General features: G+C 72.3%; 92 protein-coding genes and 1 pseudogene (2 of these 93 running past the window's edge). 35 read left to right on the forward strand and 58 right to left on the reverse strand.

Annotated features, from left to right (window positions below):
- From QCD66_RS30010 to QCD66_RS30045, 8 genes and pseudogenes are all read right to left on the reverse strand, one after another.
- Positions 1-82: pseudogene (locus QCD66_RS30010) on the reverse strand (arginase family protein); its annotated part reaches 1,037 nt to the left of the window's first position; the annotation flags it as partial.
- 97 nt (positions 83-179) lie between these two features.
- Positions 180-1,097 (reverse strand): tetratricopeptide repeat protein, encoded by a 918-nt coding sequence (locus tag QCD66_RS30015; protein WP_364208441.1) that lies wholly within the window; start codon positions 1,095-1,097, stop codon positions 180-182.
- Positions 1,098-1,179: 82 nt separating this feature from the next.
- Positions 1,180-2,868: a methylmalonyl-CoA mutase family protein gene (locus QCD66_RS30020; RefSeq protein WP_364208444.1), complete on the reverse strand. Its 1,689-nt coding sequence runs from the start codon at positions 2,866-2,868 to the stop codon at positions 1,180-1,182.
- Between the two features lie 84 nt (positions 2,869-2,952).
- Complete coding sequence (locus QCD66_RS30025) at positions 2,953-3,606, reverse strand: ABC transporter ATP-binding protein (protein WP_375734638.1); 654 nt, start codon at positions 3,604-3,606, stop codon at positions 2,953-2,955.
- A complete protein-coding gene (locus QCD66_RS30030) occupies positions 3,603-4,586 on the reverse strand; it encodes an ABC transporter ATP-binding protein (protein WP_407566877.1) in 984 nt (327 codons plus the stop codon). Before QCD66_RS30030 ends, QCD66_RS30025 begins: the two co-directional genes overlap by 4 nt.
- On the reverse strand, positions 4,472-7,567 hold the full coding sequence (locus QCD66_RS30035; RefSeq protein ID WP_375734640.1) for an FtsX-like permease family protein: 3,096 nt from the start codon (positions 7,565-7,567) through the stop codon (positions 4,472-4,474). Before QCD66_RS30035 ends, QCD66_RS30030 begins: the two co-directional genes overlap by 115 nt.
- A gap of 69 nt (positions 7,568-7,636) precedes the next feature.
- Positions 7,637-8,632, reverse strand: a complete 996-nt coding sequence (gene meaB / locus QCD66_RS30040; protein WP_375734641.1) for a methylmalonyl Co-A mutase-associated GTPase MeaB — start codon at positions 8,630-8,632, stop codon at positions 7,637-7,639.
- A 70-nt stretch (positions 8,633-8,702) separates the two neighbouring features.
- Complete coding sequence (locus QCD66_RS30045) at positions 8,703-9,887, reverse strand: acetyl-CoA C-acetyltransferase (RefSeq protein WP_375734642.1); 1,185 nt, start codon at positions 9,885-9,887, stop codon at positions 8,703-8,705.
- A gap of 64 nt (positions 9,888-9,951) precedes the next feature.
- Between QCD66_RS30045 and mce the strand changes: the two genes are divergently transcribed.
- Complete coding sequence (mce, locus tag QCD66_RS30050) at positions 9,952-10,425, forward strand: methylmalonyl-CoA epimerase (protein ID WP_364208462.1); 474 nt, start codon at positions 9,952-9,954, stop codon at positions 10,423-10,425.
- A 94-nt stretch (positions 10,426-10,519) separates the two neighbouring features.
- Here mce and QCD66_RS30055 read toward each other — a convergent pair whose 3' ends face one another.
- Positions 10,520-11,401, reverse strand: coding sequence for a hypothetical protein (locus QCD66_RS30055; RefSeq protein ID WP_375734643.1), 882 nt, complete (start codon positions 11,399-11,401; stop codon positions 10,520-10,522).
- 179 nt (positions 11,402-11,580) lie between these two features.
- Here QCD66_RS30055 and QCD66_RS30060 point away from each other — a divergent pair, with 179 nt between their 5' ends.
- From QCD66_RS30060 to QCD66_RS30080, 5 genes are all read left to right on the forward strand, one after another.
- Complete coding sequence (locus QCD66_RS30060; RefSeq protein WP_357533424.1) at positions 11,581-12,534, forward strand: TIGR03621 family F420-dependent LLM class oxidoreductase; 954 nt, start codon at positions 11,581-11,583, stop codon at positions 12,532-12,534.
- 660 nt (positions 12,535-13,194) lie between these two features.
- Entirely contained in the window at positions 13,195-14,457 is a 1,263-nt protein-coding gene (locus QCD66_RS30065) for a DivIVA domain-containing protein (protein WP_364208471.1), read from the forward strand.
- A gap of 227 nt (positions 14,458-14,684) precedes the next feature.
- Complete coding sequence (locus QCD66_RS30070) at positions 14,685-16,610, forward strand: hypothetical protein (protein WP_375734645.1); 1,926 nt, start codon at positions 14,685-14,687, stop codon at positions 16,608-16,610.
- A 325-nt stretch (positions 16,611-16,935) separates the two neighbouring features.
- The gene (locus QCD66_RS30075; protein WP_375734654.1) at positions 16,936-18,012 is read left to right on the forward strand and encodes an AI-2E family transporter; all 1,077 of its coding nucleotides are present in this window, start codon (positions 16,936-16,938) and stop codon (positions 18,010-18,012) included.
- Between the two features lie 228 nt (positions 18,013-18,240).
- Complete coding sequence (locus QCD66_RS30080; RefSeq protein WP_375734646.1) at positions 18,241-19,617, forward strand: right-handed parallel beta-helix repeat-containing protein; 1,377 nt, start codon at positions 18,241-18,243, stop codon at positions 19,615-19,617.
- A gap of 668 nt (positions 19,618-20,285) precedes the next feature.
- On the opposite strand, the gene QCD66_RS30085 is transcribed toward QCD66_RS30080, so the two are convergent.
- The 5 genes from QCD66_RS30085 to QCD66_RS30105 are packed head-to-tail and all read right to left on the reverse strand — an operon-like array spanning position 20,286 to position 25,599.
- Positions 20,286-21,551: a Coenzyme F420 hydrogenase/dehydrogenase, beta subunit C-terminal domain gene (locus QCD66_RS30085; RefSeq protein WP_375734647.1), complete on the reverse strand. Its 1,266-nt coding sequence runs from the start codon at positions 21,549-21,551 to the stop codon at positions 20,286-20,288.
- Positions 21,551-22,867, reverse strand: coding sequence for a polysaccharide pyruvyl transferase family protein (locus QCD66_RS30090; RefSeq protein ID WP_364208483.1), 1,317 nt, complete (start codon positions 22,865-22,867; stop codon positions 21,551-21,553). Before QCD66_RS30090 ends, QCD66_RS30085 begins: the two co-directional genes overlap by 1 nt.
- A gap of 22 nt (positions 22,868-22,889) precedes the next feature.
- Positions 22,890-23,528: a PIG-L family deacetylase gene (locus tag QCD66_RS30095; RefSeq protein ID WP_364208486.1), complete on the reverse strand. Its 639-nt coding sequence runs from the start codon at positions 23,526-23,528 to the stop codon at positions 22,890-22,892.
- Positions 23,528-24,370, reverse strand: a complete 843-nt coding sequence (locus QCD66_RS30100) for a glucose-1-phosphate cytidylyltransferase (RefSeq protein ID WP_357532841.1) — start codon at positions 24,368-24,370, stop codon at positions 23,528-23,530. Before QCD66_RS30100 ends, QCD66_RS30095 begins: the two co-directional genes overlap by 1 nt.
- On the reverse strand, positions 24,370-25,599 hold the full coding sequence (locus QCD66_RS30105; protein WP_375734648.1) for a methyltransferase domain-containing protein: 1,230 nt from the start codon (positions 25,597-25,599) through the stop codon (positions 24,370-24,372). Before QCD66_RS30105 ends, QCD66_RS30100 begins: the two co-directional genes overlap by 1 nt.
- Positions 25,600-25,868: 269 nt before the next feature.
- Between QCD66_RS30105 and QCD66_RS30110 the strand changes: the two genes are divergently transcribed.
- From QCD66_RS30110 to QCD66_RS30125, 4 genes are read left to right on the forward strand one after another with little or no spacing between them, the layout of a single operon-like run.
- The gene (locus tag QCD66_RS30110; RefSeq protein ID WP_407566878.1) at positions 25,869-26,909 is read left to right on the forward strand and encodes an NAD-dependent epimerase/dehydratase family protein; all 1,041 of its coding nucleotides are present in this window, start codon (positions 25,869-25,871) and stop codon (positions 26,907-26,909) included.
- Complete coding sequence (locus QCD66_RS30115) at positions 26,906-28,081, forward strand: methyltransferase domain-containing protein (protein WP_375734650.1); 1,176 nt, start codon at positions 26,906-26,908, stop codon at positions 28,079-28,081. The genes QCD66_RS30110 and QCD66_RS30115 overlap by 4 nt, the downstream gene beginning before the upstream one ends.
- Positions 28,082-28,096: 15 nt before the next feature.
- The gene (locus tag QCD66_RS30120; protein ID WP_364208501.1) at positions 28,097-29,017 is read left to right on the forward strand and encodes a glycosyltransferase family 2 protein; all 921 of its coding nucleotides are present in this window, start codon (positions 28,097-28,099) and stop codon (positions 29,015-29,017) included.
- The gene (locus QCD66_RS30125; RefSeq protein ID WP_364208504.1) at positions 29,014-30,549 is read left to right on the forward strand and encodes a lipopolysaccharide biosynthesis protein; all 1,536 of its coding nucleotides are present in this window, start codon (positions 29,014-29,016) and stop codon (positions 30,547-30,549) included. The genes QCD66_RS30120 and QCD66_RS30125 overlap by 4 nt, the downstream gene beginning before the upstream one ends.
- A 334-nt stretch (positions 30,550-30,883) precedes the next feature.
- Here QCD66_RS30125 and QCD66_RS30130 read toward each other — a convergent pair whose 3' ends face one another.
- Positions 30,884-35,590: a PQQ-dependent sugar dehydrogenase gene (locus QCD66_RS30130; protein ID WP_407566879.1), complete on the reverse strand. Its 4,707-nt coding sequence runs from the start codon at positions 35,588-35,590 to the stop codon at positions 30,884-30,886.
- Between the two features lie 240 nt (positions 35,591-35,830).
- Positions 35,831-39,505, reverse strand: a complete 3,675-nt coding sequence (locus tag QCD66_RS30135) for a PQQ-dependent sugar dehydrogenase (protein ID WP_375735640.1) — start codon at positions 39,503-39,505, stop codon at positions 35,831-35,833.
- Between the two features lie 432 nt (positions 39,506-39,937).
- On the opposite strand from QCD66_RS30135, the gene QCD66_RS30140 reads away from it, so the two are divergent.
- From QCD66_RS30140 to QCD66_RS30165, 6 genes are all read left to right on the forward strand, one after another.
- The gene (locus QCD66_RS30140; protein ID WP_407566880.1) at positions 39,938-41,287 is read left to right on the forward strand and encodes a glycosyltransferase family 4 protein; all 1,350 of its coding nucleotides are present in this window, start codon (positions 39,938-39,940) and stop codon (positions 41,285-41,287) included.
- Between the two features lie 30 nt (positions 41,288-41,317).
- Entirely contained in the window at positions 41,318-42,178 is an 861-nt protein-coding gene (locus QCD66_RS30145) for a hypothetical protein (RefSeq protein WP_364208516.1), read from the forward strand.
- 33 nt (positions 42,179-42,211) lie between these two features.
- Positions 42,212-43,564 (forward strand): O-antigen ligase family protein, encoded by a 1,353-nt coding sequence (locus QCD66_RS30150; RefSeq protein ID WP_357532857.1) that lies wholly within the window; start codon positions 42,212-42,214, stop codon positions 43,562-43,564.
- Positions 43,565-43,782: 218 nt separating this feature from the next.
- Positions 43,783-44,634, forward strand: a complete 852-nt coding sequence (locus QCD66_RS30155) for a glycosyltransferase family 2 protein (protein WP_375735642.1) — start codon at positions 43,783-43,785, stop codon at positions 44,632-44,634.
- Positions 44,631-45,467, forward strand: a complete 837-nt coding sequence (locus QCD66_RS30160) for a glycosyltransferase family 2 protein (RefSeq protein ID WP_375735643.1) — start codon at positions 44,631-44,633, stop codon at positions 45,465-45,467. The genes QCD66_RS30155 and QCD66_RS30160 overlap by 4 nt, the downstream gene beginning before the upstream one ends.
- The gene (locus QCD66_RS30165) at positions 45,464-46,465 is read left to right on the forward strand and encodes a glycosyltransferase family 2 protein (protein ID WP_375735644.1); all 1,002 of its coding nucleotides are present in this window, start codon (positions 45,464-45,466) and stop codon (positions 46,463-46,465) included. The genes QCD66_RS30160 and QCD66_RS30165 overlap by 4 nt, the downstream gene beginning before the upstream one ends.
- Positions 46,466-46,535: 70 nt before the next feature.
- On the opposite strand, the gene QCD66_RS30170 is transcribed toward QCD66_RS30165, so the two are convergent.
- Together QCD66_RS30170 and QCD66_RS30175 are read right to left on the reverse strand one after the other, a co-directional pair.
- A complete protein-coding gene (locus tag QCD66_RS30170) occupies positions 46,536-47,351 on the reverse strand; it encodes an alpha/beta hydrolase (RefSeq protein ID WP_375735645.1) in 816 nt (271 codons plus the stop codon).
- Between the two features lie 199 nt (positions 47,352-47,550).
- Positions 47,551-47,877, reverse strand: coding sequence for a hypothetical protein (locus QCD66_RS30175; protein ID WP_357532864.1), 327 nt, complete (start codon positions 47,875-47,877; stop codon positions 47,551-47,553).
- Positions 47,878-47,916: 39 nt separating this feature from the next.
- Here QCD66_RS30175 and QCD66_RS30180 point away from each other — a divergent pair, with 39 nt between their 5' ends.
- The 4 genes from QCD66_RS30180 to QCD66_RS30195 all read left to right on the forward strand — a co-directional run bounded on the left by QCD66_RS30180 (position 47,917) and on the right by QCD66_RS30195 (position 53,822).
- Entirely contained in the window at positions 47,917-49,266 is a 1,350-nt protein-coding gene (locus QCD66_RS30180) for a sensor histidine kinase (protein ID WP_375735646.1), read from the forward strand.
- 45 nt (positions 49,267-49,311) lie between these two features.
- Positions 49,312-49,974 carry a response regulator transcription factor gene (locus QCD66_RS30185; RefSeq protein WP_357532868.1) on the forward strand — a complete coding sequence of 221 codons (663 nt, stop codon included), beginning with the start codon at positions 49,312-49,314 and terminating at the stop codon, positions 49,972-49,974.
- 118 nt (positions 49,975-50,092) lie between these two features.
- A complete protein-coding gene (locus tag QCD66_RS30190; protein WP_375735647.1) occupies positions 50,093-51,193 on the forward strand; it encodes an FG-GAP-like repeat-containing protein in 1,101 nt (366 codons plus the stop codon).
- A 127-nt stretch (positions 51,194-51,320) separates the two neighbouring features.
- A complete protein-coding gene (locus QCD66_RS30195) occupies positions 51,321-53,822 on the forward strand; it encodes an FtsX-like permease family protein (protein ID WP_375735648.1) in 2,502 nt (833 codons plus the stop codon).
- A 29-nt stretch (positions 53,823-53,851) separates the two neighbouring features.
- Here the strand turns inward: QCD66_RS30195 and QCD66_RS30200 are convergent, their stop codons facing one another.
- The 4 genes from QCD66_RS30200 to QCD66_RS30215 form a co-directional block, all read right to left on the reverse strand.
- On the reverse strand, positions 53,852-55,489 hold the full coding sequence (locus QCD66_RS30200) for a 3-hydroxyacyl-CoA dehydrogenase family protein (RefSeq protein WP_375735649.1): 1,638 nt from the start codon (positions 55,487-55,489) through the stop codon (positions 53,852-53,854).
- Positions 55,490-55,640: 151 nt separating this feature from the next.
- Positions 55,641-56,528 carry an alpha/beta hydrolase gene (locus QCD66_RS30205; protein ID WP_375735650.1) on the reverse strand — a complete coding sequence of 296 codons (888 nt, stop codon included), beginning with the start codon at positions 56,526-56,528 and terminating at the stop codon, positions 55,641-55,643.
- A complete protein-coding gene (locus tag QCD66_RS30210; RefSeq protein ID WP_375735651.1) occupies positions 56,525-57,577 on the reverse strand; it encodes an alpha/beta fold hydrolase in 1,053 nt (350 codons plus the stop codon). Before QCD66_RS30210 ends, QCD66_RS30205 begins: the two co-directional genes overlap by 4 nt.
- A gap of 103 nt (positions 57,578-57,680) precedes the next feature.
- Positions 57,681-58,181, reverse strand: coding sequence for an FHA domain-containing protein (locus QCD66_RS30215; protein ID WP_357532877.1), 501 nt, complete (start codon positions 58,179-58,181; stop codon positions 57,681-57,683).
- A 348-nt stretch (positions 58,182-58,529) separates the two neighbouring features.
- Between QCD66_RS30215 and QCD66_RS30220 the strand changes: the two genes are divergently transcribed.
- Positions 58,530-60,032, forward strand: a complete 1,503-nt coding sequence (locus QCD66_RS30220; RefSeq protein WP_364208549.1) for an aldehyde dehydrogenase family protein — start codon at positions 58,530-58,532, stop codon at positions 60,030-60,032.
- Positions 60,033-60,456: 424 nt separating this feature from the next.
- On the opposite strand, the gene nucS is transcribed toward QCD66_RS30220, so the two are convergent.
- Entirely contained in the window at positions 60,457-61,116 is a 660-nt protein-coding gene (nucS, locus tag QCD66_RS30225) for an endonuclease NucS (RefSeq protein ID WP_212827084.1), read from the reverse strand.
- 70 nt (positions 61,117-61,186) lie between these two features.
- Here nucS and QCD66_RS30230 point away from each other — a divergent pair, with 70 nt between their 5' ends.
- The 6 genes from QCD66_RS30230 to QCD66_RS30255 all read left to right on the forward strand — a co-directional run bounded on the left by QCD66_RS30230 (position 61,187) and on the right by QCD66_RS30255 (position 68,855).
- Complete coding sequence (locus tag QCD66_RS30230) at positions 61,187-61,804, forward strand: DUF4126 domain-containing protein (protein WP_357533428.1); 618 nt, start codon at positions 61,187-61,189, stop codon at positions 61,802-61,804.
- Positions 61,805-61,904: 100 nt separating this feature from the next.
- On the forward strand, positions 61,905-62,807 hold the full coding sequence (locus QCD66_RS30235) for a polysaccharide deacetylase family protein (protein WP_375735653.1): 903 nt from the start codon (positions 61,905-61,907) through the stop codon (positions 62,805-62,807).
- Positions 62,808-62,954: 147 nt separating this feature from the next.
- Complete coding sequence (locus tag QCD66_RS30240; RefSeq protein WP_407566881.1) at positions 62,955-65,753, forward strand: FtsK/SpoIIIE domain-containing protein; 2,799 nt, start codon at positions 62,955-62,957, stop codon at positions 65,751-65,753.
- Complete coding sequence (locus tag QCD66_RS30245) at positions 65,750-66,529, forward strand: hypothetical protein (RefSeq protein ID WP_375737323.1); 780 nt, start codon at positions 65,750-65,752, stop codon at positions 66,527-66,529. Before QCD66_RS30240 ends, QCD66_RS30245 begins: the two co-directional genes overlap by 4 nt.
- 662 nt (positions 66,530-67,191) lie before the next feature.
- On the forward strand, positions 67,192-68,040 hold the full coding sequence (locus QCD66_RS30250) for an ABC transporter ATP-binding protein (RefSeq protein WP_364208560.1): 849 nt from the start codon (positions 67,192-67,194) through the stop codon (positions 68,038-68,040).
- Positions 68,037-68,855: an ABC transporter permease gene (locus QCD66_RS30255; RefSeq protein ID WP_375735485.1), complete on the forward strand. Its 819-nt coding sequence runs from the start codon at positions 68,037-68,039 to the stop codon at positions 68,853-68,855. Before QCD66_RS30250 ends, QCD66_RS30255 begins: the two co-directional genes overlap by 4 nt.
- Before the next feature lie 143 nt (positions 68,856-68,998).
- Here QCD66_RS30255 and QCD66_RS30260 read toward each other — a convergent pair whose 3' ends face one another.
- Complete coding sequence (locus tag QCD66_RS30260; protein ID WP_364208566.1) at positions 68,999-69,847, reverse strand: 3-hydroxyacyl-CoA dehydrogenase family protein; 849 nt, start codon at positions 69,845-69,847, stop codon at positions 68,999-69,001.
- A gap of 114 nt (positions 69,848-69,961) precedes the next feature.
- On the reverse strand, positions 69,962-71,392 hold the full coding sequence (gene murA, locus QCD66_RS30265; protein ID WP_407566882.1) for a UDP-N-acetylglucosamine 1-carboxyvinyltransferase: 1,431 nt from the start codon (positions 71,390-71,392) through the stop codon (positions 69,962-69,964).
- Between murA and QCD66_RS30270 the strand changes: the two genes are divergently transcribed.
- Positions 71,391-71,963 (forward strand): cob(I)yrinic acid a,c-diamide adenosyltransferase, encoded by a 573-nt coding sequence (locus QCD66_RS30270; RefSeq protein ID WP_375735484.1) that lies wholly within the window; start codon positions 71,391-71,393, stop codon positions 71,961-71,963. The two genes, murA and QCD66_RS30270, sit on opposite strands and share 2 nt — an antisense overlap.
- The gene (locus QCD66_RS30275) at positions 71,960-72,355 is read left to right on the forward strand and encodes a VOC family protein (RefSeq protein WP_375735488.1); all 396 of its coding nucleotides are present in this window, start codon (positions 71,960-71,962) and stop codon (positions 72,353-72,355) included. Before QCD66_RS30270 ends, QCD66_RS30275 begins: the two co-directional genes overlap by 4 nt.
- Before the next feature lie 33 nt (positions 72,356-72,388).
- Here the strand turns inward: QCD66_RS30275 and QCD66_RS30280 are convergent, their stop codons facing one another.
- The 13 genes from QCD66_RS30280 to glyA all read right to left on the reverse strand — a co-directional run bounded on the left by QCD66_RS30280 (position 72,389) and on the right by glyA (position 83,328).
- Complete coding sequence (locus tag QCD66_RS30280) at positions 72,389-72,844, reverse strand: DUF2550 domain-containing protein (protein ID WP_357532892.1); 456 nt, start codon at positions 72,842-72,844, stop codon at positions 72,389-72,391.
- A 12-nt stretch (positions 72,845-72,856) separates the two neighbouring features.
- Positions 72,857-73,141: a F0F1 ATP synthase subunit epsilon gene (locus QCD66_RS30285; protein WP_357532894.1), complete on the reverse strand. Its 285-nt coding sequence runs from the start codon at positions 73,139-73,141 to the stop codon at positions 72,857-72,859.
- Positions 73,142-73,242: 101 nt separating this feature from the next.
- A complete protein-coding gene (locus tag QCD66_RS30290; RefSeq protein WP_357533430.1) occupies positions 73,243-74,376 on the reverse strand; it encodes an LCP family protein in 1,134 nt (377 codons plus the stop codon).
- Positions 74,377-74,580: 204 nt separating this feature from the next.
- Positions 74,581-76,017, reverse strand: a complete 1,437-nt coding sequence (gene atpD, locus QCD66_RS30295; RefSeq protein WP_364208576.1) for a F0F1 ATP synthase subunit beta — start codon at positions 76,015-76,017, stop codon at positions 74,581-74,583.
- The gene (locus tag QCD66_RS30300) at positions 76,017-76,946 is read right to left on the reverse strand and encodes a F0F1 ATP synthase subunit gamma (protein ID WP_364208579.1); all 930 of its coding nucleotides are present in this window, start codon (positions 76,944-76,946) and stop codon (positions 76,017-76,019) included. The genes atpD and QCD66_RS30300 overlap by 1 nt, the downstream gene beginning before the upstream one ends.
- A gap of 10 nt (positions 76,947-76,956) precedes the next feature.
- Positions 76,957-78,597: a F0F1 ATP synthase subunit alpha gene (gene atpA / locus QCD66_RS30305; RefSeq protein WP_364208582.1), complete on the reverse strand. Its 1,641-nt coding sequence runs from the start codon at positions 78,595-78,597 to the stop codon at positions 76,957-76,959.
- 55 nt (positions 78,598-78,652) lie between these two features.
- The gene (locus QCD66_RS30310) at positions 78,653-79,474 is read right to left on the reverse strand and encodes a F0F1 ATP synthase subunit delta (RefSeq protein WP_375735483.1); all 822 of its coding nucleotides are present in this window, start codon (positions 79,472-79,474) and stop codon (positions 78,653-78,655) included.
- Positions 79,474-80,001: a F0F1 ATP synthase subunit B gene (locus QCD66_RS30315; protein ID WP_357532903.1), complete on the reverse strand. Its 528-nt coding sequence runs from the start codon at positions 79,999-80,001 to the stop codon at positions 79,474-79,476. The genes QCD66_RS30310 and QCD66_RS30315 overlap by 1 nt, the downstream gene beginning before the upstream one ends.
- 73 nt (positions 80,002-80,074) lie before the next feature.
- Positions 80,075-80,305 carry an ATP synthase F0 subunit C gene (gene atpE, locus QCD66_RS30320; protein WP_212827056.1) on the reverse strand — a complete coding sequence of 77 codons (231 nt, stop codon included), beginning with the start codon at positions 80,303-80,305 and terminating at the stop codon, positions 80,075-80,077.
- A gap of 124 nt (positions 80,306-80,429) precedes the next feature.
- Positions 80,430-81,230, reverse strand: coding sequence for a F0F1 ATP synthase subunit A (gene atpB, locus QCD66_RS30325; protein ID WP_364208589.1), 801 nt, complete (start codon positions 81,228-81,230; stop codon positions 80,430-80,432).
- 27 nt (positions 81,231-81,257) lie between these two features.
- Entirely contained in the window at positions 81,258-81,473 is a 216-nt protein-coding gene (locus tag QCD66_RS30330) for a hypothetical protein (RefSeq protein WP_212827054.1), read from the reverse strand.
- Positions 81,474-81,655: 182 nt separating this feature from the next.
- On the reverse strand, positions 81,656-82,054 hold the full coding sequence (locus QCD66_RS30335; RefSeq protein WP_364208592.1) for a hypothetical protein: 399 nt from the start codon (positions 82,052-82,054) through the stop codon (positions 81,656-81,658).
- Entirely contained in the window at positions 82,054-83,328 is a 1,275-nt protein-coding gene (glyA, locus tag QCD66_RS30340) for a serine hydroxymethyltransferase (RefSeq protein WP_357532910.1), read from the reverse strand. The genes QCD66_RS30335 and glyA overlap by 1 nt, the downstream gene beginning before the upstream one ends.
- A gap of 73 nt (positions 83,329-83,401) precedes the next feature.
- On the opposite strand from glyA, the gene QCD66_RS30345 reads away from it, so the two are divergent.
- Positions 83,402-84,868, forward strand: a complete 1,467-nt coding sequence (locus tag QCD66_RS30345) for an SDR family oxidoreductase (protein WP_375735487.1) — start codon at positions 83,402-83,404, stop codon at positions 84,866-84,868.
- A gap of 22 nt (positions 84,869-84,890) precedes the next feature.
- Here the strand turns inward: QCD66_RS30345 and QCD66_RS30350 are convergent, their stop codons facing one another.
- The 3 genes from QCD66_RS30350 to prmC form a co-directional block, all read right to left on the reverse strand.
- On the reverse strand, positions 84,891-85,514 hold the full coding sequence (locus tag QCD66_RS30350; RefSeq protein WP_364208598.1) for a phosphotyrosine protein phosphatase: 624 nt from the start codon (positions 85,512-85,514) through the stop codon (positions 84,891-84,893).
- A 1-nt stretch (position 85,515) separates the two neighbouring features.
- Positions 85,516-86,160 (reverse strand): L-threonylcarbamoyladenylate synthase, encoded by a 645-nt coding sequence (locus QCD66_RS30355; protein WP_357533431.1) that lies wholly within the window; start codon positions 86,158-86,160, stop codon positions 85,516-85,518.
- 72 nt (positions 86,161-86,232) lie between these two features.
- Positions 86,233-87,132 (reverse strand): peptide chain release factor N(5)-glutamine methyltransferase, encoded by a 900-nt coding sequence (gene prmC, locus QCD66_RS30360; RefSeq protein ID WP_375735482.1) that lies wholly within the window; start codon positions 87,130-87,132, stop codon positions 86,233-86,235.
- Between the two features lie 126 nt (positions 87,133-87,258).
- Between prmC and QCD66_RS30365 the strand changes: the two genes are divergently transcribed.
- A complete protein-coding gene (locus QCD66_RS30365; protein WP_375735481.1) occupies positions 87,259-88,815 on the forward strand; it encodes a diguanylate cyclase domain-containing protein in 1,557 nt (518 codons plus the stop codon).
- Between the two features lie 42 nt (positions 88,816-88,857).
- Here the strand turns inward: QCD66_RS30365 and QCD66_RS30370 are convergent, their stop codons facing one another.
- The 3 genes from QCD66_RS30370 to rpmE all read right to left on the reverse strand — a co-directional run bounded on the left by QCD66_RS30370 (position 88,858) and on the right by rpmE (position 90,672).
- Positions 88,858-89,121, reverse strand: a complete 264-nt coding sequence (locus tag QCD66_RS30370; RefSeq protein WP_357532918.1) for a hypothetical protein — start codon at positions 89,119-89,121, stop codon at positions 88,858-88,860.
- A gap of 134 nt (positions 89,122-89,255) precedes the next feature.
- Positions 89,256-90,344, reverse strand: coding sequence for a peptide chain release factor 1 (gene prfA / locus QCD66_RS30375; RefSeq protein WP_357532920.1), 1,089 nt, complete (start codon positions 90,342-90,344; stop codon positions 89,256-89,258).
- 103 nt (positions 90,345-90,447) lie between these two features.
- The gene (gene rpmE, locus QCD66_RS30380; RefSeq protein WP_364208611.1) at positions 90,448-90,672 is read right to left on the reverse strand and encodes a 50S ribosomal protein L31; all 225 of its coding nucleotides are present in this window, start codon (positions 90,670-90,672) and stop codon (positions 90,448-90,450) included.
- Between the two features lie 271 nt (positions 90,673-90,943).
- On the opposite strand from rpmE, the gene QCD66_RS30385 reads away from it, so the two are divergent.
- The 3 genes from QCD66_RS30385 to QCD66_RS30395 all read left to right on the forward strand — a co-directional run bounded on the left by QCD66_RS30385 (position 90,944) and on the right by QCD66_RS30395 (position 94,100).
- Positions 90,944-92,041, forward strand: a complete 1,098-nt coding sequence (locus tag QCD66_RS30385; RefSeq protein ID WP_375735480.1) for an RNA ligase — start codon at positions 90,944-90,946, stop codon at positions 92,039-92,041.
- On the forward strand, positions 92,038-92,934 hold the full coding sequence (locus QCD66_RS30390; RefSeq protein WP_357532925.1) for an AAA family ATPase: 897 nt from the start codon (positions 92,038-92,040) through the stop codon (positions 92,932-92,934). Before QCD66_RS30385 ends, QCD66_RS30390 begins: the two co-directional genes overlap by 4 nt.
- A gap of 389 nt (positions 92,935-93,323) precedes the next feature.
- Complete coding sequence (locus tag QCD66_RS30395; RefSeq protein WP_407566883.1) at positions 93,324-94,100, forward strand: endonuclease domain-containing protein; 777 nt, start codon at positions 93,324-93,326, stop codon at positions 94,098-94,100.
- 82 nt (positions 94,101-94,182) lie between these two features.
- Here the strand turns inward: QCD66_RS30395 and QCD66_RS30400 are convergent, their stop codons facing one another.
- The 11 genes from QCD66_RS30400 to QCD66_RS30450 all read right to left on the reverse strand — a co-directional run bounded on the left by QCD66_RS30400 (position 94,183) and on the right by QCD66_RS30450 (position 112,134).
- Complete coding sequence (locus QCD66_RS30400) at positions 94,183-94,818, reverse strand: response regulator transcription factor (RefSeq protein ID WP_357532928.1); 636 nt, start codon at positions 94,816-94,818, stop codon at positions 94,183-94,185.
- Positions 94,790-96,871, reverse strand: a complete 2,082-nt coding sequence (locus tag QCD66_RS30405) for a histidine kinase (RefSeq protein WP_375735478.1) — start codon at positions 96,869-96,871, stop codon at positions 94,790-94,792. Before QCD66_RS30405 ends, QCD66_RS30400 begins: the two co-directional genes overlap by 29 nt.
- A 143-nt stretch (positions 96,872-97,014) precedes the next feature.
- Entirely contained in the window at positions 97,015-97,713 is a 699-nt protein-coding gene (locus QCD66_RS30410) for a hypothetical protein (RefSeq protein ID WP_364208625.1), read from the reverse strand.
- 198 nt (positions 97,714-97,911) lie between these two features.
- The gene (locus QCD66_RS30415; RefSeq protein WP_375735477.1) at positions 97,912-101,364 is read right to left on the reverse strand and encodes a phosphodiester glycosidase family protein; all 3,453 of its coding nucleotides are present in this window, start codon (positions 101,362-101,364) and stop codon (positions 97,912-97,914) included.
- Between the two features lie 83 nt (positions 101,365-101,447).
- Positions 101,448-102,830 (reverse strand): nitric oxide synthase oxygenase, encoded by a 1,383-nt coding sequence (locus QCD66_RS30420; protein WP_375735476.1) that lies wholly within the window; start codon positions 102,828-102,830, stop codon positions 101,448-101,450.
- 196 nt (positions 102,831-103,026) lie between these two features.
- On the reverse strand, positions 103,027-104,988 hold the full coding sequence (rho, locus tag QCD66_RS30425; RefSeq protein WP_407566884.1) for a transcription termination factor Rho: 1,962 nt from the start codon (positions 104,986-104,988) through the stop codon (positions 103,027-103,029).
- 295 nt (positions 104,989-105,283) lie between these two features.
- Positions 105,284-106,231, reverse strand: a complete 948-nt coding sequence (gene thrB, locus QCD66_RS30430) for a homoserine kinase (protein WP_375736075.1) — start codon at positions 106,229-106,231, stop codon at positions 105,284-105,286.
- An 81-nt stretch (positions 106,232-106,312) separates the two neighbouring features.
- On the reverse strand, positions 106,313-106,531 hold the full coding sequence (locus QCD66_RS30435; RefSeq protein ID WP_364208638.1) for a hypothetical protein: 219 nt from the start codon (positions 106,529-106,531) through the stop codon (positions 106,313-106,315).
- A 15-nt stretch (positions 106,532-106,546) separates the two neighbouring features.
- Positions 106,547-107,413: an SPFH domain-containing protein gene (locus tag QCD66_RS30440; protein ID WP_375736074.1), complete on the reverse strand. Its 867-nt coding sequence runs from the start codon at positions 107,411-107,413 to the stop codon at positions 106,547-106,549.
- Positions 107,414-107,500: 87 nt separating this feature from the next.
- Positions 107,501-108,742 carry an MFS transporter gene (locus QCD66_RS30445; RefSeq protein ID WP_364208641.1) on the reverse strand — a complete coding sequence of 414 codons (1,242 nt, stop codon included), beginning with the start codon at positions 108,740-108,742 and terminating at the stop codon, positions 107,501-107,503.
- Positions 108,743-108,873: 131 nt separating this feature from the next.
- Positions 108,874-112,134, reverse strand: a complete 3,261-nt coding sequence (locus QCD66_RS30450; protein ID WP_375736073.1) for an efflux RND transporter permease subunit — start codon at positions 112,132-112,134, stop codon at positions 108,874-108,876.
- Positions 112,135-112,256: 122 nt separating this feature from the next.
- Here QCD66_RS30450 and QCD66_RS30455 point away from each other — a divergent pair, with 122 nt between their 5' ends.
- The gene (locus QCD66_RS30455) at positions 112,257-112,721 is read left to right on the forward strand and encodes a MarR family transcriptional regulator (RefSeq protein WP_364208647.1); all 465 of its coding nucleotides are present in this window, start codon (positions 112,257-112,259) and stop codon (positions 112,719-112,721) included.
- Positions 112,722-112,735: 14 nt separating this feature from the next.
- On the opposite strand, the gene thrC is transcribed toward QCD66_RS30455, so the two are convergent.
- The 3 genes from thrC to lysA form a co-directional block, all read right to left on the reverse strand.
- Positions 112,736-113,785, reverse strand: coding sequence for a threonine synthase (thrC, locus tag QCD66_RS30460; RefSeq protein ID WP_357532947.1), 1,050 nt, complete (start codon positions 113,783-113,785; stop codon positions 112,736-112,738).
- Between the two features lie 155 nt (positions 113,786-113,940).
- A complete protein-coding gene (locus QCD66_RS30465; RefSeq protein WP_364208651.1) occupies positions 113,941-115,233 on the reverse strand; it encodes a homoserine dehydrogenase in 1,293 nt (430 codons plus the stop codon).
- A 14-nt stretch (positions 115,234-115,247) separates the two neighbouring features.
- Positions 115,248-115,343: the final stretch of a diaminopimelate decarboxylase gene (lysA, locus tag QCD66_RS30470; RefSeq protein ID WP_375736072.1), read on the reverse strand. The gene runs 1,290 nt beyond the window's last position; the window shows 96 of its 1,386 coding nt (coding positions 1,291-1,386); its start codon lies off the right edge, out of view — the gene reads right to left on this strand; the stop codon is at positions 115,248-115,250.

The following is a 115,343-nucleotide window of genomic DNA, read 5'->3' on the forward strand; positions in this document are numbered from 1 at the left end:
CGCAGCCGGGCACCGAGGTGGTGGTCGGCGGGCGCAGGCCGAGGTTGGACGGGGCGTCGAGGATCGCGATCCGGCGATTCATGGGCTCCCCGTCCTGGTCGGCGGCTCCGCGGGGGTGCGGAGACCGGTTGGCCGCCGGGTGGGTGCGGGGAGCGTGTGCTCCCCGCTCCCGCGACGGATCAGAACAACGCGTTGGCGAGCGCCCGGCGGGCGCTGCCCACGGCCGGGTCGTCGGGCCCGGCGACGGTGAACAACGACAGCAGGTGCTTGCGGATCGTCTCCCGGTCGTCGCCGGCGGTGCGCCGGACGAGGTCGACCAGCCGCTGGTAGGCCAGTTCGGCCTGGCCGCTGAGCACCTCGACGTCGGCCGCGAGCAACTGGGCGGCGACGTCGTCGGGGCCGGCCTGCGCGGCGGCGAGGGCCTGGGCCGGGTTGACGCCGGCGACCCGGCGGGCGAGCGAGACGTGGGCGAGCCCGGCCTCGGCCGAGGCGTCGGCCGGCGACTCGGCGAGGATCTTGCGGTATGCCTGCTCGGCGGCGTCGAGGTCGCCGGTGATCAGTGCCTCGTCGGCCTCGGTGAGGCGCGGGTCCTCGGGCGTCTCCACGGTGACCCCGCCGGCCTGGAGGACGGCGCCGATCCACTGGCGGATCTGCGATTCCGGCTGGAGCCCGGCGAATCCGGGTGCCATCTGGCCGCCGATGACGGCGTAGACGGTCGGGATGCTCTGGACCCGGAACATCTGGGCGAGGCGCTGGTTGGCGTCGACATCGATCTTGGCGAGGACCCAGCTTCCGCCGCCCTCGGCGGCCAGCCGTTCGAGCAGCGGGGAGAGCTGCTTGCAGGGCTGGCACCACTCGGCCCAGAAGTCGAGCACCACCGGGGTGGTCATCGAGCGTTCGAGCACCTCGGTCTGGAACGTGGCTTCGGTGACATCGATCACGGTGACCGCGCCGGGCGCGACGCCACCGGGGACGGGGTGGCCCCCGGCGGGTGTGGTGGTCGCGGGCCGGGCGGGGGTGGGTGCGGCGCTGCGCAGCGCGCCGAGGTCTACCGCGCCGCGGGTGAAGATCGACGGGGTGGTCCGTGGGTCGCTCATGGTTGTCTAGTCTCGCACGTGGTCAGCCCTCCGCGGCCGGACCACCACGCCCCGCGCACCACCGCCGTCCGTCGCCGTGACTTCAGAACCGGGCCGGTTCGCGGTAGACGCCCCACTCGTCGCGCAGGGCATCGCAGATCTCGCCGAGGGTGGCCTCGGCGCGTACCGCGTCGAGCATCGCCGGGATCATGTTCTCGCCGCCGCGGGCCGCGGTGAGCATCCGGTGCAGGGCGGCCTTGACGGCCGCGTCGTCCCGGCCGGTCTTGCGGTCGGCGAGCAGCCGCTTCTGCTCGACCTCGACCTCGTGCGAGATGCGCAGGATCTCGAGATCCTTGGCGATCGTGGCGGTGTGGCAGTTGACCCCGACGATCTTCTTGTCGCCCTTCTCGAGCGCCTGCTGGTAGGTGAAGGCGGAGTCGGCGATGTGGCTGGTGAACCAGCCGTCCTCGATGCCGCGCAGGATGCCGGCGGTCATCGGGCCGATCGGGTGCTCCCCCTTGCCGCCGAGTTCCCTGATCCGCGCGAAGATCGCCTCGGCCTCCGCCTCGATCGAGTCGGTCAGCGCCTCGACGTACCAGGAGCCGCCGAGCGGGTCGGCGACGTTGGTCACGCCGATCTCCTCCATCAGCACCTGCTGGGTACGCAGCGCGATCTCGGCGGACTCGTCGGTCGGCAGCGCGAGGGTCTCGTCGAGCGCGTTGGTGTGCAGCGAGTTGGTGCCGCCCAGGATGGCCGCGAGCGCCTCCACCGCGGTGCGTACGACGTTGTTGACCGGCTGCTGCGCGGTCAGCGACACCCCCGCGGTCTGGGTGTGGAACCGCAGCCAGAGCGCCTTCTCGCTGGTGGCGCCGTACTCGTCGCGCAGCCAGCGGGCCCAGATCCGGCGGGCGGCCCGGAACTTGGCGATCTCCTCGAAGAAGTCGACGTGGGAGTCGAAGAAGAAGCTCAGCCCGGGCGCGAAGGTGTTGACGTCGAGGCCCCGGGAAAGCCCGAGTTCGACGTACCCGAAGCCGTCGGCCAGGGTGTACGCCAGCTCCTGCGCGGCGGTCGCGCCGGCCTCGCGAATGTGGTAGCCGGAGACCGACAGCGGCTTGTAGCGCGGGATCTCGGCCGCGCAGTACTCCATCAGGTCGCCGATCAGCCGCAGGTGCGGTTCCGGGGCGAAGAGCCACTCCTTCTGGGCGATGTACTCCTTGAAGATGTCGGTCTGGAGCGTGCCGTCCAACTTGGACAGGTCGGCGCCCTGCCGCTCGGCGGCGACCAGGTACATGCAGAAGACCGGGACGGCCGGTCCGGAGATGGTCATCGAGGTGGTGACGGCGGCCAGGTCGATGCCGTCGAACAGCACCTCCATGTCGGCGGCCGAGTCGACCGCGACCCCGCAGTGGCCGACCTCGCCGAGCGACTGCGGGTCGTCGGAGTCGCGCCCCATCAGGGTCGGCATGTCGAAGGCCACCGACAGTCCGCCGCCGCCGGCGCCGAGGATCATCTTGTAGCGCTCGTTGGTCTGGCGGGCGTTGCCGAAGCCGGCGAACTGCCGGATGGTCCAGGTCCGCCCGCGGTAGCCGGTCGGGTGCAGGCCCCGGGTGTACGGGTACTCGCCCGGCCAGCCGATGCGTTCGAAGCCGGGCACGTCGGTGCCGGGCGGCGGGCCGTACACCGGTTCGACGGGCGTGCCGGACAGCGTGGTGAAGTCGGCGTCCCGCTTGCGGGCGGCGTCGTAACGGGCCTGCCAGCGGGCGCGTCCGGCGGCGATCTCGTGGGCGTCCATCCGGGGGGCTCCTCCTTGAGTCCTCGACCTGCGACCGAGTGTAGGCGCTACCCCTGAACGATCGCTAAGCCTCCTGGAATCGGGTCAACGCCGGACCGTTTCCGCCCGACCGTCGACCAGGTGGAGTTCCGCGTCGCAGCTCGCCGCCGCCTCCGGGTCGTGGGTCGCGAAGACCACGGCCGCGCCCCGCCGGGCCTCCTCCCGCAGCAGGTCGAGGACCCGCCCCCGGTTCGCCGCGTCGAGTTCGCTGGTCACCTCGTCGGCCAGCAGCACGTCGCCGTGCATCGCCAGCCCCCGGGCGATCGCGGTCCGCTGCTGCTGCCCGCCCGACAGTTCCTCCACGAGCTGACTCGCCTGCCCGGCGAGCCCGAGCCGGTCGAGCGCCGTCGTGGTCCGCCGGCCGGCCTCGTCGGCCGCCACACCACCGGCGAGCAGCGCCACCCGCACGTTCTCGGCGGCGGTGAGGATCGCGGCCAGGCCGTTGTCCTGCGGCACCAGCACGATCCGCTCGGCCACGGCGTGGTCCAGGTCGCGCAGCGGCTGCCCCGCGACGGTCACCTCACCGGCGACCGGCCGCAGCAGGCCGGCCAGCGTCCACAGCAGGGTCGTCTTGCCCGCCCCGGACGGACCCGTCACCGCCAGCACCCGCCCCGGTACGGCCATCGCCGACACCTCCCGCAGCACCGGCTCGCCGCCGTATCCCACCGTGACCCGGCTGGCCACCACCGTCCTGCTCACCGCTGCCCCTCCCGGCCCAGCCCAGCCCCGGCGTGCGGTACCGCCTCGCTCGGGGTCAGCAACACGGTCCCGTCCGGTTGGACGGAGACCCGCAGCAGGGTGCCCGGCGCCATCACGTCGAGCACCTCGGTCGGCAGGTGCACCGACCCGTCCCGGCCGACCACCGAATAGTCCACGCCGCTGCGTCCCTCGGCGCCGACCCGACCGTCCCGGATCGTCACCGTACGGTTCATCCGGGCGCCGATCTCCGGGTCGTGGGTCACCACCACGACCGTCGTACCGGCCGCCCGGACCGCCTCGACCGCGGCCAGCACCTCGTCGCGCGCATCGGTGTCGAGCTGGCTGGTCGGCTCGTCGGCGAGCAGCAGCCCCGGCCGGTTGGCCAGTGCGACCGCGAGTGCCGCCCGCTGCCGCTCTCCCGGGCTGAGAACCGCCGGGGTCAGCCGCAGTCGGGCCGGATCCGCCAGGCCGACCAGTTCCAGGATCTCGCGCGGCGCGGGCAAGGCGTCACGGGACTGTCCGCCACGCTGGACGAACCGCACGTTCTGCTCGACCGACAGGTACGGCAACAGGTTACGACCGGCCCCCTGCAGCATCACCCCGACGTCGGTCGACCGCATCGCCTGCAGCTCCGCGGCGGTGGCCCTGGCCAGGTCGTGCTCGCCGACGAAGAGCCGTCCCGCCGACGGGCTGAGCAGCCCGGCCATCAGCGACAGCAGCGTCGACTTGCCGGCCCCGGACGGCCCGACCAGCGCCACCGACTGGCCGGCCTCGATGTCCAGGTCGACGCCGGCCAGCGCGACGACGTCGTAGCCCTCCAGCCGGTAGATGAAGACCAGCCCTCGGCAGGTCACGCCAATCGCTTTCACCGAGCCTCCTCCCGCAGCAGCCGGGGTTCGGCCCGGCCGACCGTACGCAGCACGCTCGCGGCGGCCAGCAGCAGCGCGGCGAGCAGTGCCGCGACCGCCGTCGGTATCCACACCGCCCCGACGCGGTAGACCGGGTCGAGCGCGTCGGGGCCGACCTCGGCCAGCGGGATCGCCGGCAGCAGCAGCGCGGCGCCGCCCAGGCCGGCGACCAGCCCGATCACCAGCGGTACGGCGACGACCACGCCGTACTCGCGGCGCAGTGCCCTACGCAGTGCCGGCCGGGACACCCCGACGAGCCGCAGCGCGGCCATGTCCCGCAGCCGGGCGCGGGCACCAACCCGGATGTTCAGCAGCAGTACGCCGATCCCGAGCAGCGCGGCGACGACCCCGGCCAGCAGGTAGAGCCGCAGGGCGAGGGCGGGGGCCAGCCGGCCGAGTTCCTCGTGCCGCTGCTCGACGAAGCGCGTACCGGTCACCTCGACACCGGCGTCGGCGAGCGCGGCGACCAGGTCCGGGCCGGCGTCAGCGGTGGTCCACACCTGGTATTCCCAGCCTCTGGTGTCGCCCAGGCCGTCCCGTTCGGCCTGACGCAGCACGGTCGAAAGGTCGAGCATCAGCGCCGGCCGCCCGAAGTCCGGCAGTGCCAGCGACCGGTCGACGACCCGCATCCGGGTGATCTCGTCGCCGAAGGTCTGGAAGCCGAACTCCTGCGGCGCCCCGTCCGCCGACAGCGGCGAACCGGCGACGACCACCGGGGCGGCCGGCGGACCGTCGGCGTACTCGGCGACCAGGTCGGCCGACGAACTGGTGCCGGTGAGTCGCAGCCCGCCCGCCTCCGGCCGGACGGTCAGCCGCAGCCCGGTGGGCAGTTCGGCCGGGGCGCGCCAGGCCCGGTCGTCGGTCAGGCCGGCGTCGAGCGGCCGGCCACCTTCGCGCAGCGCGGCCACCGTCAGGTCCACCGTGGACTCGGTGGAGTCGGTGGGGAAGCGCCGCACCGACAACCCGAGCAGCCGGCAGCCGTCGGCACAGCCGTCGAGCTGCCCCTGATAGGTGTGCCGGCCGGGGCGCAGCGGGCCGAGGTTGACCACCTGCGGCTCGGTGCCGCGGGCGACCAGCAGGACGAGCCTCATCGGCTCGGTCTGGACGAGCTGGCCGACGTCGACGTCGGCCTCGATCGCCGGGCCACGCACCGGGATCGGGGCGGGGCCGTCCGTCCAGGGCGGGGCCAACAGTTCGCCGAGCGCGGCCGTCTGGGCGGCGTCGCGGCCCGGCCAGCCCGCGACCGCGCCGAGCCGCGGCGCGTCGACGGTCGCGATCCGCAGATTCTCGTCGGCGTACCGCTGGCTGCTCCACGCCACCGCCATCGCCCGCCGACCGTCGGGGTCGGCGGCGCGTACGGCGGCCAGCAGGGCGGCCGGATCGGTGGCGGTGACGGTGTGCACGGCCGGCGCACCGACCTCGGCGCGGGCGGCGATCATCCGGTTGATCGATGCGACGTCCCAGATGGTGACCGCGAAGGTGAGCAGGGCGACGGCGACGGTCATCAGGACCACGACCCGCGCTGTCGCGGGCCGGCGGGCGAGCTGGGCGGTGGCCAGCAGCAGTGACACGTCGCCGCGCTGGGCCGCCGTACGCCCGCGCAGCCGGGCCCAGGCGGTGAGCAGCCGGGCGGCGACCAGCCCGGCGACCACCGCCAGCAGCGGCGGCGCGAGATAGGCCAGCGGCGAGGTGCGGTCACCGGCGGCGAGGACCTGGAAGAGCCCGACGAGCGCCAGGGCGCCGACCGCGCTCTCCACCACCACCGCCCGCCACGGCGCCCGCGACGGGATCCGGCGCAGCAGCGACAGCACGCTGGCCCGCACCGTACGACGGGTGGCGAGCGCGGCGGCGACACCGGCCCCGGCGAACGCGGCCACCGCGGCCAGCAGCACCGGTGCCCGGAGTTCGACATGTCCGCCGTCGGCGAGGAAGGCCCGCGCACCGGCCTCGGTCAGGCCGAGGCCCAGGGCGACACCGAGCGGCGTCGCCAACGCGATGAGCAGCATCGGTTCGGCGACGGCGAAGAACCCGACCTGGCTCAGCCGCAGTCCACGCAGCTTGCCCAGCGCGATCTCCGGTCCGCGTTCCTCGGTCAGCGCGGCGACCACCAGGAAGAGCACGAACCAGCAGAGCAGCACCAGCGGTACGGCGATCAGCGGCACGCTTCGGGCGAGCACGGCCTGGTGTTCGGCGGCCACGTCGAGCGAGGCCGGCAGTCCCGACAGGGCGGCGCCGGCGGTGACCTCGCGGTTCAGTTTGTCGAGGTCGGCCCGGATCACCGGCACCTGGTCCAGCCGCAGCCCGGCGATACCACGCAGGTGGTATTCGACCGAGAACCGCGGTTCCGGGAAGGTGTCGGCACCGAGCAGGTCGGACTCCGCACCGACGAAGATCGTGTCGGCGATGTAGGCGTCGTCGTCGGTGTACCTGTTGCCGTTGAGGTACGTCGTGTTGCCCCAGTACGACGCCTGCTCGTCGGCGGGCACGTAGAGGCCGGTGACGGTGAACGGGATCGCCGGCAGTCCGGTGGCCAACCCGGGCGGCATGATCTCGATCCGCTGGCCGACCTGCCAGCCGGTCTCGGCCGCCGACCGGGCGCTCACGACCGCCTCGCCCCGCTGCCGCGGGCAGCCGCCGACGGTCAGCACCAGATGGTCGCAGACGCCGGTGCGGTAGATGACGTCCGCGGCCGTCGGGGAGTGGGACGGGGTGACGGAAGACTTCGCGGCGCCGTCCCGCGTCTGCCACCACAGCGTCCCGATCGGCGGGTCGAGAAACCCGGCGACGGTGGTGCCGGGCAGCGCCGCGTCCGTCGACGCCTGGACGGCCGCGAGGTCGGGGGCGGCAGCCCCCGTCCGGCCGCTGACGGTGACGCCGACGGTGGCCGGCCGGGTGGCGGTGACGGTGTCGGTGAGCACCGACTGCTGGGCCGCCCGGGTGTAGGCGGGGATGACGACGGCGGCCGCGGTGGCGATCGCGGCAAGCAGTACGACGATCAGCGACCGGCCCCGGCGGTGCCGGATTCCTCGTAACGTGACGGACAGGTTGTGCACGCCGCGGGCTCCATAGGTGAAGAAACTTCGGATCTTGCGGCGCACCCTAACCCGGCGACACAAGCGCCGTCAGCCCCGTCCGAGTCCAATCAGGAGTTCGTCGGCGGCCGCGTACGGATCGACGGCGCCGTCGGCCACCCGGGCCGCGAGCGCACCGAGGGTCGTACCCGAACGAAGTGACCCGATCCGGGCACGCAGCGTGCCGAGCGCGATCGCCTCGACCTCGGCGGCGGCCCGGGCCTCCCGGCGGCGGCGCAGTTCGCCGTGCTCGACCAGCCAGTTCCGGTGCTTCTCCAGGGCGGCGACGATGTCGTCGATCCCCTCGGCCCGCGAAGCCACTGCGCGGACCACCTGTGGCCGCCACTCGCCGGGCCCGCGCTCGCCGAGCGCGATCATGCCCTGGATGTCGCGGTGGGTGGCGTCGGCGCCGTCCCGGTCGGCCTTGTTGACCACGAAGACGTCGGCGATCTCCAGGATGCCGGCCTTGACCGCCTGGATCGCGTCGCCCATGCCCGGGGCGAGCAGCACCAGGGTCGTGTCGGCCAGCGAGGCCACCTCGACCTCGGCCTGCCCGACACCGACCGTCTCGACCAGGACCACGTCGCAGCCGGCCCCCTCGAGCACCCGGACCGCCTGCGGGGTGGTCGCCGCGAGCCCGCCGAGATGACCCCGGCTGGACATCGACCGGATGTAGACACCGGGATCGGTGGCGTGGTCCTGCATGCGTACCCGGTCACCGAGGATCGCGCCGCCGGTGAACGGGCTGGACGGATCGACGGCGAGCACACCGACCCGGTGCCCCTGGGAGCGCAGCGCCCGGACCAGCTCGTTGGTGGTGGTCGACTTGCCCACGCCGGGCGAGCCGGTGAGGCCGATGACCTGGGCCTGCCCGGTGTGCGGGGCGAGCGCCGCCGCGATCTCGGGCAGCAGCGGGTCGCCCGACTCGACCAGGGTGATCAGCCGGGCCACCGCCCGCGCGTCACCGTCCCGGGCCCGGTCGACCAGCAGCGGTACGTCCCGGCTACGCCGTACGGTGGGTCGGCTTCCCTCGCTCCGCTCGGTCATGCGGCACCTCGCTGCGCTCGGCGACCGCACGACTTCCGACTGAGCCGACCGATTCCCTCGCTCCGCTCGGTCATGCCTTCGGGACGCGGATGATCAGGGCGTCGCCCTGACCGCCGCCGCCGCACAGGGCCGCCGCGCCGGTGCCGCCGCCGCGCCGCCGGAGTTCCATGGCGAGGGTCAGCACCAGCCGCGCCCCGGACATGCCGATGGGGTGGCCGAGCGCGATCGCGCCGCCGTTCACGTTGACGATGTCGGGGCTGACCCCGAGGTCGCGCGTCGACTGGATGCCGACCTGCGCGAACGCCTCGTTGATCTCGATCAGGTCGAGGTCCTCGACGCCGAGGCCGGCCTTGCTGAGCGCCTGCTTGATGGCGTTCGACGGCTGGGAGTGCAGCGAGTTGTCCGGGCCGGCGACGTTACCGTGCGCGCCGATCTCGGCCAGCCAGGGCAGGCCGAGCTGCTGGGCCCGGGTCCGGCTCATCACGACCACGGCGGCGGCGCCGTCGGAGATCGGCGAGGAGCTGCCGGCGGTGATGGTGCCGTCCTTGGTGAACGCGGGACGCAGCCGGGCCAGCGACTCGACCGTGGTGTCGGGGCGGATGCCCTCGTCCTCGGTGACCAGCACCGGGTCGCCCTTGCGCTGCGGAACCTCGACCGGCGTGATCTCCTCGGCGAAGTGGCCGTTCTTCTGCGCGGCGGCCGCCCGCTGGTGGCTGGTGGCGGCGAAGGCGTCCTGCTCGGCGCGGCTGATGCCGTGGCGGTCGCCGTGCCGTTCGGTGGACTCACCCATCGCGCAGCAGTCCCACGCGTCGGTCAGCCCGTCGAGCGCCATGTGGTCCTTGATCACCACGTCGCCGTACTTGTAGCCCTGCCGCTGCCCCATGAGCAGGTGCGGGGCGTTGGTCATCGACTCCATGCCGCCGGCGACCACGATGTCGAACTCGCCGGCCCGGACCAGTTGGTCGGCCAGGGCGATCGCGTCGAGCCCGGACAGACAGACCTTGTTGATACTCAGGGCCGGCACGGACAGCGGGATGCCCGCCTCGACGGCCGCCTGGCGGGCCGGGATCTGGCCGGCACCGGCCTGGAGGACCTGTCCCATGATGACGTATTCGACCTGGTCAGGGGCGACGCCGGAGCGTTCCAGCGCGGCCTTGATGGCGACCCCGCCGAGCTTGGTGGCCGGGAAGTCCCGAAGGTTGCCGAGCAGCCGCCCCATCGGGGTACGTGCACCACTCACGATCACCGAAGCCATGCCCATCGCCTCCAGAGGGGAACCCGCGCGCGAACCTTAACGATAGTTCGGCCAGACTAGCGCCATGGCTGACCACTCCCCCGCCGAGCCCGCTGCGGACTTTGTCACAGGCATCGGACTGCTACGTATCGATCATGTCGGGGTCGCCGTCGCCGATCTCGACGCGGCCATCGAGTTCTACGAGCGTGTCTTCGGGATGCGCTGCGCGCACCGCGAGGTCAACGAGGAACAGGGGGTGAGCGAGGCGATGATGGCCGTCGGCCCGTCGCCCGAGGGCGGCTTCGTGCAACTCCTCGCCCCCCTGTCGGAGTCGTCGACGATCGCGAAGTTCCTCGACCGCAACGGGCCGGGCGTGCAGCAGGTGGCCTACACGGTCAGCGACGTGGAGGCCGCCGGCGCGGCCCTGCGCGAGCGCGGCGTACGCCTGCTCTACGACGCCCCACGCCGCGGTACGGCGGGATCGCGGATCAACTTCGTGCACCCGAAGGACGCCGGCGGCGTGCTGATCGAACTCGTCGAGCCGCCGACCACCCCCTGACTCCCGCGATCTTGCAGTTATCTCCCCCTTTTGTCGCGTTTGTCGGGAGACAACTGCAAGATCGCAGGGAGGTGGGGCGGAAGCGTGACGGATGTCAGGCGGGGACGGTGTCGTAGGAACTGATCAGCTCCGGTGGGAGCGGGGTCAGGTCGGTCGCCCGCAGGAAGTCGCCGAGGGTCGTACCGGTGCACCCGGAGTCGACGTTGGCCGCACCCGCCCGTTCCTCGACGTCACGCCGGTTGACGGCCCGGAAGTCGATCGAGAACCGGGTCTTGCCCGACGTGTTGGGCACCGTGGTGTGCAACTGGGCGCCGGAGAAGATCAGGATACCGCCGGGCGGGGTGATGACCCGGATGTCCGGCTCGCGCTGGATCTCCTCCTCGGCCTCCGGCTGCTTGCGGGTCTCCGTGTCGATCTGCTGCGCCGCCGCGGTGCGCCCGTGGGCCACCCACTCGCCGTAGTTGTAGTCCCGCGAGGAGTTGCGCACCCCGTTGGCGAAGTACGGCGGGTGGAAGGCCATCACGTTGGCCTCCTCGACGTTGTACACCGGCATCCAGAAGTTGATCTGCGACATCGGGGCGGAGAACCAGGTGTCACGGTGCGACTCGAACTGCAGCGTCAGCCCGGCGTTGAGGTATTCGCTGGTCATCGAGCGCAGGCGGGGCACGTCGAAGTAGGTCTGGGCCAGGTCGGCGCCGAGGTCGGCGAGCATCCCGGCCACCAGTTCCTTGCTGCGCGGGTGGTTGATGAAGGCCGGCTTGAGGCCGGCGAGCACGTCGACGTACTCGCGGCCGGCCAGGTGGTGCTGGGCGTCCGGCGGGAAGTGCGGGGCGAACGCCTTTTCGGCCATCTCCCGGGCGAACGCGACGAGTTCCAGCGAGTGCCGCGTCGGCGAGTAGACGAACAGGTCACCGCCGAACAGCTTCCGGCGGCGGTCGTCGTCGGACATCGGGGAGTCGAAGTACACCACCGTCATCGGGGCCTCCTGCGTTCAGGTGTAAACGGTGGCCACGGTATGCCGCCGGCCGGCCTCCCGGAAGGGCACTTCGGCCCCTGACCACGGAGCCTGTCGCCAATCCGACTGGGCGCGACTCGGCGGGCACCGCACCGCTGGCCTAGAGTCGGCCTCTACCGCCGGCACCAGGGAGGATCGCGATCGCCGCCCCGCTTCCGTTCCGCTTCACCGCTTCGATGCCCGGCCTGAACCGGCCGGTGTCCCGGTGGCGTGACGAGATCCGCCGGATCGAGGACCTGGGTTTCAGCTCGGTGTCCGTCTCCGACCACTTCACCGGCGGCTGGGCGATGGATCCGCTGGTCGCGATGACCGTCGCCGCCGAGGCCACCACCCACCTGCGGGTGCTCGGCATGGTCTTCTGCAACGACTTCCGGCACCCGGTGCTGCTGCACAAGTCGATGGCCAACCTCGACGTCTTCTCCGGCGGCCGGGTCGAGATCGGGCTCGGCGCCGGCTGGATGCGCGCCGACCACGACGCCGCCGGCCTGCCGTTCGACCCGCCCGGCGTACGCGTCGACCGGCTCACCGAGGCGATCGAGGTGATCACCGGCCTGTTCGGCGCGGACCCGGTCGACTTCGCCGGCAAGCACTACCGGATCACCGGCCTCGACGGGCTGCCGAAGCCGGTCCAGCGGCCCCGTCCCCCGCTGCTGGTCGGCGGCGGCAGCCGGCGGGTACTCGAACTCGCCGGGCGCACCGCCGACATCATCGGGATCAACCCCCGGCTGGCCCCCGATGTCGACCCGCTGTCGGCGGTCGCCGAGATGAGCCCGGAGCGGATGGACCGCAAGGTGGACTGGGCCCGGGCGGCGGCCGTCGCGGCCGGCCGCGACCCGGCCGGCCTGGAGTTCCAGTTGCGGATGTTCGACGTACGGGTCACCCACCGCGGGCAGGAGCACCGTTCCACGTCCAGCCATGCCGCCCTGGCCCCGCCGGAGGCGCTGGCCGCGTCGCCCTCGGTGCTGCACGGCAGTGTCGACGAGTGCGTCGACCGGCTGCTGGCGATCCGGGAGCGGTACGGCATCAACTATCTGCACCTGGGCGGCAATCTCGACGCGGCGGCGCCGATCGTCGCGCGGCTGGCCGGGCGCTGACCGGCGCCGTCCGGCCGGGCCGCGCATTGTCGGCGACCACTGGCGCCGGCCGGTGCCGGGCCGGGCGCCGCCGTACGACGGCGGCCTCGATCGATCACCCGATCGGGTAGCCGTGCGGCCGGTTCACGGGCGATTGCCCACGGCGCGCGCCACCACCACCATGGCGACCGCCGACCGGCGACCGGCGGGCAGGCCGGTGACCTCACACAGTAACCGATAGTAACGATCTCGGCACGAGCCGACGGGGCCGGCGCGCCGTCTTCCGCCCCCCCGCCACCGGTCCCCCCGAAGTCCTTTCCGGACAGACCGGAAGACCGTCCACACCGTCCAACCGGCGGATCCGGCGAGCCGAACAACGGCGCGCCGGAACATTCAGGCAATGACGTTCCCCACTCCGTTGAGATCAACACGCATGGTCACTGTACGTTGTCGACGTTCGTACGATTATCAATCGAGCCCGGGATTTTCCGATTCACTTCCGGCGGGTCGACAACATGATGGGGAAGGCGCTGGCCAACGCACTGATCAGGGCGAAAGCGCGACACGCCGGGCCTACCTCGGCATTGGCGCCTTTGGCATAAGTTGACCAAGCGATGGTCGCGGCGACATGGCCGGGTCCGCTCTTGCGAAGCCCCCCGGGGCGTCTGCCAGTATGTCCCAATGCCCCAGCAGCAGCCATCCTCCCTTGCGTTCTTCGAGAACGCGACCTCGCAGCACGACTTCACCGTCGTCCTGCGTGGATACGACCGTGGGCAGGTCGACGACTTCGTCGGCCGCCTAAGCGCCGCGCTCACCCAGGCTCAGCAGGCTCAGGGCGAGGCCGAGCAGCGGATGAACGACGCCCAGCGCCGGCTCCGCCAGGCCGAGCAACGGCTCAACTCGGTCGAGCAGAAGCTCACCGACACCAACAAGCAACTCGAAGAGAACAACCGTCCGACCCTGTCCGGTCTCGGCACCCGGGTCGAGCAGATCCTGCGGTTGGCCGAAGAACAGGCCAACGACCACCGCGGCGAGGCCAAGCGCGAGTCGGAGGGCATCCTCTCGGCCGCCCGCCTCGAGGCCCGCGAGATCACCGACAAGGCCCGCGCCGAGGCCGCCGCGATGAAGGCCACCGCCGAACGCGAGGCGGGCAGCGTGCGCACGGCCGCCGAGCGGGAAGCCGCCGAGGTGCGGGTGCAGGCCCGCCGGGAAGCCGACACCCTGCGCGCCGACGCCGACCGGGAGACCAAGCAGCTCCGTACGGTGACCGCCCACGAGGTCGCCGAACTGAAGTCGACGGTCGAGCGCGAGGTCGCCACCCTGCGGGCCACCGCGGAGCGGGAGATCACCCAGCAACGCGCCAAGGCGGCCCGCGAGGCCGAGGAGAAGCGCGCCGAGGCGACCAAGCTGCTCACCGACGCCCGCGACAAGCGGGACAAGGACCTGCAGGCCCTGGAGCTGCAACTCGCCGAGCGGCGGGAGAAGGCCGAGCGCGAGGAGTCGGAGCGGCACGCCGCCCAGGTCGCGCAGACCCAGAAGATGGTGGCCGAGGCCGAGGAGCGGGCCCGCGCGGCCCAGGACCGGGCCAAGGAGATCGAGCAGCGGGCGGAGGCCCGCCGGATCGAGTCCGAGCGCAGCGCCGCCGAAACCGTCGAGAAGGCGAAGGCCCTGGCCGACAAGACCCTCAGCGAGGCGCGGGCGGAGTCGACCCGCCTGCTCAACGAGGCGCGCACCGAGGCCGAGCTGACCACCCAGGCGGCCCGCCGCGAGGTCGAGGACCTCACCCGGCAGAAGGACGCGGTGACCGCGCAGCTCGGCCAGATGCTCTCCGGCCTGGCCGGCATCGTGCCGACCGTGCAGCCGCCGGGCGACGCCAAGGCGGCCGACGCCAAAGCGGACAAGGAAGACGCGACCGACCGCGTGGCGGCCAAAACGGCCGGCTGATCACCGTATGGCACCCCTCCGAGCAGGCCAACCGCCCGGGCGGGCGCCAGGCGCCAAGGGGCATGGCTGAGCGTTGACGGGCCGCGCCGGGATTCTCCGGCGCGGCCCGTCATTGCGCAAGCCGTTGGAAATACATCACATTCGGCCATTTCAGAAGGAGTTACCTGTGCCACCTCGGGACGGTGTGTATCGCCGCACGGCTGAAGCTCGCGTGTGAGGATGGGTGCATGGCGCACGGCGGAGAACTGTTCAACCTTGGCGGAGATGTGACTACGGAGCCGAGCTTCGAATCGGCCCTGCGGGGCTACGACAAACGGCAGGTCGATCGATACGTAGTCCGCGCGGAGAACGAGATCACCACCCTCGCCGCCGAACGTGAACAGGCGTATACCCAGATCCACACCCTGGCCGGGCAGGTCGAACAGCTACAGCGTGACCTGGCCACGGTCCGTAATCAGGTCGGTGTGGTCGACAAGGTGTCGTTCCGGCACCTCGGCCCGCTCGTCGAGCAGATCATGACCCTCGCCGAGCAGCAGGCCGAGCAGATCCAGGTCGACGCCGCCCAGGAGATCGAGGGGCGTCGGGCCGAGGCCGAACAGGTGCTCAACGACGCCCGTACCCAGGCGGCCGACGCGATCCGCGACTTCGAGCTCGCCCTCGCCGCCCGGCGGGAGGAGGAAGAGCGGACCGACGAGGCCCGCCGCCTGGAGATCGAGGCGTCGATCGCGGCCGCCCGCGAGGAGGCGGTCCGGCTCACCACCGCCAACGAGGAGGCCCGCGCCAAGACCGAGCGCGAGGCCCGCGAGGCGGCCGAGGAGACCGCGCGCTACGTCGCGCAGCAGCGCGGTGAGATCGACACGTACGTGGCGCAGCAGCGGGCCGAACTCGAGGCGCACGTCGAGCGCACCCGGGCGGAGACCCACCAGTACGTCGAGCGCACCCGCGCCGAGACCGACGCGTACGTCCAGCAGGTCCGCACCCAGACCCAGCAGGAGCTGGGCATCTGGCGGGCCAGCGTGGAGCAGGAGATCGCCCAGCGGCAGGCCGTCGGCGACCAGGAGCTGGCTGCCCGGCGGGCCACCGCCGAGCAGGAACTCACGCAGTGGCGGACGGCCACCGAGCAGGAGATCGCGGCGATGCGGGCCGACGCCGAACGGCACGTCGCGCAGCTGCACCGGCAGGCCGACGAGCACGTGGCCAACGCGCGGCGACAGGCGGAGGAATACGCCACCGCCGTCCGCCGGGAGGCCGACGAGCAGGCCACCCTCGTCCGTCGCCAGTCCGAGGAGCACGCCGCGACCGCGCAGCAGCACCTGGCCACGACGCAGCAACTGCTCGCCACGACCCAGCACGAGGCGGCCGTCGCCCGACAGCACCTCGCCGACGTGTCGATGGAGGTGGCGCAGGCCCAGCAGGCGCTCGCCGACATGCGCTCCGCGACGGTGAAGACCCGCCAGGAGTCCGACCAGATGCAGCGCCGGCTGGCCGAGGTGCAGCAGCAGTTGACGGTCGAGCAGGAGCGCCTGCTCGACGCGCAGCGCTCGGCGGGCAAGGCCGAACGCGGCACCGTCGAGGCACAGGCCGAACTCGACCTGGCCCAGGCCCCGAGCGACGGTTCCGCCATCTCGGACCAGACCGTCCTGCTCAAGACGCTGGCGGCCGCCGACGGCACCGAGGCGAACGCCAACGGTGCCCGGCCCGACGGGGCGACGAGCGACGCCGGGGGCCGGGCCGACACCGCTCCGGCCGACGAGGTGACCGACGCCGAGGCGACCCAGGTCATCACGACCGCGAAGAGCCGGGCCAAGACCGACGACACGGCCACCGACCGGGCGATCGCGCAGACCGCGGCCGAGGACAACGCGGCGGCGGACCGCGCCGAGGCCGAGAAGGCGACGGGCGACCGGGCGAAGAGCAACGGGACGCCCAACGGCAGCCGGCCCACGGCCGAACCGACCGCCAACGGCGCGGGGACGCCGGCCGGCGAGGTCGAGGGGGCGGACGACACCGCCCCGCCGGCCACGGAGTCCGACGCCGAGGACACCCAGGTCATCACGGCCACCGTCGCGAGCGGCGGCGACCAGGCCAAGCCGGCGACGAAGGCGGCGGGGAGCACCGACGGCAGGTCGCGGAAGGTGGCGGCCGACAAGTAGCGCCTTGCTGGCCCAGGCCGGCCCGGCCGGTTAGTCTGCGGACCGGGGTGCCCGAAGTGTCCGACCAGCCGGTCGGCCGGGGCGCCCCGGTTCGGGCTTTCGGCATCCTGCCGGGGCGAGACGTCGGGAGGTCCCGGTGCCGGACGACAACCCGGGGCAGACGCCGCCGTCCACACCCGGCGAACCCGCCGGTCCGGCCGACGCCGGTGCCCGCGGGCCGGCCGCCGACAGCGGCCGGCCCGGCGACGCCGCCCGGTCCGCCGACGCCGGCCGCTCCGCCGAGACCGGCCAGTCGGCCGACGCCGCCCGGTCCGCCGAGGCCCGGGTGGCGGATGCCCTGGCGAGCGGGATCGAGAGCCGGTTCGGCAAGCCCGGCCCGCCGCTGCGCCGCAACGCGTTCCTCATCGGGTTCACCGGTGGCCTCGGCCTCATGCTGGCGTACGCGGCGTTCCTCGCCCTGCGCAACGCGGCATCCATGCTGGTCCTGGTCTTCATCGCGCTGTTCCTGGCCATCGGCCTCAACCCCGCGGTCGTACGGCTGCGCAGGTGGGGACTGCCGCACGGGCTCGCGGTGACCGTGGTCGGACTGACCGTCGTACTGCTGCTCTGCGGCGGGGTCTTCGCCCTCGTGCCACCGGTCGTCACCCAGTCCAGCCAGTTCATCGAGCAGCTGCCGTCCTATGTGGAGCAGTTGCGGCGCAACGACACCGTCAACGAACTCGTCGAGCGCTACGACGTGATCGAGAAGGTCCAGGCCGCCGCGAACGCCGACACCATCGGCCGGGCCCTCGGCGGCGTCTTCGGCGGCGCCCGGTTCATCTTCGGCACCGCGTTCAACGTGCTGACCGTGCTGGTGCTGACCATCTACTTCATGGCCACCTTCGAGCGGCTGAAGCGGTTGGCGTACGCGCTGGTGCCGGCCTCCCGGCGGGAGCGGGTGCAACTCATCGGCGACGAGATCCTGACCAAGGTCGGGGCCTACCTGGTGGGTGCCCTGTCGATCGCGGTTCTCGCCGGCGTCAGCGCGTACGTCTTCGCCACCATCGTCGGTCTGGCGTACCCGTTCGCGCTGGCCGTCGTGGTCGCGGTCTGCGACCTGATCCCGCAGATCGGCGCCACCCTCGGCGCGGTCATCGTCAGCCTGGTCGGCTTCGCCATGTCGCTGCCGGTCGGCATCACCTGCGTCGTCTTCTTCGTCGTCTACCAGCAGATCGAGAACTACCTCATCTATCCGAAGGTGATGCGCCGGTCGGTGAAGGTCAGCGACGTGGCCGCCATCGTCGCCGCCCTGCTCGGTGTCGCCCTCGTCGGCGTCATCGGTGCGCTGATCGCGATTCCGGCGGTCGCCGCGGTGCAACTCGTCCTGCGTGAAGTCGTCCTGCCCCGGCAGGAGTCCCGCTGATTTTGGCCCATAGTTCAACCGCCGCGGGGTTGTGAGCCGTCGTCGCGGACTTGTATGGTTCAGCGGGTTTGGGCAGCACAGCGTCCGTCGGGAGGCCCGGCGGCAGACCCGCCCGACCGCTCGACTGGTCGGCGCCGGGCGACCCGGTGCCACGGCAGCCCGGCGGAGCCCCGGCCCGCCCACCGAGCCACACGTCGAGCGGCGCCGATCGCGACCTCAGGGAGAATCGTGACCCACACCGCCGCGATGCCCGTCGAGGTCAGGCAGCCGCCCCCGGGCCGACGGCCACGCCGGCACCGCGCCAAACGGCCGCCGTTGCTCGTCGTCATCGGACTGTGCGTGGCCGTCGTGGCCGCGGCCGGCTACACGGCCTGGACCTTCCTCGCTCCCGAAGACCGCGGCGCACCGCTCGTCATCACCGAGCCGGGCAAGCTGGTCGCCGACCAGACCATCGAACGGCCGATCGAGGTCGCCGCCGACAACGTCACCATCCGCGCCGTCGTGCTGAACGCGGGTGGTTCGGCCGCCCTGCGGATCCGCGACGGCGTGCGGGGCACCGTGATCGAGGACACCGAGATCCGGTGCACCACCCGGGACACCGACGGCATCGTCCCCGGTGGCTACACGGCGCTGCGGGTCAGCACCTACGGCTGCCGGGAGCCGTACGCCCAGACGCCGGAGGCACCCGCGGTCATCGCCGACTCCCGGCACGACGGCCAGCCGTACGGGGCCGAGGCCGCACCGCCCACCGCCGGCCCGACCCCGAGTGGCCCCGGCGGCGCGGGATTCCTCGGCGCCGCCCCGAGCGCCTCCCCTTCCCCGTCGGCCAGCCGGTCCGCCGGCTCCGGCGCGGTCACGCTGCCGTCGTCGTGGCCGAACGAGCGCAACACCGGCGTGCCCGCCGGCACCCGGCTCACCAACTCCGGCTCGCTGGAACTGAAGAAGGACGGGCAGGTCGTCTCCGGCCTGAACATCAACGGCTGCGTCGACGTACGCGCCAAGAACGTCACCATCCGCAAGTCCAAAATCAACTGCGACCGCAGCACGTACTCGATCCGCACCTACGACACGACCGTCAACCTCGTCGTCGAGGACGTCGAGATCAACGGCGGCGGCCAGAACTCGGCCGCGGTCTGCTGCGGCAACTACACCCTGCGCCGGGTCAACATCCACAACGTGATCGACGGCCCCCGGCTCGGCTCCCGGGTGACCATCGTCGACTCCTGGATCCACGACCTGGCCCGGGCCAGCGGCTCGCACAACGATGCGTTGCAGACCACCGGCGCCAGCAACATCGTCGTCCGGCACAACCGCCTGGACACCTACCGGGCGAGCACCGGCGACCCGTTCAACGCCTGCCTTATGGTCGGCTCTACGACGGGGCCGCAGGTCAGCAACCTGACCTTCGAGGACAACTACTGCAACGGCGGCAACTACTCGATCAACATCCGCGACGACACGAACGCGTCCAACGTGGTGTTCCGCCGCAACGTCTTCGGCCGCGACTTCCGCTACGGCGTGGTCGCCCGGCACAACCATCCGGGCGTCACCTGGGAGTCCAGCAACGTCTACCTGGACAACAAGCAGCCGGTCGTCACCGACTGACCACGCCCGCGCCCGGTGACCGGCGCCCGGGCCAACGGTGGGGGGCCGCCGGCCCAGGCCGCGGTTCGAACCGACGCCCGGGCCGGCGGTTCGGGCCGGCGGTTCGGGCCGGCGGTTCGGGCCGGCGGTTCGGCGACGGTGCGGCCACGGTCGGCGGCCGGCTCGTACTCAGGGGCCGGCCGTGGTCGGGACGTGACGTGACGTGACGGTCAAGGTCGCGCTTCCCGCCGCCTGCACGGGGCGCAGCATTCCGGCCCGGCGGGACGGCCGGTGATACCCGGCGCGCTCGGTCCCTCGTTCGCGCCGCCACCCGTCGGGACCCGGCGGGCACATCACTGTTCGGCTCCACAGCGAATTCGGCGTATCCACAGCGAATTCGCTGTGGCCAGTGAAAGCAGTACCCGACACCGCCGAGCCCGGTGGTCAGCCGCGCCCCGGTCAGGTCCGAGCCGTCGTTCTCCGCAGGCCGACCCCGTCGACCTTGGACAAATCACGCGACAATCCAGACAGAAGACCCACGACGAGCCCTTGATCGGCCCAGTGGGGGAACCCCGCGCCCCACGGCCCGCGCCCCACGGCCACGGCCCGCGACCCACTGCCCGCAGCCCGCGACCCGCCGGCCACGGGCGGGCGGGGCGGACGGGGCTGTGGGTGCGGGTACGGGGCGGTCAGTCCATGGGGGTGAGGGTGGCGCGGGTGCGCAACTGCTTGCGGCGGACGCGGCGCAGCGTGCCGACCGTCGACTGCAACTTTTCCTTCGTCGACAGGTTGTGCCGCCACATGGTCGCCATCGGCAGGTGCTTCAGGCGTGGGGTCATCAGACCCGCCGCCCGCAACGTCACCAGGCGGCCCCAGACGGCTCCCCGGGCCCGCAGCAGGTTCGGCTGCGAGGCGGGCAGGATGCGCGGCTCGACCGGCTCCAGGACGAGGGCACCGGCGGCGATGGCGGCCTCGACGAGACGTACGCCCCGCTCGGTGCGGGCCAGGACCAGTGAGCGACCCGGGTCTCCGTCGGTCGGGCGGTACCAGGGGTCACCGACGGCGACGTCGGCGAACTCGCCGGTGTGGTCGGCACACAGGTAGCAGCGCCACTGCCGGTGCTTCTGCAGGATGTCGCCCCACGACTGCTCGTAGGTGAGCTTGCGCTCCTGCCCCGGCGGGTCGTCGACCAGGCGGGTCCGGGCGTGCCCGGGCCAACCGTTGCCCCGGTAGTGCACCGACTCGATCTGCCCGGGGTCGTCCACGCCGAGCGCCTTGAGCATCTCCAGGGTGCCCTGCGTCGTCGGGGTGCCCGCGCAGAAGACCGCGATGGTCAGCCCGACCTTGGCGTCCAGGGCCGGCCGGACCTGCCGGGCCATCCGTACGGCGGCGACGTCGCAGGGCTTGCCGATGAAGACGCTCGGCGCGGGGGCCGACTCGATCAGGTCGAGCCGGTCGCAGGGGCTGGCCGGGGCGTACCGGGAGCCGGCGTTGGCGAGCAGGTCGTCGCGGCCCAGGGAGTATTTGGTCTCGTTGAGGTAGGGCACGTCCTTGCGGGCGCCGATGTGCAGCGCGCCGGCCATGCCCTGCCGCTCGATGCAGAAGGCGGCCAGCGCGGTCGCCACTCCCCCGCTGGAGCCGGCGAACCTGATCTGCGGGTCGGCGGCGTACCCCTCCCAGATGGCCCGGACCGGCCCCCATGCCGCGCGCAGTTCGGCGATCTCGCCGGGCGCGGCCCGCTCGGTGTCGTGCTCCAGCCGTACGCCGGGGCAGCAGGCGACCGCGGCGGCGGCACCGGCGCCGTCGCGGGCGACCGGGGTGATCGGCAGCGGGCGGCGGCCGTACTCGAGCACGTCGACCATGCGTACCTCGTCGGGCGCGAGGTAGGCGCAGACACCGCAGCCGGTGCAGAGCTTGTGGTCGGCGACGTCGTGGACGGTCTGCGGCTGGGGCATCAACGGGCTCCGGCGGTGCTGCGGTTGGCGTGTTCGGTGCGGGCCAGGGCGACGATCTCGTCCATCTGCTCACCGGCGCGGCGGATCGCGACCGGGGTGCGTTCGGCGAGTTCGGCGGCTGTCTCGGCCCGGCTCGTCCAGGATCGCCACAGGGCGTCGAGCAGGTCGTCGTCGCCGAGTTCGCGGGCGTCGGCGACGTGGCGCTGCTGACCGACGCTGGCGAAGACGCCGCGGGCCTTGAGGCTGTAGGCGAGGATCGCCGCTGGTACGGCCGACGACAGCGCGGCGATGGTCGCGTGCATCCGCATGCCGCAGAACCAGGTGGTCTGCCGGATGACCCACTTCGCCTGGTGCGGGTCGAGGCCGGGCGGCGTGATCATCACCCGGTCGCCGTGCCGGGCGCTGAGGGCGGCGTGCAGGCGCTCGCTGGCGGCGGTGTCGTCGTCGGTGCCGCCGGGGGTCCGCACGTGCGGCACGATGACGATCCGGGCGTCCGACTCGTCGAGGAGGCGTTCGCAGAGGCGCTGGGCGACCAGTCCGCTGTCGGCGGCGAGCCCGAACTGGGCGGCGCCCTCGGCGCGCACCATCAGCCCGCTGACGTTGATGCCGACGACCGGCCCGGGTACGGCCGCGAACCAGGTCGCCAACTGCTCGTGGGCCGGCTCGTCGGGTTCGCGGGGTTCGAGGCCGAACGCCACGTCGACGCCCTCGCGGTGGCGGGCCGGGTCGAGGTCGGCGCCGAGCAGCTCGCCGAGCGCGGCGTAGCTCTCCGGGTCGCGGGCCCAGGCCATCGCCGCCCCGCGGACGAGGCTGACCGCCTCGGCGCGGACCCGGGTCGACTTGAACGGCCCGTACGTCTGCGGCAGGAAGACCAGCGGGCGCCGGCGCAGCAGGGTGAGCCGCTTGGGCCAGGCGACGGTCCGGAAGCGGTGCTCGCCGTAGATGTCGCTGAAGCTGTCGCCGCCGCTGACGTCGAGCACCACGTCCGCGGCGTCGATCTTGGCGATGCCGCTGTTGCCGAGCCCGCCGAGGGCGGCACTGACCCGCATGTTGAGGTAGGACTCGGGCCGGTGGTAGCGGCGCGAGTGCCGGGCGCCGGCCAGGCCGATCGGCACCGGCCGCCCTCCGACGTACGCCCGCCCGGTCCGCTGCCCCCAGCCGTCGTCGAAGACGGTGACCTCCGCGGCCGGTTCCCGGGTCAGCAGCCCGCCCAGGGTGGCGGCGCGCAGCGCGCCGACGCCGAGGTTGAGATGTGATCCGGGTACACCGAACAGGCAGGCCGACAGCGGGCTCCCACCGTCGATTCGCTCGCTCATCCCGCCGCCACGCTCCGCTCGCTCACAGCTCGATCACCGCTTTCTCGCACCGGAACGCCTCGGCGTACCGGGATCTGCATTCGATGCCGCGCAGTCGGGCCAGTCCGAGGAAGACCTCGTCGTCCCACCAGTCCCGGTCCTTCTGCGACGGGAAACTGGAGTGCAGCAGTTCAACCTTGCGGCGGGCCCGCTCTTCGCTGAGCGGCAGGTAAAAGTTACGCCGTCCGAGGTCGCCGTCCCACTTCGGGATCTCGTAGTGCAGCACCGGCGCGGCCCGGAACGACGTCGTCACGAGTTCGGCCAGCGTGCGGTGGTCCTGGTGGGCGTCGTCGGTGCCGGGGGCGACGACGAGGTCGGCGCCGAACGTCCGCGCGGTCTCGTCGACGATCCGTTTCGCGTCGCCCCACCGGGCGGGTACCCGGCCGTCCGGCAGGTCGTGCAGCGCGAAGCTCAGCTCGGCACCGGCCAGGAAGGCGGTGGCCGCCGCCCGCGCCTCGGCCTGGCGGTCGGGGCTGCCGGTGAGCAGTACGTAGTGCACCCGCAACCGCGGATTGGCGGCGGCGAGGCCGAGCAGCAGCCCGCCGGCGCCGATCTCGATGTCGTCGGGGTGTGCGCCCAGCAGCACCACCCGGCGTATCCCGGTCAGGCGCAGGCCCGGCATCAACGGCTCAACGCGGGGGCGCCGGGCGACGAGAGCAGGGCGCTGGCGGCACCGCCGCCGTTGCGGTTGCCGTCCCAGAGCATCCAAGGGCAGCGGCCGGCGTGGTAGAGCTCCTCGAGTTCGGCCCGGTCCTTGAACGTGTCGGCGGCCCGCCAGAACCCGGTGAACCGCTGGGCGAGCAGCCGGCGCTCGGGCAGCAGCCGCTCGAACGCGTGCGGCACCATGTCCTCGCCCTCGCGCAGCGCGGAGAAGATCTCCGGGCGCAGGACGAAGTAGCCGCCGTTCTCCCACTGCATCAGCTCGCGGATCGGCCGTACCCGGGTGACCTGGTCGTCGTCGGTGATGTCGATGACGTGGTGGGTCGACTGCACCGGTACGGCGAGCAGGCTGGCGGTGGCCGTCGAGGCCCGGAACCGCTCGATCATCTCCGGTAGCGGCGCGTCGGTGAGGGTGTCGGCGTAGTTGGCGAGGAACATCGGCTCGTTCTCGACGTGCTTGCGGACCCGCATCAGCCGCTCGCCGATGGTGGAGTTGAGCCCGGTGTCGATGAACGTGATGTTCCAGTCGGTGATGTCGGAGGAGAAGAGCCGTACGTCGCGACCGCCGCGGGCCAGCGTGAAGTCGTTGGAGAGGGTCTCGTCGTAGTGCAGGAAGTAGTCCTTGACGGCGGCGGCGCCGTAGCCGAGGCAGAGCACGAAGTCGGTGTGGCCGAAGTGCGCGTAGTAGCGCATGACGTGCCAGAGCAGCGGCCGGTCGCCGATCATCGCCATCGGCTTGGGCGCCGACGCGGCACCCTCCCGCATCCGCATGCCGAGGCCACCACAGAACAGGACGACCTTCATCACACCACCTCGAGGGCCGGGATCGGGAAGACCAGCCGGCCGCCCCATTCCCGTACGTACGAGAGTTGCTGGGAGATCTCGGTGCGCAGGTTCCAGGGCAGCACGAGCACGTAGTCGGGCCGGTCCTGTGCGATGCGCTCCGGCGCGTTGATCGGGATGTGTGTGCCCGGCAGGAACAGGCCCTGCTTGTAGGTGCTCCGGTCGACGGTGTATTCGAGCAGGTCGGACCGGATGCCGCAGTGGTTGAGCAGGGTGTTGCCCTTGCCCGGGGCCCCGTAGCCGACCACCCGCTTGCCCTCGGCACGGGCGTTGAGCAGGAACTCGACGAGATCGCGCTTGATGTCGAAGACCGCCTCGGCGAAACCGCGGTGCCCGTCGACGGTGTGCAGCCCCGCCTCGGCCTCGGCCTCCAGCACCGACTTGACGTTGCTGGACGGTTCACCGGCCGCCGCCGCGTGCCGGGCGTGCACCCGCAGCGACCCGCCGTGTGTCGACAGTTCCTCGACGTCGACGGCGACCAGGTCGGCGGTGGCCAGCGCCCGCTGCGCGGTGAGCAGCGAGAGGTACTGGTAGTGCTCGTGGTAGATGGTGTCGTACTGGCGGCGCTCGATGAGCCGCAGCAGGTGCGGGAACTCCAGGGTGATCAGCCCGTCCGGCTTGACCAGGGCGGCCAGCCCGGCGGTGAAGCCGACCAGGTCGGGCACGTGGGCGTAGACGTTGTTGCCGGCCACCAGGTCGGCGCGGCCGTACTCGGCGGCGAGCGCGGCGCCGGTCTCCGCCCCCAGGAAGTGCACCCGGGTCCGTACGCCCTTGGCGTTGGCGACCTCGGCGATGTTGGCGGCCGGCTCGACGCCGAGCACCGGTACGCCCCGGGCGACGAAGTGCTGGAGGAGGTAGCCGTCGTTGCTGGCGACCTCGGTCACCAGGCTGTCCGGGCCGAGGCCGAGCGTGTCGGCCATCGTGTCGGCGTAGCGCTTGGCGTGTGCCACCCACGAGTCGGAGAAGGACGAGAAGTAGGCGTAGTCGGAGAAGATGTCCTCCCCGGGCACGTATGCCGGGAGCTGGACGAGCAGGCAGCTCGGGCAGATCCGGACGTGCAGCGGGTAGAAGGTCTCCGCGGAGTCGAGCCGTTCGGCCGGCAGGTAGCTCTCGCAGAGGGGCGACATGCCCAGGTCGACGAAGGTCTCGGTCAGCGCCGTGGCGCACAGCCGACATTCGGCAACGGTCATTGAGCTTCCCCCACGCGTATGCGGATGTCGGTCGAGGCGTTCCGTGGTGTGGGCGCACCCGACGCTGCCGTCGGGTCCGGGCCCAGGGGCACCGCCGGCTCCCGGGCGCGGGACGCCGGCGCGCCGTCCCCGACGCGCGTCTGGCAAACGCTAGCCAGAGCGCCTCCCACCAGGGCACTTGAGTAAGAAGTCTGACACTCTTCGGCCCGGTCACCGCACCCCTCATAGACTCGGCCTCCCACACCCGAAGACACTGCGGGGGCTTTGCCATGCGCGTTCTCGTGACCGGTCACCACGGCTACATCGGCAGTGTGCTGACGCCGATGCTCACCGCCGCCGGCCACGAGGTCGCCGGGCTCGACATCGACCTGTTCGCCGACTGCCTGATCGGTCCCGCCCCGGCGGAGGTGCCGGCCGTACGGGTGGATCTGCGCGACGTCACGGCGGAACACCTGGCCGGTTTCGACGCGGTGCTGCACCTGGCGGCGCTGTGCAACGACCCGATCGGCAACCTCAACCCCGAGTTGACGTACGACATCAACCACCGGGCCACGGTGCGGCTGGCCGAAGCGGCGAAGGCCGCGGGGGTGACGCGCTTCCTGTTCTCCTCGTCGTGCAGCCTCTACGGCGCCGGCCTGGACGACCGGCCGCTGGACGAGAACGCCGGCTTCGCCCCGGTGACGCCGTACGGCGAGTCGAAGATCCTGTCCGAGCAGGGGCTGGCCGGCCTCGCCGACGACGACTTCTCCCCGGTGTCGCTGCGCAACGCGACCGCGTACGGCTTCTCGCCCCGGCTGCGCGGCGACCTGGTCGTCAACGACCTGGCCGCGCACGCGCTGCTGACCGGCGAGGTACGCCTGCTCTCCGACGGGTCGGCGTGGCGGCCGCTGGTGCACATCGAGGACATCTCGGCGGCGTTCCTGGCGCTGCTGGAGGCGCCCCGCGAGGTGGTGCACGGCAAGGCGTACAACATCGGGCAGACCAGTGAGAACTACCTGATCCGGGACGTCGCCGAGGTGGTGGCCGAGGTGGTCCCGGGCTCGACCGTGACGTTCGCCGGCGGGGCGTCGGCCGACGCCCGCAACTACCGGGTGAGCTGCGACCTGGTCGCCGCCGAGGTGCCCGGTTTCCAGCCGGGCTGGACGGTCCGCAAGGGCGTCGAGGAACTGGTCGAGGCCTACCGGCGGCACGGGCTGACGATCGAGGACTTCCGCGGCGAGCGGCACCAGCGGCTGCGCCGGATCCAGTCGCTGCAGGGTGCCGGTCGGCTCGACGGCGAACTGCGCTGGACCGCCGGCGGCACGGCATGACCGGGACGGCCTGTCACGCCTGCGGGGCCGCCGAACTGGTCCCGTTCGCCGACCTGGGGACAATCCCGGTCTTCTGCGGGGTGCACTGGGCCAGCCGCGACGAGGCGCTGGCGTCGCCGCTCGGCGAGATGCGGCTGGCCTACTGCCCGTCCTGCGCGTACGTGCGCAACGTGGCGTTCGACCCGGCCGCACTGGTCTACGACACCACGATGGACACCAACCTGCACCACTCACCGGCGTTCCAGACGTTCTCCGCCGAACTGGTCCGGCATCTCGCCGACCGCTACCCGCTCAAGGGCGCGACCGTGCTCGACGTCGGCTGCGGGCAGGGCGAGTTCCTGCGTGAGCTGTGCCACGTCTCCGGCGCCCGCGGGCACGGCTACGACGCGATGTACGCCGGCCCGGTCGGCGAGGACCCGTCGGGCGCGGTGTTCCACTCGACCCACGCCCCGCTCGACGACTCGACTCCGGCGTTCGACTTCGTCACCTCGCGGCACTGGTTCGAGCACCTCGACGACCCGTACGGCTTCCTGGTCCGGCTCCGCGAACTCGCCGGCGACCGCACCGTCCACGGCTACATCGAGGTTCCCGACGCCTGCTACGACCTGGCCACCGCCGGCTGGGAGGTGATCTACCCGCACGTGTCGTACTTCGACGCGTACGCGCTGCGGTCGATCGTCGAGCGGGCCGGCTGGCGGGTCGAGGCGACCGGGCCGCTGTTCTCCGGGATGTTCCGGTTCGTGGAGTTCTCCGTGAACGCCGACGGGCCGCCCCGGTCCGACGCGCCGCTGCCCGACACCGCCGACCGGGACCGGCAACTCACGTCCATCGCCGGCTTCGCCGACCGCCACCACGCCGAGCGCGACCACTGGCGCACCACCATCGACCGACTGATCGCCGAGGGTGACCGGCCGGTGCTGTGGGGTGCCGGCTCCCGCGGCGTACAGTTCCTGCACCTCGCCGACCCCGACCACCGGCTCGCCGCCGTCGTCGACGTCAACCCGCGCAAGTGGGGGCGCTACCTGCCGGTCACCGGGCACGAGGTCACCGATCCGGCGACGCTCGCGGAACTGGGCACCGGGTCAGTGATCATTACGAATCCGGCATACCGTAAGGAGATCACCGCCACCTTGCGCCAGCTCGGCGTGACCGCCCAACTGCTGGTCGCCTGAGACCGGAGGAAGACGATGCCCGGCACCCCTCGCGTCACCATCGGTGTCCCCGTCTACAACGCCGAGCGTTACCTCATCGGCTGCCTCGACGCGCTGCTCGCCCAGGACTACCACGACTTCGAGGTCGTGATCAGTGACAACGCCTCGACCGACCGCACCTGGGAGATCTGCCAGCGCTACGCCGCGATCGATCCGCGCATCCGGGTCTACCGCAACCCGCAGAACCTCGGCGGTCACGCCAACTTCGCCCGGGTCGCCGAACTGGCCCGTGGCGAACTGTTCAAGTGGGCGGCGTACGACGACGTGTGCCTGCCGGGACACCTCGGCGCCTGCGTCGCCGCCCTCGACGCGGCCGGGCCGGAGACGGTGCTCGCCTATCCCCGGACGCTTCTCATCGACGAAGAAGGCGAAACAATCGGCCCGTACGCTGACCTCATGGACCTGCGCCACCACCGCCCCTGGCGGCGGGTCGCCGCGGTGGCGTCGCACATCAGCCTCTGCCACGCCCACTTCGGCGTCTTCCGGCTCGAAGCGTTGCGCCGCACCGGCATGATCCGCCCCTACCTGTCGTCGGACTACACGCTGATGGCCGAGGTGGCCGCCCTGGGTGAGATCCACGAGGTCGACCAGCCGCTGTTCATGCGCCGGGTGCACGGCGCCTCGACGCGGCAGGCCAAGGACAGCAACGCGACGGACGCCAGCGCCTGGTTCGCCCCCCAGGGTGGGCGCACCTCCGGCGCGCCCCGGATGCGGATGCTGGGCGAGACCCTGCGCGTGCTCGCCACCGCCGACGCGCCGCGTTCGACCCGGCTGGCCAACGCCAGCGCGTTCCTCACCGCCTGGTCGGTGCGCCGGGTCCGGGTACGGTTCGGACGGTGGCGCCGCCAGCTGGTCCGGCACCCCGCTCCCGCGACAGCACGCGGCAGCGTCTGGTGACCAACGCGAGTCCGTCCGGCACCGTCGAGGCGGCGCCGGTCCAGTCCGGTCCACCGCCGAAGTCCAAGGTAGGGTCCGCGATCGGCTGGTCGTACGTCCTGACCGCCGGTCGGGTCGGCTCCTCGGTGGTCGTCACGTTCCTGCTGGCGATGCTGCTCGGCCCCGACGAGTTCGGCATCCTGGCGATGGCACTGGTCTTCGTGACCATCGCCCAGACGATCCTCCAGCAGGGGCTGGTGTCGGCGATCGTCCAGCGCGACAAGCTGACCGGCGCCCACCTCGACGCCGCGTTCGGGGTGCTGGCCATCGCCGGCTTCGGCGTCGCCGCCCTCGCCGCCGCCCTGAGTCCGGTCTGGTCCCTGATCAACCGGGAGCCTCGGCTCACCGTGGTCTGCGTCGCGCTCGCCCCGCTCGTCGTCATACAGGGGCTGGCCATCGTGCCGGAGGCGGTGCTCCGCCGCGAGCTGCAGTTCCGGGCCGTCGCGATCCGTACCCTGGTCGCCGCGCTCGTCAGCGGCGTGGTCGGGATCGCGCTCGCCCTCGCCGGTGCCGGCATCTGGGCGCTGGTCGCCCAGCAGTTGGTCAACGCCCTCATCGGTCTGGTCGTGCTCTGGGTCGTCTGCCCCTGGCGACCGAGCCGGCGCATCCGGTTCGGTGCCATCCGCGAGTTGTGGACGTTCTCGCTGCACTCCGCCAACGCCGGGCTGGGCGTCATGCTCAGCAACCGTGCCGACCTCATCTTTACCGGGATCTTCTTCGGCCCGATCGCCACCGGCATCTACCGGCTGGCCGCCCGGCTGCCCGACATGCTGGTCGACGTGACGGTCCGATCGCTTCAGCAGGTGGCGTTGCCGTCGCTGTCCCGGCTGCAGAACGACCGGGCCGCCTTCGCCGCCCACCTCACCCAGCTCCAGCATCTCGGCGCCATCGTCGGGCTGCCCGTACTCGGGGTCCTGGCCGCCACCGCCGGGCCGCTGGTCGGCTTCCTCGGCCCGCAGTGGGCCGGCACCGAGGTCCCGTTGCAGGTGCTCTGCCTGTTCGGCGCGGTCAACGTCTACGGGGTGCTGCTCGGTCCCGCGTTGCAGGCGATCGGCCAGCCGGGCAAGCTCGCCGCGATCTCGTGGACCCGGGGCCTGCTCGGGGTGGCCACCTTCGCCGTGCTGGGCACCCTGTTCACCAGCGGCAACCCGGCGGCGCAGGCCACCGCGATCGGCATTGCCGGGGTGGGCCTCCAGGTCGTGGTCAACGCGGTGTCGATCTGGGTCACCGTACGTCGGGCAGCCGGTGCCTCGGTGCTGCGGTTCCTGCTGCCGACGCTGCCGGCGGTGGTCGCCGCGACGGCTGCCGCGCTGGTTCCGTACGCCGTCAACCGGCTCGGTGTCGACGAGCTGCCCCCGCTGGCGGGTGTGGTGGTGATGGGCGCGGTCGGCGGCCTGACCGCCGCGGCGATCCTGTGGACCACCGACCGGCGCGTACGCGCCCTGGTCCGCAAACGCCTCCCCCGCCGCCGCCCCCTGGCCCCCGCCCAGTAGCCCTTCTTCCCTCTCCCCTTCTCCCGCCCGCCCCACCCCACCCCCCAAGATCCGCGTGATCAGGGAGTAAGCCGGGCGTGTTGTCGGCGTGGCGGACGAAATACTCCCTGATCACGCGGATCTTGCGCGGGCGGGGTGGGTGAGGCCTGGGCGACGCCGGTCCTTGATCCCGGTGATCAGGGACTCTGTCGCACGGCACGCCGACGCCACGCCGGACTTGGTCCCTGATCACGCGGATCTTGGGGCGGGGCGGGTGGGCGGGGGACGGGGAGAGCAAGGAAGACGGTGGCCCCCAGCCCGGAGGGCTGGGGGCCACCGTCTGGGGTGGTGCGGGTCAGGACTGGGGGCGGAAGATGATCGCGGTGTTGTCGGCGAGGGCCGGCTCGTTGAACGAGTGCTGCACCGCCTGCGTACCCGCGTGGTTCTCGATCCCGACCGTGGCACTGTCACCACGCTCACGCGTCTTGCTCGGCGCCAGACTCTCGTAGTTGAACACGATCTCACCAGACACCGACAACGACACCTGAATCGTCACCCGAGCCGACGACGAACCGTACTGACCATGGTTGAACCACTCCAACACGAACCTACGGTCCGCGCCGCTACCGACCACCGCACTACGCACCACCGTGTCCGCCCGCACCACGAGGTCGTCCCAGAACGGATAGACCCCGGTGTTCGGCGCGGTGGTGTCCGGAATCGGGCCGTTGATCGGCTGCGCCCCGCCCGGGTCCTCGAAGCTGAGGAACCCGTTGCTGGACACCCACGCCGACGTGTACGTCTGCCCGTAGAACGGGAACGCGAACGGCAGGTCGATCCGCTCCACCGAGTCGTCACCGGTCAACGGAATCGGCGTACCACCCGACACCGGCGTGTACGGCCGGGACTCCGTCGACCTGGTGTACGAACCACCGCCGCTGGCCGGCGGCGGGGTGGTGGCCGGCGGTGGCTCGCTGGTGGGTGGTGCCGTCGTCGGTGCGGTCAGCGCCAGGTTGGTGGTGTGGGCACCGGCGGCGGCAACCGTCACCGTGGCCGAGGCGGTGCGCCCGCCGTCCGCCGCGGCGGCGACGGTGTACGTCCCGGGCGGCACCGAACCGATCGTGTAGCTGCCGGTGGCCGTGGTCGTCGCGGCCCGCCCGCCGGGGTTCAGCGTCACCGCGGCCCCCGCGACCGGCGTACCGCCGCTGGTGACCACGCCGGAAACCGTGCCGGTGGTGGCCGGCGTCGGGTCGACCGGCGGCTGGTTCGTCGGCCCCTGGCCGCCGCTGGACGGGGTGAAGATGATCGCGGTGTTGTCGGCGAGGGCCGGCTCGTTGAACGAGTGCTGCACCGCCTGCGTACCCGCGTGGTTCTCGATCCCGACCGTGGCACTGTCACCACGCTCACGCGTCTTGCTCGGCGCCAGACTCTCGTAGTTGAACACGATCTCACCAGACACCGACAACGACACCTGAATCGTCACCCGAGCCGACGACGAACCGTACTGACCATGGTTGAACCACTCCAACACGAACCTACGGTCCGCGCCGCTGCCGGCGACCGCACTACGCACCACCGTGTCCGCCCGGACGACCAGGTCGTCCCAGAACGGGTAGACGGCGGCGTTGGGTGCCGACGCGTCGGGGATCGGCCCGTTGATCGGCTGGCCGTTGCCCGGGTCCTCGAAGCTGAGGAACCCGTTGGCGGAGATCCACGCCGAGTTGTAGCTGTGCCCGTAGAACGGGAACGCGAACGGCAGGTCGATCCGCTCCACCGAGTCGTCACCGGTCAACGGAATCGGCGTACCACCCGACACCGGCGTGTACGGCCGGGACTCCGTCGACCTGGTGTACGAACCACCACCGCTGCCCGGCGGCGGCGTGGTGGGCGGCGGCGTGGTCGCCGGCGGGGTGGTGGGCGGCGGGGTCGGCGTCGGGGTCGGGTTGGTCGGCCCGGTCAACGTGAGGTTGGCCGTGTGCGTGCCGCCGGCGGTGACCGTGACCGAGCCCGAGCCGGTCAGTCCGCCCGGCCCGGTGCCGGTGACGGTGTACGACCCGGCCGGGACCGAGCCCAGGGTGTAGCTGCCACCCGCGGCCGTGCTCGCGGTGAGGTTGCCGGGGTTCAGTGTCACGGTCGCGCCGACCACCGGTGCGCCGTTGCTGGTGACCACGCCGTTGACGGTGCCGGTGACCGGCGGCGGGTCGGTCGGGCCGCCACCACCGGGCGGGGTGATGACGATCGCGGTGTTGTTGGCGAGGACCGCCTCGTTGATCGAGTACTGCAAGGCGATCGTGCCGGTGCCGTTCTCGATCCCGACGGTGGCGGAGTTGCCCAGTTCACGGGCGCCGCCGAGGTCGGCGTAGTTGAAGGTGATCCGGCCGGACTCCTCCATCAGCACCTGGAACGTCAACCGGGCCGACGAGGAGCCGTAGAGGCCGATGTTGCGCCACTCGACGTTGAAGCGGCGGTTGGGGGCGGTGCCGGTCACCGCCGTACGGACGGTCGAGTTGTCCCGGGCCCACAGGTCGTCCCAGAACGGGTAGATGGCGGCGTTGGGCGCTGACACGTCCGGGATCGGGGTGTTGACGCCCCACGAGCCGTTCGGGTCGAGGAACGACAGCTTGCCGTTGACGTCGATCCAGGCGGCGTCGTACGTCTCGCCGTAGAACGGGAAGGCGAACGGCAGGTCGACCCGGGTGATGGCGTCGTCGCCGGCCAGCGGCAGCACGGTGTCGTCGGCGGGCACGATCGCCCGCCCGGTCACCGTGTCGCAGGTGTAGCCGAAGGTGTCCGCGCACGAGCCGGAGCCGCTGTAGGTGGCCGTGTAGGTGGTGGGGACGGCCGGCGCGGTGATGACGTGGGTCTGTGCCCCGCCGTCCGACCACTCCTCGAAGGTGAACGTCGAACTGCCGGCGGTCTGCGGCGTGGGCGCGCTGATCGTGTTGGTCGAGCCGACGATGACCTCACGGACCACCGGCGTGCTGAACGGTGCGCCGTTGTGGTTCAACTCCAGCCCGCCGGGGGTGGTGGCCAGGGTCAGGTTGACCGTCTTCGGGTCGATCCGGGTGGTGGTGCTGGAGGTCAGGCCGCTGCTGTCGGTCGCGGTCAGCGTCAGTTCGAGGTGCGACGGGTATTCGTGGTCCGGCGCGACGAACGTGCCGGAGTCGACGCCCTCCGCGCTCTGCACGTGGTGGGTGTGGCAGTCGTCGGCGGAGTAGCAGTGCCGGTTGATCAGCTGCCAGGACAGCGACGACGCGGGCAGCGTGCCGTCCTGCGGGTCGGTCGCGTGGCCGGAGAAGGAGACCGTCTCGCCGACCTCCCAGCGCAGCGCGGTGGTCGGCGAGTCGATGACCGGTACCGGCGCGTCGGTGCCGACGAAGATCTGCAGGGTCTCGGTGTCGACCGCCCCGGCCATGTCGGACACCCGCAGCCGGGCGGTGTGGGTGCCGGTCGTGGTGTAGGTGTGGGTCGCGGTCGGACCGCTGGCGTCGAACGTGCCGTCGTCGGTGAAGTCCCACTGGTAGGTGAGGATGTCGCCGGCGTCGGGGTCGGTGGTGTTGCTGGCGTCGAACGAGACCGTGAGCGGCGCGTTGCCCGAGGTCGGGTTCGCGGTGAACGCGGCCTGCGGGGGCAGGTTGCCGGAGCTGTAGTGGAACCGGCGCACCGTGCCGCCGGTCAGGTCGGCGTAGTACAGGTTGTTGTCCGGGCCGATGACCAGGTCGACCGGCGCGGAGGCGGTCGAGGTGAACGGCATGATGTCGGACGGGTCCGGTACGCCGTCCGGTCCGGCCCGCATGGCCCAGATGCAGCCACGCGAGTAGTCGGCGAAGAACAGCGCGCCGGCGTACGGCGCCGGGTAGTTGCCGCCCTCGGTCGGGTAGAACGTGATGCCGGTCGGGGCCGAGCCGCCGGTCCGGCAGCCGTCGCCGGGCGCGACGACGTCGTTGTGGTGGTAGGTGTAGTGCGGCCCGGTGGCCGTGCCGGCGGGGGCGGCGTAGAGGCTGCGGCACAGGTCGAGCTGGGCCGCGCGGTAACCGCTCTGCACGCTGTTGCCCTCGTAGCAGGGCCAGCCGTAGTTGCGTACCGGTCCGTCGGCCGGGTCGACGATCCGGTTGATCTCTTCCCAGTTGCGCCAGCCGACGTCGGCGACCCAGACCTCGTCGGTGCCCGGGCGGAACGCCCAGCGGTAGGGGTTGCGCAGGCCGTACGCGACGATGCGGCGGGTGTTGGCGTCGGCGCTGGCGGCCATCGGGTTGTCCGGCATGGCCGCCGCGGTCTGCGGGTCGACCCGGATCAGGGTGCCGGACAGGCCGGTCGGGTCGCCGCCGGTGCGCAGGTCCTGGGCGCGCAGGGCGCCACCCTCCGCGGTCGGCGGGGTCATCGCGCCGCCGACCGGCGACGGCGGGTCGCCGCAGGGGTTGGTCGGGTTGCCGGCCTGGCCGTAGTCGACGAAGGTGCCGGAGGCGCCGTCGCCGCCGGTGACGTAGAGCGCGCCGTCCGGGCCGAAGCGGAGTTCGCCGATGGAGTGGCTCTCGATCTGCTGGCACCAGTCGTGCAGCAGCACCTCTTCGGGGCCGGTCATCACGTCGCCGTCGAGCCGCAGCCGGGAGACCCGGCTGCTGGCCGCGCAACTGCTCCGCTCGTGGCAGGTGTCGTTGTAGGTGGGTGCGGTGCCGCCGATCAGCCCGTCGTAGGTGTAGCTGACGTAGAGGTAGGGGTCGGCCGGGAAGCTCGGGGGGACCGCCATCCCGATCATCCCGAGGTCCTCGTAGTTGTAGACGTTGGTGCGCAGGTCGGCCACGACGGTCGCGGTGGTGTCCGACAGGCTGTCGAACACCTTGATGACGCCGTCCTTCTGGGCGACGAACACCCGGCCGTCGGGCGCGAAGACCACCTTGGTCGGCAGGTGGAGTCCGGACAGGACGATCTGCTCGGTGAAGCCGACCGGTGGACCGGCCGCCTCCGCCGGCGCGGCCGAGCCGGGCACCAGGCCCAGGCCGACGGGCACGCTCAGTGCGAGGGCCAGCGCCGAGGACAGTGCGCGCCGTATCGCTCGCGACACCCGGGTCTCCCATCTCACGGCAGGGCCGTGGCACAAACAGGTCGATGCGGCTGTTGCCGGCAGAGAGTACGCGGCCACAGCATCGCGCATGATCCAACCGAATGGCTTCGGTAGCCCGACCGGACTACCCGGCCGTACGGCTCGACTTCGGCCGGCCGATCGGTGCTGAGTGATCACTTGGTCACGGAACGGCGTTCCGGGCCCGGCGGAGACCGCCGGGCCCGGGACGCGACGTCGCCGTCAGGGTACGGGATGGAACACGATCGCCGTTCCGTTGGCCAGCACCGCCTGGTTGAACGAATGCTGTACGGCGGCGGCACCGGAGACGTCCTCGACGCCGACCGTGGCACTGTCCCCGAGTTCTCTCGGCTTCGATGTGGTCAGATCGGCATAGTTGAAGATGATTTCGCCATTTTCGGCGAGGATCGCCTCGACGGTGATCCGGGCCGAGGTCGAGCCGTAGTGGCCGATGTTGCGCCACTCGACGACGAACTGGCGGTTGGGTGCGGTGCCGACGACCTCGGTACGGATCGTCGAGTCGGCGCGTACCACCAGGTCGTCCCAGAACGGATAGACCGCGCCGTTGGGTGCCGCCGGATCGGGCAGGGCGGCGTTGGTGGGCTGCGCCGACCCCGGATCGGAGAACGACAGGAAGCCGTTGGTGGAGACCCACGCACTCGACCGCGGCTGGCCGTAGAACGGGAACGCGAACGGCAGGCTGACCTGGGTCACCCCCTCGTCGCCGGTCAACGGCAGCACCGTGCCGTTCGCGGGCACGAACGGGCGCGGCCCGGTGGTGACCGTGTAGTCGCCCTCGCCGCCGCCGGGCGCGGCGAGTGCCAGGTCGACGGTGTGCGACCCGCCGGGCGCGACGCTCACCGACCGGCTGCCGGCCAGGCCGCCGGGTGCGGTGCCGGTGACGGTGTACGCGCCGACCGGCACCGACGGCAGCGTGTAGGAGCCGTTGCCGGCCGTGGTCGTCGTGTGGTTGCCCGGCGACAGCGTCACCGTCGCCCCGGCGACGGCCAGTCCGGTCGCCGCGCTGGTGACCACACCGGACACCGCGCCGGTGGTCGGCGGTGCGCCGCCGGGCGGGGTGAACACCACCGACGTCCCGTTACGCAGGTCGGGCGTGTTCGTCGAGTAGCTCAGCGCCACCGCGCCGGTGCCGTCCTCGATCCCGACCGTCGCCGAGTCACCGCGTTCGCGGCCGGCCGTGGACAGGTCGGCATAGCTGTAGACGATCTCGCCGGACTCCGACAGGACGGCCTGGAACGTGACCCGGGCCGACGTCGAGCCGTACAGGCCGGTGTTGCGCCACTCGACGACGTACCTGCGGTTCGGGGCGGTGCCGGTGGTCGCCGTACGGATGCTGGAGTCGGCCCGGACGAACAGGTCGTCCCAGAAGGGGTAGAGGGCGGCGTTCGGCAGCCCCGGGTCGGGCAGTGCGGTGTTGGTGCCCAGTGGTGAGCCCGGGTCGGTGAACGACAGGAATCCGTTCGTCGACACCCAGGCGGTGCTGTGCGACCCGCCGTAGAACGGGAACGCGAACGGCAGGCTCACCGAGGTGTACGCGTCGTCGCCGGTCAGCGGCAGGACCGTGGTCTCGGCGGGCAGGAACGGCCGGTCGGTGCTGGTGGTGCAGGTGTAGCCGTAGCTGTCGGCGCAGCCCGGGGCACTGGTGTAGGTCGCGGTCCAGGTGCCGGCGGTGGCCGGGGCGATCAGCACGTGGGTCGCCGCGCCCCCGTCCGACCAGCTGCCGAAGGTGTGCACGAGCGAGTTGCCGCTCTGCGGGCTCGGCGCGCTGACCGTGTTGGTCGAGCCGACGATCACCGTACGGGTGAACGGCGCGGTGCCGGAGAAGTTGCCGACGCTGAGTTGCAGTCCGGGCGGACTGGTCGCGAAGGTCAGGTCGACGGTTCGCGGGTCGAGCCGGCGTACGGTCGTGCTGGTCAGCCCGTCGGCGTCGGTCGCGGTGAGTTCCAGTTCGAGGTACGACGGGTATTCGTGGTCCGGCGCGATGAACGACCCGGACCCGACTCCGGCCCACTCCTGCAGATGGTGGGTGTGGCAGTTGCCGACCGACTCGCAGTGTTCCATCCGCAGCCGCCAGTGCAGCCCGGACGCCGGGATGGTGCCCTGCTGCGGGTCGGTGGCGTGGCCGCCGAAGGCGAGGGTGTCACCGACCTGCCAGGTGGTGCCGGTGGTGGGGGTGGTGATGAAGGCGGTCGGCGCGCTGTTTCCGGGCTGGATGCGGACCGTGGTGCTGTTCGACGCGCCGAGGGTGTCGGTGACGGTCAGCGTCGCGGTGAAGGTGCCGCTGGCCGGATAGGTGTGCGTGGCGGTCGGTGTGGTCGCGTCGACGGTGCCGTCGCTGGTGAAGTCCCACCGGTACGTGAGCCGCCCGGCGTCGGCGGGGTCGGGGTCGGTGGAGCCGGTGCCGTCGAAGGTGACGGTCAGCGGGGCGGTGCCGGAGGTGGGGGTGGCGGAGATCGCGGCGACCGGCGGCTGGTTGCCGGGGAAGTAGCGGATCCGCCGGACCGTGCCGCCCAGGTCTGCGTAGTAGACCTCGCCGCCGGGGCCGACGGCCAGGTCGGCGGGGCTGGCGGCGGCCTGGGCGAACAGGGTGATGTTCGTCGGGCTGGGCAGCCCGCCCGGGCTGCCCGGGCGCATCGCCCAGATGCAGTTCCGGGAATAGTCGCTGAAGAACAGCGCACCGGCGTACGCCGCCGGATAGCTGCCGCCGCTGCCGGGGTAGAAGGCCAAGCCGCCGACGGCGTCACCGCCGGCGCCACAGTTCTCGCCGGGTACGACGTCGGCGTTGTGGTGGTAGGCGTAGTAGGGCGCGGTCTGGCCCGCTCCACTGTAGAGCGACTCGCAGAGGTTCAGGTTCGCGTTGTCGTAGCTGGCCATCCGGGCGTTGCCCTCGTAGCAGGGCCAGCCGAAGTTGGTGACGCCGCTGGTGGGCGCGGCGACCCGGTCGATCTCCTCCCAGAGGTTCCAGCCGACGTCGCCGAGCCAGACCTCGCTGGTCCCGGGTCGCACGGTCGCCCGGAACGGGTTGCGCAGGCCGGTGGCGACGATCCGCCGGGCGTTGGGGTCGGCGGAGGCGATCAGCGGGTTGCCGGGGGCGGCGGCGCCGGTCGCCGGGTCGATCCGGATGACGGTGCCGTCGAGGCCGGTCGGGTCGCCGAGGGTGCGTACGTCCTGCGAGCGCAGCGCACCACCCTCGGCGGTCGGCGGGGTCATGGTGCCGCCCGGCGGGTCGCCGCAGGGGTTGCGCGGGTTGCCGAGCTGCCCGTAGTCGGTGGCGCTGAAGCTCGCGCCGTCGCCGGCCGTGGCGTAGAGCATGCCGTCGGCGCCGAACGCCAGGTCGCCGACGGAGTGGCTCGGATATTGCTGACACCAGTCGTGGATGAGGACCTGCTCGGGGCCGCTGACGACGTTTCCGGCCGCCCGCAGCCGGGAGAGCCGGCCGGTGACGACGCACTGGCCGTTGTTGGCGTCCCCGCAGTTGTCGTTCCACACCGGAGCGGTCCGGCCCGGCGGGGCGTCGTAGGTGTAGAGCACGTAGACGTACGGGTCGGCCGGGAAGCCGGGGGCCAGTGCCAGGCCGATCAGCCCGCGGTCCCAGACGTTGTGCACGTTCGTGGACAGGTCGGCGAAAAGGGTCGGGGTGGGGTCGGCAAGGTCGTCGAAGACCTTGATCCGGCCGTTCTTCTCGGCGACGAAGACCCGCCCGTCGGCGGCGAACTCGATGTTCGTCGGCTGGCTCAGCCCGCTGAAGACGACCTGCTCCTGGAAGCCGGTCGGCAGCACGACGGCGGCCGCCGGGGCACCCGGCAACGGCGCGAGGAGTCCGGCCAGCAGGGCGGACGTGAGGCCGATTCCCAACCCGCGTCGAAGGCGCGTCATCGCACCCCTCCCGGAAGACACGTGCGCGGGTGGCGCGCACCAGCCACGACCGTCGATACGAGGGATCGTGCGCACAGAGTAGCCAGGCGGTGAATGTTGAGTGGTGTCCTGTTCCTGACCGAAGAATCAGGACGAAGATCGACAAAAAGGGATCTCGGCGACGTTCCACCCTGGTGGAATCATCAGTTCAGTGCCGCAAAGCGACCAAAAGGATGATCGACATTGACCGATTCGATGACCAAGGAAGCAGGCACTTGGTCCGACTCATGTTAGAAAGACGACATCGTCCGAGAATGCGAGTCACTTGCCCGCACCGGACCGCATAGAGCAGGCTCTGCAATAGCTTCTTTCCCTTCCGGTCGCAGCCCGACGAGGCGCTGCGACCGTTCGTCGATGCCATCCTTTCCAGTTCTGGGCGGATACGAGGTAGACATGGCCGACCGGCGTCCGCACGTCGTCATCGTGGTGGTGAACCTGCCCGTTGAACGCGACCGGCGGGTCATCCGCGAGTGCCGGGCGCTGGAGGCCGCCGGCTACCGCGTGACGGTCATCTGCCCGCGCGGCCCGCAGAAGCTGCGGGTGCTGCCCGGCACCGAGACGCAGATCCGGTCCTTCCCCCAGCCGCTCGCCGGCTCGGGGGTGCTCTCCTTCGCCGCCGAGTTCGCCTGGGCGCTGATCGCCGTCACCACCCGCCTGCTGGGCGTTATGGCGCGCACCCGGGTCGACGCGGTGCAGGCCTGCAACCCGCCCGACGTCTTCTGGACCATCGCCCTGCTCATGCGGCTGCTCCGCCGGCCGTTCGTCTTCGACCACCACGACCTGAGCCCGGAGCTCTACGAGTGCAAGACCGAGAACCCGCGTCCGGTCGTACTGCGCATCCTCAAGCTCATGGAACGGCTGTCCTGGCGCTGCGCGTCGGCGGTGGTGTCGACCAACGAGTCCTACCGGGAACTGGCGATCAGCCGCGGCGGCTGCGACCCCGACGACGTCGTGGTCGTCCGCAACGGGCCGACGCTGGCCGAGGTCGGCGCGGCCGGGATCCCGGCGCAGCGCACCGGTGAGCCGGCCACGGCGCCGGGCGACGACGACCGCCAGGTGGTCGTCTACCTCGGCGTCATCAATCCGCAGGACCACGTCGACGCCGCGGTGCTCGCGGCCGAACGGCTGGTGGACCTGCGCGGTCGCGGCGACTGGCGGCTGGTCGTGGCCGGCGACGGCGACAGCCTGCCCGGACTGCGACAACTCGTCACCGAGCGCGGCCTCGACGACGTGGTGCGGTTCACCGGCTGGCTGGAGGCCGACGAGGTCGACGCGTTGCTGCGCTCCGCTTCGATCGCCATCCAGCCGGACCCGCCGACCCGGATGGCCGACTTGTCGACAATGGCGAAGACCGTGGAGTATGTGGCACGAGGGCTGCCGGTCGTAGCCGTCGACCTACTGGAAACGCGGCGCACCGCCGAGGGGGCGGCGACCTACGTGCCGACCGGCTCCCCGGACGAACTGGCCAAAGCGCTCGACCAGCTCCTCAGTGACGAGGAGGCCCGGTCGGCGATGCGGACCGTGGCCCGGCGGCGCTTCACCGAGCTGCTCGCCTGGGACCATCAGGCCAGGGCGTACATCCGGCTGTGGGACCGGCTTCTGCGCCCACGGCCAACGGGCTCGTCCCCGGCTCCACCGATGGACCCGGCCCACGCCGAACAAGGCGTGAACGACGCCGCATGGTACGAAACTGGCGGCGGCAAGGCCCCTGGCCGGGCCTCGCAGACCAACCTCACGACCTGACGACCCGCGCTACCCGAAGGGGCCGACGCTGTGGACCTTCTCGACCTCCTGAGACTGATGGTCCGGCGGTGGTACGTCGCCGCCCCGGTCGTCGTACTCACCCTCGGCGCGGCGCTGGTCGTCGGCTCGTCGATCCAGCCGGAATACAAGACCTCGGCGGCCGTACTGCTCGTGCCCCCGACCACCAACCCGCCCGCGCCGGCACCCAACGCCAGCCCGCAGCCCGGCAACCCCTGGCTGAAGGTCGGTGAGGTCGCGATGGCCCAGGCGGTGCAGATCTCCGTCTCCGCCGCCGACGCGCGGCAGAAGGTCCAGGCGGCCGGCGGCGACCCCGGCTACGAGATCGGACTGGTGAACCGCAGCTCGATCGTGACCGTCGACGTCACCGCGACCACCCACGAGGCCGCGCTGGCCACGGTGGTCGCGGTCACCAAGCTGATCAGCGACGAGGTGTCGGAGAGCCAGACGGCCTACAAGCCCAAGGCCGGCGAGGAGATCACCACCGAGATCCTCGACCCGGGCACCGAGATCACGCCGTCGCGCTCCAACGTCCTGCGCGCGCAGATCGTGGTGATCGCGATCGGCCTGCTGTTCACCGCGGTCGTCGCCGTCGTCTACGACGCCATCCAGCGCCGGCGGGCCAACGCCCGACTGGCCAGCCGGCAGTCCGGCCGCCGCCCGGTGGCCGGCGACGCGGGCCAGGCGAGCGTCGCGGGCGGCCATGGAGGCGCCCCCCACCAGCAGGGCCGGTCCGCGGAGGTCACCCAGGCGCTCGGCGGCAACGGCCGTGGCGGCCCGCAGATCTCGGCCGACTTCATCCGGGCGCCGCAGTCCGACGACACCATCCTCCTCACCGCGGTCCGCACGCCGACCGACGATTCAAGGCGATAAGTACGCCGACGACGTACTGACGGAACGAGTCCCGTGCAGACCTACCTCTCCGCCCGACGCTCAGCGACGGTGTACGACGGGCTCACCCCCCGGACCCGGCACTTCCCGGACGCGACGGCGGGTGTCGTCGCCGCGGTGATGCTGGCCTACCTGCTGCCGGCCCGGCTGATCTTCCCGCCGCTGACCACCCTCGGCCGGCCGGCCGTCATGGTCGGCCTCGGCCTGCTGGTGTGGTGGGCACTGACCCGCCTGCACCCCAACCTCGTGACCCGCGGGCAGCAGCCGATGCGCTGGGCGCTCGCCGGCTACCTGGTGACGATCGGGGTGTCCTACATCGCCGGACAGGCCCGGGGCATGCAGGTGCTGGAAGCCAACAGCGCCGACCGGACCATCCTGATGGCGCTCGCGGCCGGCGGCGTACTGCTGGCCGCCGCCGACGGGGTGCTCACCCGGGACCGCATCGACCACCTGCTGCGGTGGTTCTGCTGGGGCTCGGCCGTCATGGCGCTGTTCGCGCTGGCGCAGTTCATCCTGCGGATCGACTTCACCAACTACCTCAAGCTGCCGCCGGTCCTGATGTTCCAGAAGGACCTGGTCGGCTTCGACGCGCGCGGCGGTGGCGGGCTGGTCCGGGTGGCCGGCACCGCCGGCCACTACATCGAGTTCAGCGTCCTGATGGTGATCGGCCTCATCGTCGCCATCCACTTCGCCCGCTTCTCCACCAGCCGGCGCAACCGGCAGATCTACGCCACGCTGGCCATCATCCAGGCCGGCGTCATCCCGATCTCGCTGTCCCGCACCGGGGTGCTGGCGCTGGCCGCCGCGATCCTGCTCTTCATCCTGGTCTGGCCGCTGCGCACCACCTTCAACGTGCTGGTGATCGGCGTCTTCCTGATGGCCTTCATCCAGGTCGGCAAACCCGGGCTGCTGGCGACGCTGCGCGCCCTGCTGCTCGCCGGTGACAACGATCCGAGCGTGCAGGGCCGGCTGGAGGACTACGCGTTCGTCGCCCCGTTCATCAAGGAACGGATGTGGCTCGGGCGCGGTGTCGGCACCTGGTTGCCGGAGATGTACCAACTCCTCGACAACCAGTGGCTGGTCACCCTGGTCACGGGTGGCGTCCTCGGGGTCGTCGGGCTCGCGGGGCTCTTCGTCGTCGGCATCGTCACCGCCGGCCGGGTACGCCGGTTCGCCACCAACGAGCGGGACCGGGACCTGGCCGCCGTACTCGCGGTGGGGATCGGGGTCGCGGCGGTGACCGCGTTCACCTTCGACGCGCTGTACTTCTCGACCTACCTGATCACCGTGCACCTCTTCCTCGGGCTCGCCGGCGCGATGTGGCGGGTGACCCGGGCCGAACGCGTCAACCACATCGGAGCACAATGACCGAGCACCGCGAGGGCATCAAGCCGCACAGCCTGAAGTCATGCGACCGCCGAGCGAAGCGAGGTGTCGCATGACCGAGCACCGCGAGGGCATCAAGCCGCACAGCCTGAAGTCATGCGACCGCCGAGCGAAGCGAGGTGTCGCATGACCGAGCACCGCGAGGGCATCAAGCCGCACAGCCTGAAGTCATGCGACCGCCGAGCGAAGCGAGGTGTCGCATGACCGAGCACCGCGGCATCGACATCTTGATGATCACGTACGACCGGCCGGAGTACGTACGGCTCTCCCTGCCGCACCTGCTGGCCACCGCCACCGCCGACACCCGGATCTGGCTGTGGCACAACGGCACCGACCAGCCGACCCTCGAAGCGGTGGAGGAGTTCCGGCACCACCCGCGGGTGCACCGGTTCCACCACAGCCCGACCAACGCGGGTCTGCGCGAGCCGACCAACTGGCTGTGGGCCGAGTCGGACGGCGCGTACGTCAGCAAGGTCGACGACGACTGCCTGCCCGACAAGGACTGGCTGGAGACGCTGCGCCGGGCGCACGAGGACGTACCCGAGTTCGGGGTGATCGGCACCTGGCGGTTCCCCGACGAGGACGTCGACGAGGCGCTCGTCGCGAAGAAGCTCGCCGACTATCCGGGTGGCCACCGGCTGATGCGCAACCACTGGGTGCAGGGCAGCGGCTATCTGCTCAAGCGGGCCGCCGTCGCGCAGACCGGGCCGATCGGGCCGACCGAGTCGTTCACCGCGTGGTGCCTCCGTTCGGCCCGGCTCGGCTGGGTCAACGGCTGGTACCACCCGTTCCTGCCCGAGGACCACATGGACGATCCGCGCAGCCCGCACACGATCTACCACACCGACGCGGACTTCATGGCCCGGCGGCCGCTGTCGGCGAAGAACACCGGGGTGACCACGGTCGCGCAGTGGACCGAGCAGATGCGGCACTCGGCCCGGGTGGTCCAGGCCGCCTCCCTCGACCTGCGCGAGTACGGCGGCTGGCGGGCCCGCCGCCGGGGCGCCGTACGCCGGATCCGGCGCGCGCTGACCGGGCGGGCGCCGTGGTGACCAGCGTGGTGATCGCCGCCCACAACGAGGCCGCGGTGATCGACCGGTGCCTGCGCCGGATGCTCGCCAACGCGACCCCGGGCGAGTTCGAGGTGATCGTGGTCGCCAACGGGTGCACCGACGCGACCGCCGAGGTGGCCGGCGCCGTGCCCGGGGTGACCGTCGTCGAGTTGGCCGAGGCGTCGAAGTCGGCGGCGCTCAACGCCGGTGACCGGGCGGCGACCGGCCTGCCCCGGATCTATCTCGACGCCGACATCGCCCTGTCGACCGCCGACCTGCGTACGCTCTCCCGCGCGGTCGACGACAGCGCGCTGGCCGCCGCGCCCCGCCGGGTCCTCGACACGAGCGGCCGGCCGCTGCTGGTCAAGGCGTACTTCGCGATCAACGGCCGGCTGCCGGCGTTCCGTGACGCGCTCTTCGGCCGAGGCGTGATCGTGCTGTCGCGGGCCGGCCGGGCCCGGTTCGAGCGGTTTCCGGACGTGATCGCCGACGACCTGTTCCTCGACTCGCTCTTCACCGACGCCGAGAAGCGCGAGGTCAAGGGGGTCGCCTCGGTGGTGGCCACGCCACGGCGCACCGCCGACCTGCTGCGCCGGCTCGGCCGGGTCCGGGCCGGCAACGCCGCGCTGCGGGCCGCCGCCACCGACACCGAGGTGCGCCCGTCCCGCAAGATGTCGTGGCTGGTCGACGTGGTGCTGCCCCGACCGTGGCTGCTGCCGGCGGGGGTCTGCTACCTGGCGCTGACCGTCATCGCCGGGATCAAAGCCCGCCGCACCGGCCCCGGCGCGGCGTGGGGCCGCGACGAGTCGAGCCGAACTCCGGTGGCCCGATGAACCCGACGGTGAGCCTGGTCATGGTCTCGTACCAGACCCGGGACCTGATCGTGCGGGCGCTGACCGCGTTGCGGGACACCGGCACCGGGGTCGACTACGAGGTGATCGTGGTCGACAACGCCTCCGCCGACGGTTCGGCCGACGCGATCGCGGCGGCCCTGCCCGAGGTACGGGTGGTGCGGCTGGCGCACAACGTCGGCTTCGGCCGGGCGGTCAACGTCGGCGCCGAGCTGGCCCGTGGCGACTACGTGCTGCTGATGAACCCGGACACCGAGCCCGTCGGCGACGTGCTCGGCGAGTTCGTCGCGTTCGCCCGGGCCAACCCCGCGCATCGCGTCTACACCGGCCGTACCCTGCGCCAGGACGGCACCGACGACGGCCGGTCGGTGTTCGCGCTGCCGAGCCTGTGGGGCTACTTCTGCTTCGCCGCCGGGCTGTCGACGGTGTTCCGCGGCTCCCGGCTGTTCAATCCGGAGGAGTTGCCGGGCCTCGACCGGAACCGGCCGACTCCGGTGCCGGCCGCGTCCGGCTGCCTGCTGCTGGTCGAGCGGGCGCTGTTCGCCGAACTTCGCGGCTTCGCGCCCGACTACTTCATGTACAGCGAGGACATCGACCTGTGCCACCGGGCGACCGGACTGGGGGCGACCCCGGTGCTGGTGCCGACGGCCCGGGTGCTGCACATCGGCGGTGCGTCGTCGACCAGTGTCGGCAAGCGGGTGATGGTGCTGCGCGGCAAGACGACGTACGTACGGCTGCGCTGGTCGGGGTCGCGGGCGGCGGTTGGCCGGGCGCTGCTGGCGGCCGGCATCGCGGTACGGGCGGCGGGTGCCCGGCTCACCGGCCGGGCCGGCTACTGGCGGGAGGTGTGGGCCCAGCGCCGCACCTGGCTCGCCGGCTGGCCACCGCTCGCCGAACTGCCGCCCGTGGTCCCGGTCCCGGTCCCGCCCGATCCGTCCGCTCCGCCCGCCCGGTCCGCCCGCTCCGGGCCGCCTGGCTAGGGAAGCTGCGACTCCACGAGTCCTCGATCGGCGTCCCGCGCCGCCGGGTGGCGGCGCGGGCACGGCGGGGTCACGAGGTGGGGCCGCCGCCTGGGCGGGGGCCGGCCACGGGTACGTCGGCGAAGGCGGCCACCGTGCGGTCGGCGTACGCGCTCGCGTCGCCGACCTCCATCGGCCCGTCCCATTCCCGGGGCAGCGGCACCGGCGTATCCGGGGCGACCCGGCGGACGATCTCGTCGAGCACGGTCTCCGCGTCGCCGACCCACAGGTGCTTGGCGCCGGGCACCCCGACCACCTCGGCCTGCGGGATCGCCGCGAACCGCTCGCGGGCCTCGTCGGGGCGCAGGTAGTCGTCGAACTCCGGGACCAGGGCGGTGACCGGCTTGCCCGACCGGGCCCAGGTGCGCAGGTCGTCCGGGGTCGAGAAGCGCAGCGGCGGGGAGAGCAGGACGGTGCCGGACACCTGCGGGTCGCAGCCGTGCTTGAGGGCGAGGTCGGTGCCGAACGACCAGCCGACCAGCCAGATGTCGGGCAGTTCGGCGAACTCGGCGTACTCGATCGCGGCGGCCACGTCGAACCGCTCGCTGTCGGCGGCGTCGAAGGTGCCCTCGCTGGTGCCCCGCACGCTGCTGGTCCCCCGGGTGTTGAAGCGCAGCACGGCGAGGCCGGCGAGGGCCGGCAGCCGCCAGGCGGCCTTGCGGAAGACGTGGCTGTCCATCATTCCGCCGTGGGTGGGCAGCGGGTGCAGGCAGACCAGGGTGGCGACCGGGTCACGGTCCAGCGGCCGGGCGAGTTCGCCGACCAGGCGTAGGCCGTCGGCGGTGTGCAGGTCGATGTCCTCGCGGTGGGCGGGCAGGATCGAGGTCGCGCGGATTGGTTCGCTCACCGGTCCAGTCTCGCGCGGCCGTACCGCTCCGTCAGCCCGTGCCGCCCGCCACGTGACGTATATCCCCCGCCCACGCCCGCACGCCCCGTCCGCGCCCCGCCCCCGGCCCGCGACGACCCGCCGATCGAGGGGTTGTTGAGCGACAAAGCCAACGTATCCCCCACGGCTTCTCCTTGATCAACGCAGGGAAGTGCGCGCGTCAGCCGTAGCGGGGGGCGCTGCGGGAACGCTGGATGCCGGGCGAGCGCCGGTCGCGGGCCCGCCAGCAGCCGGAGTGCCAGTGTCGCCGGTCGGTGAGGTCGCCACGCCCGTCGGCCGGCCACACCACCAGGTGCGCCACGCCGGGCCGGATCTCCTGGTCGCAACCGGGACACCGGTACGTCTTGACCGCCGCGCCGCCGGGGATGGCGCGTACCTGCCACTCACCGTCGCTCCAGGTCTGGACCGCGTCGACACCACGGCGCACCCGGTCGTCGTCGAGCGGCGGACCGGCCTCGGGGCGCGGGCGGTTGCGACGGGGGCTCACGTCGACCAACAGTAACGGTGAGATGCGTACCCTCGACAGGTGAACCGGCTCCACCTGTGGCTCCAGCGGCACCGGGTCGTCGTCGACCTGATGATCGCCGCGCCGATCATCCTGCTGACCCTGATGTCGGCGACCGGTACCGCCCGCCATCCGGTCGCCGTCGTCTTCGACGGCCTCCTGATCCTCGCCGTCGTGGTCCGCCGGGTCTGGTTCACCGCCGCCTACCTGCTGGTGATCACCGTCGGCCTGGCCACCGTGGCGTCCGGCCAGCTGGGCATGCTGGTGCCGGCCCACCTCGCGATGCCGATCCTGCTCTACACGGCCGCCGCGATCGGCCCGGAGTGGGCCCGCCGGCTGGGCGTCTTCTGGATTCCGGTCGCCCCGGTCCTCGCCGTCCTGGCCATGGACACGTACGGCAGCATGCGCCGGGCCGGCAACCCGTGGCCGCTGACCGAGATGGTGGTGTTCACCGGCCTGCTCGCCGCCCCGCTGGTCGCCGCCTGGGTCTGGGGCAACTCGGTACGGATCCGGCGCCGCTTCTACGCCCAGCTCGCCGACCGGGCCGACCGGCTGGAACGCGAACGCGACGCGCTGGACCGGGTCGCGGTGGCCGAGGAACGGGCCCGGATCGCCCGGGAGCTGCACGACGTGGTGGCGCACCACGTGTCGGTGATGGTGGTGCAGGCCGACGGCGCCGGGTACGCGCTGGCCGGCGACCCGGACCGGGCCCGCGAGGCGCTGGGCACCATCTCCCGTACGGGCCGGGAGGCGCTGACCGAGATGCGCCGGCTGCTCGGCGTGCTGCGTACGGCGGACGGCGAGGCCGCCGACCGGGCCCCGCAACCCGGCCTGGACTCGATCGCGGAGCTGGTCGGTCAACTGCGTGGCACCGGGCTGGCGGTGGAACACACGGTCGCCGGCCGCCCCCGGCCGGTCGGGGCCGGCACGGCGCTGACCGCCTACCGGGTGGTGCAGGAGTCGTTGACCAACACGCTCAAGCACGGCGGTCCGGGGGTCCGGGCCACCGTGCGGCTGGCCTGGGCACGCGACCACCTGCGGGTGGAGGTCCTCGACGACGGCAGCCGCCCCGACGGCGACGCGCCCGGCCCCGACCGCGACGGGCACCGCCAGCGGTCCGGCACCGACGACGGGCCGCCGGCCGGTGCCTGGCCGCACCCCCGGCGCGGCGACACCGGCGCCGCCGGGCCGGCCGAGACCGGCGGTGGCGGGCACGGCATCATCGGAATGCGCGAGCGGGTCCTCGCCGCCGGCGGCCGGCTCATGGTCGGGGCCCGTCCCGAGGGTGGCTTCCAGGTGGCGGCCACCCTGCCGCTCGACCGTGACGGCGGCCCGACCGATGGGACCCGACCGCGACGGCGGTCCGACTGATGGGACCCGACCGTGACGGCGGCCATACCGATGGGAGATGATCCGGTGATCCGCGTGGTGCTCGTCGACGACCAGCAACTGGTCCGCACCGGCTTCCGGATGATGCTCGACGCCCAGCCCGACATGACGGTCGTCGCCGAGGCCGGCGACGGCGCGGCCGCCATCGAGGTGTTGCGTGCCCACCAGGCCGACGTCGTGCTGATGGACGTACGGATGCCACGGATGGACGGCGTCGAGGCGACTCGGCGGATCTGTGCCGTCCCGGCCGCGCCCCGGGTGCTCGTACTGACCACCTTCGACCTCGACGAGTACGCCTTCGTCGCGCTGCGCGCGGGGGCCGCCGGATTCCTGCTGAAGGACGTACCGCCGGAGGAGCTGCTGGCCGCGATCCGGGTGGTGCACGCCGGGGACGCGGTGGTGGCCCCGTCGACCACCCGGCGGCTGATCGACCGGTTCGCCGCCTACCTGCCCGATCCGGCGCAGGCGCCGGACGACCGGGCGACCCGGTCGCTGACCGAGCGCGAGCGTGAGGTGCTGCTGCTGGTGGCGGCCGGGCGGTCGAACGCCGAGATCGCGGCCGAGCTGTTCGTGGCCGAGACGACGGTGAAGACCCACGTCGGCCGCATCCTCACCAAGCTCGACCTGCGCGACCGGGTGCAGGCGGTGGTGTACGCGTACGAGCACGGGCTGGTCCGCGCCGGCCGCTGACGTGTCCACGGTGGACGATATCGGATCACGGTCAGCGTCCACTGGGGATACCGCCGGTCACGTAGCGTCCGGGTTGCGGGCCGGCCACGGGGGCCGGCCGCATCGGGGAGGTCCGACCATGCGTGGTGGACGTGTTCTGGGCGGCGTACTGGCGGCTGCGGTCGCCGGTGCCGTCATGGTGGCGGCACCGGCCGCCCATGCCGGTTTCCAGGGTGATCCGCTCTTCGGCGACGTCGACGGCGACCACGTCACCGACCGGGTGACCCTGGTCGGTGGCGGCCCGGACGAGTGCGGGGTCACCGTCGAACTCGGCACCGGCGGGGGCGGGTACGGCCCGGGAACGGTGCACGGCTATCCCGACCCGAGCGGTGGCACCGGCCACTGCCCGGACATGGGCGTCGTGGTCGACCTCGGCGGCGACGGCACCGTCGAACTGGTGCTGGCCTGGTTCGACGGCCGGCCGCCCGGCGTCACCCACGATCTGCTGGTGCTGCGCGACTACGCCCCGGCCGGCGGCTTCGACGCCATCTTCCAGCCGAGCTACATCGGCCTGGCCGACTTCAACGGCGACGGCCGGCAGGACGTCTACGAGTGGACCGACCAGGGCGACGGGTTCCGCACGTTCCTGAACACCGAGGCCGGCACGCTGGTGCCCGGCCCGGTCGAATACTGCGGCGGCCAGCCGGACTTCGAACTCGCCGACTTCGACGGCAACGGCGCGACCGACGTCGTCATCGCCTTTTACGAGGGCTGGTGCGGCCCGTTCAGTGGCGTCGCCGTGGTCCTCGACGACGGCAGCACCCTCTATCTCGAGCAGGACGAGTGGGGCGACGACGGGTGGGAGGTCGACCTCGTCGACCTCGACGGCAACGGCCGCCCCGACGTGCAGACCACGAACTGGTCCGGCACCGTCCGGCTGTTCGTCAACAACGGCGACGGCACCTTCACGCCGGGCATCCGGGCCGTCGAGGACCGGGTGACCGTCGGCCCGACCAACCGCAAGCGGATCAAGGTGCTGGGCAACGACGTCGTCGTCCCCGGCACGGTGCTGACCGTCACCACCCCGCCGAAGTACGGCACCGCGACGGTGACCGCGCAGAACACGATCGCGTACGTCCGCACCGACACCAGCCACGACAAGCGCGACATCTTCGGCTACCGGATCACCGCCGGGGCACAGACGTCCGACGCGACGATCATCGTCCGGGTCAAGAAGTAGGGGGCGCCCGGGTACGGCGTACGACCCGGGTCGTACGCCGTACCCGGAACGGACCGTGCCTGAGACGGAGCCGGGCGCGACCCGGGGCCGACGCCGCGACGCCCGCCGCGCCATAGCGTCGACCGACATGCGCCACGTGATCCTGGCCGGGCTGCGGGCCCGGCGTACCCGCCTGCTGCTGACCTCCGCCGCCGTCGCGCTCGGGGTGGCATTCGTGGTCGCCACGGTCGCGATGACCGACACGCTCGCGGCCCAGCTCTACGACAGCACCGCCCGGCAGGCCAGGGACGTGGCGGTACGGGTCACCGCCGACGGGTCCGGGCGGCTGACCGACGCCGACCTGGCCGCCGTACGGGGTGTGCCGGGGGTGGCGGCGGCGGCCGGTCGGGCCGGGGCGACCGGTGTGCTGCTCGGTGCCGACGGGCGGGTGGTGACCAGCCTGGGCAACCCGGACTCGACGTTGCGGGCCCTCGCCGACGACCCCCGGCTCGCCGGCTTCGACCTGGCCGCCGGGGCATACCCGGCCGGGCCGGGCGAGATCGTCGTCGACCGCGACACGGCAGCCGCCCAGGGCTGGCCGCCGGGGGCGACGGTCCGGCTGGTCACGACGGCGGGTGAGACGGTCACGTTCCGGCTCGCCGGGACCGCCGACACGACCGAGTCGTGGCCGGTCGTGCACCTGTCCGCCGCCGATCTGACGGCGGTCACCGGGGAGTCGGGCTGGGGCGCCGTCGACGTCCTGGCCGGCCCGGGCGTGGCACAGGACGACCTGCGGGACGCGGTGGCCGGGGCGCTGGCCGGCCGACCGGTGGAGGTCGTCACCGGCGCGCGGTACGCCGACGCGCTGGCCTCGGCCGCGGTCGGCGACGTCGCCCAGATCCGCCTCGCGCTCGGCGCCTTCGCCCTGGTCGCCCTGCTCGTGGCGGCACTGGTCATCCACAACACGTTCGCGATCCTGGTGGCCCAGCGGCAACGGGAACTCGCCCTGCTGCGCTGCGTCGGCGCCGGTCGCGGCCAGGTGTTCGGTTCGGTGCTGGCCGAGGCGGCGGTGCTCGGCGTGCTGGCGGCGCTGATCGGCTTCGGTCTCGGGCTGGGCCTCGGCTGGCTGGGCGCGGCCGCTCTCGGCCGGACCAGCGGGGTCGGGCTCGACGTACCGCTCCAGGTCGGGGCGAACACCGTCGCCGTGGCGCTACTCGTCGGGGTCGGGATCACCGTCGGGTCGGCGGCTCTGCCGGCCCGGGGTGCCACCCGGGTCGCCCCGGTCGCGGCGCTGGCCAACCAGCCGGACCTGGCACCCACCGGTGGCGCCGGGGTGCTGCGGGTGGCCGTCGGGATCGCCGCACTGCTGCTCGGTACGGCGCTCGTGGTGGTCGGCGCGGCCACCGGCGCGATCATGCCGACCGTCGCCGGCGGGTTGCCGGTCGCCCTCGGCGTGCTGGCGCTCGGGCCGGTCGTGGTGGGTCCGCTGGCCCGGCTCGTCGGCCGGATTCCGGCGCTGTTCGGGGTCGCCGGTCGCCTCGCCGCCGCGAGCGGCGACCGGAGCCCGCGCCGGGCCGCCGCGACCGCGCTGTCGCTGACCGTCGGCATCACGCTGGTGACGGCGTTCCTGGTCAGCGCCGAGACGCTGAAACACAGCCTCGACGACCAGATGCGCAAGCGGTACCCGCTGGACTACCTGGTGACCGCGCCGGACGGACACCGGCTGCCCGGCGACCTGGCCGCCCGGCTCGCCGCGGTGCCCGAGGTCGAGCGTGCGGTGCCGCTGGCCGCCACCGGCAGCGAACTGCGGGCCGGCACCCGGACCGGGTCGGCCGAGGTCGGCGGCTTCGACCCCGATCTCCTGCGCCGCGAGTTCGCGCTGCCGGCCGGGTCCGGCAGGGTCGAGGACTTCGCCGCCGGCGGCGCGGTGCTCGACCCGGACACCGCACGGGCGCTGGCGGTCCGGGCCGGCGACCGGTTCACCGTCGAGGGGCCGGACGGCACCGTCGAGGTGGTGGTGTCGGCGGTGCTCTCCGTCCCGTCGGCGCCACTGCCGGAGGTGCTTCTCACCCCGGCCGAGGCGGCGGTGGTCGTCGGCACCCCGGCCCCGCACGGGGTGCTGGTCTGGATGGCGGACGGCGTCCCACCGCCGGCCGCCCGGATCGCCGTCGCGTCGGTGACCGACACCGAGCCGCTGGCGGTCGTGGCCGACGTGCAGAGCAGCGGCGAGCAGACCGGGGCGCTCATCGACGGGCTGCTGGCGGTGGTCGGCGCGCTGGTGGTGCTGTCGGTGGTGATCGCCGTCGCCGGGATCGCCAACACGCTGACCCTGTCGGTGCTCGAACGGACCCGGGAGTTCGGGCTGCTGCGGGCGGTCGGCCTGGCCCGCCGGCAGTTGCGGGTGATGCTGCTCGCCGAGGGCGTGGTGCTGGCCACCGTCGCCGGTGTGGTCGGGGTCGCCCTCGGTGTCGGGTTCGGGGTCGCGGCCGCCTACGCGGCGATCCCCCGCGACTGGCTGGTGCTCGCCCTGCCGTACGGCCGGATCGCCCTGGTGGTGGTCGGTGCGGCGGTGGTCGGGCTGCTGGCCGGGGTGGTACCGGCGCGGCGGGCCGCCAGGGTTCCCCCGGTGGCGGCTCTCGCGGCGGAGTGACGCCGGGCGGAACCCCGGGCCCGCCCGGCTCAGTTCCCCGGGTGGACGCGGAAGCCGCGGCCGGCGGTCACCAGTTGTTCGAGCAGCGGCGCCGGTGCCAGGCCCGGCTCCCGCGACTGCCGGTAGAGGTCACGCAGCGTCGCCAGCGCCGCGTCGAGCCCGATCCGGTCGAGCAGTTCGAACGGCCCCACCGGGTAACCGCAGCCGAGCCTCATCGCGTGGTCGATGTCGTCGGCGGTCGAGTACGACGCCTCCAGCATCCGCACCGCGTCGTTGAGGTACGGCAGCAGCAGCGCGTCGACCACGTAGCCGGCCCGGTCGGCGCAGACCACGGCGGCCCGGCCGAGCCGCGCGCAGACGGCGCGGGCGGTGGCGGTCGTCGCGGGCGCGGTCCGTACGGTGTGGACGATCTCGACCAGGGCCCGGTCCGGTGCCGGGTCGAGGAAGTGCAGCCCGAGCACGTCGGCGGGCCGTCCGGTCGCCATGGCCAGGTCGATCACCGGCAGCCGGGTGGTCGACGCGGCGAGCACGGCACCCGGTTTGCAGATCCCGTCGAGGGCGGTGAACAGCGCCCGGTCGGCGTCGGGGTCGCCGGGGCCGGCGGTGACGACGAGATCGGCGCCGGCGAGCCGGTCGAGTTCGCCGGTCACCGCGACGACGTCGTACCCGGCACCGGCGAAGAGTCCGGCGAGCCGGTCGGCCGGTTCGCCGGAGCCGACGACGCCGACCGTGCCGACCTGCGCGGCGGTGCCGGCCGGCGCCGGCGCCGGCGTCCACCCGTCGGGTACGACCACCGCCGAGCCCGGCTTCTCGTAGCTGTAGAAGCCCCGTCCGCTCTTGCGGCCGAGCCAGCCGGCGGTGACCATCTGCCGCAGCAGCGGTACGGGCGCGTGCCGCCGGTCCCGGCCGCCGCGGCGGTACATGGTCTCGAGGATCTCGTACGCGGTGTCGAGGCCGATCAGGTCCAGCAGGGCGAGCGGCCCCATCGGCAGGCCGCCGCCGAGCCGCATGGCGGTGTCGACGTCCTCACGGCCGACGTGGCCCGACTCCAGCATCCCGGCCGCCTGGTTGAGATAGGTCAGCAGCAGGGCGTTGACGATGAAGCCGGCCCGGTCGTCGACGGTGACACCGGTCTTGCCGAGCCGGGCGCACAGTGCCTCGACGTCGGCGACGACCTCGGGTGCGGTGACCACCGTACGGATCACCTCGACCAGCCGCATGACCGGCGCCGGGTTGAAGAAGTGCATCCCGACGACCTGCTCGGGCCGGCCGGTGGCGGCCGCGATCTCGGTGACCGAGAGCGAGGAGGTGTTGGTGGCCAGGATCGTCGCCGGCTTGCAGGTGCGGTCGAGGTCGGCGAAGAGCCGCCGCTTGATGTCGAGCCGCTCCGGCACCGCCTCGACGACCAGGTCGGCCTCGCGCAGCGCGTCGAGCCCGACGGCGAAGGTCACCCGGGACAGCAGCGCGTCGCGGTCGGCGGGGGCGAGCTTGCCCCGGGCCACCGCCCGGTCGGTGGAGCCGGTGAGGTTGTCCCGGCCCCGGTCCAGCGCGGCCTCGGTGATCTCGACGGCGACGACGTCGATCCCGTTGCGGGCGAAGACCTCCACGATGCCGGCGCCCATGGTGCCGAGCCCGACCACCCCGACGGTGTGGATTTCGCGTGCCACGCTGCCCTCCTCACCGGCCGGCGAACCGGCCGGCCGCGACCTGAACACCCACAGGCTACTTAACGAGAACTCAGGCCACCGGACCGCGTCCGCCCTCGCGGGTCCACTCTCGGCTCCGCGGCGGACGTCTCGCGCGGCTGGCGCCGCGCGGTCAGCCGCGTACCGCCGCGACCACCGCCGCCGCGCCGGCCGGGCCGAGCGTGATCGTGTAGTGGTTGACGCCGGGCACGGTGACCTCGGTCGTCCCGGGTAGCCAGTGCGCGGCGTGCCCCTCGGCGTAGAACGGCTGGTCGGGCTGGTCGAGCATGCCGCGCTCGGCACGCAGGAAGACCGCGGGCACCCCCACCGGCGCCGGGACGACGCCGGGCAGGGCGTAGGTGTCCCGGGCGTCGCGGACGGCCGCCTCCGGCCGGCACGCCGGGCGCAGCTCGGGCGGCTCGCCGACCAGGTCGTAGTCGACGTACGCGGTGACCGCGTCGGTCCAGTCCACGAAGGACGGATGGACCCGCCACAGGTCCCGGTACGCCTCCCGGTCCGGAAACGTCATCGCCAGCCGGGCGAACGCCGGGCCGATGGTCTGCCGGACGGCGTCCGCGATCGTCGCCTCGTCGGCGGCGGCGTCGATCCCGGCCGGTGCCGGCAGCGGCGGCCCGCCGTCGACCAGCACCAGCCGCTCGACCAGCCGCGGGTGGCGGCGGGCCAGCGCGACCGCGACGAAGCCGCCCATCGAGTGGCCGAGCACCACGACCGGCCCGCCGCCGTACGCCCCGATCACGGCCGCCAGGTCGTCGGCGTGCCGCTCCATCCCGTACGGGCCGGGCAGGTCGCGGCTGCGCCCCCGGCCGCGCAGGTCGGCGGCGACCAGCCGGTGGTCGACACCGAGCCGCTCACCGACCAGGGTCCAGGCCACGTGCGACGAGGTGATGCCGTGCGCGGCGACCAGCAGCGGGCCGTGGTCGCCCCACACACCGACGGTCAGGTCACCGCCGTCGACCGGCACCGTCCCGACGGCGTACGGCACCCCGCCCGGGCCGGTCACGGCAGCAGCTCCAGCAGCGCGGCGGCGAAGTCGGCGGGCCGCTCGACGTGCGGCGAGTGGCCGCAGCCCTCGTACACCACCTCGCGGTAGCGTCCCCCGGCGGCGGCGTAGCGGTCCAGCACGGCCCGGGTCTGGCCGACCATCGGCTGCGGCGGGTAGGCGTCGGCGCCCGGCCAGCCCGGCACCAGACCGAGGGCGCCGAGCTGCCCGAACTCGAGCATCGAGGTGTCCGAGACGATGACGTCGCGGTCGCCCCGGATCCAGGTGACTGGCGGCTTGACGGCGACCGCGACCAACTCGTCGGCGATCCGGAAGTGCCGGGGCGACATCGTGTTGAGCACACCCCGGTCGCCGGGGGCGACGCCGGGCCAGGTGTCCACCACGGACGCCGTACCCGGGTAGTTGTCGTCGCCGGTGGCGGTCGACAGCACGGTGTCGAGCAGTGCTTCCTCGTCGGCGCCGAGCGCGGCGGGGTCGGCGACGTACGTCGCCCGCATGACGTTGCGCGGGCTGGCCGGCCCGTCGGCGCCCCGGTCGCCGGCGGCCAGCCGCTTGACGAAGTCGGGGTTGGCCGAGCCGCCGCCGGTGCCGGCGAAGTCGGCCGTGGTCGGCGTGCCGGCGAGGTCGCGGGTGCCGCCGAAGCCGTACGGCGACACCGGCGACTCGAGCAGCAGGCCGGCGACCCGGTCGGGATGGTCGACCAGCAGTTGCATCGCGACCCCGCCGCCCATCGAGTGACCGGCGACGACCGGCCGGGCGCCGGGAGTGCCGAAGAGGGCCGGGTGGTCGAGCAGGGCCGCCACGTCGTCGGCGAAGTCGCGCAGCCCGCGGGTCGCGTCGACCGGGGCGGTGTCGGTCGCGCCGTAGCCGCGCAGGTCCGGCGCGACGATCCGCAGCGGGTCCGGAAGGTGGCGCAGCAGCGGATACCAGAAGGCCCCGGAGGAGCAGTTGCCGTGGATCAACAGCACCGGCGTGCCGTCGGCCGGCCCGGCGACGTGCACGTGCTGGGCGATCCCGCGTGCTTCGACGCGTACCGTCTCGGTCTCCATGCGCCGGATCATCGCACCGGGCCGGGCCGGTCACCATGTGGGGCGGACCCACATGGTCCGACCCCGACCTGTGTGGCCGGCCCCGCCCGGTGACCGGACCGGCTCAGCGGGTGACCATCAGCACCCAGGCCACCCAGCCGGCCAGCATCACCACGCCGCCGACGACCAGGACGAGCCGGCCGGACCGGCGCGCGGTCTGCATCGCCTGCGTCGGCTCGGCCAGCACCCCGACGGCGGACCGCTGCTCGGCGGACGCCCCGATCGCGCGCTGCGCCGGGATGGACCCCACCAGGCGTACGGAGCCGACCGGGTCGGTCAGCGCGGCCGACGGGTCGAAGAACCGAAGCTCGACGCCGCCGAACCGGACCCGGTCGCCGTCCCGCAACTCCACCGCGACGCCTTCGATCCGCCGATCGTTGAGAAAGGTGCCGTTGGTCGAGCCCACGTCGGACAACGTCGCCCGGCCGTCCGTCAGCTCGACGGCGGCGTGCCGGCGGCTCACCCGGGAGTCCTCGACGACGATGTCGACGCCGTCCTCCCGCCCGATCGTCCGGATGCCGGGGCGTAGCCGGAAGCTTGCACCGCGCAGTGGCCCGCTCGTCACCGTCAATTGCGGAAGCAGGGGCAGATCATCGGACATGTGTGTCGACAACGCCTTTCCGGTCGGTGGGAACGACCCCCCCGGTCGCTCCCCCGGTCAGCTTTTCAAGCCCGGCCAAGGTAATCACCGCACCGGTGGACCGGATTACGCGGTCCCCCGGCCAGACCTCACTCACCGGTTCGGTCGTATCGGCCGGCCACGATCGCCGTACGTCCACCACGGACGAACGGCGTCCCTGGCCCGGTACTGTTTTCCATCGATGACCACCGAGCGGCTTCCCATCGATCACGACCGGGCTGCAATGAGTATTTCTCAGGTTTAGACTCGGCACAAACATCTCGAGGAGCGCCGATGACCACTTTCCGCGTGCCCGGCGTACCGGTGATCGCCGACGGCGAACTGATCTCCACCAACCCGGCCACCGGCGACGAGGCCGGCCGCCTGCCGGTGGCCACCGCCGACGACGTCGCCCGTGCGGTCGAGCGGGCCCGGACCGCCGGCAACTGGTGGATCGGACTCGGCGACGCCGGCCGCCGCGAACGGCTGCTCCGCTTCCGGGCGGTGCTCGCCAACCGGATCACCGAACTGGCCGAACTCGTCAACGCCGAGGGCGGCAAACCGGTCGCCGAGGCGATCGTCGAGATCGTGTCGGCGATCGAACACCTGGACTGGGCCACCCGCAACGCCCGCCGGGTCCTCGGCGCCCGCCAACTGCGGTCCCGGCTCATCCTCGCCGAGTTCGCCGCCCACCTCGAATACCAGCCGTACGGCGTGGTCGGGGTGATCGGCCCCTGGAACTACCCGGTGCTCACCCCGCTCGGCTCGATCGGGTACGCCCTCGCCGCCGGCAACGCGGTCGTGTTCAAGCCGAGCGAATACACCCCCGTCGCCGGCCAGTGGTACGTCGACGCGTTCGCCGAGGTGGTGCCCGAACAGCCGGTGCTGCAGGCCGTACACGGGCTCGGCGACGTCGGGGCGGCGCTGTGCCGGTCCGGTGTCGACAAGGTGGCGTTCACCGGCTCCACCGCCACCGCCCGCAAGGTGATGGCCGCCTGCGCCGAGACACTGACCCCGGTGCTGCTGGAGTCCGGCGGCAAGGACGCCATGATCGTCGACGCGGACGCCGACCTGGACGCCGCCGCCGAGGCCGCCGTATGGGGCGGGATGACCAACGCCGGCCAGACCTGCATCGGCATCGAACGGATCTACGCCGTCGCACCGGTCTACGACGCCTTCGTGGCCAAGGTGGTCGAGCGGGCCGGCCGGCTGACCGTGGGAGCGGCGGGCGACGCCGACCTCGGCCCGATCACCATGCCGGCGCAGATCGACATCATCCGGCGGCACATCGACGACGCGCTGGCCCGGGGCGGCCGCGCCGTGCTGGGCGGCCCCGACGCGGTCCAGCCGCCGTACGTCCGGCCGACGATCCTGGTCGACGTGCCCGAGGACTCGGCCGCCGTACGGGAGGAGACCTTCGGACCGACCCTGACGATCAAGAAGGTACGCGACGCGCAGGAGGCGCTGACCCTCGCCAACGCGCTGCCGTACGGCCTGGGCGGTTCGGTGTTCGGCCAGCGGCAGGCGATCCCGATCGCCCGGCGGCTGCGCTCCGGAATGGCCGCGATCAACTCGGTGATCACCTTCGTCGGCATGTCCACGCTGCCCTTCGGCGGCGTCGGCGACTCGGGCTTCGGCCGCATCCACGGCGACGACGGGCTGCGCGAGTTCGCCCGCGCCAAGGCGATCACCCGCCGCCGCGGCCCGTCCATGCTGCCCGCGATGACCTTCGACCGTACGCCGGCCCAGGTCGCCCGGATCGTCAAGCTGGTCAAGACCCTCTACGGGCGGAACTGACCGGCCTGGCCCCTGTTTCTTTGGCCTGGCCCCTGTTTCTTTGGCCTCGCCTTCGGCGAGGCTGACTCGCTCCGCTTCGCGCCGCCTGAGTGCACCGTCTTCGCCCTGCGGGCCGCGACCGCTTCGCGGCGCGGTCCTCGGGCTCCAGACGGTGCGGCGGCGCTCGGTCGACTCGCGACTCTGGTCACCGTTAAGGCGGTCCGTCGTTTGCTTCGCCGAACGGTGCGGGTTCCGGGTGGCATCGGTCAGCGGGCGGGGTGGTGCTGTCGGCGGCCACAGCGAATTCGGCGTATCCACAGCGAATTCGCTGTGGGCCGCGACAGCGACCTCGCCCGGCACGGCACGCGCGACGAAGCCCCGGTCGGCACGCGACGAAACCCCGGCCGGCACGCGCGACGAAGCCTGGGCCGCCGTGGCGAGGCGGTCAGAAGAGGGTGAGTTCGTCGCGCTTCATGCCGCGCATCGCGTTGTAGTCGAGTACGACGCAGCGGATGCCGCGGTCCTCGGCCAGCACCCGGGCCTGTGGCTTGATCTCCTGGGCCGCGAAGATGCCGGCGACCGGGGCGAGCAGCGGGTCACGGTTGAGCAGTTCGAGGTAGCGGGTGAGCTGCTCGACGCCGTCGATCTCGCCCCGCCGCTTGATCTCGACCGCCACCGCCGCGCCGGCCGCGTCCCGGCAGAGCAGGTCGACCGGCCCGATGGCGGTCATGTACTCCCGGCGGACCAGCGTGTAGCCGTCCCCGAAGACGGTCGGCGACGCCGCGCACAACTCCTGCAGGTGCGCCTCGACACCGTCCTTGACCAGGCCCGGGTCGACGCCCAGGTCGTACGAGGTGTCCTGGAACACCTCCTCCAGGGTGATCCGCAGCTCCTCGCCGGCCTTGTTGACCACCCGCCACACGCCCGGTGCCTCTTCCAGCTTGCACGGCGGGCTCATCCAGTTGAGCGGCTTGTAGGCGCGGTCATCGGCGTGAATCGACACCGACCCGTCCGCCTTGACCATCAGCAACCGGGTGGCCGCCGGCAGGTGGGCCGAGAGCCGTCCGACATAGTTGACTTCGCATCGCGCAATCACCAACCGCACCCGACGAGGGTAGCGGAGGCGACCGCCGACGCCGCGACGGCGCTGGCGCGGCGGTGCGATGCTGGTTGACGTGCTGGAAGCGTTGACGGGGACCGGTCTTGCCGCATCGGCCGGGTTGAACGCCTACATTCCCCTGCTCACGATGGGGCTGCTCGGCAGATACACCGACGTCATCGACCTGCCGGCCGGCTGGCAGTGGCTGTCCAACGGCTGGGTGCTCGCCATCCTCGCCGTGCTGCTGGTCGTGGAGGTGGTCGCCGACAAGGTGCCGGTGGTCGACCACGTCAACGACGTGATCCAGACGGCGGTCCGGCCGACCGCGGGCGGCCTGGCGTTCGGTGCCGGGTCGAGTTCGGAGACCGTGACGGTCACCGACCCGGGGCAGTTCTTCTCGTCCAACCAGTGGGTGCCGATCGTGGCCGGGGTGCTCATCGCGCTCGGTGTGCACGGCGCCAAGTCGGCCGCCCGGCCGGTGATCAACGCGATGACGGCGGGGATCGGCGCACCGGTGGCGAGCACGGCCGAAGACGCCACGAGCGTGGTGATGTCGGTGGTCGCCATCCTGCTGCCGGTGCTGGTGATCCTGTTCCTGCTGCTCCTGGTGGTCTTCTGGTTCTGGCTGCGCCGGCGCCGGCGGGACCGGCGGGCGGAACGTGAGGCGGCCCGGGCTGCCGGGTTCCGGGTCTAGGACGCTCTCCCGCACGGGAGAACGACCGGGCCTACGCGGCACTGCCGGGATCCACGGGTACCCGCCACCGCCGCCGGCCTGGGCTGGAATGATCCGCCTCGTGCTGAAGTCGCTGTCCACCCGCCTCGTCACCGTCGCCGCCGTACTGGCCACGCTGGGCGGCGCCACCGCGCTGGTCGTCGGCCTCACCGGCGGGGACCGGGACACCGGCACGCGGCCCACGTTCGGCAGTGCGTCGACCCCGACGGCCACCGCACCCGGCCTACCGGCGCCGACGTCGGCCTCGCCGACCGTCGTGCCGCCGCTGCCCGGCGCCACCCGGCCCGGCACCCGGCCGCCGGTGGTCGACAACGGTCCGCGTACGGGCAACCGGGTCGCGCTCACCTTCGACGCCGACATGACCGACGGGATGCTCCACAGCCTGCGTACGGGCCAGGTGAAGTCGTACGCGAACCTGAAGATCCTGGACCTGCTGGAGCGCGAGGAGCTGGCGGCGACGTTCTTCCTGACCGGCAAGTGGGTGGAGCGGTATCCGGAGGTGACCCGCCGGATCGCCGGCAACGAGCGGTTCGAACTGGCCAACCACACCTACGGCCACGAGGCGTTCACCGCCGACTGCTACGGCCTGCCCCGCCTGCCGACGGCGCGGATGACCGCCGACGTGGCCAAGACCTTCGAGGTCATCGAGGCGTACGGCGGCCGGCAGACCCGCTACTTCCGGTTCCCCGGCCTCTGCCACGACGGTACGGCGCTGTCGGCGCTGGCCCCGCTCGGCCTGACGGTGGTGGACGGCGACGTGGTCAGCGGCGATCCCTTCGCGACCGCGTGGGAGCCGATCGTGTCGGCGGTGCTGTCGAAGGTCAGGCCCGGTTCGGTGATCATCATGCACGTCACGGAGGCGAACGCCGCGATGACCGACGAGGCGCTGCCACACATCCTGGCCGGGCTGCGGGAGCGCGGGCTGGAGCCGGCGGCGCTGTCGGAGGTCCTGGCGACGACCTGACGGCGGGGCAACACGCGGCGGAACACAGAGGGATGAGACCGACAAAAGGGATAAAGTAGACGCGATTCCGATTGTCGGGGGGTCCGTTGGCGAACGTCGCCGGAACGACAGCGGCGGTCCACGTCGGCCCGCCGCACGGGTGCACCGGTGGCTAGCCGCTGGGCCGGACTGCTCGCCGCCGTCGGCCGGGACATCGCCGCCGCGCGCGGGCTCGCCCGGTCGGCAGCCGCCTCGGCCGGGTCGGCCCGGTCACGCACCGCCGCCAGGCACGCGGTCGTACGCGCCGCACACGCCGCCTGTCTGCACCAGTTGACCGAGGCGCGAGACGCCACCCGGCGCGAGATCACCCGCCACTACCTGCGCGAGTCCACCCGGCTCGCCAGCGACATCGCCCGGCTGGCGGCCGTACGGGCACCCGGCGCGGCCGGCGCGCCGTGGCGGGACTGGGCACCCGCCGAGCCGCCGCCCGGCCATGGCGGCGACCTGCTCCGGATCGGCACCATCGGCTCCGACCGGCCCGGCGAGTGCGGCCCCCCGGTGCCGGCCCTGCTGCCACTGCTCGACCGGGCCCACCTCACCTTGCACGGCGACCAGTCCGTCGTGGACGGAATCATCACCGGCCTGCTGCTGCGGGTGCTGGGCTCGACCCGGCCGGGCGACGTACGGATCACCGTCTACGACCCCGAGCACCTCGGCGGCGGCCTCGCCGGATTCGCCCCGCTGGGCGCCGCCGGGCTGCTCACCTCCGTCGGCCCGGGCGGGCTCACCGGGACCCTCGACGACCTCGTGGAGCAGATCCGCCGGATCAACGAGAGCGTGCTGGCGGGCGAGTACGCGACCCTCGCCGACGCCACCACCGCCGCGCGGCGACCCGAGCCGTGGCGGCTGCTGGTGCTGCTCGGCGACGCGGCGACCGCCGCCGAACTGACCGCCGCCCAGCGGGCCCAGCTCGACCGGATCGTACGCACCGGGATCGCCTGCGGGGTGCACGTCGTCAGCCGGGGCCTACCGGTGCGGCCCGGACCGGCGGTGGAGACGGTCACCGTCGAAGGCGGCCGGGTCCGCTGCGCGAGCCTCGCCGCGCTACCGGTACGTCCCGACCCCGCACCGCCGGCCGGCCGGATCGCCGCGTTCTGCCGGGAACTCGCCGAACGCCTGGTCGCCGGCCCGCCCCCGGTCCGGTTCACCGACCTCGCCCCGGAGAAACTGTGGACCCAGAGCTCGGCGGCCGGGCTCGGCGCCCCCGTCGGCACCGGGCCGGGCGGCGAACTCGTCGAGGTGGCGCTCGGTGACGACCCGCCGCACGCCCTGGTCGGCGGCCCGTCCGGCGCCGGCAAGACCAACCTGCTCTACGCCTGGCTGGGCGCGCTGACCACCCGCTACTCCCCCGACGAGTTGGCGCTGTACCTGCTCGACTTCAAGGAAGGGGTGTCGTTCGCCAGGTTCGCCCCGAGCCCGCGCGACCCGAGCTGGCTGCCCCAGGTCCGCCTGGTCGGCGTCAACATCAACTCCGACCGCGAGTTCGGGCTGGCGATGCTGCGTCACCTCGCCGACGAGCTGCGCCGCCGGGCCCGCGCGGCCAAGAGGTACGACGCCAGCAAGCTCGCCGAACTCCGGGCCGAGGACCCGGGCGGCCACTGGCCCCGGATCGTCGCCGTGATCGACGAGTTCCAGGTGCTGGTGACCGGGCGGGACACGGTCGCCACCGAGGCGGTGAACCTGCTGGAGGACCTGGCCCGCCGGGGCCGCTCGCAGGGCATCCACCTGGTGCTCGCCTCGCAGGACGTGTCCGGCATCGAGGCGCTGTGGGGGCGGTCGGGCCTCATCGCCCAGTTCACGCTCCGGATCGCCCTGCCCAAGGCCCGCCGGATCCTGGCCGAGACCAACCCCGCCGCCGATGTGGTCCCCCGGTTCCACGCGGTGGTGAACACCGACTCCGGGGTGCCCGACGCCAACCGGATCGTCCGACTGCCGGAGGCCGGCGACCGGGCCGGCTGGCGGGTGCTGCAGGACGAGCAGTGGCGGGCCCGGCCGGACGGCCTGCCACCGCCGCGCCTCTTCGACGGCGACGCCGTACCGGTCTTCCCGGCCACCGGCCACTTCCCCGACCTGGCCGGGCCGGCGTCCGGGTCGACGGTCGGTTCGACCGTCGGCGGGGCGGTGGCCGGCGAGCCGGACGGGGCGGTGGTCGGCGCGTTGACGGCCGGCGGGGCGGTGGCCGGCGGGGCGGCCGGGGGTGCCGGGCCGCCCGGCGCCGTCGTCGGCGAAACGATCGACGTACGGGGCCGGCCGGCGGTCGTACGGCTCGGCCGGGTGCCCGGCCGCAACCTCGCCGTACTCGGGTCCCGGACCGGGGAGGCGTGCGCCGTGCTCGGATCGGCGGCCCGGTCGCTCGCGGCCCAGGTGCCGGCCGCCCGGTTCAGCATCGCCTGCCTCGACGGCGACGCCGACCGGTCCGCCCGGCTGCTGCACGACGCGCTGCCCGACGCCGCCTGGTACGACCCGGACAGCATCGACGAACTCCTCGCCGAACTGACCGACGGGCTGACCGGGGCGGTACCGGACCAGCCGCACTACGTCGTCGGTTACGCCTTCGACGCGGTCGCCGGCAGGCTGGCCAGCAAACCGGCGGGTGGCGGCCCGACCGGTCACGAGCGGTTGCGCGCGGTGCTCGCCCGGGGACCCGAGCACCGCGTGCACCTGCTCGGCTGGTGGCGTACCGTCCCCCGGTTACGCGACGACCTCGGTGGGATCGGGGCGCGGTTCGACGCGATCGGCGCCTGGGTCGCGCTCGACGTACACGGCGGCGAGTTGGCGCCGCTCTGCCCGCAGCCGGGCGGGCCGGACTGGTACCCCCGCCCGCACCGGGGCCTCTTCTTCGACCGGGCGGTGCACCGTACGCCGGAGCTCGTCATCCCGTACGAACTGCCGGAGGACCCCCGGTGACCGGGTACGGCCGGCTCGTCGCCGAACTCGGGGCGGCCGCGGCCCGGCGGGACACCGCCCTCGCCGCCGCCGACCGGGCGTACCGAGAGGGTGCGGCGACCGCCTCGGCGGAACTGGCCCGGGCCGCCGCCGACGCCGAGGCGGCCGAGCGGCGGGCCGCCGCCGACGCCGAGGCCGTCCACCTGGTCGACCGGGAAGCGGCCCGACTGTGGGAAGAGCTACGGGCACTGCGCCGCTGGCCCGGACGGCCGGTCGGCGACCTGCCCGAGCCCGACCGGGCGGCGGATACGACCACATCCGCGGCAGCCACGGCAGGGGCAGCCACGGCTCCGGCGGCGACAGTGGAGGCGGCCACCTCCGCGCCGGCCCGGGCGGCCACGGTTTGGCAGGAGTCGGGCGGGTCGGGCGTCGGGCTGTCGCCGGCGGCCCAGGCACTGGAGCGGGCCAGGCAGCGCATCGCCGCCGCCCGCCCCGACGCGCCCCGCAAACCCGTACCCCGGTTGGTCCTGCCCTTCCTGCCGCTGGTCGGGGCGGCGCTGGCCGCGCTCACCGGGCTGGTCGCGGCCGGGCTGGTCGCGATCGCACCGGACGGCGCGGCGTCGGTACCACGCGTGCTGGGCTGGCTGGTGTTCCTGGTCGCGCCGTTCACCGCGATTCCACCGGTGGCCTGGTGGCTACGGCGCACCGGGAGCCGGCTCGACGTGGGCGCGATCGGCCTGCTGCTGCTCGGCGGTATGGCCGCCGGCACCATCCTCTCCCTGACTCTCACCCACTGATCCCCCGCCGCTCCCCGCACCCGCGCTCCGCGTCCGCGCCGCGTCCGGGTCTACGCGTCGATCAAGGACAAACCGTGCCCGCTCTGCAGTGGTTCGTCGCGCAACAACTCCTTGATCAAGGCAAACACCCGGGAGTCGTCGTGATCGTCTGCGGCTCAGGCACTCGACACGCCGGGACCGGAACGCCTGAACCGCAGACGATCAAAACCACGGACGCCGGCCACCCGAGACGAGGTAATGCCGTCCACAGCGAATCCGGCGTACTCACATCGAATTCGCTGTGGACGGCAACAGCACCCTTCCCGACGTCGCCCCCGGCCACGGTGGCGGCCGACCCCGATCGGACCTCGGTGAACCACGAACCACGCGGCGACCGGGAACCTACGCGTGACCAAGGATGTCGCAGGACAAGCCGGGCGCAATACCCCACGACTTCTCCTTGATCGACGCAAGCAGCCGGACGCAAGCAGTCGCCCGCACCCAAGCCCGACACGGGCAAGCCCGACGCGAGCAGAACCGGAGAGGCGGCGCGGGCTCGACGGGAACGGCGGGCGGCGGGCGGCACGAGCTGCGATCGGGACACCGACCGGGCGGGTGATCCAGGGCCCCGGTCGCCGACCCCGCCTGCCAGCGGGCATCGCCGGACCCGGATAGTTGACGCCATGACTGACGGTCTCGCGATCTCCGCACGGGGGATACGCAAGTCGTACGGCGCCAACACCGCGGTCGACGGCGTCGACCTCGACGTACGTCGCGGCGAGATCTTCGCGCTGCTCGGCCCCAACGGCGCGGGCAAGACGACCACCGTGGAGATCCTGGAGGGCTACCGGCAGCGCGACGCGGGCGACGTGACGGTGCTCGGCGTCGATCCGGCCCGCGCCGACCAGCGGTGGCGGGCCCGGGTCGGGATCGTCCTGCAGGGTACGGGCGAGTTCGACGAGCTGACCGTCGGTGAGGTCGTACGCCATTTCACCGCCTTCTATCCGGCGCCGGACGACCCGGACCGGGTGATCGAACGGGTCGGCCTGACGGCGAAGGCGAAGGCCCGTACCCACTCGCTTTCCGGCGGGCAGAAGCGCCGGCTGGACGTGGCGCTGGGCATCATCGGCCGCCCCGAACTGCTCTTCCTCGACGAGCCGACCACCGGGTTCGACCCGGAGGCGCGGCGGGAGTTCTGGGAGCTGATCCGGGATCTGTCCGCGAGCGGCACCACGATCGTGCTGACCACGCACTATCTGGACGAGGCGGAGGCGCTCGCCGACCGGGTCGGGGTGATCGCCGCCGGCCGGGTGGTCGAGGTGGCGCCGCCGGCCCGGCTCGGCAACCGGGAGCAGGCGCTGGCGACGGTGAGCTGGCGTACGGCGGACGGCGCGGTGGAGCGTGCCGAGACGGCGACGCCGACGGCGCTGGTCGGCGAGTTGGCCGCACGGTACGGCGGTGAGGTGCCCGGGCTATCCGTCACCCGGCCGACGTTGGAAGACATCTACCTCACGATGATCGGACACCGATGACCACGGTCGACACTCCGCTCCGGGTCGGTCCGGTCCGGCTGGCCCTGCGCCAGGGCGGGCTGGAGTTGCGCCAGTTCCTGCGCAGCCGCGAGTCGGTGGTCTTCACCATGGGCTTCCCGGTGATCATGATCCTGATCTTCGCGGCGATCTTCAACGACGAGATCGCGCCCGGGGTCAGCTACACGCAGTACTTCATCACCGGGATGATCGCGACCGGTCTGATGACGGTCAGCTTCCAGAACCTGGGCATCTGGATCCCGATCGAGCGGGACCGGGGTGTGCTCAAGCGGCTGCGCGGTACGCCGATGCCGAAGTGGGTCTACTTCGCCGGCAAGGTGATCATGGTCGTGGTGATCGGGATCGCCGAGACGGCGCTGCTGCTCGCGGTGTCGGTCGCCCTCTTCGACCTGCACCTGCCCGCCACCCTCGGCAAGTGGCTCACCTTCGGCTGGGTGTCGGTGCTCGGGATCGCGGCGTGCACCCTGTGCGGGATCGCCTTCTCGTCACTGGCCCGTACGGCCCGCAGCGGCTCGGCGGTGGTGACGCCGGTGGCGCTGGTGTTGCAGTTCATCTCCGGGGTGTTCTTCGTCTTCACCAGCCTGCCGGGCTGGATGCAGCAGGTGGCGGCGATCTTCCCGCTCAAGTGGATGTGTCAGGGGCTGCGGTCGGTCTTCCTGCCCGAGTCGTTCGGCACCCAGGAACCCGGCGGCTCCTTCGAACTGGGCCGGGTCGCCCTGGTCCTGGTCGCGTGGTGCGTGATCGGCCTGGTTCTCTGCCTGACCACCTTCCGCTGGACCACCAAACGCGACGGCTGACCCCGTCGGTGCGGCGCCCTGATGATCCGCGTGATCAGTGAGTACGTACGTCGACACGCCGACAACACGCCCGCCCCGGTCCCTGATCACGGGGATCAGGGGCGGGGCGGGCGGGCAGGCAGGGCAAGTGGGGCGTCGGGGGCTCAGTACTCGTAGAAGCCCTGGCCCGACTTGCGGCCGAGGGCGCCGGCCGTGACCATCCGCTGGAGCAGTTCCGGCGGGAAGAACTTCGGGTCGCCGGTGTCGGTGTAGATGTTCTTCGCGGCGTGCATCAGCACGTCGACGCCGGTCAGGTCGGTGGTCGCCAGCGGCCCCATCGCGTGGCCGAAGCCCAGCTTGCAGGCGGTGTCGAGGTCCTCGGCCGACACCACGCCGGACTCGACGAGCTTGACGGCCTCGACCACCAGCGCGGCGATCAGCCGGGTGGTGACGAAGCCGGCGATGTCCCGGTTGACCACCACGACGGTCTTGCCGATCTCCTCGGCGAAGGACCGTACGGTCGCCAGCGTCTCGTCGGAGGTCTGGTAGCCGCGTACGAGTTCGCAGAGCTTCATCATCGGCACCGGCGAGAAGAAGTGGGTGCCGACCACCGACTCGGGCCGGTCGGTGACCGCCGCGATCTGGGTGACCGGGATGGCCGAGGTGTTGGTGGCCAGCACCGCGTCGGCCTTGCAGATCTTGTCGAGCGCCCGGAAGACCTCGTGCTTGATCTCGATCTTCTCGAAGACCGCCTCGACGACGATGTCGGCGTCGGCCGCCGCCTCCAGCTCGGTGGTCGGGCTGATCCGGGCCAGCGTCGCCTCGACGTCGTCGGTGGCGATGGTCCCCTTGCTGGCGAACTTCTCCAGCGACCGGCGGATGCCGGCGAGCCCGCGCCCGGTCGCCGCGTCGTCCAGGTCGCGCAGCGTCACCTGCCAGCCGGCCTGCGCCGCCACCTGTGCGATTCCCGAACCCATCAGACCGGCCCCGATGACCGCCAGTCGACCCGCCATCTGCATCTCCCTCGCCGTGGGCTGACCGCGGGCGGGCGCCCGCGCCGCTCTCGCGGATGCGGACACCTCCGCACCGCTATCCGAGCACCCTAACCGGCAATCCTTAACGATGCCTCAGAGGGTGAAGGTCGCCTCTTCGGGGGCGAGGGCCCGCTCGACCTCCACGCCCAGGGCGCGCAGGTCGGTGACGAAGTCGGGATAGCCGCGGTCGATGTGGTGGACGTGGGAGATCTCGGTGGTGCCGTCCGCGCAGAGCCCGGCGATCACCAGACCGGCGCCGGCGCGGATGTCGGTGGCGCGTACGGGCGCGCTGGACAGCCGCTCCCGGCCGCGTACGACGGCGTGGTGCCCGTCGGTCTTGACGTCGGCGCCCAGCCGGGCCATCTCGTTGACGAACATGAACCGCCCGTCGAAGATGTTCTCGGTGATCAGCGAGGCCCCCTCGCTGATCGCGGCCAGCCCGATCGCCATCGGCAGGAGGTCGGTCGCGAACCCGGGAAACGGCAGGGTGACCACGTCGACGGCGGTGGGCCGGCGGTCCATCTGCACCCGGAAGGCGTCGGCCCGGGTCTCGACCAGCCCACCGGCCGAAATGATCTTGTCAAGGGCGACCTCGAGGAAGGCCGGACTGGCACCGGTCACGGTGACGTCGCCACGGGTCATCGCGGCGGCGAAACCCCAGGTGCCGGCGACGATCCGGTCGCCGACCGTGGCGTGCCGGACCGGCCGCAACTCGGTCACACCCTCGATGCGCAGCGTCGACGTGCCGGCTCCGGAGATGTCGGCGCCCATCTGCGTCAGCATCGCGCACAGGTCGACGATCTCCGGCTCGCGGGCCGCGTTGTCGATCTCGGTGACGCCCCTGGCCAGCACCGCCGCCATGAGAAGGTTCTCGGTCGCTCCCACGCTGGGGAAGTCGAGCCAGATGTTCGCCCCGTGCAGGCCGGACGGGGCCGAGGCGATCACGAAGCCGTGCTCGCCGGAGATGTCGGCGCCCATCCGGGCCAGGCCGGCCACGTGCATGTCCAGGCCGCGGGAACCGATCGCGTCGCCGCCGGGATGTGCCACCCGTACGTAGCCACGCCGGGCGAGCAGCGGCCCGAGGACGCAGATCGAGGCGCGCAGCCGGCGCACGAGGTCGTAGTCGGCCTCGGTGCCCGGCTCGGCCGGCGCGTCGATGGTGACCGAGGCGCAGCGTGGCACCCCGCTCCCGGCGCGTGACGGCTCGTCGTCGTCGATCGACACCACGCAGCCGAGCCGGCGCAGCACCTCGGCCATGATCGCGATGTCGGTGATCCGGGGTACGTTGGTGATCACGCTCGGTCCGGGGGCGAGCAGCGCCGCGGCCATCAGCTTGAGCGCCGAGTTCTTGGCGCCGACGACGTGCACCTCCCCCGCCAGCCGGGCGCCGCCGTTCACCCTGATCACGTCCATGTCGGCCATCGTAGGGGCGTCGGGCAGGTGCGGCCCACCAGCCGTTTTCCAGCCGTCGGGCGGGGCGGGGTCGGTTCCCGGCGGGGCGGGCATCCGTAGGCTGTACGTCATGGCCGTCCACCTCACGCGCATCTATACCAAGGCCGGCGACACCGGCTCGACAAGGTTGGTCAACAACGAGAAGGTCGCGAAGACGCACCCCCGGATCGGGGGATACGCCGACGTCGACGAGTGCAACGCCGCCATCGGTGTCGCGCTGGCGCTCGGGCAGCTCGACGAAGAGGTCCGCGACGTGCTGGCCGCGGTCCAGAACGACCTCTTCGACGTGGGCGCCGACCTCGCGACCCCGGTGGAGCCGGATCCCGAATACCCGCCGCTGCGGGTCACCGAGGAGTACATCACCCGGCTCGAGGGTTGGTGCGACGAGTTCAACGACCGGCTGACCAAGCTCGACTCCTTCATCCTGCCCGGCGGCACCCCCGGTGCCGCCCTGCTGCACGTCGCGCGCACGGTGGCGCGACGCGCCGAACGAGGCGCCTGGGCATTGGTCAGTCACGAACCGGACCGAACCAGCCCCCTCCCGGCAAAGTATCTCAATCGCCTGTCGGATCTGTTGTTCATTCTGGCGAGAATCGCGAACCCGGACGGCGATGTGCTCTGGGTTCCAGGGGGCCGACGCTGACCACGGGAAGCCTGCACCACGTCGAGCTCTGGGTGCCGGACCTGGCCGGCGCCCGGCGCTCGTGGGGCTGGCTGCTCGCGGAACTCGGCTGGGAGCCGTTCCAGGACTGGCCGGACGGCCGCTCCTGGCGGCTCGGCGGCACCTATCTGGTGCTGGAGGAGTCGCCGGCGCTCTCGTCCCGGGTCCACGACCGGCACGCGCCGGGCCTGAACCATCTCGCCTTCCACGCCGGCCCGCGCCACGCCGTGGACCGGCTGGTCACCCGAGCGCCGGAGCACGGCTGGTCACTGCTTTTCGCAGACCGGCATCCGTACGCCGGCGGGCCGGACACGTACGCCGCCTACCTGGCCGACGGCTACGGCTACGAGGTCGAACTGGTCGCCGACGGCTAGCGCCGCGCCGCGCGTCGTACGGGCGGCTGCCGCTTACGCGGCCGGCCAGTCCTGGGCCGTCAAGCGCGGAAAGGCCGCCCCGGGCGGGGCGGCCTCAAGCCAGGAGAGGAATCCGGTCACCGTCGACTCCGCCATGGCGATCTCGATCGGTGCCTGGTAGCCGGTACACCGCAGGATCACCCAGTCGGCCGGCATGGCCAGGCACTCCTGACCCTCGGGTTGGCGACGGCGCTCGACGGCCAACCCCTCGCGGTAGAGCACCCGTTTGGGGCGCAGGGCAAAACTGAACATCCGGTACCACCGCAGCTCGTCGCCGGCGAACCGGCCGAAACCCGGTGACCAGCCCCGGCCGTCGACCATCGTCGAGACCCGGACACTGAGCCGGATCGTGCCGCCGGCACGCGCGACGAAGGCCCGGCGCACGAAGAGCACCAGGACGGCAGCGCACAGGATGAGGACGCCGATGCCGATCCATTCCAAGATCATCATCGACGTCGCCGATCAGTGCGCGTTCGCGGGAGTGGCGACCGTGGCGCTCTCGGCGAGGATCGTGACACCGCGCTCGGTCACCGAGACGAAACCGCCGTCGACGTCGTAGGCGACCTGCTCGCCGCCGGCCAGCTTGATCCGCACCTGGCCGGGCTCGGCGAGCTGGCCGAGCAGCGGCGCGTGGCCGGGGAGCACACCGAGCTCGCCTTCGGTCGTACGCGCGACGAGCATCTCGGCCTCGCCGGTCCAGATCTTTTCCTCGACGGCTACGAGCTCGACGTGCAGCAGCTTTGCCACGCTGTCTCCTTGTGCGGGACGACCCGGTGCGGGGGACGGATGCGCCGAGTCTAATCCCGCCGTCCACCGCTGCCCACGGCGGGTGGCGCAGGTAACCCGGACTACTTGTTGATCAGCTCCGGATGGCCGATCACGAAGTCGTCGACCGTACCGGCCTTGAGCGCGGCGAAGAACTCGTCGGCGACCGGCTCCAACCGCTCGCCCTGGTAGTTGTCACCGGTGCCGACACCACCGCCGGGCAGCTTCATCATCGTGATCGAGTTGGAACGGAGGTTACGCAACGCGAGGCCGAAGTCGACGACGCTGTTGCCCCGGCCGTTGAAGATGACCGACTCGCCGGCCGCGCGCAGGACCGCGTCGAGCTTGACCGGGTTGGTCACCACGTCGGCGCTGAACGCCTGGTCGACCATGGCCCGGATGAACTGCTGCTGGTGGCGCTGGCGACCGTAGTCGCCGTCGGGCAGGGTGTAGCGCTGGCGTACGTAGTCCAGGGCCTGCCAGCCCTTCAGGTGCATGGTGCCCTTCTTGTACTCCGCCTGCGGCCCGATGTAGCCCTCGCCGTTCGGGTTGCCCTTGCGATGCTTGCCGTCCGGCTCGAGGTGCTCCGACTTGACGTCGGTGTCGATGTACATCTCGACACCGCCCATCGCGTCGACGATCTTCTGGAAGCCGGTGAAGTTGATGATCGCTCCGGCGTCGAAGCGGGTGATGCCGGTCCGGGCGCTGATGGTCTGGGAGAGCAACTCGAAGCCCTGGATCGCGCTGGGCACCTCCTGGCCGGGCACCCGGCTGCCGCGTTCCATCGCCGAGTTGAGCCGGCCCTGACCACCGCGGTAGCCGGCCTTCTCGAACCGGGGGATGTCGACGATGAGGTCACGCGGCATGGAGAACAGATAGGCGCCGTCGAGGGCCTCGTTGACGTGCAGGACCAGGATCGAGTCGGCCAGCGGTGGCCGGTTGGGATCGCTGGGGCGTGGGTCGATGCCGACCAGCAACAGGTTGAGCGGGCCCTTGATGTCGGACCGACGCTCCTGCGCGCCGGCCGCCTGGTCGCCGAAGAGATCGCCGCTGCCGACCGCGCCCTCGTAACGGGCGAGCAGGACCTCGGTGGTGACCAGCACGCCACCGCTGAGCAGCATCAGAACCGCGCCGAAGAAGGTGCAGAGCCGGGCCCACCGGGGAATCAACGACCGCGACCTGCGCGCCGTCCGGCCGCCTTCCGGATGCCTGCCCACCCTGTTCACCACGTTCCTCCGTTCGCTCCGCCCCTTATCACAGACAGACGCGCGGGTCCGGGCGTTGGGCCGACAGTAACTTTCCCCTCCCCAAGAGCGCCACCGCTGGGCCGGTGATCCCCCCGACTGCCAGGAAACACCCAGCAAAAAAAAGGGGGCCGCGCCGGCGGACAGCCGGTGCGACCCCCTTCTCAGGGCCGATGCTCAGCCCTTCATCAGTTCCTTCGCCTTGCGCTCGAGGTCGTCGAGCCCGCCGCACATGAAGAAGGCCTGCTCGGGGAAGTGGTCGTACTCGCCCTCGCTGATCTTCTTGAACGCCTCGACGGTGTCCTTCACCGGGACGTACGAGCCCTTGATGCCGGTGAAGACCTCGGCCGCGTAGGTGTTCTGCGACAGGAAGCGCTCGATCCGGCGGGCCCGCGAGACGGTGATCTTGTCGTCCTCGGAGAGCTCCTCCATACCGAGGATGGCGATGATGTCCTGCAGGTCCTTGTAGCGCTGCAGGATCCGCTTCACCTCGGAGGCGACCGTGTAGTGCTCCTGGCCGACGAACTCCGGGGCGAGGATCCGCGACGAGGACGCCAGCGGGTCCACCGCCGGGTAGATGCCCTTGTCGGAGATCGACCGCTCCAGGTTGGTGGTCGCGTCCAGGTGCGCGAAGGTGGTCGCCGGCGCCGGGTCGGTGTAGTCGTCGGCCGGCACGTAGATGGCCTGCATCGAGGTGATGGCCTGGCCCCGGACCGAGGTGATCCGCTCCTGCAGTTCACCCATCTCGTCGGCGAGCGTCGGCTGGTAACCCACGGCGCTCGGCATCCGGCCGAGCAGGGTGGAGACCTCGGAACCGGCCTGCGTGAAGCGGAAGATGTTGTCGATGAAGAGCAGCACCTCCTGCTTCTGCACGTCGCGGAAGTATTCCGCCATCGTCAGCGCGGAGAGGGCGACCCGCAGCCGGGTGCCCGGCGGCTCGTCCATCTGGCCGTAGACCAGCGCCGTCTTGTCGATGACGCCGGACTCGGTCATTTCGGCGATGAGGTCGTTGCCCTCACGGGTGCGCTCACCGACACCGGCGAACACCGAGGTGCCACCGAAGTTGTTGGCAACCCGGGTGATCATCTCCTGGATGAGCACCGTCTTGCCCACGCCGGCACCGCCGAACAGGCCGATCTTGCCACCCTTGACGTACGGGGCGAGCAGGTCGAGGACCTTGATGCCGGTCTCCAGCATCTCGGTCTTCGGCTCGAGGTCGGCGAACGCCGGGGCCTTGCGGTGGATCCCCCAGCGGTCCTTGATCTCGAGCCGCTCGCCCTCCTTGAGGTTGAGGCACTCGCCGATCGCGTTGAAGACGTGCCCCTTGGTCCCGTCACCGACCGGCACGGTGATGGCCGAGCCGGTGTCGCGCACCTCGGCGCCCCGGACCAGACCGTCGGTCGGCTGCATCGAGATCGCCCGGATCAGGTTGCCGCCCAGGTGCTGGGCGACCTCCAGGGTCAGCGTCTTCTCACCCCCGGAGAGGGAGACGTCCACATGCAGGGCGTTGAAGATGTCCGGCATCGCGTCGCGCGGGAACTCGGCGTCGACGACCGGGCCGATGACCCGGACGACGCGGCCCGTCGCCGTCTTGGTTTCCACAGCAGCAGTCATCACACTTCACTTCCCGCCGCGGCCAGCGCGTTGGCGCCGCCGACGATCTCACTGATCTCCTGGGTGATCCCGGCCTGGCGGGCCGAGTTCATCTCACGCGTGTACTTCTCGATCGCTTCCCCGGCGTTGTCGGTCGCGCTCTTCATGGCGCGCCGCCGGGCCGCCGACTCGCTCGCCGCCGACTCGATCAACGCCGCGTAGATCCGGGTGTTGATGTACTTCGGCAGCAGGGCGTCGAGCAACGCCTCGGCGTTGGGCTCGAACTCGTACGCCGGCAGGATGCCCTCCGACCGCGGCCGGTCCTCGACCTCCATCGGACCGATGATCCGCGGCACCGGGGTCTGGGTCATCAGCGACTTGAACTCGGTGTAGACGATGTGCAACTCGTCCACGCCCAGCACGCCGTCCGGCCCCGGGTCGTCACCCTCGTCGTCGGCGCCGTGGGTGAACGCCTGGATGAGGGTCTCGCCGACCAGACGGGCGTCGGCGAACGACGGCTGCTCGGAGAAGCCGGTCCAGTTGGCCGCGATCGGCCGGTTGCGGAACCGGTAGTACGCCACGCCCTTGCGGCCGATGACGTACAGCACCGGGTCCTTGCCGTCGGCCTTGAGCCGCTCGATCAGCGACTCGGCCGTCTTGATCGCGTTGGAGCTGTAACCACCGGCCAGACCGCGGTCGCTGGTGACGAGCAGTACGCCGGCCCGCCGCACCTTCGGGCGCGGGGTGAGCAGCGGATGGTCGACCGTCGCGTTCGAGGCCAGCGCCGACAGCACCCCGGTGATGGCCTGGGAGTACGGCAGGGACGCCGCCACCCGGGCCTGGGCCTTGGCGATCCGGCTCGTCGCCACGAGCTCCATCGCCTTGGTGATCTTCTTCATGCCCTTCGCCGAACGGATCCGTTGGCGAAGAACGCGAACCTGGGCCGCCATACGCTGCGCCCTACTGCTTCTTGGCCGGCTGGTCGGTGTAGCGGGTCACCGACTCACGGTCCTGCTCGCCCGCGAGCGGCTCGGCCGGCGCCTCGTTGATCGGCGCCCCCTCCCCGGCGAGGAACGACGGCTTGAACTTGTTGATCGCCTCGTCGAGGCTGGCGACGATGTCGTCGTTCCACTCGTTGTTCGCGATCGAGGACAGCGTCGAGGCGTAGCGGTGCCGCAGGAACTCCAGGAACTCCGACTCGAAGCGGGACACGTCGCCGACGGCGACGTCGTCGAGCTTGCCCTCGGTGCCGGCCCACACCGACACCACCTGCTCCTCGACCGGGAACGGGGTGTAGTTCGACTGCTTGAGCAGCTCGACCAGGCGGGCACCGCGGTCCAGCTGGTTACGCGACGCCTTGTCCAGGTCGGAGGCGAAGGCGGCGAACGCCTCCAGCTCGCGGTACTGGGCCAGGTCGAGGCGGAGCCGGCCGGCGACCTTCTTCATCGGCTTGGCCTGGGCGGCACCACCGACCCGGGACACCGAGGTACCCACGTTGATCGCCGGGCGGACACCCTGGTTGAACAGGTCGGTCTCGAGGAAGACCTGGCCGTCGGTGATCGAGATGACGTTGGTCGGGATGAAGGCGGAGATGTCGCCACCGCGGGTCTCGATGATCGGCAGACCGGTCATCGAGCCGCCGCCCATCTCGTCGGAGAGCTTGGCGCAGCGCTCCAGGAGGCGGGAGTGCAGGTAGAAGACGTCACCCGGGTAGGCCTCACGACCCGGCGGGCGGCGCAGCAGCAGCGACACGGCCCGGTACGCCTCGGCCTGCTTGCTCAGGTCGTCGAAGACGATCAGGACGTGCTTGCCGCCGTACATCCAGTGCTGGCCGATCGACGAGCCGGCGTACGGGGCGATGTACTTGAAGCCGGCCGGGTCGGAGGCGGGCGACGCCACGATGGTGGTGTATTCCATCGCGCCGTGCGCCTCGAGGGTGCCCTTGACCGAGGCGATGGTCGACGCCTTCTGCCCGATGGCCACGTAGATGCAGCGCACCTGCTTGGTCGGGTCGCCGGACTCCCAGTTGGCCCGCTGGTTGAGGATCGTGTCGATCGCGACCGTGGTCTTACCGGTCTTGCGGTCGCCGATGATGAGCTGGCGCTGGCCCCGGCCGATGGCGGTCATCGCGTCGATGGCCTTGATGCCGGTCTGCAGGGCCTCGTGGACACCCTGCCGGGCCATCACGTTCGGCGCCTGGAGCTCGAGCTCCCGGTAGCCCTCGGCCTCGATCTCGCCCAGGCCGTCGATCGGCTGGCCGAGCGCGTTGACCACGCGACCCAGGAACTTGTCGCCGACCGGCACGGAGAGCACCCGGCCGGTGCGCTTGACCCGCTGGCCTTCCTCGATGCCGGAGTAGTCGCCGAGGATCACGGCGCCGATCTCGCGGACGTCGAGGTTCAGGGCCACGCCGAGCGTGCCGTCCTCGAACTCCAGCAGTTCGTTGGCCATCGTCGAGGGCAGACCCTCGACGTGGGCGATGCCGTCACCGGCGTCGGAGACGGTACCGACCTCCTCGCGGGAGATGTCGGGAGTGTAGGAGGAGACGTAGCGCTCCAGGGCGCCGCGGATCTCCTCCGACGAGATGGTCAGCTCGGCCATCCTCTGCTTCCTCTATTCAGGGCCCGGGTTTGCCGGAGCGGCGTCGATTTGGGTTCTAGCGCTTCGCGAGCGCGTTACGGGTGTCGGTGAGCCGGCGCAGGACGGTGCCGTCGTAGAGATCGGAACCGACCTGGACGCTCATGCCGCCCAGGACCGCCGGGTCGACCGTCTGCTTCACGGTGACCACTCGACCGTACAGTTCGCCCAGCTTTGCACCCAACCGACGCTCTTCTTCGTCGGAAAGGGGCGCGGCGACCGTGACGTAGGCGACCTGGCGGTCGCGGCGGTCCGCGGTCAGCTCGACGAGCCGGGTCAGCGCCCCGGCGAACGACCGCCCGCCGAAGCCGTCGAGCGCGACCTCGACGAGGCGCAGGGTCACCGGCTTGACCTTGCCCTTGAGCAGGGTGGCGGCCAACTCGGCCCGCTGCGCCGCCGAGGCGCTCGTGTCGCCGAGCAGGCTGGCGAGCGCCGGGTCACCGGTCACGACCTGCCCGAAACGGAACAGCTCGTCCTCGACCTCGCTGAGGTCGCCGGCCCGGTCGGCGCTGGCCAGCAGCGCCTCCACACCGAGCCGCTCGGCGCCGTCCAGCAGCTCGGACGGGACCGACCAGCGGCCCGACACCAGGGTGCCGAGCAGCCCGACCGCGTCGTCGCCGAGCTTGCCGCCGAGCAGGTTGGTCAGCAGCGCGGCCCGGTCCTCGCCGCCGCGGGCCGGGTCGGACAGCGCCCGACGCAGCCGCAGTTCACGGCGCAGCAGCGCCGCGAAGGCGAGCAGGTCGTCGCCGGTCGCGGCGACCGCGGGCGGCGGCGCCGCCTGGGCGTACGCCTCGAGGCGCTCCGCCGCGACGGCGTACGACTCCCGGCTGGCGGCCTGCATCAGCGGGCTCCCGTGCTCTCGAGGTTGCTCAGGAACCGGTCGACGGTGCCCTTGCGGCGGGCCTCGTCGGCCAGCGACTCGCCAACGATCTTGCTGGCCAGGTCGACGGCGATGGTGCCGACCTCGGCACGCAGCTCCCGGACGATGGTCTGGCGCTCGGCGGCGAGCTGCTCCTTGCCGGCCGCGATGATGCGGTCGGACTCTTCGCGCGCCTTGGCCAGGACGTCCTGCCGGATGCCCTCGGCGTCGGCACGCGCGTCGTCGCGGATCTTCGCGGCGTCGGTACGGGCCTCGGCGAGCTGAGCCTTGTACTGCTCGAGGAGCTGGTTGGCCTCGGCCTGGGCAGCCTCGGCGCGCTTGATCCCGCCCTCGATCGCGTCGACCCGAGCCTGGTACATCGCCTCCATACGGGGGAAGACGAACTTGACCAGGATGAACAGGACGACACCGAAGGCGACGAGACCGACGATGATCTCAGACAGCGGTGGGAGCAGGATGTTCCCGCCCTCTTCCGCGGCTATGTACATGGACACTCCCCTCCAGCGGTGACCGGCCGTCGAGGGCCGGGCACCAAGTCAGCTCCGAGTGGGTCCGAGCCCGTCAGGACCCACCCTGCAGCGCGAACGCGAGCACCAGACCGAGCAGGGCGAGCGCCTCGACCACGGCGAAGCCCATGAACATGTAGACGCGGGTCAGACCGGCGCTCTCCGGCTGGCGGGCGGTCGCCTGGATGTAGGCGGCGAACACCAGGCCCACGCCGATGCCCGGGCCGAGGGCGGCGATGCCGTAGCCGATGACGTTGACGTTGCCCGAGATCTCGGCCAGCAACATGGTTGGATTCCTCCTGCGTTGAACGCGTGACCATCACGCGCACGTTTAGGGTGAGATTTTCAGTTGTCGATCGGTGGAGCGCAGGCGCGTACGGTGCCCGGAGGCACGGGTGCGTGTCGGTGGATCAGTGCGCCTCGGCGAGCGAGCTCTGCAGGTAGGTGGCGGTCAGCAGGGTGAAGACGTATGCCTGCAGCGCCAGGATGCCGAGCTCGAAGAGCGTCATGACGATGGCCATGCCCCAGCTCAGGAACGCGATCGGCTTGATGAGCAGCGTCTCGGCCTGGAAGAGCGCCACGCCGCCGAGCGTGAAGACCAGCAGGATCATGTGGCCGGCGAACATGTTGGCGAAAAGACGGACGGAGAGCGTGACCGGCCGCAGGATCAGGTTGGAGACGAACTCGATCGGCACCAGGATCGGCTGCACCCAAAGCGGGGCGCCGGACACCCAACAGCTCGCCTTGATGTATCCGAAGAAGCCGTGCTTCTGGATACCTACGGCGACGTAGACCAGCCAGCTCATGACCGCCAGCACGATCGGGAAGGCGATGTGCGAGTTCGGCGAGATCTGCGCGAACGGGACGATGCCCCAGAGGTTGTTCAGCAGGATGAAGACGAACAGCGTGGTCAGGTAGGGGGCGAAGCGCACGCCCTGCTGTCCGATGATGTCGCGGGCGATGTTGTCCCGGACCAGGCCGTAGACCGACTCGGCGAGCCACTGGCCCTTGGTCGGGACCAGCTTGGGGTTGCGGTAGGTCACCAGGAAGAAGACCAGGATGATCGCGACACTGATCCAGATCAGCAGTGCGATCTTGGTGAAGGCCCCCGCCCACATCGTGTCTTCGAACGAGGGGATCAGGCTTTTGTAGTTGAAGCTGTCAACGCCGGGGGGAAACTCCGCAGCGAGGTAGGTCGGCAGCTCAGCCAATTCGAACCCTCCGTCGGTCGGGCGGTGTCAGACGCCCAGCCTCTTCATGGTCAGATAGACCCCGGCGGCCGTGCCCCCGATCAACCCGATCAGCAGCCCGACGTTTGGCAGGTCCAGCCAACGGTCGACGAGCCATCCGATGCCGCCCCAGATGCCCATGCCGCTGAGGAGGTAACCGACGGCTGCCCAACCCGCATCGGCGCCGGAAGGACCGGTGCCGTTGGTGGGTTGGTCGTCAGCCATGACGCGGCGAACGCTATCAGCCGGAAACATGAGGCTGTGAGTCACCCCCCGCACAACCGAGTTGTGTGGGCGCAGAGGGGCGTGTCGCGGCTTCCGGACACGCTACTCCCGTCACGCCAGTACGGAAGACCGGCCACCCTGACTCGTCCCCGATTGACGGAAACGCGACAGTTGGCCGGTGGTTACTTCGAGGGAATCTCGACGTACGGGATCTTGGCCTTGAAGGTCCACCAGACCTGTGCCGTGACCCACGCGACGGTGGCGCAGATCATGGCCACGGCCATCATCCGCAGGCCGTCCCAGCCCGTCGCCGCCACCGCGAACATGACCATGCCGAAGATGCTGAACTTCAGCACGTAGGTGGCCAGTCCGACGGTCAGCACGAGTTTGGGCAGCACGGAGTCGGCCCAGGCCACCGCCAGGCTCGACAGCAGGTAGCTGAACGTGACCACGGCCACCCCGGCCGCCGCGCCGGCCGCGCCCGCGGCACCGTCGACCAGCCAGCCGACCGGCACCGCGACGACCAGGAGCACGGCCGAGACGATCAGCGGCACCCGCAGGTGCCGGAGCCGGGGCGCCATCACCGCGGGTACGCCGGGAAGAGGCGGGCCAGCTCCGCGACCTCGGCGGCGACCTCGGCAAGGGTCTCCACCCCGCCCGGCAGCCCCGGATCGGTACGTATCGCGCGGGCGATGAGAGTGGCGATCTGGCGCATCTCGGCCTCCCGCATGCCCTGGGTGGTGACGCTCGGCGTGCCGACCCGGATGCCGGAGGCGACCATCGGCGGCTGCGGGTCGTACGGGATCGCGTTCTTGTTCAGGGTGATCGTCGCGAGGTCACAGCGCGCCTCGGCGTCGCGCCCGGTCACCCCGACATCGCGCAGGTCGACCAGGGCGAGGTGGGTGTCGGTGCCACCGGACACCGGGCGCATCCCCTCGGCGGCGAGCCCCGCCGCGAGGGCCCGGGCGTTCTCGACCACCTGGCTCGCGTACGACTGGAACTCCGGCAGCGCCGCCTCGCGCAGCGCGACCGCCTTCGCCGCCACGGCGTGCATCAGCGGCCCGCCCTGGGTGAACGGGAAGACCGCCTTGTCGATCCGGGCGGCCAGTTCGGCCCGGCACAGGATCATGCCGCCCCGGGGGCCGCGCAGCACCTTGTGGGTGGTGGCGCAGACCACGTCGGCGTACGGCACCGGCGACGGTACGGCCCGGCCGGCGACCAGGCCGATGAAGTGTGCCGCGTCGACCATCAGGTAGGCGCCGACCTCGTCGGCGATCTCCCGGAAGACGGCGAAGTCGATCAGTCGCGGGTAGGCGGTGGCACCACAGATGATCATCTTGGGCCGGTGTTCGAGGGCGAGTTCGCGTACCTCGTCGTAGTCGATCAGCTCGGTGTCCTCCCGGACCCGGTAGCCGACCGTACGGAACCACCGCCCGGAGAAGTTGACCCGGCTGCCGTGCGTCAGGTGGCCGCCGTGCGGCAGTTCCATCGCCAGCACCGGGTCGCCCGGTTCGAGCAGCGCCGCGTACGCCGCCAGGTTGGCGCTCGCCCCGGAGTGCGGCTGCAGGTTGGCGTGCTCGGCGCCGAACAGCTCCCGCGCCCGGGCGACGCCGATCTCCTCGGCCCGGTCGACCTGCGCGCAGCCGCCGTAGTAGCGCCGGCCCGGGTAGCCCTCGGCGTACTTGTTGGTCAGCGTCGAGCCGAGGGCGGCGAGCACCGCCGGCGAGGTCAGGTTTTCGCTCGCGATGAGTTGCAGGCCCTGGCGCAGCCGGTCGAGTTCGCCCACGACAACCGACGCGATCTCCGGATCGGTCGCCTCCAACTGGGCGAAATCGGGCCCCCAGAATGTCTCCACCCGCAGCAGTCTAGGCGGGCGGGCCCGCGCGCCCGGCGGGCGGTGCGGCCGGGCCGGACGCATGATGGAGATCATGCGATGCCTGGTCACCGGCGCCACCGGCTACATCGGCGGCCGGCTCGTGCCCCGGCTGCTCGCCGAGGGTCACCGGGTGCGCTGCCTGACCCGGCGGGCGGCACGGCTGCGCGACGTGCCCTGGGCCGCCGACGTCGAGATCGCCGAGGGCGACCTGGCCGACCCGGAATCGCTCACCGCCGCCCTCGCCGGGGTCGACGTCGCCTACTACCTCGTGCACTCCCTCGGCCGGCGCGGCTTCGCGGCCATCGACCGGCGGGCGGCCGAGAACTTCGCGGCCGCGGCGAAGGCCGCCGGCGTACGACGGATCGTCTACCTCGGCGGCCCGCGCCCCGCCCCCGGCGACCCCACCTCGGCCCACCTGCGTTCGCGTGAGGAGGTCGGCCGGATCCTGCTCGACAGCGGCACGCCGACCGCCGTACTGCGCGCCGCGGTCGTCATCGGGTCGGGGTCGGCGTCGTTCGAGATGCTGCGCCACCTCACCGAACGCCTGCCGGTCATGGTCACCCCGCGCTGGGTGCACAACCGGATCCAGCCCATCGCCGTCCGCGACGTGCTCCGCCACCTGGTCGGTGCCGCCACCCTGCCCGCCGACGTGAACCGGGGCTTCGACGTCGCCGGGCCGGACGTGCTGACGTACCTGGACATGATGCGCCGGTACGCCGCCGTCGCCGGGCTGCGCCGCCGGATCGTCCTGCCGGCACGGGCCCTGAGCCCCGGCCTGTCGTCGTACTGGGTCGGCCTGGTCACCCCGGTCCCCGGCTCGATCGCCCGGCCACTGGTCGACAGCCTGGTCCACGAGGCGGTCGCCCACGAGCACGACATCGCCCGGTACGTGCCGGACCCGCCGGGCGGCCCGATCGGCTTCGACGAGGCGGTCCGGCTGGCCCTGGCGAAGATCCGTGACGCCGAGGTGGAGACCCGCTGGTCCACCGCCACCTGGCCGACCGCGCCCGCCGAGCCGCTGCCGACCGACCCGGGCTGGTCCGGCGGCTCGCTCTACACCGACGTACGCGAACGCGAGGTGGCCGCCGCACCCGCCACGCTGTGGCGGGTCATCGAGGGGGTCGGTGGTGAGCACGGCTGGTACTCGTTCCCGCTCGCCTGGTCGGTTCGCGGCTGGCTGGACCGGCTGGTGGGCGGGGTGGGCCTGCGGCGCGGCCGGCGGCACCCGGACCGGTTGTACGTCGGCGAGGCGCTCGACTTCTGGCGGGTCGAGGAGATCGTGCCGGGCGAACTGCTGCGGCTGCGGGCCGAGATGCGGCTGCCGGGGCTGGCCTGGCTGGAGTTGCGGGCCGAGCCGGCCGGGACCGGCCGCAGCCGGTACCGCCAGCGGGCCGTCTTCGCTCCGCGCGGGCTGGCCGGGCACGCCTACTGGGCGGCGGTCAGCCCGTTCCACGCGATCGTCTTCGGCGGGATGGCCCGCAACATCGCGCGCGGCGCGGAGACGACGGTCTCCCGCTGAGACCGCTGCCGGCGGCCGGCGGTCAGGGCAGCAGGACCCCGGCCAGCGGGACCACGGTCTCCTCGATCTCGTCGGCGACCCGGCCGAACGACTGGTCGCCGCGCCCCCACGGGTCGTCGAGATCGTCGCCGGGCAGCGGCTGGGCGTCGCGCCGGGCCGCGTCGACCGCGGCGACCAGCGCCACCCCACGGGCGAGGACGCCGGCCGGCGTCGCCTCGGCCGGCGGCAGCGCGGCGGCGTCGACCTGGGCGAGCAGCCGGCCGAACTCGCCCAGCACGAACGTGCGGCCGCTCGCGTCGGGACGCAGCGCGGTGACGTATTCCTGCTGGTCGGCGGTCGCGGTGAGCACCAGGTCGGCGGCGTCGATGTGCTCCGAAAGCAGCTTGCGGGACTGGAAACCATCGACGTCGCCGCCCCGGGCCCGGACCTGGCGGGCGGCCGGCGGGTTCATCTCCTCGCCCGCGTGCCAGCCGCCGGTGCCGGCGCTGTGGCTGTGCACCAACTCGTCGGCGAAGCCGGTCGGCAACGGCGCGGCGACCGCCAGCCGGGCCAGCCGCTCCCGTACGGCCAGCGCCAGCAACCGCTCGGCCATCGGCGACCGGCAGATGTTGCCGAGGCAGACGTGCAGGACGGTGAACGGCGGCACCTCAGCCCTCCCGACCCACGAGGTCGGGCAGCACTTCGCGCAGCTTCGCCAGCGGCACCGCGCCCTCCCGCAGCAGCCGGGGCACCTCGCCGGTGACGTCGACGATCGTGCTCGGCACCGGGTCGGGGCACTGCCCCGCCTCCAGGTAGGCGCGCACCGCGTAGCCGAGCTGGTCCCGGGCCTGCTCGGCGGTCTCGGCGGGCGGCTGGCCGGACTTGTTCGCCGACGAGACCGCCATCGGCCCGGTCTCGCGCAGCACCTCCAGCGCCACCGGGTGCAGCGGCATCCGCACCGCGACCGTGCCGCCGGTCTCGCCGAGGTCCCACTGCAGGCTCGGCGAGTGCTCGACCACGATGGTCAGCGCACCCGGCCAGAACGCGTCGGCCAGGTCCCGGGCCGCCTGGGGCAGCAGGTAGACCAGGCCGTCGAGGGTGTGCCGGGAGCCGACCAGGACCGGGGGCGGCACGTCGCGCCCGCGCCCCTTCGCGTCCAGCAGGGCCTTCACCGCGTACGGCGTGAACGCGTCGGCCCCGACGCCGTAGACGGTGTCGGTGGGCAGTACGACCAGTTCGCCGTTCTTGACCGCCTCGATCGCCGCGGCGATGCCTCGGTCGCGGTCGGCGAGCGACCGGCAGTCATAGAGCATCACGGGGACAAAGTCTGCCACGCGCCCGCGCCCGTGGGACGTCGGCGGTGCCGGTCGGTTTCCGGGTCGGGCTCAGGCCACCCGTCGCGCGGTGCTGAACCGGGGCCGGCCGGCCAGATCGGGATGGCAGGTCACGTCGGCGTACCGGCCGTCGGCGGTGAACACGGCGGGCACCGCCACCGGGTGTGTGTCGTCGTGTTCGATCCCGACGACCCCGCCGGGCGCCAGCAGTTCGGCGGCCCGGCGGACCACCGGCCGGATCACCCCGAGGCCGTCCGTGCCGGCGAAGACCGCCTCCGCCGGGTCGTGGTCGGCCACCTCCGGCGGTACGTCGGTGCCGGCCGGCACGTACGGCGGGTTGCACAGCAGCACGTCGACCCGGCCGGTCAGTTCGGCCAGCAGGTCGGGGTCGGTGACGTCGGCGGCGACCACCCGCACCGGTGGGTCACCGGCGGCGACCCGGCTGGCGGCGTTGCGCCGCAACCACTCCAGCGCCCCCGCCGAGCGCTCGACGGCGTACACGGTCGCGGCCGGCACCTCGTGCGCGACCGACAGCGCGATCGCCCCGGAGCCGCTGCACAGGTCGACGACGAGCGGGGCGGCCAGCCCGCGGGCCCGCGCGATCCCCCACTCGGCGAGCAGTTCGGTCTCCGGCCGGGGCACGAAGACGCCTGGGCCGACCGCCAGCTCCAGATAGCGGAACGCCGCCGAGCCCAGCAGGTGCTGCAACGGCTCCCGGCCGGCCCGCCGCGCCACCAGCCGCCGGTAGCGGGCCAGCTCGTCCGGGGTGAACCCGGCCACGAGCGGCAGCCGGCTCCGGTCGACCCCGAGCACGTACGTCGCCAGCCACTCCGCGTCGGCCCGTGGCGACCCGACACCCGCGGCCGACAGCGCGGCGGTGGCCGTGGCCAGCACCGGACCGGGTCGCGTCCGTTCGGTCCCTTCGGGGGGGTGTTCACGAGACGATGTCACGCCATAATCATGAATCGTCGGCCGCGCTGATCCGTCACGCGGTAACCCGTGGCCGTGTCCTGCGCGGGCTCGACGCCGCGTCCGCACGGCAGCGCGCTGCCACCACGTTCCGCAAGGGGGTCCGGCGTGGGTTGGCTCGACCAGGTCACCGACCAGGTTGAGGAACTGACGCGCGCGCGGGAGCTGATGGAGCGCGACCGGTCCGCCGAGGCGGTTGGTCAGCTCGACCTGGTGCTCGCCCGCACCACCGACCCGTACGCGCGGGCCGACGCCCTGGTGCAGCGGCTGTCGGCGCTGATCAATCTGGGCCGTACCGCCGAATACGCCCGGGCGGCCGAGGTGGCGCTGGCCGCGGCCGAGGACCTCGCCGAGCCCTACCTCAAGGGGCACCTGCACGCGCTGGCGGCGCTGGCCGCGCAGGACCTGGGTGCCCTGGACCGGTGCGTGACCCATCTGGTGCGCAGCGTCCGGGCGCTGGAGTCGGTCACCGACCCCGACCAGGAGACCGCGTGGGCCTGGCACGACCTCGCGATGGCCTACTCCTACCTGGGTTTCCACGGCTACGCCCTCGGCGCCATCGAGCAGGCCCGGGTCCTGGGCACCCGGGCCGGCATCGCCGAGGAGATGTTCGCCGCGCCCGGCATCCGGCTGCGCAACGCGGTGGCGCTGGACCACAACGGCGACAGCGACGGCTGTCTCCGGGTGCTGCGCGACATCGGGGCCGACCTCGACCGGATCCTGGCCGGCGGCGACCCGTCCCGGCTGCGGCCGAGCAGCCTGGCCGCATACGGCTACGCGCTGGCCCGCCGGGGTGCCCTCGGCGAGCAGGTGGGCCTGCGGGCCCGCGGCCACGACGCGGCCGCCCTGCTGGCCCGGGGCGGCTACGGTGCGCGCAGCCACGACCTGCGCCGGCTCGGCGACGTCTGCCTGGCGATCACCGCCGGCCGGCTGATCGAGGCGGCGGCGCGGCTCGACACGGCGGCGGTCGCGACCGAGACCCTGGGGGCGGCCGAGCCGGCCCGGCTGCGCAGCCTCATGTACGCGCACAGCGGTGACCACGCGGCGGCGCACCGGGCCGACCGGCACGCGTTCCGGCTGGCCGTCCAGCGCACCGACCGGCTGCGGGACATGTACGTCGACGGCATCGCGACCCGCATCGACCACGAGGAGTTGCGCCGCACCGCCGAGCAGTACGCGGGCGAGGCGATGACCGACCCGCTGACCGGTCTGGCCAACCGCCGCCAGCTCGACAAGTACGTCGAGACGATGATCTCACTGGGTCGTCCGGCGGTGATCGGCATCTGTGATCTCGACGGGTTCAAGGCGGTCAACACCGCGCACGGCCACCACGCGGGTGACCTGGTGCTGCAACGGGTGGCCGGGGTGATCAACCGGGTGATGCGGCGGGGCGACTTCGTGGCCCGCTACGGCGGTGACGAGTTCGTGGTCGTGCTGACCGGGGCGGGCCTGGCCGAGGCGGGCGAGGTCGCCCGGCGGATCGGCCAGGCGGTGGCCGCCGAGGACTGGGAGTCGCTGGTGCCGGGCACGCCGGTCGAGGTGAGCATCGGCTTCGCCGAGGTGACCGGTTCGGGCGCCGCCCTGCGGGAGGCGCTGGCCAGCGCCTTCGACGTCGCCGACCGGGAGATGATGCGGGCCCGGTCCCGGGCCCGCGCCGCGACCTGACCGGCGGGACCGCCGCTACGACGTGTATCGCCGGCGGGACCGCTACGACATGTACAGGTACCAGTACGACTGCTGGTCGTACGGGTGCCACTGGTAGACGCAGTTGTACGAGCCCCACGCCCCGCCCTGTACGAGACTCTCGCCGAAGTAGCGGCACGCGTCGAGCGTGTAGTAGTAGCCGAACAGGTAGGTGGCGGTCACCGCCGAACGTTGGGCCGGCGCCGCCGCGTGGGCCGGGGCGGCGGCGCCGATCAGCAGCGCTCCACCGACGCAGGCGAGCGCGACGAACCTTCGGACTCCACGCATGACGTCTCCTCGGGCCGGACTCCGGTTCCACCGACAAAATAGTCAAGCATCGATCGATGGGACCTGTTGCCGCGCAAGGTTCTCGTCATCCGCGCAACCCGTCGAACCCGCCGACGGCGGGGTGGCGGTACGGACTACCGGCGGCCGAGGTCGGTGTCGCCGGCCAGCCGGGCGGCCCGGTCGGCCTCGGCCAGCGCGTCCAGCACCCCGTCCAGGTCGCCGCCGAGCACCAGGTCCAGGTTGTACGCCGTGTAGCCGATCCGGTGATCGGTGATCCGGTTCTGCGGGAAGTTGTAGGTGCGGATCCGCTCCGAGCGGTCCACCGTACGGACCTGGGCCTTGCGGGCGTCGGACGCCGCCGCGTCGGCCTGCTCCTGGGCGACGGCGAGCAGCCGGGCCCGCAGGATCCGCATCGCCTGCTCGCGGTTCTGCAGCTGGCTCTTCTCGTTCTGGCAGGAGACCACGATGCCGGTCGGCACGTGGGTGATCCGGACCGCCGAGTCGGTGGTGTTGACCGACTGGCCACCCGGGCCGGACGAGCGAAAGACGTCGATGCGCAGGTCGTTCGGGTCGATCGAGACGTCGACGTCCTCGGCCTCGGGCAGCACCAGGACACCGGCGGCGCTGGTGTGGATGCGGCCCTGCGACTCGGTCACCGGCACCCGCTGCACCCGGTGCACGCCGCCCTCCCACTTCAGCCGCGACCAGACGCCGTTGCCGCCGTCGGGCACCCCCTTGGTCTTGACCGCGAGCGAGACGTCCTTGACCCCGCCGAGGTCGGAGTCCTGCGCGTCGATTACCTCGGTGACCCAGCCGTGCCGCTCGGCGTACCGGGTGAACATCCGCAGCAGGTCGCCCGCGAACAGCGCCGACTCCTCGCCGCCCTCGCCCGCCTTGATCTCCAGGATCACGTCCTTGGCGTCGTGCGGATCACGCGGGATCAGCAGCTCGGCCAGCCGCTCCTCGAGCCCGGGCAGGGTGGCGGAGATCGCGTCCACCTCGGTGGCGAACGACGGGTCCTCGGCGGCGAGTTCGCGGGCCGCCGACAGGTCGGCGCGGGCCTGCTCCAGCTCGCCGGCCGCCTTGTGCAGCGGGGCGAGTTCGGCGAACCGGCGGCCGACCCGCCGCGCCGTGTTCTGGTCGGCGTGGATCGCCGGGTCGGCCAGCCGCTTCTCCAGCTCCGCGTATTCGTCGAGAAGCCCGGCGAGACGCTCGTTGCTCATGCTCGTACCTCAATCAGACGACACGGAATGGGATCGGCCGACACGGACATGCGAACGGCGCCCGCCACCCGGACTGGCCGGGTGGCGGGCGCCGTTTTCGTCGCTACTTGGCCTTCTTGGCCTGGACCTTGGCGTACTTCTGCTGGAACTTGGCGACGCGGCCGGCGGTGTCGAGCACGCGCTGCTTGCCGGTGTAGAACGGGTGGCAGGCGCTGCAGGTCTCGACGTGGATCGAACCGCCCTTGGCGGTGCTGCGCGTCGTGAACTTCTCACCGCAGGAGCAGGTGACCTCGGTCACGCCGTACTCGGGGTGGATGTTGGGCTTCATGCTGCCTCGGTCCTTTCTTCGTGGGTCGCCGGGTCGCCGTCTGCGTCTTCCGCGGCGGGCGCGGTTGACTCGGGCGTGAACCGGAACCGTGGCCGGTTGACCAGTTTGCCATGCCGCTCCCGATGGCTCGATATCGGGACCGGCCTTCGTTCCGTGCTGCGGGGCTCCGCTTCGCTTCACTCCTCGCACGAAACCGGGATGCTCGGCACTGGCCACCCTCGATAACGTGAGCCCTCCTCGATCCATTCCCGTTATCCCGGAAGGCATTCCCGTGACCAGCACCCTCGGGCATCCGGCGATCCCGCTCGCCGACGTCGTGGACACCGCCGCCCTCGCCGCCGCGGTCGCCGAGGGATTCGTCCGGATCCAGCGACACCCCGAACTCGCCCTGTCGATCTACAACTACACGGAGGCGTGCCAGTACACCGGCAACTGGACACCGGTGACGCTCGCCTGCCGGGGGCTGATCGTGGACGACGCGACCGGCAACGTGCTGGCGCGGCCGTACCGGAAGTTCTTCAACCACGACCAGCCCGGGGCACCCGTCGTCGCACTCGACGCGGAGGTGACGGTCACCGACAAAGCGGACGGCTCGCTCGGCATCGTCTACCCCGACGGCACCGGCTGGGCGGTCGCCACCCGCGGCTCGTTCGCCTCCGACCAGGCCCGGCACGCCACCGCGCTGCTGCGGACCCGGTACGCCGGCTTCACCCCGCCGCCCGGACTCACCGTGCTCGTCGAGATCATCTACCCGGCCAACCGGATCGTGCTCGACTACGCCGGCCTCGACGACCTCGTGCTGCTCGGCGCGGTCGACATCGCCACCGGGCGCAGCCACGGCCCGCAGGCGGTCCCGGACTGGCCGGGCCCGGTCGTCGAGACGTTCGCCTACGCCACGCTCGGCGCCGCCCTCGCCGCCGCTCCCCGCCCCGACCGGGAGGGGCTGGTCGTGCACGTACCGGCGACCGACGAGCGGGTGAAGATCAAGTACGCCGACTACGTACGGCTGCACAAGCTCGTCACCGGCCTCAACGCCCGCGTCGTCTGGGAGGTCCTGGCCACCGGCGGCGACCTGGCGGCCGTCATCGCGCCACTGCCCGACGAGTTCCACGCCTGGGCGCGGGCGGTCGCCACCGCACTGACCGGTACGGTCGACGCCCGCGCCGCCGCCGTCGAGTCCGCGTACGGTGAGATCGTGGCCGGCCTGCCCGACGGCTGGGGCCGGCGCGAGTTCGCCGCGCACGCGGTGCGGCACCCCGACCGTGGTTCCCTTTTCCTCCGCCTCGACAGCAGGGACTACCGTCCGCTGCTGTGGCAGCAGGTCCGGCCCGCCGCGGACTGGACCCCGCACAACCGGAGCGCCGAATGACCCGACTGATCGTCACCCGTGGGCTGCCCGCCTCCGGCAAGACCACCTTCGCCCGCAAGCTCCAGCCGTCCGTGGTCCGGGTCAACCGCGACGACCTGCGCCGGATGCTGCACGGCACCCGGCTGTTCACCCAGTGGGCCGAGGCCCAGGTGACCACCGCCCAGCGGGCCCAGGTCGAGGCACTGCTGCGGGCCCGCGCCGACGTCTGCGTCGACGACACCAACCTGCGGTCGAAGACCGTACGGGAGTGGGCCGAACTCGCCGCCCGCTTCGGCGCCACCTTCGAGGTGCACGACTTCACCGACGTGCCACTCGACGAGTGCCTGCGGCGCGACGCCGAACGGCCCGAGGAGGACCGGGTCGGCGAGGACGCCATCCGGCGGATGCACGAGCGCTACCTCGCCGGCCGCAACCTGCCGCTGCCCGTCCCGTACGTCGAGACCGGTGGCCCGGCGGTGGTCTACACCCCGCCGACCGGGGCACCGGAGGTGGTCCTCGTCGACATCGACGGCACCGTGGCGCTGATGGCCGGCCGCAGCCCGTACGACATGACCCGGGTCGGTGAGGACCTGCCGAACCGGGCGGTCATCTCGGCCGTACGCGCCATGCACGCCGCCGGGTACGGCGTCGTCTACTGCTCCGGGCGCGACGAGTCGGCCCGGCCCGACACGGAGGCGTGGCTCGACCTGCACGTGGAGGTGCCGTACCTGGGGCTGTACATGCGCCCTGTCGGCGACTCCCGCAAGGACTCGGTGGTCAAGAAGGAGATCTTCGAACGGGAGATCAAGGACCGGTACGCCGTCGTCGGCGTCTTCGACGACCGGATGCAGGTCGTCCGGATGTGGCGCGAACTGGGCCTGACCGTCTTCCAGGTGGCCGAGGGCGACTTCTGACCCGCCCCACCCGATCGCCATGATCGTCTGCAGTTGAGGTTCTCGACACGCCGAGTCGGCAACGCCTGAACTGCAGATGATCACCCATAGCACCTCCAGCGCAAGATCGTCACGTCGTCCACAGGTCTCCTCGTCGTCCACAGACTTCCATGGCCGGGCGGCGGCCGGGACGCGATGGTGGCACCTTCGACGGCATGAATCCGACGCTTAGGTCTCTTGTGGACGCCAGTGGCGGGGTGGTGACCCGTGGCCAGGCCTGCGAGGTGGTACCACGGTGGGTGCTGGCCGCGGCCCGACGTAACGGTCAGTTGTGCCGGGTGCTACCCGAGGTCTACGTTGACCGCCGCCGCATGCGGCCCGGCGGCGAGGAAGCGCCCACGTGCCCCCCATTGGCCGCCCTCGACCGAACCCTGCGACACCGTGCCGCACTGGCCTACCTCGCCGGGAACGGCGGCCTCAGTCACACGACCGCCCTCGACGTCTGGGGTCTACGTCCGCAGCCGCCCGGCGAGCCGATCCACGCCAGCGTTCCGGTCGGCTCCGGTCTGCGCACCCAGCCCGGCCTGGTGATCCACCACCGGCGTGCATCCGTAGTCCTGACCTGGCGCGGGACATGCGTCACCAGGGTCGAGAACTCGCTGGTCGACGCCTGGCCCGTGCTGCCGGTGGCCGAGCGGCCGGGGCCGGTCATCAAAGCCGTCAACGGCCGGCGGACCACCCCGCAGCGCGTCTGCACCGCTCTGTCCACCGCGCCGAGACTCGGCGGCCGGGCCGAGTTGCGCGTCCTTCTGGACCGGCTCGCCGACGGCTGCCTGAGTGCGCTGGAGATCTGGGGACACGACCACGTCTTCACCGGCCCAGGAATGCCGTCGTTCGCGCGGCAGGTCCGCATCGTGGTCGGCCAGCGCACCACCTATCTCGACGTCTACGCGGAACGGGAGCGGGTCGACATCGAACTCGATGGTGCCGCTTCGCACGGCGACGCCCGGCAGCGCGAGACAGATCTCCGCCGCGACGCCCTCCTGGCCACCGTGGGGATACTCGTCGTGCGGTTCTCACACGCTCGACTGACAGGGCAGCCCGATGAGGTCCGAAAGGAGGTCCTGACGATTCTGGCCGACCGTCGCAGCGTAAGTAGCGGCGTAAGTAGACGTGTCAGCGGGTGATCGTCTGCGGCTCAGGCGTTGGCCGAACGGCGTGTCGAGCGCCTGAACCGCAGACGATCATGAGGAGCGAGAGGAGTCGGAGTTAGAGGCCCTGTTCGCGGGCCATGATGATGGCCTGGGCGCGGTCGGCGACCTGGAGCTTGGTGAAGATGTTGGAGACGTGGTTGCGGACCGTCTTCTGGCTCAGGCCGAGGCGCAGCGCGATCTGCGGGTTCGTCAGGTGCTGGGCGATCAGCGCCAGGATCTCCCGCTCCCGCGAGGTCAGTTCCGGAAATGCCGGTTCGGCCCGGTTGAGCCCGGCGAAGTAGCCCATCAGCCGGGTGGCGATGGCCGGGCCGAAGATCGCTTCACCGTCGGCGACCACCCGAACCGACCGGATGATCTCCAGCCGCCGGGCGCCCTTGAGGACGTAGCCGCGGGCGCCGGCGCGCAGCGCGGCGAAGATCGAGTCGTCGTCGTCGGCCATGCTGAGGATCAGCACTCGGACGTGCGGGCTCATCCGCACCATCCGCTCGGTCGCGGCGATGCCGCCCATACCGGGCATTGTCAGGTCGAGCAGGACCACGTCGGGCTGGAGCCGGTCCAGGGCGACCAGTGCCTCCTCGCCGCTGGCGGCCTCGCCGCAGACGTCGATCTCGGGACTGGTGGCGAGCAGGGCGCGCAGCCCCGCCCGGAACGGGGCGTGGTCGTCAACCAGCAGCACCCGGATCTGGTCCATCGGTCTCCTCTGTGGTGGTGGGCAGGATCGCGGTCACCCGGGTGCCCGTACCCGGGGCCGAGGTGACGGTGCACTCGCCGCCGAGTTCGTCGGCGCGCTCGCGCATCGAGTGCATGCCGACGCCGTCCGGCTGGCCGGGCTGGCGGCCCCGGCCGTCGTCGTGGACGTCGAGGCGCAGTTGCTGCCCGGTGATGGTCAGCCGTACCTCGACGGTGTCCGCCCGGGCGTGCTTGCGCGCGTTGTTCAGCGCTTCGACGGCGATCCGGTAGGCGGCGACCTCGGTCGCGGCGGGCAGCGCGGGCAGTGCCTCGGGAGCTTCGAAGACGACCCGGGGGCCGGCCGCCGGCCAGGCGGCGATGTGCGACCGGAGCGCCCCGGCCAGCCCCATCGTGTCCAGCGCCGGCGGCCGCAGACCGTCGACGAGCCGCCGTACGTCGGCGACGGCGGTACGCGCGTCGACGACGATCTCCTCCAGCATGCGGTTGGCCTGCTCCCCCGGCCCGATCTCCTGGGCCACCTCGGCCCGCATGGTCAACCCGGCCAGCGTCGGCCCGAGACCGTCGTGCAGGTCGCGGCGCAGCCGCCGGCGCTCCTCCTCTCGGGCCACGACCAGGTGTTCGCGGGAGCGTTGCAGGTCGGCGGCGAGCGACTGGGCCCGGTCGAGGGCCCGGACCGCCTGTACGGCGACGCCGATGTGCCGGGCGAGGTCGGCGAGCAGGCGCAGTTCGCGGTCGCCGAGCGACACCTCCCCGCTGCGGGGGCCGAGCAGCAGGTCGCCGACCGGCTCGCCGGCGACCAGCGGGATCCGGACCGGGTCGGCGGGCGGGCTGCCCAGCCGGTACGACCGCCCGTCGACGGTCTGTATCTCCACATAGGATAGTTGCAGCGCCTCGCGTACGGTCGCCGTGCTGGTGGACAGGACGGCGCTGGAGTCCTGGGTCTGCTCCAGCCGCTGCCCGAGCCGGGCCAGCACGGCGTACGGGTCGTCGCGTTCGCCGTACACCAGGATGTTGACCCGGCGTTGCAGCCAGTGCCGCAGCGGGGCGAAGATCAGCGCGGCGACGGCCGCCCCGGCGAACGAGACCGGCAGGCTGGCCGAGGTGTCGAATCCGGCCCCGAGCAGGCCGACGACCAGCACGTACGCGCCGCCGACGCAGGCTGACAGGGTGACGAACACCGCGGTACGGCTGATCAGCAGGTCGATGTCGAAGAGCTGGTGTTTCAGGATGGCGATGCCGAGCGCGACCAGGACCAGCGACACGCTGGCACCGCCGGCGAAGTCCCAGACGGCGTTCTCGTACGGGAAGAGGCCCGGGTGGCCGTCGGTCAGGCCGACGACGAGTCGACCGGCCACCACGAGTACGGATAGGCCGACCGCGTACCCGAGCCACTTGACCTGCTGGCGGCGGGCGCCGCGGGCCTTGCGTGCCTGCCAGACGACGGTGCCGCCGGCGGCGAAGAGGAACACCGCGCTGGCCAGGATGGCGAGGGTGCCGGTGGTGTCGGCGAGCGGCTGCCAGCCGGTGACGCCCAACGGGTTGGGCGCGCTGACCGGGTAGATCTGCTCGTTGTCGCCGGGCCGCACCGCGTTGGTGACCACGGCGAGCGCGGTGAGGGCCACGACCGTCCAGATCACCGGCCGCCACCGGGGGGAGAGCAGCCGGCCGTCGGGGAAGAACGCCGGGATCAGTGCGATGGCGGCGTTGCCGGGAATCCAGAGCCAGTTCTGCGGCCAGGCCAGCGCGGCGGCGAACGGCAGCGATCCGGGGTCGACGACGACGCCGTGGGCGGCGTACTGGCCGCAGGCCTCCTGGAGGGCGAAGCACAGGCCGCTGGTGAGGGCGAGCCAGCCGACCGGGTTGCCCGGCCGGTGTGCGGCGACCAGCCCGCCGACGACCGCGCTGGCGACCACCAGGAGGTGGTGGCTCAGGTCGCTGGCCGGCGCCCCGTTCAGCACCGCCAGCCAGATGGCGGCGGCGGTCAGCAGCAGCGTCAGTCCGCACAGCGGCCAGGCGGCCTGCCGCGCCCACCTGGCCGTACGGTCGGTCGTCATCTCGTCGCCGACACTAGTGATCGTCGTGTCCCGTTGTCATGGGACAACCGTCCCGGCGCGCCGGGCGCCGGGGGTGGTGCCCGGCGCCCGGACGGTCGGCCCGGCCCAGTGCGAACCGGTCGGTCCCGGTCGGGGACGCATCGTCACCGCCGCTCGGCGACCGGGCGCGGGCCGGCGAACGCCAGGACGAGACCGGCGACGATCACCCAGAGCCCGGCCGGGACCAGCGAGATGTACTGCACCGGCGCGAGCTGGGTCGCGGCGACCAGCAGGGCCATGACCGCGCTGAAGACGGCGAACCAGCGGCTGACCGAGCCGTGCCGGAACCCGCCGACCGCGACCGCGCCGGCGGTCAGGCCGATGCCGCCCCAGAGCCAGGACATCGTGGCGAAGATCGTCGTTCCGGCGGCGATGGTGTCGGGGTCGACCTCGCCGGCCGCGCCGAGGTCGAAGAACAGCTGGGTCGAGATGCCGCCACCGATGAGCAGGCCGACCAGCACCAGGCCGACACCGGTCGCGGCGAGGGTCGGCACGAGGCTGCCGGCCGGCTCCTGCGCGCCGAGGTGCCGGCGCAGCCCCGCCGCGAAGATCGCCAGGCAGACGATGGCGAGCGAGCACACCACCTGGTGCGCCCAGACGTAGGCGGCGCCGTCGGCGATGGCGGCGACGTAGCCCGCGTTGTCGGCCCGCTGCTCCTCACCGCCGAGGCTTGCGGTGGCGAAGATGCCGACGAGACCGATCAGGCCGCCGGCCGTACCGGCCAGGGCCCAGCCCCGCCGGGGGCGCGCGGGGGCCGGGGTCGTGGCGGCGTTCGTGGTCTCGCGGAACATGGTGGGGTGCATCGGATCCTCCCTGGTGTCGGCGTTCACCAGGAAGGATGGCGGGGGACTGACTCGGGCCGCATGAGGCGGCTGTCCCGACCGGCCCGGGAAATCCACCGGGACAACCGCCCGCCGACGGTGCCCGGCCCCAGGGGCCAGGGGGTCGGGCAGGCGTGTCCCGGCCCGGGGGACCACCGGGCCGGGGCACGCGATCGGGGCTCAGGCCGCCCGGCGGGCCGCCGGGCGCAGGGTCAGCGTCGTCTCGGCCCGGACCCCGTTCACGGTCACCGCGAGCACGACCGACCCGCTGGCGCGCAGCGCCCTGAGCTGTCCGCTGTCCGGGTCGAACCAGGCCACGTGCCAGGGCCGCAGACCCAGCACGCCCCCGATGTGGACGTTCGGGGAGGCACTCCAGTCGGCGCTGAGCGGCGCGGCCACCGGCACCTGCCGCCCGCCGGCCTGGCCGACCGTGGCGGTCACCGGCACCGGGGTGCCGGGTGCGACGGTGGCCGGCGCGGTCACGGTGAGCGAGTCGACGTGCGCCCGGGTCTGCGCGCTGATCCACCGCGGCCCCTCGGCCAGCGGGTTGCGGCGGGCCCGTTCGGCGTCGCGTTCGCTGACCCGGTCGACACCGAACATCGTCCAGCCGGTGAAGCCGCCCAGGTGCGGCGGGGTCGACGGGCTCTTGCCGGCGTTGCCGTTGATGACGTACGGGACCCCGTCGACCCGGTCGGCGTGGAACGTGCCGACGTGGCCGCCGACGAACGCCGCGCCCTTGCCGGTGCGGTGCTGGAACTCGGCCAGCCACTGCTCCAGCAGCGCCGCCTCCTTGCGGTCGCCGAGCTGGCTCGCCTTCGCCGGCAGCGGGTCGCGCGGCGGGTGGTGGTGTAGCACCACCACCGATCCGACCGCCGGGTCGGTGGCCGCGCCGTCGAGGGCGGCCCGCAGGGCGCGGATCTGGTCGAAGCCGCCGCCGCGCAGCGTGCCGGTCGCCGAGTTCAGCGTCACGAAGCGGGTGCCCTTGTGGTCGAAGACCCGCGACGGGGCGCCGAAGACCGCCTGGAAGTTGGCGATCGGGGCACCCATGATCTCGTGGTTGCCCGGTACGTAGAAGTACGGCAACTCGCCGCCCAACTCCTCGTCGAGGATCCGCTTGGCGAGCGCGAAGTCGGCCGGGTAGGCGGTGTCGACGAAGTCGCCGTTGATGACCAGGAAGTCCGGCCGGGCCGCCTTCACCTCGCGCAGCGTACGGCGGGCCTGGGCGACCAGGTCGCTGTCCGGGGCGGCGGCGACGAACTGGACGTCGGACAGGACCGCGAACCGCCAGTCGGCGCCGTCGACGGTGCCGTCGCGGACCACCACCCGGTCGGTACGGGCCGGCTCGGCCGGCGCCTCCACCGTCGGCGGCACCTTCGCCACGATGTCGTCGATGACGATCTCGTTGGTGTACGCCGCCGCCCCGTCGGTCTCCGCGACGTAGAAGCGCCGGATCCGGACCGGGTACTGCACGCCGGCCGGGACCGCCATCTCGACGTGCCGCCAGCCGGTCCAGTCCAGGTAGGGGCCGCGCAGCACGTGCTGCTGGTCGAGCGCGTCGTGCAGGTGCAGGCTGGGCCACTCCCCCTTGCCGGTGCTGTGGATCCACATCCCGAACGCCTGTGGCTGGCCGTCGACCTCGATCCAGGCCGGCGGGTCGGCGTACGCGGCCCGGGTGCCGGTCGAGGTGCTGAAGTCGTACGTCAGCTTGAGCCCGGTGCCGGTGTGCCCGGGTGCCGGGGCGGCCGAGCCGGTGGCCCGGGCGGCGCTGAACCGCCAGTTGGCGGCGTCGTCGAAGGTGGCGACCGGCACCTCCTCCAGCCCGACGGTGACCGGCACGGCGGTCGTCGCCGTGCCGACCCGGGCGGTCAGCAGCCCGCCGCCGGTACCGGCCTTCGCGGTCACCCGCAGGAAGCCGTCGTCGGTCGGGGTGACCGCGAGCAGGTCGCGGTCGTAGTCCAGGCGTACGTCGGCGGGCTCGATCGGCGCCGTGTTGCCCTCGGCGTCGTAGCCGACGATGCCGACCAGGGCCGACGCGTCGGCGCCGGCCAGCCCGACCTTGTCGGCGGTGGCGTCGATGCGGGCCAGCGGGCCGAGCACGGTCAGCTTCAGCTCGCCCTTCGCCGCGCCCCGGGACGCGGTGACCGTGGTCGGGCCGGGTACCAGGGCGCGGAAGACACCGTCCCGGGACACCACGCCGTGTACGGCCGGGTTGGCCCGCCAGTTCGGGGCGCCGGCCGCCGGGCCGTACGTCTCGTCGTGGCCGGCCGCGGTCAGCCGGCGGGTCAGGCCGGGGAAGACCCGGTCCGGCCGGCCGCCACGGACCGGGCCGAGGCCGGGCGCGGCGGACGGGTCGGTCGCCGTCTCCACCCAGTACGCCGTCAGCCGGCCGCTGCCGCGCGGCGCGAAGATCGCCAGCCCGTTCGGTACGGCCCGCTCGGAGCCGTCCGACGGGCTGTTCTCGACCTGTACGGCGGCCGCCCCGGGTTCCCGGGCCAGCAGCGTGGACGAGCCGCCGCCGTCGAGGTTGAGCGCGTGGTGGGCACCGAGTTCGACCATCATCCGGCCGAGTTCGGTCAGCGTCACGCCCCGGCTGTCGGCCTGCCGGCCGTCGACGGTCAGCAGGACCATCCGGCGGCCGTCGGCGGAGAACCCGACCGCCGTACGCGGCTCGGGGTTGACGTCGCCGATGTTCTGGGCGACCCCGTCGCGGACCAGGACGTGGTTGCCGCCGACGGCGGCGTGCAGCTCGCTGCCGTCGGACGGCTTCGGCCGGTAGGCGACGGTGACCGGGTCACCGGGGCGCAGCGCGGCGAGCGCGTCGGCACCGGCGTCACGGCCGAGCAGGATCGTCGTACCGGCCGGGATGGCGCCCTCACCGGCGGCACCGCCGACCGTGGCGACCCGCCCGTCGACGACCGTGACCTCGGTCACCCGGGCCGCGCCGGACACCGCCCGGGCGCGCGGGTACGTCCCCCACAGCGCGGTGAAGACGCCGATGCCGCCCGTCTGGACCAGGTTGTTGAACTGGGTGAGCGCCACCGGGCCGGTGGGCAGGGTGGCGGTGCCGTCGAAGTGCACCTGGATCACCCGGCCGAGCCCGCCGGCGGTGATCGCGGCGGCGTTGTGGTGCCCGGCGATCGGTGACTGGACCAGCTCGCCGTCGCGGATGCCGATGCCCTGGGCGGCACCGGAGTTGTTGATGTCGAAGAAGTCGCCGTTGACGGCGGCGACCGCGCCGGCCGCGTCGACGGCCCTACGCAGCGGCTCGGCCCGGGCGACCGCGCCGGAGTTCACGTAGTCGACGGTCAGGCCGCCGGACAGGTCGGCGGTGAGCGCGTCGGCGCGCAGCCAGCCCGCCGGGTCGAAGCGGTCGAACGAGGTCAGGGTGAGGCCGGGGGCGACCGGGCGGGTCCGGGTCGCGGTCTCGATGCCGCCGGCCGGCTCGACCGACAGCGGCGACGCGCCGGCCGCCGGGTAGGACGAGGCGGCGGGCGCGTCCTCGACGGCCGTGCCGGCCGGGCCGGTGAGGCCCGGCCGGGGTTCGGCGTACGCCGGCAGCGGGCCGGCGAGCGTCAGCAGCGGCGCCAGGACGAGGACGCCGACGAGGCGGAGTGATCGGCTGCGGGTACGCATGTCCGGTAGTCAACCCGAGCCCGTATAGAACTTTCAATAGCTACCGGGTTACTTGAAGAAAAACTCCAAAGAGTCGATCCTCCTCAGTGGGCCACCGGGCAGGCCGGCCGGATCACCGGTGCCGACTGCCGGGGCGCCCCGCCGGCCGGCAGCGGGGTCCGGGCGCCGGGCACGGCACGGGAGGCGGGGGCGGCGGTGTGGCCGGCGGACTCCCCGGCAACCGGGGCACGCTCCCCCGCGACCGGGGCGCCCTCCGGGGTGTCCTCGGGGGCGGCGTGCCGGGGCGACGGACCGAGGTGCCCGTACCGGCCCAGGTCGCGGGCCGCACTGTCGAGATAGAAGTTCGGCCGCTGGTCGGCCTCGTGGTAGTAGCGGTGGAAGACCCGGGTCGCCCCGCCCGAGATCGGCGGCACGATCCAGGTCCAGTCCGCCGGCACCTCCCGGCCGGCCCGCCGCTCGTTGCCCAGGTGGGTGACGAACCGGTCCGATTCGGTGTGGTGGTCGCTGATCCGCACGCCGGCCCGCTCGAACGACCAGAGCACCGCCCGGTTCAACTCCACCAGCGCCCGGTCCCGCCACAGCGTGCTGGCCCGCGACGTGTCCAGTTCCATCGCCCGGGCCACGACCGGGACGAGGTCGTAGCGGTCAGGGTCGGCGAGGTTGCGGGCCCCGATCTCGGTGCCCATGTACCAGCCGTTGAACGGCGCGAGTGGATAGTCCACGCCGCCGATGCTGAGCCGCATGTTCGCGATCGCCGGTACGGCGTGCCAGCGCAGGTCGAGGCCGGCGAACCAGTCGTACTCGGGGTGTTCGAGCGGCACCTCCAGCACCGCGTCGGCCGGCAGGTCGAAGAGGCGTACGCCGTCCTGCGGCGTCTGGATCACCAGCGGCAGTACGTCGAACGCCCCGCCCGCGCCCTTCCAGCCCAGGTCCTGTACGGCCCGGGTGAAGTCGACGTACCGGGGATCACCGACCACCTCGCCGGCCGGGGTGCGGTAGCCGGCGTACCGGATCAGTTGCTCGTTCCACACCCGGGCGTGCGGGCGGCCGGGCTCGGCCGGCGCGAACACCGTGATGACCGGCCGGATCGCCCCCGCCGCCCGATCGGCGCGGCCGGTGCCGCCGGCAAGGTGGAGGTGGCGGACCATCCGGGTGAAGATCTCGTCCGCGCCGCGGGCCTTCCGCTCGTCGAGCACCACCAGGCTGCGCCAGTAGAGCCGGCCGATGCACCGGCTCGCGTTGCGCCACGCCACCTTCGCCCCGTACGTCAGCTCCTCGGTGCTGTGCGTGTAGGTGCCGGTGGCGTCGATCTGGGCGCGTACCTCGTCGAGCCGGGGTCCGAGATCGCCGAAGCGGGGGTTCTCCGCGTAGCACATCCGCAGGAAGTCCTCGGCCTCCGCGACGTCGACCGGTGCCGACGGGTCCCGGTCCGGCGACGGCTCGTCTCGATAACCCGGTATCGCCATCTGTGTCTCCTCGCGACGGATTTCCGCGGGATCGCCGTACCGGAGCCGGTCTCGCCGAGGCACTACCGGGCGATCTCACCGCGCAGTGTGAGGACGGTTTCACGTGCCGTCATCCGAACGGCGGACACGATGTGCGACACCGGACACAGAGAGGGCCCGGCCGATACCCGGCCGGGCCCCTCCTCGTTTGCGCGGGTTACTCGCCCGGCGCCGACTTCGCGATCTGCATCAGGAACTCGATGTTGGTACGGCTCTGCTTGAGCCGGTCCAGCAGCAGGTCCAGCGCGGCCGGCGAGTCCAGCGAGTGCAGCACCTTGCGCAGCTTGTGCGTGATCGCCAGCTCCTCCGGCGCGAGCAGGATCTCCTCCTTACGCGTGCCGGACGGGTGGATGTCGATCGCCGGGAAGACCCGCTTGTCGGCGATCTTCCGGTCGAGCTTCAGCTCGGCGTTACCCGTGCCCTTGAACTCCTCGAAGATGACCGTGTCCATCATGGAGCCGGTCTCCACCAGTGCGGTGGCGAGGATGGTCAGCGACCCACCGTTCTCGATGTTGCGGGCCGCGCCCAGGAAGCGCTTGGGCGGGTAGAGCGCGGTCGAGTCGATACCACCGGACATGATCCGGCCGCTGGCCGGCGCGGCCAGGTTGTACGACCGGCCGAGCCGGGTCACCGAGTCGAGCAGCACGACCACGTCGTGGCCCAGCTCGACGAGGCGCTTGGCCCGCTCGATCGCCAGCTCCGCGACCGTGGTGTGGTCCTGCGGCGGACGGTCGAACGTGGCCGCGATGACCTCGCCCTTGACCGACCGCTGCATGTCGGTGACCTCTTCGGGCCGCTCGTCGACCAGCACCACCATCAGGTGGCACTCCGGGTTGTTGTGGGTGATCGCGTTGGCGATCGCCTGGAGCACCATGGTCTTACCGGCCTTCGGCGGCGAGACGATGAGCGCCCGCTGCCCCTTGCCGATCGGCATGACCAGGTCGATGACCCGGGTGGTGAGGATGTGCGGCTCGGTCTCCAGCCGCAACCGCTCCTGTGGATAGAGCGGGGTGAGCTTGTAGAACTCGGGGCGCCGCTTGGCCTCGTCCGGGTCCATCCCGTTGATGGTGTCCAGGCGGACCATCGGGTTGTACTTGTCGCGCCGCTGCTCGCCCTCACGCGCCGCGCGCACCGCGCCGGTCACCGCGTCGCCACGCCGCAGGCCGTACTTCTTGACCTGGGACATCGAGACGTAGACGTCGTTCGGACCGGAGAGGTAGCCGGTCGTGCGGACGAAGGCGTAGTTGTCGAGCACGTCGATGATGCCGGCGACCGGGACGAGCACGTCGTCCTCGGCGACCTGCGGCTCGCGGCCGCCGGTGTCGCCCTCGCCACGCTCACCACGACCCCGGCGACGGTCCCGGAAGCGGCTGCGCCGACTGCGCCGGCCACCGCTCTCGTCGTCATCGTCGTTGTCCCGGTTGTCGCGGTTGTCGCGCTCGTTGTTGCGGCTGTCGCGCTCGGCGCCCCGGTCCCGGTCACTGTTGCGCGGGCCCCGGTCCGACCGCTCGGTGCGCTCGCCGCGCTCCGACCGCTCGGAACGCTCGGTGCGTTCGGACCGCTCACCACGGTCGGTGCGCTCACCGCGCTCGGAACGCTCGCGTCCGCCGCGCGGCTCGGCACGCTCGATCCGCTCGGCCGGCGCCGGCTCCTCGGTGCGGGGCTCGGCGGTGGCCGGCGGGGCCGCGGCGGCCGTCGCGGCCGTCGTCGCCCGGGTACGGCGCGGGGCGCGCTGGCGCCCCTCGGTGGCGGGCGGCGCCGAAGTCTCGACCACCGCCGCGTCGGCGCCACGACGCTCGCCGTCGGCCTCGCGGACCTCGGCGCGCACCTCCTCGCGGGCCGGTGCGGTGGCGGCCGCGACCTCGGCCCTGGGCCGGGGCGGGTTCGCCGGCGCGGCGGCGGCCGCACCGCCGCCCTGCCGCTCGGTGATCGCCGAGATCAGCTCGCCCTTACGCATCCGGGCGGTGCCGGAGATGCCGAGTGACGCGGCCAGGCTCTGGAGCTCCGGCAACAGCATCGCCGACAGACCGGTGCCGGACCGACGGCGGCGGACCGGACCGGTGGTGGCGTCAGCAGCGACGTTGGAAACGTCCGACGTCACGTCGGTGGTGTCGCTCAATGGATTCCTTCCCTCGATAAGGCCGGGGCTGCCCGGATCGGAGAAACTGGTGGCCGGGCGGCCTCGGTGCACCCGCCTCGCGTGACGCGTCGCGGGAGTCTGTGGCACAACAGCACGGCGGATTCCGGCTCACCATGGCTCGGTGTGCGCGTCTCGCCGTCTGCGGCGATCTGTGGAAACTGCGGTGCGGCGTATGCCTAGGCAGAGGTAAGACGGCTGACCGCCGAAAGCTTTCGGGGTGCGCCGTTCCGCAGGAGATCGCGTGCTTCGCGGCTGTGCTTGGCCTAGAGCGTAATCAACTCTTCCGACCTGCGGCAACAGGGTCCCGCTCGGCGTGTCCCAGTGTACCCCTGTCAACCTGGGCACCGGCTACATCCACCAGCAACCGTAGAACGGCCCAGCCCATTCCCGGGTCGAAACCCTCCGGCGGTTCGGAAAGTGCCAGCACGGTCGGTCCGGCCCCACTGACCACGGCAGCCACACCCGCCGCACGCAGCGCGGCGAGCAGGGCGGCGGTGGCCGGCATGCCGGGCGCCCGGTAGTCCTGGTGCAGCCGGTCCTCGGTGGCCGGCAGCAGCAGGGCGGGATCGTGGGTCAGCGCGTGGACCAGCAGCGCCGCCCGGCCGGCGGCGAACGCGGCGTCGCCGTGCGGGACGGTCGCCGGCAGCGCCGCCCGGGCCTGCGCGGTCAGCCCGCGCTCCTCGGGTACGAAGACGACCGGCCGGATCTGGTCGGCGGGGGCCAGCGTCACCGCCCGCGCCCCGGGGGCGGCCCCGGACCAGGCGATGGTGAACCCGCCGAGCAGGCAGGGCGCGACGTTGTCCGGGTGGCCTTCGAGCGCGGCGGCCAGGTCGAGGGCGGCGGCGGCGTCGAGCCGGTCCGGGCCGTCCACGACCAGCGCCCGGGCGAGCTGTACGCCGGCGACGATCGCCGCCGACGAGGATCCCAGCCCGCGGGCCTGCGGAATCCGGTTCAGACACTCGACGGCGAGCCCGGGCGGGCGCCCGCCGAGGGCGTCGAAGGCGGCGAACATGGCGCGTACGACCAGGTGGGTCTCGTCGGTGGGAAGCTCGCCGGCCCCCTGCCCGGTCACCGTCACCCGGCAGCCGCCCGCGGTCACCTCGGCGCTGACGTCGTCGTACAGCGCGAGGGCGAGGCCCAGCGAGTCGAAGCCCGGCCCCAGGTTGGCGCTGGTGGCCGGTACCCGCACGCGGACCGGCCCGGAAACGAATTCGACGCCCATCGGCTCATGCTATTTGAGCCCGGCCGGACCCCGATCAGCGGCGGGCGACCGGCCGGCGCGGTGCCGACCGGTCGCCCGGTTTCAGTCGTCGTCCGGCTCGGCCTGCTCGGACCCTCGTGGCGGTGGAGCCGGATCCGCGGGCCGAGGGGGTTTCGGGGAACGGCCGGCGGTCCGCAGCGCCATCCGTAGGGCATATTCGATCTGCGCGTTCACGCTACGCAGGTCGTCGGCCGCCCACTTGGCGATCGCGTCGTAAACCTGCTGGTCGAGGCGGAGCAACAGCTTCTTGCGTTCGACCATGAGCCCAGCGCCGTCCTAGCTGTAGAGGGAGCCGGCGTTCACCACCGGCTGGGCCGCCCGGTCGCCGCAGAGCACGACGAGCAGGTTGGACACCATCTGGGCCTTGCGCTCCTCGTCCAGTTCGACGACGTGCTCCTCGCGGAGGCGGTCGAGGGCGTTGGAGACCATACCCACCGCGCCTTCGACAATCTTGAAGCGGGCGCCGACGATGGCGCTGGCCTGCTGCCGGGCCAGCATCGCGTGCGCGATCTCCGGCGCGTACGCGAGGTGGGTGGTGCGGGACTCCAGCACCTCGACGCCGGCCAGCTCGACCCGTTCGCGCAGTTCGTTGGTCAGCTCCTCGTTGACCACGGCCCCGTCCCGCAGGCTGGCCCGACCGCTGTCGTGCGCCTCGTACGGGTAGCTCGCGGCCAGGTGCCGGACGGCGGACTCGGCCTGGACGGAGACGTACTCGACGTGGTCGTCGACGGAGAAGACGGCCCGGGCCGAGTCGATCACCCGCCACACGACGACGGCCGCGATCTCGACCGGGTTGCCGTCGGCGTCGGAGACCTTGAGCCGGGCCGTCTCGAAGTTGCGTACCCGCAGGGTGACCCGGCTGCGGGCGGACAGCGGCCAGGTCCAGTGCAGGCCGGGCTCACGGATGGTGCCGACGTAGCGGCCGAAGAACTGCACCACCTGGGCGTCGTTGGGGTTGACGATGATGAATCCGGTCGCCGCCAGCACGGCGATCAGGGCCCAGACCACCACGACGACGGGGATCAGTGGGTGGACTCCGGGCTCGCCGAGCAGCGGAACGACCACCAGGAGCGCGGCCGCGGTCAGCACCAGCAGGCCGGCGATGGCAAGGAATCCGGAAAACCGGAAGGCGCGTCTCTCCATGACATCCCCTTGGTATTGAAGTGATATCACCATGCTAGCCCGAAGGGCGGCCCGAAGGGAAGTGGGATACCGGCGGGGCCGGTGCGGCTAGGCCGGCGGCTCGGAGCCGGCCGGGACCGGGTCGGCCAGCGACAGCTTGCGGGTCGCCAGCCGCCAGACGATCGCGTAGAGGACCGTGACGAGGCCGCAGCCGGCGAGCACCACCCGCTCGTCGACGTGGTCGATCACCGCGGCGACGCCGAGCTGGCTGATCGAGATCGCCAGGGTGGCCACCATCAGGTCGACGGCGAAAACCCGGCCGCGCAGCCGGTCGGGCACCACCCGCTGCAGGGCGTAGTTGGACATCACCCAGTTGCCGCCACCGGCGAAATGGGCCAGGAAGACGAGGACCAGCACCAGCGGGAACCAGGTCGTCACCGCCACGCCCACGTAGGACAGGCCGTACACGACCATCGACAGCGCCACGCCCGGCAGCAGCCAGGACCGCCGGGTCAGCACCGGGCGCATCAGCATCGGACCGAGCAGGGCACCCACACCGCGCACCGCGAACAGCAGGCCGGCGCCCAGCGCCCCCACCCCGTAGACCCCGGCCAGCAGCGGAAACACGGTCAGCACCCCGTTGCCGAGACCGACCCCCGACTTCACCGTCACCAGGGCACGCAGCCTCGGTCGTCGTACGACGTACTGCACCGCCTCGCGCAGCGCCGCCACCGGGTGCTGGACGTGCTGCGCACCGTCGCGCGGCGCCTGCAACGGGCGGCGGATCAGGCCGGCCAGCACGATCGCCACGGCCAGGGCGCCGGCCGCGATCCAGAAGCAGGCGTACGGGCCGACGGCGCTGCTCAGCACCCCGCCGAGCGAGGCGCCGACGATCGCCATCGTTCCCCAGGCCGCGCCGGCGACGGCGGTGGCACCGGCCAGTTCGGCCGGCTCGACCACGTTCGGCAGTGCCGCCTGGGCGGCCGGGGAGTAGAACGCCTTGCCCGCCGCGACACCGACGATCGCCAGCACCGCCAGCCAGGCCGTACCCGCGCTGCGTACACCGAGCAGTAGCAGGAGCGCGACCAGGGCGACCGCGTTCGCGATCATCATGACCTTGCGGCGGTCGAACCGGTCGGCGACGGTCCCGGTGTACGGCAGCAGCAGCGCGACGATGCCGGTGTCGACGGCCAGCACCAGCGCGCCCCACACACCGCTGCCGGTCAGCTCGGGAAGCAGCACCAGCAGCGGCACCATGACGAACCAGTCGGCACCGAAGACCACGAGTTGCGCGCCGAACAGGTTGCGGAAGTCGCGGTTTCCGGTAAGGAGCGACAGAGGGGATGCCACGTACCGGCACCCTACCCGCCGGCCGCCCGGCGTCGCCCCGGCGGAGGGTGTGAACCGACGCGAGGCGCCCGCACGCGGTCGACACCGGGTGCGGACGCCTCGGTCACGGACAGCGGACCGGTCGGGTCCGGCTACTCCTTGGGCGGCAGCGGGGACCGGTTGGAGCGGGGCAGGCGCAGCACCTCGAACTGGTCGGTGCCGTCGACCAGCGCGCCCGACGGGGCCGGCCCCGGCTCCGGCTCGGTGACCCGGTGCTGGGCCGGCGCGGCGTGCCGGCCCTCGGCGGCCGCACCCGCACCGACCAGGGCCGGTTCCGGGGCCTCCGCGACCGGCTCGTCGTCGGCCGGCGGTTCGGCCGGCGCACCTGCCCGCCGGGCCCGGAACCGCTCCCTGGTGTTCTCCACCATCGTGTAGAGCGTCGGCACCAGCACCAGGGTGAGCAGGGTCGAGCTGAGCAGGCCGCCGATGACGACGATGGCCAGCGGTTGCGAGATGAAACCGCCCTCGCCGGTGAGGCCGAGCGCCATCGGGGTCAGCGCGAAGATGGTCGCGATTGCGGTCATCAGGATCGGCCGCAGCCGGCGCCGGCCACCCTCGACCACCGCCTCCTGCACGCCCATGCCCTGGTCCCGGTACTGGTTGATCAGGTCCATCAGCACGATCGCGTTGGTGACCACGATGCCGACCAGCATCAGTACGCCGATCAGGGCGGGTACGCCGAGCGGGGTGCCGGTGACCAGCAGCAGCCCGATCGCGCCGGTGGCGGCGAACGGCACCGAGACGAGCAGGATCAGCGGCTGGATCAGGCTGCGGAACGTCGCCACCATGATCACGAAGACGATGGCGATGGCGGCGAGCACGGCCAGCCCGAGGTCGGCGAACGCCTCGGCCTGGTCGGCGCTGACCCCGCCGACGGTGACGCTGGCGCCTGGCGGCAGGTCGAGCGCGTCCAGCCGCTCGTTGAGCGCGCTGGTGATCGCGCCGAGGTTGGAGCCGGTACCGGTGCCGGTGACGGTGACGCTGCGCTCGCCGTCGATCCGGGTGACCGACAGCGGCCCCTCGACCTGCTCGACCCGGGCGAGGTCGCCGAGGGTCACCGGCCCGATCGGCAGGGCCCGCAGTTGCTCGATGGTGGCCGGGGCCGTACCGCCGCCGATGACGACGCTCTGCCGGCCGCCGTCGAGGGTGACCTGGCCGACCGGGCTGCCCCGGAACGCCTGCCCGACGATCTGGCCGATCGCCGCCTCGGAGAGCCCGGCCTGGGCGGCGGCCGCCCGGTTGACGGTGATGTCGATACGCGGGGCCCGCTCGCCGAGGCTGCTGGAGACGTCGGTCACGTTCGGTGTCCCGGCCATCGCCTGGCGCACCTGCTCGGCGGCGGTGGTCAGCGCGTCGGCGTCGGCGGCCTGCACGATCACCGCGAGCTGGTTGGCCGAGGCACCCCCCGGGCCGCCCGCGGCGCTGAACGACAGCTCGCCGACACCGGTCAGCGCGTCGAACCGCTCGCGCAGTGCCTCGCGGACCTGCTCCGGCTCGGTCTCGCCGTCGAGGGCCACCGAGTACGACGCGGTCGCCGCACCGCCGCCCCCGCCGAACAGCCCGCCGCTGTCACCGGCACTGACCTGGTAGGACTCGACGCCGTCGGTGTCGGCGAGGACCGCCTCGACCTGCCGGGCGGCGGCGTCGGTGGCGGCCAGGCTGGTGCCGACCGGCATCTCCTGCGAGATACTCAGGGTGTCCTGGCCGGAGTCGTCGAGGAAGTTCGTCTCCAGCCGGGTGGACAGCGCGAACGTACCCAGCAGGACCACCAGGCCGAGGGCGAGCGTGGTCCAGCGACGGTGGGTGGCGAAACGGATCACCGGCAGGTAGCTGCGCTGCAGGCGGCTGCGCAGTTCCTTCTCCTCGGCGGCCAGCCGCGCCTTCTCGCCACCGGCGTCCGGCTTCAGGAACCAGTAGGCGAGCACCGGGATGATGGTCAGCGAGACCAGCAGCGAGGCGAGCAGGGCCACCGTGACGGTGATCGCGAACGGGGCGAAGATCTGGCCGACGAAGCCGCCGACGAGGGCGATCGGCGCGAAGACCGCGACGGTGGTCAGGGTCGACGCGGTCACCGCGCCGGCGACCTCGCGTACGCCGGTGAGGATCGCCCGGCGCTTGTCCTCGCCGTAGCTCATGTGTCTCTTGATGTTCTCCAGGACCACGATCGAGTCGTCGACGACCCGGCCGACCGCGATCGTCAGCGCGCCGAGGGTGAGCAGGTTGAGCGAGTAGTCGCCGATCCACAGGGCGATCAGCGCGACCAGCACCGACAGCGGGATGGAGACCGCGGTGACCACGGTCGAGCGCACCGACATCAGGAAGACCAGGATCACGAGTACGGCCATCACGAGGCCGAGCAGACCCTCGGTGGTCAGCGTCTCGATCGACTTCTCGACGTACGGCGCCTGGTCGAAGATGATCGTCAGTTCGCCGCCGATGCCGGCGCCGAGCGATTCGAGCTGGTCGCGGATCTCGTGGGAGATCTGCACGGCGTTGCCGTCCGGCGTGGCCGTGACCATGATGCCGAGGCTGTCCGCGCCGTTGGTACGGGTGAACGAGGTCGGCGGGGCGGCCTGCGACTCCACGGTCGCGATGTCGCCGAGCCGGACGGCCGAGCCGGCCGGGCCGAGCCAGATGCCGCGCAGGTCCTCGATGGTGGCGATCCGGCTGCCGACCTGGACGGACAGCGTCCGGTCGCCCTCGGTCAGCGCGCCGGCCGGCATCGCGATGCCGTTGGCCTGCAGTGCGCCGGCGATCGCGGTGGGCTGGACGCCGGCGGCGGCGAACTTCGCCGGGTCCGGGGTGATCAGCACGACCTGGTCGCGGGCGCCGCTGACCTCGACGGCGCGAACACCGTCGATGGCCTCGATCTCGGGTACGACGTTGTCGGCGAGCTTCCGGGCGAGTTCCTGCTGGTCCCCGGTGCCGGTCGCGGCGAGCACCACGGCGGGCAGGTCGGCGGTGCTGCCGGCGATGACGGTCGGCTCGACGTCGGCGGGCAGCGGGGCCCGGTTGATCGCGGTCTGCATCTTGTTGACCGCGTCGGCGAGGTCGGTGCCGAACTCGTACTCGACCTGGACGGTCGCCATGCCCTCGCTGGAGGTCGAGGTGACCTTGCTCAGTCCGGCGATGCCCTGGACGCTGTTCTCGATCGGCTCGGCGACCTGTGCCTCGACGATCTCGGGCGAGGCACCCGGGTAGGCGGCGATGATGAAGGCCGCCGGGAACTCCATCGACGGCAGGAGCTGCTGCTTGAGGTTGGGGATGCTGAACGCACCGAAGGCGGTGATCACCACCGCGACGAGTGCGACGAGCCCCCGGTTGGCAAGACTGAGTCTGGCGAGCAACGACATGAGCGGGCTGACTCCTGACGGCTTAGGTTAGCTCGACCCAAACAGTTTGCCCGAGGCGTACGATTCGCTTCCCGGCAGGGTCGCTGATAGCGTCCGATCAGGGAACGGCCAGCGGAGGTGCGATGATCGACAAGGCGCGGATCATCGCCCGGATCATCGATTCCCAGCGGCAGCTACAGCACCAGCTCGCCTACGACCGGTCGCACCCGCTCTTCGACTCCAACCTCACCGTGCCGCAGTTGAAGGTGCTGCTCGTGCTCTCGCTCGAGGGCAGTGCCTCCGGCCAGGACCTGGGCCGGATCATGGGGGTCAGCCTGGCGACCGTGACCGGGATCGTCGACCGGCTGGTCGGCCACGACCTGGTCGCCCGCCGCGAGGACCCGAACGACCGGCGGGTCCGGCGGATCGAGCTGACCGCGGCCGGCACCAGGCTGATCGACGGCATCATCACCGCCGGGATCGAACGGCTGCAACGGATGCTCGAACAGCTCACCGTCGACGAACTGGACACCATCGACCGGGCCGCGACCCTGCTGGCCCGGGCGGCCATCGCCGACGCCGGCGAGCACGGCGTGCTGCCGGCCTGACGCCGGGGCCGGAGTCAGGCCAGGTCGAGCGCCGCGGCGGCGGCCAGCACGTCGTTCGCGATGGTGATCGGGGCCGGCGCGGTGGAGATCGCCCACTCCGGGTCCTTGAGGCCGTGCCCGGTCACCGTGCACACCACCGTCGACCCCGCCGGCACCCGCCCGGCCGCCGCCTGCTGGAGCAGCCCGGCCACGCTGGCGGCGCTGCCCAACTCGACGAACACGCCCACCTCGCGGGCGAGCAGCCGGTAGGCGGCGAGGATCTCGCGGTCGGTGACCGCCTCGATCAGTCCCTCGGACGCGTCGCGCGCGTCGAGCGCCTTGGTCCAGCTCGCCGGGTTTCCGATCCGGATCGCGGTCGCGATCGTCGACGGCTCACGGACCGCCTGGCCGGTCACGATCGGGGCGGCGCCGGCCGCCTGGAAGCCGTACATCCTCGGCCGGACCTTGGTGTTGCCGGCGTCGGCGTCCTCCTGGTAGCCCATCCAGTACGCGGTGATGTTGCCGGCGTTGCCGACCGGCAGGCAGTGGATGTCGGGGGCGGTGCCGAGCGCCTCGACGATCTCGAAGGCGGCGGTCTTCTGGCCGTGCAGCCGGTCCGGGTTGACCGAGTTGACCAGCGCCACCGGGAAGTCCTGGGACAGCTTCGACGCCAGCGAGAGGCAGTCGTCGAAGTTGCCGCTGACCTGGAGCAGGGTGGCGCCGTGCACCAGCGCCTGGGCCAGCTTGCCGAGCGCGATCTTGCCCTGCGGCACCAGCACCGCGCAGGTGATCCCGGCCCGGGCGGCGTACGCGGCCGCGGAGGCGCTGGTGTTGCCGGTGGAGGCGCAGATGATCGCCTTGTTGCCGGCCTCGACCGCCTTGGACACGGCCATGGTCATGCCGCGGTCCTTGAAGGAACCGGTCGGGTTGGCACCCTCGATCTTGAGATAGACGTCACAGTCGAGCCGGCGGGACAGCACCGGGGCCGGCAGCAGCGGCGTGTTGCCCTCGTGCAGCGTGACGACCGGCGTGGAGTCGGTGACCGGCAGCCGGTCCCGGTAGGTCTCGATCAAACCCCGCCACATGTCGCTCTCCTCGCGCAACTCGACCCGTCCGTCCCACCCGGGCCGTGGTCAGCCCAGGGTCCCCCAGTCCACCCGGTGCCGGAAAGTCGCACCGCCGGTTACCCACCTGGCGGGACGGCGGCCCGGCGCGGCCCGCCGGCCGCCGGCCGGCACCGTCAGGCGCCGCCCTCGACCCGCAGCACGCTCGCGATCGACCGGACGATGTCGAGCCCGCGCAACTCCTCGACCGTCGCGGCCAGCGCCGCCTCCGGCGCGCCGTGGGTGACCACGACCAGGCTGGCGTCGTCGGCGCGGCCGGACTGCCGGACCGTCGCGATCGACACGTCCCGCTTGGCGAAGACACCGGCCACCGTGGCCAGCACACCCGCGCGGTCGGCCACGTCGAGACTGATGTGGTAGCGGGTGACCGCCTCCCCCATCGGCCGCACCGGCAGGTCGGCGTAGACCGACTCGCTCGGTGCCCGTACGCCGGCGAGCCGGTTGCGGGCCACCGCCACGATGTCGCCGAGCACCGCGCTCGCGGTCGGCGAGCCGCCGGCGCCCCGGCCGTAGAACATCAACTGGCCGGCCGCCTCCGCCTCGACGAAGACCGCGTTGAAGGCGTCGCCGACGCTGGCCAGCGGATGCGTACGCGGGATCATCGCCGGGTGCACGCGCACGCTGACCGAGTCGGCGCCGGTCGAGTCCGGTCCCCGGGACGCGATGCAGAGCAGCTTGATCGTGCAGCCCATCGCCTTGGCGCTGGCCACGTCCGCCGCGGTGACCCCGGTGATCCCCTCGCGGTGCACGTCGGCCGCGGTGACCCGGCTGTGGAAGGCCAGCGAGGCCAGGATCGCCGCCTTCGCCGCCGCGTCGAAACCCTCGACGTCGGCGGTCGGGTCGGCTTCGGCGTACCCGAGTTCGGTCGCCTCCTCCAGCGCCTCGGTGAAGCCGGCGCCGGTGGCGTCCATGGCGGACAGGATGAAGTTGGTGGTGCCGTTGACGATGCCGGTGACCCGGGTGATCCGGTCGCCGTGCAGCGACTCGCGCAGCGGGCGCAGCAGCGGGATCGCCCCGGCGACCGCCGCCTCGTAGTAGAGGTCGGCCTGGCCCTCGGCGGCGGCGTCGTGCAGTGAGCCGCCGTCCTCGGCCAGCAGCGCCTTGTTGGCGGTCACCGCGCTCTTGCCGGACCGCAGCGCCTCGACCAGCCAGGTGCGGGCCGGTTCGATGCCGCCGACGACCTCGACGACCACGTCGACGTCGTCGCGCTTGACCAGGCCGAGCGCGTCGGTGGTGAACAGCGCCGGGTCGACCGGCAGCGGACCCCGGTCGCGGCCCATCCGGCGTACGGCGATGCCGGCGATCTCGATCGGTGCCCCGACCCGTGCCGTCAGGTCGGCGGCCTGCTCGTGCAGCAGGCGCACCACCTCGGCGCCGACGGTTCCGCACCCCAGCAGCGCCAGGCGCACCGGCTTAACCATGATCACCCCACATCGAGTGCCAGCAGATCGTCCTCGGTCTCCCGGCGAACGATCACACGTGCCTTACCGTCACGGACAGCGACGACCGGGGGCCTCGG

It is taken from the genome of Polymorphospora sp. A560 (assembly GCF_045781765.1).
GTDB classification, from domain to species: domain Bacteria; phylum Actinomycetota; class Actinomycetes; order Mycobacteriales; family Micromonosporaceae; genus Polymorphospora; species Polymorphospora lycopeni.

What these genes read in the sequence shown, in the direction of transcription:
- QCD66_RS30015 (WP_364208441.1), bottom strand. Translation starts at nt 1,097, where the DNA reads ATGAGCGACCCACGGACCACCCCGTCGATCTTCACCCGCGGCGCGGTA.
- QCD66_RS30020 (WP_364208444.1), bottom strand. Translation starts at nt 2,868, where the DNA reads ATGGACGCCCACGAGATCGCCGCCGGACGCGCCCGCTGGCAGGCCCGT.
- meaB (WP_375734641.1), bottom strand. Translation starts at nt 8,632, where the DNA reads ATGACCGAGCGGAGCGAGGGAAGCCGACCCACCGTACGGCGTAGCCGG.
- QCD66_RS30045 (WP_375734642.1), bottom strand. Translation starts at nt 9,887, where the DNA reads ATGGCTTCGGTGATCGTGAGTGGTGCACGTACCCCGATGGGGCGGCTG.
- mce (WP_364208462.1), top strand. Translation starts at nt 9,952, where the DNA reads ATGGCTGACCACTCCCCCGCCGAGCCCGCTGCGGACTTTGTCACAGGC.
- QCD66_RS30055 (WP_375734643.1), bottom strand. Translation starts at nt 11,401, where the DNA reads ATGACGGTGGTGTACTTCGACTCCCCGATGTCCGACGACGACCGCCGC.
- QCD66_RS30065 (WP_364208471.1), top strand. Translation starts at nt 13,195, where the DNA reads ATGCCCCAGCAGCAGCCATCCTCCCTTGCGTTCTTCGAGAACGCGACC.
- QCD66_RS30070 (WP_375734645.1), top strand. Translation starts at nt 14,685, where the DNA reads ATGGCGCACGGCGGAGAACTGTTCAACCTTGGCGGAGATGTGACTACG.
- QCD66_RS30085 (WP_375734647.1), bottom strand. Translation starts at nt 21,551, where the DNA reads ATGCCCCAGCCGCAGACCGTCCACGACGTCGCCGACCACAAGCTCTGC.
- QCD66_RS30090 (WP_364208483.1), bottom strand. Translation starts at nt 22,867, where the DNA reads ATGAGCGAGCGAATCGACGGTGGGAGCCCGCTGTCGGCCTGCCTGTTC.
- QCD66_RS30095 (WP_364208486.1), bottom strand. Translation starts at nt 23,528, where the DNA reads ATGCCGGGCCTGCGCCTGACCGGGATACGCCGGGTGGTGCTGCTGGGC.
- QCD66_RS30100 (WP_357532841.1), bottom strand. Translation starts at nt 24,370, where the DNA reads ATGAAGGTCGTCCTGTTCTGTGGTGGCCTCGGCATGCGGATGCGGGAG.
- QCD66_RS30105 (WP_375734648.1), bottom strand. Translation starts at nt 25,599, where the DNA reads ATGACCGTTGCCGAATGTCGGCTGTGCGCCACGGCGCTGACCGAGACC.
- QCD66_RS30110 (WP_407566878.1), top strand. Translation starts at nt 25,869, where the DNA reads ATGCGCGTTCTCGTGACCGGTCACCACGGCTACATCGGCAGTGTGCTG.
- QCD66_RS30115 (WP_375734650.1), top strand. Translation starts at nt 26,906, where the DNA reads ATGACCGGGACGGCCTGTCACGCCTGCGGGGCCGCCGAACTGGTCCCG.
- QCD66_RS30120 (WP_364208501.1), top strand. Translation starts at nt 28,097, where the DNA reads ATGCCCGGCACCCCTCGCGTCACCATCGGTGTCCCCGTCTACAACGCC.
- QCD66_RS30135 (WP_375735640.1), bottom strand. Translation starts at nt 39,505, where the DNA reads ATGACGCGCCTTCGACGCGGGTTGGGAATCGGCCTCACGTCCGCCCTG.
- QCD66_RS30140 (WP_407566880.1), top strand. Translation starts at nt 39,938, where the DNA reads ATGGCCGACCGGCGTCCGCACGTCGTCATCGTGGTGGTGAACCTGCCC.
- QCD66_RS30155 (WP_375735642.1), top strand. Translation starts at nt 43,783, where the DNA reads ATGACCGAGCACCGCGGCATCGACATCTTGATGATCACGTACGACCGG.
- QCD66_RS30165 (WP_375735644.1), top strand. Translation starts at nt 45,464, where the DNA reads ATGAACCCGACGGTGAGCCTGGTCATGGTCTCGTACCAGACCCGGGAC.
- QCD66_RS30190 (WP_375735647.1), top strand. Translation starts at nt 50,093, where the DNA reads ATGCGTGGTGGACGTGTTCTGGGCGGCGTACTGGCGGCTGCGGTCGCC.
- QCD66_RS30195 (WP_375735648.1), top strand. Translation starts at nt 51,321, where the DNA reads ATGCGCCACGTGATCCTGGCCGGGCTGCGGGCCCGGCGTACCCGCCTG.
- QCD66_RS30210 (WP_375735651.1), bottom strand. Translation starts at nt 57,577, where the DNA reads ATGGAGACCGAGACGGTACGCGTCGAAGCACGCGGGATCGCCCAGCAC.
- QCD66_RS30220 (WP_364208549.1), top strand. Translation starts at nt 58,530, where the DNA reads ATGACCACTTTCCGCGTGCCCGGCGTACCGGTGATCGCCGACGGCGAA.
- QCD66_RS30250 (WP_364208560.1), top strand. Translation starts at nt 67,192, where the DNA reads ATGACTGACGGTCTCGCGATCTCCGCACGGGGGATACGCAAGTCGTAC.
- QCD66_RS30255 (WP_375735485.1), top strand. Translation starts at nt 68,037, where the DNA reads ATGACCACGGTCGACACTCCGCTCCGGGTCGGTCCGGTCCGGCTGGCC.
- QCD66_RS30260 (WP_364208566.1), bottom strand. Translation starts at nt 69,847, where the DNA reads ATGGCGGGTCGACTGGCGGTCATCGGGGCCGGTCTGATGGGTTCGGGA.
- QCD66_RS30270 (WP_375735484.1), top strand. Translation starts at nt 71,391, where the DNA reads ATGGCCGTCCACCTCACGCGCATCTATACCAAGGCCGGCGACACCGGC.
- murA (WP_407566882.1), bottom strand. Translation starts at nt 71,392, where the DNA reads ATGACGTACAGCCTACGGATGCCCGCCCCGCCGGGAACCGACCCCGCC.
- QCD66_RS30280 (WP_357532892.1), bottom strand. Translation starts at nt 72,844, where the DNA reads ATGATGATCTTGGAATGGATCGGCATCGGCGTCCTCATCCTGTGCGCT.
- atpD (WP_364208576.1), bottom strand. Translation starts at nt 76,017, where the DNA reads ATGACTGCTGCTGTGGAAACCAAGACGGCGACGGGCCGCGTCGTCCGG.
- QCD66_RS30300 (WP_364208579.1), bottom strand. Translation starts at nt 76,946, where the DNA reads ATGGCGGCCCAGGTTCGCGTTCTTCGCCAACGGATCCGTTCGGCGAAG.
- atpA (WP_364208582.1), bottom strand. Translation starts at nt 78,597, where the DNA reads ATGGCCGAGCTGACCATCTCGTCGGAGGAGATCCGCGGCGCCCTGGAG.
- QCD66_RS30310 (WP_375735483.1), bottom strand. Translation starts at nt 79,474, where the DNA reads ATGCAGGCCGCCAGCCGGGAGTCGTACGCCGTCGCGGCGGAGCGCCTC.
- QCD66_RS30315 (WP_357532903.1), bottom strand. Translation starts at nt 80,001, where the DNA reads ATGTACATAGCCGCGGAAGAGGGCGGGAACATCCTGCTCCCACCGCTG.
- atpE (WP_212827056.1), bottom strand. Translation starts at nt 80,305, where the DNA reads ATGTTGCTGGCCGAGATCTCGGGCAACGTCAACGTCATCGGCTACGGC.
- QCD66_RS30330 (WP_212827054.1), bottom strand. Translation starts at nt 81,473, where the DNA reads ATGGCTGACGACCAACCCACCAACGGCACCGGTCCTTCCGGCGCCGAT.
- QCD66_RS30335 (WP_364208592.1), bottom strand. Translation starts at nt 82,054, where the DNA reads ATGGCGCCCCGGCTCCGGCACCTGCGGGTGCCGCTGATCGTCTCGGCC.
- QCD66_RS30345 (WP_375735487.1), top strand. Translation starts at nt 83,402, where the DNA reads ATGCGATGCCTGGTCACCGGCGCCACCGGCTACATCGGCGGCCGGCTC.
- QCD66_RS30355 (WP_357533431.1), bottom strand. Translation starts at nt 86,160, where the DNA reads ATGCTCTATGACTGCCGGTCGCTCGCCGACCGCGACCGAGGCATCGCC.
- QCD66_RS30370 (WP_357532918.1), bottom strand. Translation starts at nt 89,121, where the DNA reads ATGCGTGGAGTCCGAAGGTTCGTCGCGCTCGCCTGCGTCGGTGGAGCG.
- prfA (WP_357532920.1), bottom strand. Translation starts at nt 90,344, where the DNA reads ATGAGCAACGAGCGTCTCGCCGGGCTTCTCGACGAATACGCGGAGCTG.
- rpmE (WP_364208611.1), bottom strand. Translation starts at nt 90,672, where the DNA reads ATGAAGCCCAACATCCACCCCGAGTACGGCGTGACCGAGGTCACCTGC.
- QCD66_RS30390 (WP_357532925.1), top strand. Translation starts at nt 92,038, where the DNA reads ATGACCCGACTGATCGTCACCCGTGGGCTGCCCGCCTCCGGCAAGACC.
- QCD66_RS30400 (WP_357532928.1), bottom strand. Translation starts at nt 94,818, where the DNA reads ATGGACCAGATCCGGGTGCTGCTGGTTGACGACCACGCCCCGTTCCGG.
- QCD66_RS30405 (WP_375735478.1), bottom strand. Translation starts at nt 96,871, where the DNA reads ATGACGACCGACCGTACGGCCAGGTGGGCGCGGCAGGCCGCCTGGCCG.
- QCD66_RS30410 (WP_364208625.1), bottom strand. Translation starts at nt 97,713, where the DNA reads ATGCACCCCACCATGTTCCGCGAGACCACGAACGCCGCCACGACCCCG.
- QCD66_RS30415 (WP_375735477.1), bottom strand. Translation starts at nt 101,364, where the DNA reads ATGCGTACCCGCAGCCGATCACTCCGCCTCGTCGGCGTCCTCGTCCTG.
- QCD66_RS30420 (WP_375735476.1), bottom strand. Translation starts at nt 102,830, where the DNA reads ATGGCGATACCGGGTTATCGAGACGAGCCGTCGCCGGACCGGGACCCG.
- thrB (WP_375736075.1), bottom strand. Translation starts at nt 106,231, where the DNA reads ATGGGCGTCGAATTCGTTTCCGGGCCGGTCCGCGTGCGGGTACCGGCC.
- QCD66_RS30435 (WP_364208638.1), bottom strand. Translation starts at nt 106,531, where the DNA reads ATGGTCGAACGCAAGAAGCTGTTGCTCCGCCTCGACCAGCAGGTTTAC.
- QCD66_RS30440 (WP_375736074.1), bottom strand. Translation starts at nt 107,413, where the DNA reads ATGGAGAGACGCGCCTTCCGGTTTTCCGGATTCCTTGCCATCGCCGGC.
- QCD66_RS30450 (WP_375736073.1), bottom strand. Translation starts at nt 112,134, where the DNA reads ATGTCGTTGCTCGCCAGACTCAGTCTTGCCAACCGGGGGCTCGTCGCA.
- QCD66_RS30455 (WP_364208647.1), top strand. Translation starts at nt 112,257, where the DNA reads ATGATCGACAAGGCGCGGATCATCGCCCGGATCATCGATTCCCAGCGG.
- thrC (WP_357532947.1), bottom strand. Translation starts at nt 113,785, where the DNA reads ATGTGGCGGGGTTTGATCGAGACCTACCGGGACCGGCTGCCGGTCACC.